Here is a 115,343-nt window from a genome sequence, read left to right as displayed (position 1 = left end):
GAACAATCTGTTGGCGATATCATTACTGCACTAAAAGCAAAGTTTCCGGAAGCCCCGGAAGATATCGGTGACGATATCACCGCGTTTTTAAGCGATGCCGAAAGCAAAGACTGGATCCATTATGTCTGATGAAACGAATACGCCGGCCGCCGGTCCGCCGCTGTGGTTACTGGCAGAGATCACCTATGCCTGTCCCCTGCACTGTGCTTACTGTTCAAACCCCTTAAACCTGACAGCAAAAGAAGAGGAAATTGATCTTTCCCACTGGCTGCGGGTGCTGACAGAAGCCCGTGAAATAGGAGCCGTGCAACTGGGTTTCTCAGGCGGTGAACCCTTATTACGTAAAGATTTGGAGCAAATGGTCAGCCATGCGTCCGAACTGGGTTTCTATACAAATTTAATTACCTCCGGTATAGGCATGACAGAAAAGCGTATTGCCGCTTTAAAAGAGGCCGGACTCGATCATATTCAACTGAGTTTTCAGGCTGCGAATGCAGAAGACAACGACCTTATCGGTAACCGCAGGCATTCATTTGCGCAGAAACTGGAAGTAGCCAGGCTCATCAAGCAATACGACTATCCCATGGTCCTCAATTTCTGTCTGACAGCCCAGAATATCCATCAGATTGATGACGTGCTGACCCTGGCCTGTGAGTTGAATGCGGATTTTGTCGAACTGGCAACCGTACAGTATTACGGCTGGGCTTACGTAAACCGCGATCAGTTATTGCCCTCAAAAGCGACGCTGGAAGAAGCGGAAGTAAAGGTTAATGCTTTCCGCGAAAAGCAGAACGGTAAAGGGCCTAAATTCATTTTTGTGTCACCGGACTACTACGAGGACCGTCCGAAAGCCTGTATGAACGGCTGGGGTTCAACCTTTCTCACCGTCACCCCGGATGGCTCAGCACTGCCCTGTCACAGCGCGAAAATTCTGCCGATGACGTTCCCGAATGTGAAGGAGAAATCCCTCAACGAAATCTGGTATTCGGACTTTTCCTTCAACAAATTCCGCGGCACAGACTGGCTGCCCTCCCCTTGCCGCGACTGTGATGAAAAAGAAAAAGATTTCGGAGGCTGTCGCTGTCAGGCTTATATGCTCACCGGCGATATGCATCAGGCCGACCCGGTCTGCAGTAAGTCGCCCCATCATCACACCATCGAAGCCGCGATTGAGAAAGCGGCACGTAACGAAGACAAAGCGGTGATCTTGCGGGATCCGAAAAACAAAATTGATATTGTGACTGTATGAGCAGGTGACGGAATGTCTCCCTCACCTGCCACCGTCATCCAAAAATGTTCCGGCCCCGCGGCTCCGTTTACCGGCGTGTTTGCACTGCCAACGCCGGTGAATGATGCTTCCGGCGTGGCTCACGTGTGTGAGCATCTGGTTTTCAGGCGCTCTTTGCATTTCCCCGAAGCCCATAATTTATTCGCCGCGCTGGCTTTACTCCCCCTTCGTATCAATGCCTCAACGCAGGAAGAGATGACATTTTACTTTGTCGAAACGGACCATGAGGCATTGTTTCATCACGCCCTGTCGTTTCTGTATTCAGGCTTACTCAACCAGCAATATTCAGATGACGATATGTTGCGGGAAAAAAACGGCGTTATCTTTCAGGAGTTGGACTTTTACGAGCAACAACCTACCTACCGGCAACATGTGGCATCGCTGCTGGAGGAAGGGAAATACAGTGAGGCTTTTACCGGCGGTTTCAGCGGCACAGTGCCGCAGCTAACGATGGAAGCCGTCAGGCAGTTCAAAAGCAGATATTACCGGCCGGACAATATCACACTGCTTGTCAATAATGGCGACACCGGCAACATCGCTGACAAACTTAACTCCGTCGCTGAGGATTATGGCTACAGTATTTCTTGCCAGCTCAAGCCGGAATCCTTAAGTGTACCCTCAGAAATTACGTCTGATAACGGTGATTCTGACAAGCACTCAGAAGAAGTTAAACGACTTACCGGCTATTACAAAGCCACATTAAGGGCACAGGATAATGTCTCTGTTAATACCGCAAAATCATCAGCCATAGCGTTCGCTGACCTGACGAAAAAACCGGATTTGGAGACACTGTTCCGTGGAGGAAAGCCCGCCCTTTTACCACCACTGACCTCAGATGAGACAGCTTCCCTGGTCACCACGGTATTATCACCTCATCAGACATTTTATCAGAGCACGGCGAACGACTATCCGCCCCTGCCCCGTTACGTGCTGGCGCAGTGGCCATTGTTAGTGAGTTTTGAGCAAATAAAAGCAGCGAACAATGACTGGTACATCGCTTTTCCGTTCTGCGACAGCCGAAAAGCAACACTGGATAAACTATTAATGCAGTCCGCGTTCTGGTCTCCCAGGATAAGCGGGCATTGCTATGCCATGGGAACCGGCCGGGCCGGCGACATGCTGGTTTGCTATTTTATCAACGACAGACTGGCAGATAGCAGAATGGAATATTGCCACTGGCTGATTACAGCCCTGAAGTAGACAGGGGCGGGAATTTTTCTGATAATGGACTGAGACAAAAAAGGCAGGGAATTAACCTGCCTTATTTCGTTATGTGCCAATGCTGTTATGCGTCGATGCGCTCAGGAAGCAGCAAGCTCTGCGTCCGGTGCATTCTTTTGCTGTTTCGAGCCAACCGATGCGAACCAGGCAATATACAGGTAACAGAACACTGGTACGATGAACGCCAGTTGCACACCCATACCATCTGCCATCACTCCCTGTAAAAGGGGAACCAGTGCGCCGCCTACAATAGCCAGACACAGCAGGCCGGATGCCTGAGAGGTATGTTGTCCCATGCCTTTCAGTGACAAACTGAAAATAGTCGGGAACATGATAGAGTTAAACAGACCCACCAGCAGAATTGCCCATACCGCAACCTGACCGGATGTCATCATCGCCGTAATGATAAGCACCATGGCGATAACCGCATTTCCTGTCAGCACTTTGTGTGCACTGACCCGCAGCATCACATAACTGCCGACAAACCGGCCAACCATGGCACCACCCCAGTAATAAGCGACGTACGCAGAGGCTGTTTCTTCGCTCATGCCACCAATATGGCTCTCACCGAGGAAATTCACCAGGAAGCTGCCGATTGCCACTTCACCGCCGACATACAGGAAAATACCCAGTACACCGAACAGTAAATGAGGATATTGTTTCAGTTGCGCAAAAGAGAGCGGCTTCACCGGTTTTTCCTGAGATGCAATCACCGGCAACGAGGTTTTCGATACGATCACCGCCAGCAAAATCAGAAACGCCGCAATGCCGATGTAAGGAATTTGTACCGCTTCAGCGTGGGCTTCTGCAGTGGCGTTCGCTGCCAGACCGAAGATAAGCAAGCCGCCAAACAAAGGTGCCACAGTGGTGCCCAGTGAATTAAATGCCTGTGTCAGGTTTAACCGGGTTTCAGCTGTCGACGACGGACCCAGCGCCACCACGTAAGGGTTTGCTGCAACCTGCAACAACGTGATGCCGGAAGCCAGCACAAACAGTGCCGCGAGGAAGAATACGTACTGAGCAGTGGCTGCTGCAGGATAGAAAAGACCAGCGCCTACAGCGGTGATCAACAAGCCGGTTACCATGCCCTTCTTGTAGCCAATGCGTCCCACAATGCGTCCTGCAGGAATTGAGCAAATAAAATAAGCGCCGAAAAAGCAAAACTGAATCAACATGGCCTGGGTGTAGCTCAGATCGAACTGCATCCGCAAATGCGGGATCAAAATGTCATTCAGACACGTAATGAATCCCCAGATGAAGAAGATGCTTGTCATTACTGATAAAGCAAACTTCGGTGTTGATGTGCTATTCGACTGAACGTTGTCTGATTGAGGTAAAGGCGAACCAGCCATAATGTACTCTCTTTTTGATATTGTTCGTTGTTGTTGCGTGTAGCGATAAGCGGTCAGCGCACGCCGCTGAGCGTTATCAGTCAGATACTTTTCCCTGCCCGAACAATATGCGTTTGCCTGGTTGAGCAAATCTTTTGTAGGGTGTTGTTCTGGTTCATAGCGGGGCGCAAAGTGCCTAAATACTCAGTGAAATGACATCGAATGTCAAACAATGAATTCACAATTTGTTAACTGCCCTAACAAAAAACATAATTGCATATCACTGAATATCAGATATAGCCAAAATTTATAGGATTTCCTCTGCCGGTACATTGCCCGCTGTGCCCGATAGCGACATAATCAGACTGTGGTTGCTCCCTGCCGTTTTCATCAGATTACCGGCACAGCCAGCCGGTCTCAGCACACTATTTTTCCCCATTTTCTGTTTAAGGACGACACTTACGCCATGACAGGGTATTTTCTGCAAGCTTTCATCTATCTGGTTGCTGCGGTCATCGCAGTGCCGCTTGCCAAACGTTCAGGGCTGGGTTCTGTGCTCGGATATCTGGTGGCCGGGGTGGCCATCGGGCCGGTGCTCGGACTGGTAGGAGATGAAACCACAACGATTCAGCATTTTGCCGAGTTCGGCGTGGTCATGATGCTGTTCCTTGTAGGGCTGGAACTGGAACCCAAATCATTATGGGCAATGAAAACCCGGCTGATAGGACTGGGCGGATTACAATTGCTGCTCACCACAGTTCTCATTACCCTCCTGGCGCAGGCTCTTGGACAAACCCTGTCGGTGTCGCTCACCATCGGCCTGATATTTTCACTGTCTTCCACCGCCATTGTATTGCAAACCTTTCAGGAAAAAGGATTACAACAAACTGAGGGCGGTAAAAGCGCTTTTTCGGTTTTGCTGTTTCAGGATATCGCCGTTATTCCCATGCTGGCACTGATACCGCTCCTCGCGCTGCCCGAATTAGCTTCTCAGCATACAGACAGCGGCAGCCACGGGAACAATTTTAGTCTGGTGGAGGGCTTACCAGCCTGGCTGTACGCCATTGTAATTATTGCATCTGTGGCTGTTGTAACCGTTGGCGGTCACTATCTCAGCAGGCCATTATTCAAATTCGTGGCCTCGTCAGGCTTACGGGAAATTTTCACCGCAACCGCTCTCATGCTGATGGTAGGTATTGCCGCGCTGATGAGCCTGGTGGGATTATCTCCCGCATTAGGGGCCTTCCTGGCCGGTGTTGTGCTGGCCAACAGTGAGTTCCGTCATGAACTGGAAGCGAATGTTGAACCCTTTAAAGGGCTGCTCCTCGGGTTGTTTTTTATCACTGTCGGCGCCGGTATTAACGTAGACATTCTCACTGACAATGCACTGATCATACTTGGCCTTACCCTCACCGTCATGCTGGTGAAATCGCTGGTACTGTTTGTCGTCACCCTGTTTTTTAAACTCAAAGCGGCAAACCGCTGGTTGTTTGCCCTCAGTCTCGCTCAGGCCGGTGAATTTGGCTTTGTGCTGCTGAGTTTCTCTGGTCAGAACGCTGTATTGCCGGCGGGACTGATTGAAATATTGTCACTGGTCGTTGCTTTCTCCATGTTCCTGACCCCGGGGTTGTTCATTCTTTTCGACAAAGTCATTATGCCCCTGTACACCGGACGCAGTAACCGCAGAAAACCAGACGAGATAAAAGAAAAAGGCACGGTGATCATTGCCGGGATCGGTCGCTTCGGACAAATCGTTAACCGCCTGCTGTTAGCCAATAACATTAAAACCGTCGTACTGGATATCCGCTCTGAACAGATTGATAACATGCGCCGTATCGGCACTCAGGCCTATTTCGGAGACGCATCCAAACCCGATATGCTGCACACAGCGGGCATCGAACACGCTTCGATGCTGGTTATTGCCATCAATGATAAAGAAAGCAGCATCGACATGGTGAAATATATCAAGCATGCCTATCCCCGCGTTAAGGTATTATCCCGCGCCTTTGACCGCGGGCACGGCTACAGACTCCGGCAGGCAGGTGTCGATTTTGTGGTGTCAGAAACCTACCATTCAGCGCTGGAAATGGGGGCTGAAGCGCTCCGGTCATTAGGCATTCACCCTATTCAGGCGAAGAAACAGGTTGCGGCTTACAAGGCTATTGAAGCGAAGCAAAGTGATACGCTCTACGCGGCCTGGTTAGACGATGCCAGTGGCGAGCGCATAGACAACAATTTTATAAAGCTGTTTATCCAGCTCGAAACGTTAATTCAGGAAGCCCTGAAGGAAGCAGAAAAAGAGGCCACACCTCACATTCATCATCAGGAAACGGTGGTAAACAGTGCGGAAGACTCAAAGAATGAATAAGCTGCCGGTCTGTATGAGTGGCGTTCAATTTCTGCATATTATGAAGTTCAGTTAAATCAACTTTTCATAGAAAAGCTTGCAATTAACTTGAGAATGAGAATAATTATCAGTTCTTAAGATATCTTAACTTTCAGGCTTTTCTTTTCATGCAATATCAACCCCTCTCCCTGGCTGTCGCAGCTGCGCTGACGACAATGTCTGTCTGTGCGCAGGACCAGCAAGATGTAGAACAAATCGAAGTAAAAGGTCGTGCACAGCAATTCTATCTGGACAGCCATACCCGCCTTGGAACAAAGACCGACGCAGATATTATGGAAATTCCGTTGTCGGTGCAGGTGTTAACCCGCCAGCTCATTCAGGATCAGGCCGCACGCGACATCACGGATATGTACCGCTCTATTGCCGGGGTTAGTGAATTCAGTTACTCCGGCGTGACATTCCGTGGCTTCAGGGACGACGGTAATGTGTTTTATGATGGCGTCCGCGGCGATCCTTTCTCCGGCTTCAGTGTGCCTCAGCTTTTTAACGTGGAACGTGTTGAAGTGCTGAAAGGGCCGGCGGCTTCCCTGTATGGCGGCGGCGAGCCGGGCGGTATGATTAACTACGTCAGCCGGAAACCGTCTTTTGAAGAAAAGAAAAATATCACCCTGACAGGCGGTAATTTCTCACTGGCCGGTGCATCAGCTGACTTTACCGGTGCGGTTTCTGACACCGCGGCGTACCGTTTAGGCGGATTCTATGAAAGCCAGGACAGCTTCAGAAATAACGCTGATTCAGAAAATATTGAGCTGGCCGGCGGCATGACTTTCCTGACAGGACAGGATACCACCCTGACCACAACCTTCGATTACATCGTGCAGAACTTGGGCGGCAACCGCCTGCGCGGTGTACCCGTGGATGACGACGGGAATTTCATTGTTGATCGCAGCTACAACGCAAACGAGAAAGGCGATTATCAGGATCTCGAAGCGCTGGTTTTACAGGCAAACCTCACCCACAACTTCACAGACAGTCTGTCGATTAACGGCACACTGCGTTATCTGGATAACGAGCGTGAGCAGGCCTATCATGAATCCAGAAGCTGGGTGGATGCCAACGGCGACGATGAAGCCAATATTGATGATCAAATTATCCGTCGCGAATACCGTAAACAGTACAGAGCAAATGATGAAATCAGCCTGACACTGGACTTCGTGTATGATTTCGACACCGGTGAAACCGCACACCAGTTCTTATTTGGTGGTGACTTCCACAATATGGAAACAGAATACGACTACTTCCGTGCCCGTTATGAAGCGGACGGCGTTGCCAACCTGAATATCTTCACCCTGAATTACGGCATTACCGACCCTTCAACATATGATCTCACAGACATGAACCGTGACGGCAATAAACGTCAGCGAATGAGTGCCTACATTCAGGACAAGATCCAGTTTTCACCTTCATGGGCCCTTCTTGTAGGTGCCAGACTTGATCATTTCGATGAAGAAAATAAAGAAACGCTGGCGGAATATTCTGACAGTGATATATCGCCCCGCGCCGGCCTTATCTACACGCCTTCTGACAACACTACCGTCTACCTGAACTATTCGCAGAGTTTCAACCCTGTGGATCCCAACGACTTCGCGGAAGCCGGCCCTGTTCAACTTTCTCCGGAAACCGGCGAACAGGTGGAACTGGGCCTCAAGCAAAGCTGGCTGGATAACCGCATCATGACAACCGTTGCCGTTTATCAAATCGACAAAGAAAACCTTGTGATTGCCAATCCGGACTACATCGAAGGTGAAAATGATGCCACAGAGCCGGCGCTGATTAATTTCGGACTGGTGAAAAGCGAGGGGGCTGAGTTCACGCTGGTCGGTGATATAACCAATACCATAAGCGTGACTGCCAACTATGCCTATAACGATACGCGGATTGCATCAGGTGAGACCGCCAACACTTATGACGGTACCCGCCTGGCCAATACGCCCCGCCATCAGGCAGGACTCTGGACACGCTATGCTATCGACAGTATTGATTCTTCCGTGGCATTCGGGGTTGATTACGTCAGTGAACAACGAAGCCTGGACGGTCAGAAAGTGAAACCTTACACCGTGTTTGATGCCAGCTGGACAACGTCGTGGGATGATCTGCTGTTAAGCGTAAACGTGCGGAACCTGTTTGATAAAGTCTACGCAGTCAGCGGATTCAGCGAACGTAATGGCCACTTCCCCGGCGAGCCAAGGGAGATAGTTGTACAGCTCAGCTACGACTTCTGATGACAAACTAATCCTGTAAAGCCCGTTGCCGGTCGCTTTACAGGATTACTTCACCGCTCCCGTACGGTAATATGCCCGCCAATTCACACCACCGCAGTTAAACCGTGCCGTTTTTTAATCTTTTACTCATCGCTTTTGCGATGTCTACCGATGCTTTTGCCGCCTCTCTCAGTAAAGGCAGTCAATTGCAGTCACCGCGCTTCATCAATGCTTTAAAGCTGGGCCTGCTGTTTGGCGTTATCGAAGGGATCACACCTGTCATCGGCTGGTTAATTGGTTCCGCCGGCGCAGAATACATTGAGCAGTACGATCACTGGATAGCATTCGGCTTGCTGGTGCTGTTAGGCGCACACATGATTTACGCGTCTTTTATTGGTGATGAAGAAGATAGTCCCGGCGAAGCAGTACCGGCTCAGAAACAATCCTTTATGGTTTATACGCTTACCGCATTCGGCACCAGTATCGATGCCATGACAGTCGGTGTAAGTTTCGCCTTTCTGGATGTCAATATTGCACTCGCTGCGTTGATGATAGGCCTGGCCACCTGCCTGATGGTAACCATCGGGGCACTGCTTGGACATAAACTGAGCCACATCGTGGGCGAAAAAGCTGAAGCCGTGGGCGGGATTGTGCTGATTGGCATCGGCAGCTGGATTTTGTATTCTCATTTATCTGCAATTTAAACAGAGACAGTAGCATGCACATTCAGTACGACAACCTGCAAGGCAACGACATTATTGCACTGCTGGAAGAGCACCTTGCAGATATGTTCGCGACATCACCGGCAGAAAGCGTGCATGCTCTGGATTTGAACGCGCTGAAAGCGCCGGACATCCATTTTTTCTCGGCCAGAAAAGACGGCAAATTGATGGGCTGTGTTGCTGTAAAGCAGCACAGCGATGCTGTAGCAGAACTCAAATCCATGCGCACTACCAGAGCGGCCCGGGGAACCGGCGCCGGATATGCCTTGCTCCTTCACGCCATCTCCTTTTGTCGCGAAAAGGGATTTACCACCCTCAGTCTGGAAACGGGCACCCAGCCTTACTTCGAAGCCGCAAGAAAACTCTACTACCGCAATGGTTTTAAAGACTGCGGACCTTTTGCATCTTATCAGCCCGATCCGAACAGTCATTTTATGACACTGGCGCTTTGAAACTACCGGACTGCCATTGAATTCGATAAATCAGGTTAAATTGTTCTCAAAATAGAGATGCCTTGCAGTCGCAGGTTTGCCGGAACGTCTGTAATCTAATTGCAATTTCAAACCGGATTTATCAACCATGAATACCATTTCAAAACCTTATAATCTGGTTGCCCGCATGCTGCACTGGGCAATTGCACTATTAATATTCTGGGCAATCGCTCTTGGCCTGGTTGCTGAGGGAATGCCAAACTCTCCGGATAAAATTGAACTGTTTGTGCTGCATAAGTCTGCGGGATTTACAGTCCTTATACTGGCTGTTGTGCGCTTGTTCTGGCGCTTGGCGCATCCTCCCGCCCCGCCCGGGCTTCCTCCCCTGAAGGAAAAGCTGGCGTCAGCCGGTCACTGGGGGCTGTACCTGCTCATGCTGGCGGTTCCGTTGAGTGGCTGGCTGTTAAATTCCACTGCGGGCTATCCTTTTGCCTGGTTTAATTTAATTTCAGTTCCTCATATTCCGGGACTGGATAACGGAAGCCGTGACTTCTTCTCGTCTTTGCATGAGTATTTGTTTTATATTATCGCACTGATGGTAGCAGGTCATATTGCCATGCTGGTTCTGCATAAGCTGCTGGATGGGATCAGCCTGTTACCGCGAATGTTACCCGGCAAGTCGCTTGTCAGTGCAGGTGCGCTGTCTTTAGTACTTGTTGTATTAATAGGCTTTACCTTCTATAAGGCTGAAGAAACATCCCCGGACGCCTCAGATGTGCCGGTTGCATCCCAGCTTCCGACGATCCCTGCAGCACAACAGAAAGTGAATCAGTCTGACAGCACGCGATGGGAAATGGTCGCAACGCCTGATAATTTTAAATTTACCAACAGCTACGCAGGCCAACCTTTTACCGGCGCAATCCGTCAGTTTACGCCGGCAATCTATTTCGACCCTGCAGATCCTGCTAACGGGATCATTGACGTCACAATCAACACCCAAAGCATTACGACTAACAACAAAGATTGGGATGGCACCATTAAAGGTAGTCAATGGTTCGCAACTGAAGCCCACCCTGAGGCGCACTATCTGAGTCGCGATATCAGAAAAGAAAATGGTAAATTTATTGCTGACGGCGAACTCACCTTAAAGGGAATGACAAAACCAATTTCTGTGACGTTCAGCTGGCAGGAAAGTAACGGTGAGGCGAGGTTCATTGGCTCTGCGACCATCGACAGACGGGATTTTGAAATCGGCAGCGGCAGTTGGGCTACAAATGCCAGCGTTGCTTATGAGGTTGAACTGGCCATCGATTTGAAATTGATGAAACAGACGAACTGAGACGCTTCAAATAGCGGAGGTCAGAATGAGTACTCTCTCATTCTGGCCTCCGGCTAAAAGTCTGCGCGGTTATTGATTAAACGCCCTCGCCTTTTCAATCCGCTCCTTCATAACCGGATGTGTTGACAACCAGTTCTCTACGGTTTCACTGGCCTCAGGCAATGATTCACTCAGTTTTTCCATCGCTCTGGCGAAATCTTCCGGATTGCGGCCGGTGACGGAAAGCTGATGTAACGCAAAATCATCGGCTGCACGTTCGTGAGCCTGCGAGAACTTATTATGCAGCACGGTGGAACCGACACCGAAGAAAGCTTCAATAGCACCGGTGAGATCGCCGAAAAAGTAAGAAACCGCCAATGTCGTAAATAACGATTCGGCAATCATCTGCATGGAGTGATTCTGCTCAACGTGACCCACTTCGTGGAGCAAAATGGCATCGAGTATTGCTAAATCCTCCCCGGCAAGGGCGATCATGTCATCAGTATAAACAATGGTGCCATCGGGTAAGGCAAATGCGTTTGGCCCGGTAAAAGAGGATTTACGGAACTGAATATTAAAGTATTCATGATTAACACGGATATCGTTGATCACTTTATGAAAATGAGCCTGTAACGATGATTGTTGCGTAACCGGCAAGCCGCTTGGCTCCAGGATGGTGGCATCCATGGCACTCAGCGTGTGTTGTGAGGCAACAAACTTTGCTTCTTGCGGGATCACATCAGCAAATCGCACCGCTATCCAGGGCATGATAAAAGCAAAGACCAGATACAATAAAACCGGCACCATCACGACACTGGCAATTACCCAGTGTCGTTTTGATTCCAGTTTATTGATGGCGTCTCCGCCCTTTCCATCCAGCCAGGCATCCAGAGGCGCTGAACTGTCGCACACCAGTAATACATTACCGGGCAAGGTGATTTCACGGGGAAGGCGACCCAATTTAGGTTTGCAGGTCACCTCACTACGCAGATACGTTTGCTCACCATTGCCTTCAAAGCTGCCGACAATCAGTGCTTCACCGTTCACATCACAGTCAACCTGGTATGCCGCAGCGCCGGCACGGGGATACAACTGTCCTTTTGCCACAATTTACCCCAGAGCAATATCCACATCGAACAATCCGGCAGCTTCTTCACCCGCCGCACCAACATCACTGGTGTAGCCTTCCATGACCTTATCGACATCAGACAGTATCGCTACCTGCGTACGCTCTGCATAGAAATTAGCGGTGCGGACTTTGGTCCACGGGAAGGCAAAGCCCAGTGTGAAAATGATGGCCAGAATGTTCGTGCCGCGCAGGCTGATAAGCTCACCCACCCCCACGTCTGATGAGAATCTCGCAATACCGTCAAGCTCTGTAACCGCAAAAAGATGATTCCGGATGCGTGCTGAATAAAAGCCTGACGCAATCACATAGGCCAGAAAATACATAGCAAATGTGCCGAAAGTGAATACCAGAGAACCCGATGAAGAAAACTCTTCACCTGATGAAGTGGAAAACATAGCCACTGCCATAAAGATCCCGCCAATCAGGAAAATACCAAACGCGATTGCGCCGGCGGCGATCCCTGTGCCGAAATATTCACCGGTATTTAAACGGGTTTTAAATGACTTATCGCCGTAACCGGATGATTCCAGCAAGAACTGGTCTATCTTTTTCAGGGCCAGTGGCAATATGAGATAAAGAGTAAATAAACTGGCTACCGGCCAAAGTACAAAGACAACAAACGCCCGGCCGAAACGACCTTTAAAATTAAAGCGGACATTGCGGTAAGACGTCATACGCATTTTGAAACGGTAACTGAGAATCACCAGTACAGGTGTTAGCAAACCCAGAGAAATGGCCACGATGACGCCGGCAAGCGGATTAAAGTAACTGGCAAGGAAATAGCCGCCAAAAAGTACCACGGCGATGGCGCGCCCCTTGAGGATTTGCAGGGGTTCAGCCAGGTAAGCAAAACGGTGACCGTCTATGTCGGTATTGCCGTAAAAATAACGGTTAGTTCTTACCTTTGCCCAGGCAGAATAAATACCCAGCGTTGCAATGGTAAGAGCCAGATTAACGATCCAGATTGAGAAAAACTCGCCTGTTGTGCCATGAAATTTTACAGGCACTGTGCGTAGCGGTTGAACAGCCTTCCCGGCATCATCCTGACCTGACAGGTTGATACCTGCAGCCGGTTCCGGAGAAGACATGCTGGCAGATTCCCTGGCGGCAATCAGTTGATCGAGCATCCGGGCTCTGTCAGGCCAGGCTTGTTCGTCTATGGTTGAACGTGCTTCTTTAAGCTCAGACAAGGTATAGCCTGAATAATCGATTTCATTTTCCATATGCACTCTTTTTTATATTTTTGTCCATTTTGTGACGACATATCACGTTTAAGAACATACTGAAAACACTGTCATTCAGCAAGTATGAAACCTCTTACTTTGCCTTTGAGACGAGCCTGCTGAGACTCGCCAGAATCAAAAATAGCAACCCCGTCTGAAAATGCTCTATAAACAAATCGCGACTGTCATAAACAAACCTTTCCCAAACCGCCTGAGCGAAGAAAAGGCCTGCGCCGGTGTAATACGCCACATCTAAAAGTCTGTTCATTACTGGAATTCCGGAAAAAGAAAGGCTACCGGAGTAGCCTCATATTTTAATAGCGATACCAGTGGTTCTGATTGGTATTACCGTATTGCGCGTAAATGGCATCGTTAGCGTTCGCTACTGTGCCAAAAAAAGCGCCCAGGTCGTAAAACAAACCGGCACCGGAAATGCTGTTAATTTCTTCAGTGCTTAACTCTGCCATTCTCATGCTTTGTTCCTCGCATCAGAGTATCCCTGCCAAAAATCATACCCGGCATCTGCAATGGCAATAGCCGTTGCAATGTGTGCCCAGATCCCTCCGGCCACCTGATTAACTTGATTTTCAGTTAACTCTTTCATAGTTGATTCCTTTCTGTGAATGATTCCAATTGAATCGGGAACATCCTAACAAATCGCTATTCGCTGAAAACTGTACTTAATGCCTGAAGTTTCCCGTAAAAAGAAAGGCCAGCTTTAAAAGCTGGCCTGTTTTAACGTTTTACATTCCGGATCGGTTATTCAATTTGTCCGCGTAATTCACCGTCGGGGTTGGCCGGTGTGTGGATATTCACGTAATGACCGCCTGAAATCAGGACATCATAGATATCCATATCGATCATCGTATCTGCAGGGGTCATCCACATGCCCATGTCGTCCGCAGACTGCTCCAGACCAACCAGTACATCGCCATTTTCACCGGCTGCGCCTGTATGAATATGCGCTGCCGTCGCGTCATCAACACCTTCCGTGTTAACGACTACCTCCAGTGCATAAGTCATTGAATTTACCAGCGCATAACCATTACCCGTTGCCGTTGTGGTAACAGCGGGCACCTGCTGATCGCCGCTCAGAGGGAAGGTAACCACCATGTAATCAGACGTTATGATCTGACCACGGATTTCACCGCCCATGTTTGCAGGCGTATGCACATTGACGTAGTGACCACCCGAGGCCAGTACTTCAAGGATGTCAGCATCGATCATGGTATTTTCCGGTGTCATCCACATACCCATATCGTCAGCCGATTGCTCAAGGGCCACCAGTACATCTCCGTTCATGCCGATTCGGCCGGTATGAATATGAGCACCTGTCGCATCATCAACCCCTTCAGTATCGATAACCAGCTCAAGAGCATAAGTAGACGTATTTACCAGCGCATAACCGTGACCCATTGCCATGGTATCAACAGCAGGCACTTCCTGCTCACCGTCCAGCATAAAGGTCGCAATCGCATACTCGTTTGTGAGGATCTGACCACGCAGTTCACCTCCGCCGTTAGCAGGTGTATGCACATTTACATAGTGACCACCGGATGCCAGTACGCCAAATATATCAGCATCAATCATCGTCCCTTCCGGCGCCATCCAGGTACCAGCGTCACCGGCTGATTGCTCCAGTGCAACAAGCACGTCACCATTCATGCCGACTCTGCCGGTGTGGATATGTGCCATGGTTGCGTCATCAACGCCTTCTGTGACTACCGTCAGTTCCAGTGCATAGTCATCAGTGTTCACCAGCGCATAACCGCTACCATAAGCTTCGGTAGTGACCGCCGGTACTTCCTGCGCACCGGAGAGCATAAATGTAGAGAGGGCGAAATTATCTGTCAGGATTTGTCCGCGAATTTCACCGCCGGGGAAATCGGGAGAATGAACATTGACATAGTGGCCGCCGGAGACAAGCACCGCCAGTGTGTCTTCGTCAATCATTGTGCCATCTGGTGTCATCCACATCGTCATGTCGTCCATGGACTGTTCCAGTGCAACCAGAACATCACCATTCATGCCTGCACGGCCTGTATGAATATGTGCAGCACTGGCATTGTCCAAATCTTCTGTGTAAATCACTAAATCAAGGTCGTAGGTCGCTGTCGATACCAGCGCGTAGCCGTAACCGTCAGCCATGGTCGATACCGCAGGCACCTCCTGGGTACCGTCCAGCATAAACGTCACGATGGCCATGTCATCTGAAACAATCTGACCGCGAACCTCGCCATCCCCGAAACTTTCAGTGTGCACATTGATGTACCAGTCACCGTCTTCCAGGTCAGCAATCAAGTCGCTTGTGATACTGGTTTCGGCCAGCGTGTATGTACCGTCTGATGTCATCTCCAGCCCGAATGCCACATCACCGTTACGACCTATATCGCCGTCATGAATGTGAACAGCTGACACACCTTCAACACCGCTTACGTCCACCGTCGCCCGCAGAAGCATAAGCTCTTCATCAACTTCGACGGTGGCCATCGCCATTTGCGTCGACATGTTCATAGGGACTTGCTGCATACCATTGAGTTCAACATCGTAGGTGGCAGATGCTGAGAAAGTGGGCTCTTCCGGTTCGACAACAACAACCTCATCATCATCGTCATCACTGGAGCATGCACTTAATGCAACTGCCGCTCCGATTACTGCTAACTTATAAAATTTCATGTTTCTCTCCGCCGGTGAAAAAATAATTAACACTGTTTTAACGGAGTGTGCACAACTTGGTTCATTTATGCTGCTAAATAAAGTCAATTATCGGATTAATATTTATTAATAGTTTCATAACTCACTGAAATTGCTCCAGTAGTCAGGCGCGGGTCGAATTACTCGTGAAATCCGGGGGGATCACCTCATAGCAAAACTCGATATTTAAGCTATGGGAAATGTTTGCGTGTGATCAGCTGAATCCTGCGTGTGTATTGACGTACAGGGAATAAATAGGTTTAGATAGCCAAAACTGAACAACCGGAAGACTCCTAATGAACATAAAAATAGCACTCACAGCACTCTTGCTGATTTTGCCGGCAACTTTACCCGCGACGGCAGAAACTGTTGATCCGGAAGCGGCAAAAATGGATGTGTATAAAAGCCCGACTTGCGGCTGTTGTAAAAAGTGGATTTCTCACATAGAAAAAGCGGGTTTTGCAGTCAATCCTGTGGACCATTCAGATTTATATACACTGAAAATGAATGCAGGCATCCAGCCTGAATACCAGTCGTGTCACACCGGCATTATTGACGGATACGTGTTTGAAGGTCATGTACCTGCCAAATTTATCGAACAGTTTCTGGAACAGCCGGTAGAGAATGCCATCGGGCTCTCGGTTCCTGCCATGCCCGTTGGTACGCCGGGTATGGAAATGGGCGACCGCTTTATGCCTTACGATGTTTTAGTGTTGATGAAAGACGGCTCAGACCGGGTGTATGCCAGCATCAAAGGTTACAACGAACAGTTCTGATCAAAATCTAAAATTTTGTCGTCTGGATTAAAAAATATGTTGTAACTGTGTCTGAACTTAAAAAACGTCGCCGGCGTAATCACATCAACCAAACCGGCCCGTTTTTTAAGGATGATGCATGACAAGGTCACTCTCTTTAGTTGCGTTAAGTTTATCTCTGGCTGCCTGTGGCGGCGGAGGCTCAGACAGTTCAGATAATACCCCTTCCACACCCGCTCCCGCTTCTTATACTGTTGAGGTTACAACCTCTGCAGGTGGCAGTGCTTCGGTAACCAGCCGCACGGTGACTGAAGGAAATACTCTGGCGATTACATTCACAGCTGACAGTGGTTACACGTTAACCGGCGTTGAAGGTTGCGATGGAACACTGGAAGGTAATACATATACGACAGGCGCGATTACTGCGGGCTGCACCGTAAATGGTGAGTTTGCCGCTGTTGATACCACCGTCAATATTACCAGTGCAACCATGACCGGCGGCATGATATATCCTGCCAGCTTAACTGCAGAGCAAGGCGATACAGTACAATTTACACTCGTTCCGGATGTCACCAATATGGTTGAAACGGTGTCAGGGTGTGACGGTGAACTAAAAGGTAATATTTACGCTTTCACCGCCTCAGCAAGTTGTGAAATTTCAGCCAGTTTTACTGCACAGTCAGATACCACAACCCGCAATAACACCGGCGCTCAGAAAACACTGGTATTGCCGGTAGCCTTTGCCGGCCGAGATGCGATAGATAATCTCTCTGTTGACGACCTGACCACGATGTTTATAAGTAGTGATGCTTCCGTAAACCAGTATGTGGTGGACGCTTCTGAAGGTAGTGCCTGGCTTGAGCCTCATATCCTGCCCCACTACACGTTAACCAGTACCAACACGACATCAAACGGCAGCACCTCAGGCTTCACTTACACAGACGCAGAGGTATTAATTGGTGACGCTCAGCGTCAGGAGATTTACAGTTACATTGCTGCCAATGTGGAAGACTACACCAGCTATGACCGTCTTATCACAGTCATCAATGACAATCCGAACCAGCCTTACGTATGCTATGCGTCTTTAAATCACAGTGCAGAAATTGAAAGCTGGGATCACTATGTGGCTCACACGGCCAGTGCATGTGCCTCAAAGGCGACCTTTGTTCATCAACTCGGTCACACCTTCGGTATGCGCCATACAACAGCCAGCCAGTGCGAAAATCTGCCGGCAGAGACTTTTGCTTACCGCAGTACTGAAGATTGTGAAACTGACGGTGAAGCCAGTCCCTTCCCCATGGGAGAATTGTCTGATCATGATGCAACGTATACTGCGACCATGCGTAACCTGGCAGGATGGATTGATGACAGCCGTCAGGCTATTGTCACAACGCCGGCCAATGTGACATTGTCTCAGTCATCTTCCCCTGATGGTGGTGTTCAGTTAGTCCGCATACCCTATGCACTTGATGCCAATGGTGATGCGGTGTACGTGAATTTCGAGCTGAAAACCAGCACCGGACTGGATGCCAGCCTTTTCACTGCTAAAGGTGTTGAAGATAACTGGCAATTATTAGTATCTATTCCGCAAACCCGCACAACCTCCGCGGTGAGTAGTCCGTTAGATGCCTTATATTTGATGCCTGACGATGACGATGAAATTGGTATCAACGAGGATTATTTAGATACATTCCGTGGCATGTCTGTGCGTATAGCCGGTACACAGGGCAGTGGTGAAACATTGACTGTCGATCTGGACATTACACCACCTGTGATGTTACCTCAGCCTGCGCTGTCTGTCCTTACAGGCGACAGCACAGCAGAAACAACCACAGTGACGCTTAAAAATACTTCGGCATCCGCAATTTCCGGCATTACTGATAGTTTGGCAGGGTTAAACCCGTCTCACTTTACGGTGCAGTCTTCTACCTGCGCAGGCTCGTCACTGGCTGCGAATGCAAGCTGTCAGGTAGTCGTGGCGCGTACTTCTACCAGTCCGGCATTTGCCACTTTGAGGTTTGCCGGTAACGCTGATCAGGTACAACAAGCTGAAATTGAAGCCATTGCCATTAATGACCCCTATGACAGCGCTGCTGCACTAGAGTGGATGACACTGAGCGACTATCCCCGTATGTCATTGTTTGAAGCGGTGGCATTTTGCGAAGCACGTGAAGACAACGGCAACACAGACTGGCGCGTACCTTCCGCGGAAGAGTTAAATGCAGCCTTCACCGGTTCTGCAACACCGCCAGTTGATTTGACTTCTGCAACTTATGATCGTTATTTCTGGTCAAAATCAGTAGAAGCCGACTTATCTATGTCGACGCTGGCGGTCATCAACGACAGTTACAGTATGGCGAATTCTCCCCGCAGCGCCGTCAGGCACGTGGTGTGCACCCGCACACAGTAATGGAACTTTCATCTTTAGCAGAGGCCGGCGAATATGCCGGCCTTTTTTTGTGCTCTCAAAGATTGAAAGATGACTGCCTCAACTGGTTTGTCCAGTTGACCTTATCCAAAAGTAGTGGCATGCTTCGATAACAAATCATTAACGTTACGAGCTATGACAGCAAGCCAATCCCCTCTTTCTCAGGTATCCCTTTTTATTCCCGACGGTCATCATCAGTTGCATCTGCGTCACATCCATGCCATTCAGGACGGCGAGCCGGTACTGATGATCCACGGTGCCATTGAAAATGGGAAAATCTTCTATACCGAATCGGGAAAAGGACTGGGTTGTTTTCTGGCTGAACAGGGGTTTGATGTGTACGTTGCCGACATGCGTGGCCGCGGAAAAAGTACGCCTCCCATTGCTGAAGATCCAAACCATGATCAAAACGACCAGATAACCCGCGACATCCCTATGATGATTAACTTCATCGCACAACGTACCGGTAAAAAAGTACATGTGATTTGTCATTCCTGGGGCGGCGTGCTTACAGCGTCTGTACTGGCACGCTATCCTGAAATCACAGAAAAGGTACGCAGCCAGGTGTGCTTTGGCACAAAGCGTACAGTGAGCGCTAAGAACTTTGAGCGGTTGTTTAAAGTTGAGCTGGTATGGAAGCGGTTTTCTCCCTTTATCGCAAAGCGCAAAGGCTATTTGCCCGGCAGGCAGTATAAAATAGGCTCGGATGACGAAACTTCCGGCTCATTGACGCAAAGCGTTCACTGGGTAAAACACACGCCCTGGACTGACTTAAAAGACGGTTTTGATTACGCGGCTGCCGCCACCAAAACGAACTGGCCACCTACCTGGCACATTGCTGCCATCAATGATTATGCACTCGGCCATCCGGTTGATATTCAGCGTTTCATTGCCGAAACCGGCGACACCAATGTGCTCTTCACCGTACTGGCGAAACAAAACGGTAACGCCATGGATTACGACCATATCAACATGCTTACCCATCCCGCTGCCAGAGAAGATCATTTCCCTGATGTGGTGGCGTGGCTGAAAAATCACTGAGCCGGTGCAGGCATTTAAAAAGGCGGGCGTGGTGCCCGCCAGTCTTTGCAATATAAATCCGATGGCAAGTTACTGGTTTACATCCACGACCACTCTGCCCCGCACGTTTCCTTTCAATAATTCTCCGGCAGTGCTGACCACATCAGAGAGTCCAATTTCTTCTGAAATTTCTGACAGCATATCATGGTTGATTAATACAGCCAGCCGCTCCCAGGCTTCAATCCGGTCTTCAAGGGGACGCATCACACTGTCGATGCCGGCAAGCGTAACACCGCGCAGAATAAAGGGGGCAACTGTCGCAGGAAAATCCATGCCCTGAGCCAGACCACAGGCTGCTACCACACCGCCATACTTCATTCCCGCACACACATTGGCAAGGGTATGACTGCCCACTGAATCAACCGCCCCAGCCCAGCGCTCTTTGCCTAACGGTTTGCCGGGTTCAGACAATGACTGACGGTCGATAATGTCACTGGCACCGAGTTTTTTAAGATAATCAGCCTCATTGGCCCGGCCCGTAGAGGCCACAACGGTGTAGCCCAGTTTTGCCAGTAATGCGATGGCAAAACTGCCGACTCCGCCATTGGCGCCGGTCACCAGTATGTCTCCTTTATCCGGTGTGACACCGTGTTTTTCCAGCGCCAGTACACATAGCATCGCCGTGTATCCGGCGGTGCCAATTGCCATCGCCTGTGCGGGGGAAAAGGCTTCCGGCAAAGGAATTAACCAGTCACTTTTCAAAACAGCTTTCTGTGCCAGACCACCACAGTGGGTCTCTCCCACGCCGAAACCATTGAGCAATACCTTGTCACCCGGTTTAAACCTTTCGGCGCTGCTGCTTTCCACCACGCCGGCCAGATCAATGCCAGGGACCATGGGGAAATGCCGGACTACCGGTGCTTTGCCGGTAATCGCCAGCGCATCTTTATAGTTCAGTGTGCTGTGTGAAACCGCCACCGACACATCACCTTCCGGTAATGTGCTCTCGTCGATGGTTTGTAATGACGCTTTGTACTGGTCGTCTTTTTCGATCAGAATACCTTTAAACATAGCTCCTCCGGTTGACTCGAATTAATATAGACCGATCGTCTATTAACACGTAAAAAATTTTTTCCTTACCGCAAACCATTCATAAAACACGTCAGATAGTTATCTAACGGGCGTGCAGATCGCTCCAGTTTCGCCCGGCTAACCGCCCCTTCCCAACCAGTCCAGAAATATTCGGCGGTGGCGGCACAGTTAGTTGTCGCCGGAATGTCACCGGATGCTTTAGCTTCTTCAAGACATACCGCCAGTTGATCCTGCCAGCTCTGAAAAATGTCAATCAGCCGGCTGCGGAAGCTTTCCGGTAGTCCGTCGACTTCCTGCCCCAGATTACCCACCAGACAACCCCGTTTGAAATCATGTTTTGCCATCCCCTCTTTGGCAGAATCAACAAAGGCAGCGATGCGCTCCAGAGCAGGCAAATTTGCATTAGTGAGGGCATTTTTCAGCTTACCGGCAAAATACTCCGCGTAGCTGTTTAGTACAGCATGACCGAAGGCCTCTTTGCTGGCGAAGTAGAAGTAAAACGAGCCTTTGGGCACGCCTGCTTTTTTTAAGATCGTATCGATGCCGGAAGCAGCAAAGCCGTTTTCCGTTAAATGCACGAGCCCGCTGCGGATGAGTTCCGCTCTGGTGTCTCTTGAACTGCCAGCCGCTTTCGGTGGTCGTCCGCGACGGGGTTTGGTAGTTGTATTTGTCATCACAAACATAATAGACCGATCGTCTATTAAATTACAACCTTTGCTTCACCGGTTGTTCAGTTACACTAACCACCGTTTTTACTTGTCGTATTTCAGTCAGGAATTTGTATCGTGTTTTACCTTAGTGCTGTAACAGTTCTCTGGGCGTTATCATTCAGTCTTATCGGGGTGTATCTTTCCGGTCATGTAGACAGCTACTTCGCCGTACTCACCCGCATCGTGCTGGCGGGGGCATTGTTTTTGCCATTTTTGCGCTTAGCCGGTTTACCACGTAAATTCATCGCCGGTCTTATCGTGACAGGCGCATTCCAGTTTGGTATTACCTACGTATGCCTTTACCGTTCCTTCGAATACCTGACAGTACCCGAAGTTCTGCTGTTCACAATCTTCACGCCACTGTATGTGTCTTTATTTAACGATATAATCGAACGGAGATTTTCCTTGCCCGGCCTGGTATGTACAGGTATTGCGGTAGCCGGAGCGGCGGTCATCCGTTATGACGAAATCAGCAATGACTACATTACCGGCTTTTTAATTCTGCAACTGGCGAACCTGACTTTTGCCACAGGTCAGGTGGGATACGCGCAGTTAATCCGTCATTTTAAGCCTGCTTCCCCGCCCTGGCGCAGCTTCGCCTTATTCTTCGCCGGTGCCCTGGTGGTGGTATTGCCTGCGTATTTACTGTTCGGGGATGCAGGTAAACTCCCTTCAACAACGGTTCAGTGGGGTGTCCTTGGCTGGCTGGGACTGGTGGCATCAGGACTCGGCTTTTATTTCTGGAACCTGGGAGCTGTAAAAGTAGACGGCGGTACGTTAGGCATCATGAACAATGCTCTGATCCCGGTAGGTTTAATCATTAATGTGCTTATCTGGAACCGGGATGCCGATCTTATCCGTCTGACTACCGGAGGGGGAATCATTGTCGCTTCTCTGTATATTAATCACCGCTGGAGCGCATTCTGGCAAAGAGATTACAACAACAAGCAATTTAAAAATTCGGAGAAATAATATGAAGAAAACCATCAGGAAGCTCGACAACAATGTGGTGAAAGCGCTGACAATGGCGTGTGAAACTATAAAAGAATGGGATACCGGATTTGAATGGCTGACTCACACCGCAAAATATGACAATTTTCCTGGCAGCCTGATGGTGACCTGCGTGTTCAGTTTAGACGCAGAAATAGAGCTTGTTACAGAACAGGACTATGACAAGAAGCTCAGACAGCTTATTCAGTCCCAACTTTTAAAAGCCGGTATTAAAGTGAAGGATATTCGCAGGCACGTTCGCCTCGACAGCGAAGAAAGCTGCCTGCGGCAAGACGGCGGCGACTGGCCAGCCCGTCTTGCCCGCTGGAGCTGTTAAAACTAATTACCCTCAAGCAGGTGAATTAGTTTTGTGCATCTTCAGAGGCTTCTTCCAGTTCTTCTCCCGCTGACTGAATATCCTGTCCCAATCCTTCTACGGTAGCACAGCCTGTCAGTAAGCTTCCCAGAAAGCCCGCCAGAATGGCAAAATATCTGGCCCGAATTGCTTTCGATAAATGTAGTGATTTCATATTTCTCTCCGGTTTAATCTTCTGCGGCCGCGTCGCTGGTATCAGCCCTGGCAGCACTCTCATTGGTTGGCTGGCTTACGCCACTCTCCTGCCCCTGACTTTTCTCAGAAAAGCCTGAGGAGCGCATCATCGTATCGAGCTTCTCACCACCTTTGGCACCGAAGTCCAGTGTACGAATAGGGAACGGGATCAGAATGTCAGCCTCATTCAGTGCACGCTGCACGGTGACAATCGCATCGTGTCTGACCTCCATGTAATCAGGTTCACCCGGATAGCGGATCCAGAACCACACCAGTAAGTTCACGCTGCTGTCACCGAATGACTCTGCATAAACGTTGGTTTCATCTTTATTGATGACGTAGTCTTTTTCGTTGATCGCATCCACAATCACTTCGCGGGCCTTTTGCGGATCGTCCGCATAGGAAATGCCTACCGGTACTTCAATCCGGCGGTGGCCCATCACGGAGTAATTGGTAAGAATATTTCTGAAAAGAATTTTGTTGGGGATGATTACCCGCTGCCCATAGAACGTGGTGACCAGCGTATTCCTAAGATTAATTTCTTCCACATTACCGAACACGCCATCAGCCTGAATGACATCTCCAATCTGAAAGGGTTTGCGGATCCCCATGGCGATACCGGCGATAAAGTTCTCAGTAATATCCTGAAAAGCAAAGCCAATAGCCAGCCCAACAATACCTGCACCGGCGAGCAAGGAAGTAACGGTGCCCTGCAGTCCGACAAAGTCCAGCGCGATGAATATTCCGGCACAGGCAATAAATGCCTTGGCGATGGATGTAAGTAAATCGGCAATCTGGCGGGACTCAAACGCCCTTCGCAATACATTATTGAGAACCTTACCGGCAACCTTAGCCAGCAAACCGAATGCAAAGGCAATAAAAAAAGCGACTACGATATTGGGGAGCAGCTTGATCCCCCCTTCCAGCCACACCTGCAGCTTTTCGTTAATTAATTCGTAGGCTTTATCGATTTGCGGAAATTCCATGTTTCTCCCGGGGTCTTGTTTATGCCATTTTACTTCAGTGCTTTTACGGGCATAAAACTTACAAATATCATTCCGGATAGAGGCTTCAAGGACAAATAACGAAAAACACAAAGCTAATCAGAAAGATAGAAACCTTCCCGACAGGATTTGTAAAAGATAATTCGATGACGAACAAAGAACGGGAAAGAAATAGATACCCGGGGTGTGAAAATGTCACACAGTAGTTTCAGGCAGATAACGCAGTACAGGTGTTATTCACTGCAAATTGATAAATGGTTTGGGCATTGACGCCGGAGAATAAAAGATTGGGATGAAAAAAAACGAACCTCGCGGTTCGTTTTGATAAAGAAAAAACAGGCGCTTTTTACAGCATTCTGACTTCCCGTTGCGGGAACGGGATCTCAACTTCAGCATGTTTCAGCGCATCATAGATGGCTTTATTCAGTGCATATTTGATTTCGAAGTGACGGGTAGTAAGTGCCCAGACACGGACACCAAAATTTATGCTGCTGTCACCGAAGTTGTCGACGCCGATTGCCGGCGCTTTCTCATCACTGATCCCTTCCACCGTTTTCACTGCCTGCTGCAGCACATCAATAACAGCATCCACATCACTGGAATAGGCAACACCGACTTCCAGTTCAATAAGCATCTGTTCGGCTGAGTTATGCAGAATTTCACCCACAATCAGTTTGTTAGGGATCTGAATATGTACGTTATCTTCGTCAATCAGAATGGTGTAAGGCAGCATGACTTTATCAACCACTCCGGAAACGCCTCTGACCTGAATAGTATCACCGAGAACAAAGGGCCGGGTGATGATGATGGTAAAGCCCGCAGCATAGTTTGCCAGCATGCCCTGAATCGCAAGGCCTGCACCAAGGCCAATGGCACCGACAGCAGCAATTAACGGTGTTACGCTGATTCCGATATTGCCCAGAGCAATGATAATCACCAGCGCCAGCACGAGAATCTTACAGGCCCCGCCGGTGAACCGGCTGAGGGTAATATCGATATTGCGGCCGGTCATCAGGTTCTCGACCATATCGCCTATCTTCGCCGCCATCCACCAGCCGACGAACAAAATAACCAGTGCGCCGAGGATCTGAAAACTGTATGTCACCGCGAACTCAATGAGGGTATCGTATATGGCCTGCGCCTGCTGTAATTCTTCTTCCATAACCGCTTATTATCTAAGTTTTTTATTGTCTTAAAGAATAAACAACAACGAAAAGTTTCACAACTTACAGCCCGTGCTTTTTAAAACGGTTGTGTATTAATTGAGGCGGGCCTTCACTTTAAACCTGATGATAAATTCAACGCCTTCATTCTCTGTGCTGTTACACGCAATTGAACCGCCCAGGGCGTTAGTCACAATATTGTAAGTAATATTCAGCCCCAGACCTGTGCCGCCATGCCCCCGGTTAGTGGTGAAAAACGGGTCGAAAATCCGGCTCAGATTTTCCTTACTGATCCCCTTGCCGTTATCCCGGTATTGCAGCAGATACATATCATCTTCCTGTTCACTGATTGCAATGGAGATATTACCTGACTCACGATCCTTAAAGCCGTGATTGACAGAGTTTACAATCAGATTGGTGATGACCTGTGAAAGCAGGCCGGGGTTAGTAATCACGTTCATGTCGTCGCGGCATTCGGTCGTCACAACCACGTTCGCCTTACGTAACACAGACCCCAGGCTGAACAGGATTTCATCCACGTACTGACTGAGGTTGACTTCGCGATCTTCTTCACTGGTTTGATCAACAGCCACCTGCTTAAAGCTGCGCACCAGCTGGGCCGTTCTGTCGATATTCTTCTTTATCATGCCGGCCAGTTCACTGGCGCTGTTGAGATAATCTTCAAAATCGTTTTCTGTCAGGTTTCCCTGTTCGTAACGGGCATGGATATCGCGGCACTCTTCCATCAGTTGGGTAATACCGGTAAGACCTATACCCACCGGCGTATTAATCTCATGAGCAACGCCGGCAACCAGCGACCCGAGGCTGGCCATTTTTTCTGACTCCACCAGCTTGCTTTGTGCCTGTTTCAGGCTTTCAATGGTTTCCGACAAACTGCGGTTTGTTGCATTCAGCGCTTCATTTCTGCTGATGATTTTTTCCTGCAGGGCTTTCTTTTCGGAAATATCGCGGGTGATAGCATAAATAGCCGGCCCGCCATTCAATTTAATTTCAATCACGATGATCTCAGTCCAGAAAAGTGAACCGTCCTCCCGCTGGTGCAGCCACTCCAGCGTTTTGTTGCCGTATCCGGCAACTTGTCTGGCATTGTCGGCTACCACATCCACAGAGCGGCGACCATCGCCTTGATACTCCGGTGAGAGGTCCATAGGCGTAAGGCCAAGTATCTTCTCTTTTGAGGTATAACCGAACATATCCAGCAGAGCTTTATTGCAATCAATAAACTTGTCATTAACCAACAGGCTCAGACCATCTTTGGAATCATTAAACAGCGTTTCAAAGGTATTTTTCTGCTCTGCCAGTTCCAGCTCCAGGGCTTTCTTTTCAGAAATATCCCGCCAGTTGGCATAAATCACATCCTCGCCGTTCATGACCATTTTGGTCAGAATGATTTCCACCCGCAGGGTATCGCCGCCCGCACGCTTTACAATCCATTCAAAGCGCACACTCCCCTCTTGCTGGCATTTGGCCACCAGTGTCTGCCCCTTCTTTACCGAAGACATGCCGTCGTATTGCGTTTCAGGGGAAAAATCTAAAGGGGTTTTACCGATAAAATCATCTCTTTGCTCAACACCTACCAGTGCCAGCATGGAATCATTGCAATCTACAAAGACTTCATTCTTAAAAATTGCCAGACCATCTTTTGAATTTCTGAAAACGGTTTCGAATCCGTTCTCACGATCGTTAACGTCATTCATCACGGCAATACCTGCAAAATAAAGCTCCGGCGCAGTAAAAATAAAGCTCTGGGCTGCAACAGAATTGAAATTACATATCGGTTAAAAATATTGTTTAAAGTTAGCAAAGAAACGGCAGTTTGCCACTGCCAGCCCCGGGTAATTCGTCTAATACCGCAGGTTTTACCATGTCGAATCATTTCATTGTCAGGTGAACCGAACGATTCCGTTAGCGTAATCATTGCATGACAATTTTGTAACAAAGTGGGCACAGGCCGGGACCGGATAATGGAAAGCAAGACAATAAAGAAAAGGACAATCAGCGACAGTCGTTCTGTTCCCTATTTACGTGAAGCAAGACAAACACGGTTGCTAAAAACCCTGCTGATGCTGGCGGTGATCTACACCCTGTATCTTGCCAAATCGCTGCTCATTCCTTTGTTCTTTTCCGCATTTATTGCGCTGCTGCTCAGCCCGCTGGTCCGCATTGGCAGAAAATTCTATGTTCCGCCGTCCCTGTCCGCCTCGGTACTCATGGTATTGCTGGTCGCGCCTTTCACCTTTTTGGGGTTAGAACTGGCAGAACCTGCCGGGCGGTGGATGCACTCGCTGCCTAAGATTGCCGGTGAAGTGGTTACAGAAATGGAAGAATTAAGTGACAGCCTCACCATGCAGGAGCCCGCTCCGCCTGCCGAAAAAGAAGAGAAATCCTTTTTTGACTGGTTCGGTGATGATGAGGAAGTTAAGCCGGAACAACCGCAGGAAAACATCGTTACCGGCAAACTGAAGCAAAGCGGGATGGAAGTCGCTATTACCATAATGAGTACAGCTCCCCTGCTGCTGGCACAAATTTTTGGCTGTATGATCCTTATCTTTTTCCTGCTGGTGTATGGCCCGGCGTTATTTAATGTGTTCATCCGCGACTTTCCGGTCGTCACCAACAAGCGCCGAGCACTGGTTCTGGTTAATCATATACAGCGGGAACTGTCTGCTTACATAGTAACGGTGAGTATGATCAACGGTCTGCTCGGCGTCGCCACAGCTATAGTCCTCACCTACATCGGCGTTGAAGATGCAATTTTATGGGGTTCACTGGTAGCGCTGCTGAATTTCGTTCCCTACCTTGGCGGTCTGGTAAGTTGCAGCATATTGCTGGTTGCCGGCGTGGTGCAGTTCGGTCTGGTTGCGACGGCACTGTTACCGGCGTTTGCTTTCATGTGCATTAATGTTGTGGAGTCTCAGCTTGTCACACCTACCGTACTGGGAAGAAGTATGCGGTTGAATCCGCTTATCATCATACTCTGGCTGTCAGTGGCAGGTTGGCTGTGGGGCGTTGTGGGTGTGCTGCTGGCTGTGCCCATTCTGATGAGTTTTAAAATTATCCTCGAAAATATTGGCAGTCTGCCCCACTGGGTCAAGTTGATTGAGTCGAAATAGCCCGCCGGTTCATCGCCGGCGGCGGGGCTTGCCAGATTTACGCTTGCCTTTATTATCCTGACCCAATGCTTTCGCTCTGAGGGCCTTTTTCGATAACGGCCGCTGGCTGCCGGTGGCGTCTTCCTGTCCCGACGGATCAGGCTCAAACCCCGGCTCCCACTGTAACACCGCACTGTCGCCGGTGAGCTTTTCAATTTCTTCAAGCAGATACTTTTCTTTGCCACAAAGCAGCGATACGGCGATACCAGCCTGACCGGCACGTCCCGTGCGGCCAATACGGTGAATATAGTCTTCAGCGTTATAAGGTAACTCATAGTTAATGACGTACTGCAAAGACTGAATATCCAGCCCCCGTGCCGCAACATCAGTGGCCACCAGCGCCCGCACCTGTCCGGCTTTAAATGCATCAAGCCCCCGCCCTCTCGCGCCCTGAGACTTATCACCATGTACACCGGCGGCACTGATCCCATCTTTTTCCAGCTCAGTGACCAGTTCGTCCACCGCCTGCTTTGTACGGGTAAAAATAAGCACCTGCTGCCAGTTTTTAGCACCTATCATGTAGGCTATCAGGCCGGCTTTACGCTTTTTGTCCACTTCATAAAAGCGTTGCTCCACCTTATCTGCTGTGGCGTTGCGCGGCGCAACTTCAATTAGTTCCGGTGAGGTGAGCAGCGAGTCTTTCAGTGCATACACTTCATCATTAAATGTGGCAGAAAAGAACAGGGTCTGACGCTGTTCAGGCAAGCGCTTCAGTACCCGCTTAATATCGATAATAAACCCCATATCCAGCATGCGGTCGGCCTCATCAAGCACAAAAGTCTGCAGCGTGCTCAAATCAATCAGTTCTTTGATAGCCAGTTCCAGCAAGCGTCCCGGCGTTGCCACCAGCACATCGCACCCCGCACTCAACGCTTCTATTTGCGGATTAATACTCACACCGCCATACGCGACTACGGTATTGATCCCCAGGCCATCACTGTATTTCACAAAGCTCTGATAAACCTGCTGAGCCAGTTCACGGGTAGGCGTGAGCACCAGCACACGAAGTGCTTTTTCACAGGTATCCTGCTCCAGTAAACGCTGGATAAGCGGCAGCGCAAAAGCAGCCGTTTTTCCCGTACCGGTTTGTGCACCGGCCATCACGTCCCTACCAGCCAGCACATGAGGGATAGCCGCCTGCTGAACCGGCGTGGGCGTGCGATAGCCCAGTGCATCGAGCACAGACAGTAACTGAACGCGTAAACCTAAATCTGAAAATCCCATAACCCGCACCTTGCAATCATTAAACGGGCGCATTGTACCCGATACATACAGGATTGACCTTATGCATAAGACATGCTGAAGAAAAGACAGAGCTTTGCGTCTTCCGGGCCAGCGCGCATGGTATAAAAAAAGTCTGCCGGAGCAGACTTTTTAGTATTTGGAATCATTCAATCTGAATTAGCGTGCCCGTCTTCTCAAACCGGCCAATCCGGATAAGGCAAGAGCGAAGACACCCAAAGTTGCCGGCTCTGCCACAGAAGTGGGTGGTGTTGAGGTTGCAACAGTACCGAAGTAGAAGTTATCCAGACCTTCAGCCTGTACAGAAAGAGAATTTACGGTTAGCTGAGTAATATAATTCCCGCCATCAAGAATGGTGGCGAAGTAGCCATCTGCAGAATCAACTGTCACAACTTCTGTGGTTGTATCAGACAGCAGTAATTCAAACGATAAGATGCTGCCGTTAAAAAGGGAAAAGATGTCCGAACCGAAAGCATTAATACCAGTGCCGGCAAAGGTAATAATCAGATTATTGTCAAAATAGTTTGAAAAAATCTGAGATGAACCTGTACTTGCAAAGTCGCCAATTACGATAGCGTCAGCTTCTGTACCGTTAGTAGCAAACGTTACACCTGATTCGGTATAAGACGTCGTTGAACCGGTTGCGCTGTCAAAATCGATTAAAGTAAGACCTGTACCGGCGTCTGCCAAAAAAGAGGCTTCATCGGAATAGTTGATTAATCCTGCATTCGCAGACGTGGCTAAGATACTACAAACAAAAACTAACAAACTTCTCATGTTTACTCTTCCTTCGGGTTAGATTACTACACTACAGGATGTATTTAGCATAATAAATGCCAACTTCTAACCAACTGAAAAATAAGCACTAAAACAAAAAACACCAACATTCAGAACAAACCCTTGTAAAAAAAACAGACAATTAAAATTCTGCTGATTTCATAAGCGAAATTGCTGCAGATGCCACGCTGACGTTGTATTTCGTACCAAGCAGTTCGGTAACAAATACTGATGGCGAGACGGGATCAGCAATGATGTAACACTTGTGCTTTGCGCGGGTAAGTCCCACATACATCAGCCGTCTTTCTTCGGCGTGGGGATAAGTATCAGACGAGGGCAGCAGTGCTTCGATAAGCGCATCTTCCCTGGAGGTGCCCGGAAATCCGTTCTTGCCACCGGAAAACCCAATCAGAATGCAATGATCTGCTTCCAGCCCTTTAGCTTTGTGAAAACTCCAGAAATGCACATTGTTGTTCAGGTTTTGTTTGCTCAGTGCGTGTTTTGCTTCATCCAACAAAAAGTTATAGCGGGCAATCACTGCCACTGTACTTGCAGGTTCATTGCTGCGGATTTTGCTGACGACTTCCGCTACGCGCTCGCCTACCCCGTTTTCATTACCCGGTTTATCATCCAGCAGAAAGATCTGCGGCGTATCCGTTTTGGTATGCGTGTCGATGGACTTCCTGAACTGCTCCGGATTTTCCATGATAAATTGACCGGCGGTGTCAGCGATGCTGTTATTGTAGCGAAACGTTTTTTGCAGTTTGGTTTCGGTATAGCTGCCGGCAACTTCCCCGAAGCGGGAGGTCAGCGAAAGCTTACCGCCGGAGAACCGGTAAACAGACTGCCAGTCATCTCCCACCACTGTAAGCGATGTTGCCACACCGTTTGCCTTTGCTCTATCCACCAACGCTGTGATCAGCGCCATCCTTGACGCAGAAATATCCTGAAATTCATCTACCAGAATGTATTTCCAGCGCGGGATAAACGTCCCTTTTTCAACTAACTCTGTCGCCCGGGTGATCAAATCATCAAAATCGATGCAATCCTGCCGCTTAAGTTCGTTCACGTAGTCTTTATGAAGCACACAGAGTAAACCTGCAATTTTCCCTGCCGGTTTTATACCCGCCTCCGTCAGCCGTTTGCTGACACGTGATCTGTTTAATCCCTCTACCCGCATCGCCTGCAAAGCTTTAGTAAGCAGTTCTGTCGCGGCAGTTATCAGTGCCTGCCCGCTTAGTTGCGTCTCCCGACCTTCCTGCACAGAAAGCATGTTAATCAACAGCTGTTCACGGGCAGCGTCTTCTGCGGTGTACTCATTCATCCATTGCGCTATCCACGTCTTTAATTTCGCGCTGTTTTCCGCAAATACACTGATATGTGTAGAACGACCGGCCTCCTGCAAAATCTGCCGGCCAAGCGCATGAAACGTCCCAATCTGCGGTTCAGTATCCAGTTTAATAGTGTGTTTCTGCGCTTTATCCAGCAAACGCGTTTTCAACTCCAGGGACGCAGTACGGTTATAGGCTAGCACCAGAATGTCCTGCGGCTTTGCCAGATCACGGTCAATCAAGTCCAGCGTTTTTGCCACCATGACCGAGGTCTTCCCTGTACCGGCAGCCGCCAGCACCATGTTTCTGTCGTTGGAACGCAGCACCGCCAGACGCTGTTCAGTGGTTAAGGGGTTCGACTCAACCGTATCAAAAAATCCACTGCGGGCTTTCAATTGCAATTGCTCGTGATACGACCGCAACTTTGCCATATCGAAGGGATACAGACTCAGAATATCTTCCACCGCAGCAACAGCATCTGCCGAAAGCATGGCTTGCCAGTCAGCCTGATAATTACTGTAATCTCTGTACAGGGAATCAATAAGTGAGCACAGTGCTTCTTCCTGCGAGTCTTTAGGGTATTGCAGCTTTACGTTGTCATTAAATTCGGTAAAAACGGCTTGCAGATACACCTTTAAATGCCTGCGGATGATTTTATTCGCTGCTGCCTGTAACGCCTCCACATTTTCAGACTTAAGAAACCGGTAGCGAACTGTCGTCTTTGCACCTTCCAGTCGCAGTTCATCACCCAAAAACCGTTTCTTTACCTTAAATAACGTGCGGACTGAGGCCAACGGAAGATATCTGTCTTTTCTGCCGCGATGAGTAAAAACCAGGTTTTCGTTAGTGAGGGTGAGTGTAGGTTTACCAAATAATTTGCCGGCAAAATTAGGCCGGACAGCCATGTCTGACAACAACAACGTCCTTTCTTTTGTGCATCACAGTGCAGGAATGAAAACCGGTATTCTACACTATCTTCAGTTCTTGCTGTGCTGTTGCTAGAATGCGGGAAACACTTTTGCCGGGCCATCCTGTGAACATACGCGTTATTCCTGTTACTCCCTTTGCACAAAATTGCTCCCTCATCTGGGATCCTGACACCATGAAAGGGGCACTTGTCGATCCCGGTGGCGACAGCAGCAAACTGTACGATGCGGTAACGCAAAATGGTGTAACCATAGAAAAAGTTATCCTCACCCACGGACACCTTGACCACGTAGGCGCGACTACTGAAGTGGCATCCCATTACAATGTGCCCGTTATCGGCCCGCATACCGGCGATAAGTTCTGGCTCGACGGCCTGCCAATGCAGAGCCAGATGTTTGGCTTTCCGCCCGCCACACCATTTGCGCCGGACCAGTGGCTGAACGACAACGACACAATAACAGTGGGAAACCTTACACTTGAGGTGCTGCACTGCCCCGGCCATACACCCGGTCATGTGGCGCTGGTTGAAAGAACCACGAATACGGTCATAGTGGGCGATATCCTGTTCGCCGGTTCCATTGGCCGCACAGATTTTCCGCAGGGAAATCATCAGCAACTCATCGACAGTATCCGCAGCAAGCTGTTTACTCTGCCTGATGAAATGAAAGTGTATCCCGGCCACGGCCCGACCAGCACCATCGGGCATGAGCGTAAAACCAATCCCTTTGTGGCAGACAGTAAATTTGGTTGATGTGATCGTCCCGCCGGCAAAACACATTCAGCGCACACCGCGCTGGTAAGCCGGCTTTCTGTATCTAATCCGGAGTCTTTATGAATAAAATATCAGCCAGCCGCCTATTAGTGGTTTTAGTGTGTATCATCATCGCCGGTTGCAGCACGCTGGCTTCTCTTGCGTCTTACAGCGTAACCAGTGCAGAACTGCAACGGGAGCTGGATAAACAGGTTACCAGCCTGCAGGAACAGGCTTCTATCTTCGGAATTCCCATTCTGCTCGAAGTCAACGACATGCAGGTGAATGTGGGGCCGGACAACCGTCAGACCATTCAGCTAATTGCTGATGCCACTGCCACGTTGTCGGTTCTGGGACTCACCTACCCCGCCAAAGTGAAGCTGGATGTCGAAGGTATGCCCTACTACGACTCAAGCAAAAAAGCGGTATTTATCCGCTCACTGGTGCTCAACGACACCACCGTGGATGCCATGGGCTATCGCGGCAACCTCGCGCCTGTAAGCAGTAAAGTAATGGGGCTGCTGAATCAGTCTTTAATGGATCAACCGGTGTATGAAGTGAAGAACGTCCCCTCCGGTTATGCATGGCTGACAAACATGCCGCTGTCGATGACCGTTGAGTCCGGGAAGATTGTGTTCCGTCCGCAAAGTGCGGATTAACAGGGGTGGCAGAATACCTGGTTGTATCCGCTTTACTCATTGCCAGCGCATTTAGTGCTTCTCAATGGGTAAAGTTTGGCCTGCCTTTTTTGCTGCTGTCAGCGCTCTGCTTCGTTACCCTGTCTCCCGTATTTCTGATTTTTGTTGCTTTGTATATTTATGTCACCCGGAGCCTGAGTGCGCATCAGAGTAAACCGGTAACCCCGTGGATAACCAGACTCTTTCAACTGATGTGGTTCGTACTGAGTGCAGGACTCATCATCCATAAACTGCCCGGTTACCAGGGGCTTTTGATTGCAGAGAACATTGCCCTGAAAGCCAGCAGTTTACCCGCCAGCTTCTATTTGAATGTGGACAAAGCCTTGTTTAGCTGGTCAGCACTGTGCTTTGTTCCCCTTATTAAACGTAGCTTCCCCTCAAACACCCGGGTTAGATGGTGGATGCCGGTTCTGCTTGTGCCATGTGGTATCGGTGCCGTTGTAATAGTTGCGGTAAGTACAGGCATCGTCACCTGGCAAGTGGCAGTACCGGCATGGTTTCCGCTGCTCGCACTTTCCAACCTCATCAACACCTGTGTAGCAGAAGAGTTGTTATTCCGCGGCCTGTTGTTTAAGTTTGTAACGAATAAACTGCCCGCCAAGCTTTCATCAACCGCCCGTAATTTACTGGTACTGACCATAACCAGCGCAGTATTTGGTTTAGCCCATTTTGCAGGCGGCACCAACTACATGATTGTCGCTACGGTAGCGGGGTTACTTTACGGTGCCGTATATATTCTAACCGGTCGCATTATTTTTGCCGTACTGACACACTGTTTACTGAATATCACTCATATGCTGGTGCTGACGTATCCTATGACGGATGTATGAAGTGAAGAACAGAAAGACGCGCTTGTTACCGCTGAAGACCTTGCCTGCAAAGTGACGATTCCGTGGGGTTATGAAAATGCCAGTGGCAAATGGCAGACCATAACTCCCCTTCTCCGCCCGGGCGTTTGCTGAAAATGCATCCGGAGATTAATGCAAAGCCGCCATCAATAATCCTGAATGAAGGGGGAAAGTGTGGCGCTGTGAATATCGCCAGCACCTAGTTCGCGTTGAGACCGTGGGATCGGGAAAGCAGTATACGCTTCCAGTGACTTTCCCGTTTCAGGATGTCGTCATGACTTGCATGTGTATCAGCGATTTCCAGAATCGAATAGCGGAAAGCACTAGCAGATGTTTCCTCTTTATCTAACAACGCCTTAAGCAACACATTGCCGCCGTGGCCGGTTGCAGCGTAAGTAGCCCAGCGACTATAAATGCCACCCAGGCCTGTCGCACTGCCCACGTAAAGCTGTCCATTCTGAGTATCTGAAATCAGGTAAATACCCGCAACACTTTCCAGTGCACCGCGCCAGGTTGGAATGTTCTGGCGGATAATCATATCGAGTTCACTCTTTGAAATATCCACATTGTGATAACCGGGGAAATCCGACAGTGAAAGCTTCTCTTCTTTGAATTCCGCTATTTTCAGACGATCTGATAAAGATTCAGCGTAACGGTAACGGGCACGGTCCCGAAAAACAATATCGATGACTAATCTGCCTGCGTATTCAAGAACCCGTTCTTCCGGTTCGAGGTCGTAGAAATAGCCAACACCCTCCTCCTGATCCCGCATACCTTTCACATGATAAACGCCGGTAAATAAATACCGGTCTTCCGCCGCTAACGGGATCAAACCGATCACGTATGGCCGGTTAAAGTTTCTGCGAGTTTGATATTGCTGCCAAAGGTCAAACTCACCCGCCAGAAAAACATCCAGCGGATTCTCTGTTCCGTTGTGGGCGGCAAAGTGAATTTTTGTATCTTCGGGTGTAAGTTCAGGCATGCTGACTTTCAGGAAAGAGAATAAGTCCATTTAAAACCTCTTATGACTGCGACTTTCTTGAACTCAGATTTTTAGCTTAAAGTGCTAACGGCGTCCATTCATTTCAAACCATTCTGACATATTCAGTTAGAATCACGAAATCTGAAAAAGATACGTCATTAAAAAAATTGAAACCTTATACAGTAAATTGAAAACCACACTAACAAGCCAAATAAAAACTTTACTTTATCTAATGCTTTTAATAACTTAGGTTAGTTTGATGATTTTTATAAAAATATAGCTTCTTTGGTGGCTATTCATACCAACATTTGCTCTAAGCACCAATATTGACTTAAGAATGGAATCTAAAATGGCATTTATCAAAGAAATAAAAATTGAAGATAATGCAGTTCCTGCAGCAGCAACATCAAAAATTGTAGCTCAGCGACTCGGGAAAACTTTGAGAGAAAGATATGAAGATCATATACACAAAAGAGAGTGTGAACTAGGACAAAAAGACTATGATGTTAAAATGGCTAGTAGAGCTATAGCCGCGTTCACTATATTCAACTTGGCCTCTGTCGAAGATGATTTAGCGGGGAATAGTGTCTGCGACAGTTCAACCGACGGCGGCATTGATGGCATTTGTGTAAATCATAGCGAGAAAGTTGTTGTAATAGTGCAATCTAAATTCAATCAAACTGGAAACGGCACTTGGTCAAAAAACGACTTCCTATCTTTCAAGGACGCCTGTGAAAAACTTCAACTTGAACAATATTCGAGATTTGATGAGATTTTGCAGCGAATGTCAAATGACATCGACATCGGACTCGACTCTCAAGATTATAAATTTCTCTTTGTAATGGCTCATACTGGTAAACGAGGTGCGGCTGAAGAGATTCTAGAAGACATGCAAGCTTGGCAAGATGAGCTTAACTCTGCGGCATTAGCTCAAGAAAATACGCCACAAGATGAATTACCTTTCCAAGTTCATCTCGTTTCAGCAGAAGACTTAACAGAATGGCTTCAAGCTGGCTCACAAATCAATATAGACCTAGTTGATGTTGATATAGAGTACTATGGTCAGAAAGATTCTCCACATCTTGCATTTTACGGTCAGATAAGTGGCGACCAAATAATGGAATGGTGGCAGTCCCACGGTCCACGACTTTTCGCAAAGAATATTCGAAACTTATTAGGAAACACGGAAGTCAATGAATCTATTAAAGAAACAGCTCTTAACCGTCCAGAAATGTTTTGGTATTACAACAATGGTATAACGCTTCTAGTCTCGGACATACAGCCACACAGGCGTAATAATAACAGAGGAACTAGTAGAGGGACATTTACTTTCACTAATGCCAGCGTAATTAATGGAGCGCAAACGGTTAGTACGGTAGGCCAATTGTTCAAAACCGTGTCAGATGAAAGTGCAAATACTCTCTCAGAAATTAAAGTGCCCGCTAGATTCATTAAGGTAAGTGATATAGAAAACGCAGATGTAGCGACTGCAATAACCAAAGCTAATAACCATCAAAACAGAGTACTAGGTAGGGATTTTGCTTCACAGCACTCCGAGCAATTAAGAATTGCAAAGGAGCTCGCGGTGGAGAGTTATCAATACCAGTTGCTCCGAACAAACATCCAACCGGGAACTATCGATCCAAATATTATAGACTTAGATGAAGCTCTTGATAGTTTGGCGTGTTTAACACTTTCTTCATCCATTCTCGCGACATTAAAAGCTCAGCGAGGAAGGTTTTTTGAAAATCTGGAAGGTAGTCTCTATAAGGCAGTTTTTAATCCGAGTGTTTCAGGTATAAAAGTCGTAAATGCTGTCCTTCACTTCCGTGTTATCGAAACACTGATTACCAATAAGCTAAAAAATATTGACCGTTCGGCTAATCGTAAAAAGCACCTTATAATTACGCACGCTAATAGAGTTTTAACAGCACTTCTTATTAATAAGGTAAGCAAAATATCTTCTGCTTCGGAGCTCGTTTCACCCGATGAACACAAATTATCAAATATGCTTGATTTATTATCTGATGCGACTGAGGATTATATTGAAGAAAATCACTCTAGTGCTTACCCTGCAAGGTTTTTTGCAAATGTTGAGAAACTGAACGAAATAATTGCTTTTTTAGCGTCAAAATTACAAGTTAACCAATAAGTAAGTAGCCTAGTGTAGATAAAATAATCAGGTGCTCAAGAAATTAGTGCACGAGAACAATTTGAGGGCTTGTGAGAAAGCACTTAAACAAAAAAGGCGAACCAACCGGTTCGCCTTCCATCAATCTAAAACGTCAATCTCAAACAATCAGCGCCGAAAAGTGAAGCCTCACTCCTCAATATAGCTCTCAATACTTGGACAAGAGCAAATCAGGTTGCGGTCGCCGTATACGTCGTCGATACGATTTACGCTTGGCCAGAACTTGTTGCGGGCAACAGACTCAACCGGGTAAGCGGCGACCTGACGGTCGTAGCTGCGGGTCCAGTCGCTGTCGCAGATGTCGGCCAGTGTGTGTGGTGCATTGTGAAGCGGGTTGTCTGTGGCATCCCACTCGCCGCTTTCCACTTTGGCGATTTCGTTGCGAATGCTGACCATGGCTTCAATGAAGCGGTCCAGCTCGTATTTGGCTTCAGATTCCGTTGGCTCGATCATCAGCGTGCCGGCTACCGGGAAGCTCATGGTCGGTGCGTGGAAACCGTAGTCGTTAAGACGCTTGGCGATGTCCATTTCTGTAACACCAGACGCTTCTTTAAGCTGACGCAGGTCGATAATACATTCGTGGGCAACACGACCGTTACGGCCTTTGTACAGTACCGGGTAATGGCCTTCCAGCGCCTTCGCCACATAGTTAGCATTTAAGATGGCAACTTCAGTCGCTTTACGTAAACCTTCCGAGCCCATCATTTTGATATACATGTAGCTGATTGGCAGAATAGATGCACTGCCCCATGGCGCGGCTGATACTGCACCACAATCTTTACCTGTACCTTCAATGTTTACCACTGCGTGGTTTGGCAGGAAAGGCGCAAGGTGTGATTTCACACCAATTGGTCCCATACCGGGGCCGCCACCACCGTGAGGAATACAGAAGGTTTTGTGCAGATTCAGGTGCGATACGTCTGAGCCGATGAAGCCCGGTGACGTAACGCCTACCTGTGCGTTCATGTTCGCACCGTCCATGTAAACCTGACCGCCGTACTGGTGCACGATGTCGCAGATTTCACGGATAGTTTCTTCGTAAACACCGTGGGTAGACGGATAGGTGATCATGGCACAAGACAGGTTATCACCCACTTCTTCTGCTTTCTTACGCAAGTCAGCTAAATCAACGTTACCGTTCTTATCACACGCCACAACAACCACGTTCAGGCTGACCATTTGCGCAGACGCCGGGTTTGTACCGTGCGCTGAACTTGGGATCAGGCACACATTACGGTGACCTTCGCCACGGCTTTCGTGGTAGCGCTGAATCGCCAGCAGACCGGCATATTCACCCTGTGCACCGGAGTTAGGCTGCATAGATAATGCGTCGTAACCGGTGATGTTGATAAGCCACTCGCTCAGTTCACCAATCATTTCCTGATAACCGGAAGCCTGGTCCACAGGCGCGAACGGGTGAAGCTGACCGAACTCAGGCCAGGTGACCGGAATCATTTCGGCTGTCGCGTTCAGTTTCATGGTGCATGAACCCAATGAAATCATTGAGTGGTTCAGTGCTAAATCTTTGTTTTCCAGTGACTTGATGTAACGCAGCATCTCAGTTTCTGAGTGATACGAGTTAAATACATCATGGGTCAGGAAATCAGACGTACGTACCAGATCAGCAGGAATAGACTGGCTGCCCTGTGTGGTAACTTCAGCGTCCAGATCATCCACGGTTAAACCGTGATCGCCACCCAGCAGTACATCGAACAGGCCGGCAATATCCGCACGGGTGGTGGTTTCATCTAACGACACACCTACAGCGCCTTCAAGGTCGGCACGCAGGTTCAGTCCGCGGGCATAAGCCGCTTCAAGCACTTCTGCTTTGTTATCCACCATCACGGTTAACGTATCGAAGAAAGTGCTGTGCTTCAGCGCAACGCCTTTTTGCGTTAAGCCGGTTGCCAGAATATCGGCGAAACGGTGAATGCGGTTAGCGATGGTTTTCAGGCCTTCAGGACCATGATAAACGGCGTAGAAAGACGCCATGTTGGCCAGCAGCACCTGTGCAGTACAGATGTTAGAGTTGGCCTTTTCACGACGGATATGCTGTTCGCGGGTTTGCAGCGCCATGCGCAGCGCAGGACGGCCACGGGTGTCTTTACTTACACCGATGATACGGCCTGGTAATGAACGCTTGTAGGCATCACGGGTTGCGAAAAACGCAGCGTGAGGACCACCGTAGCCCATCGGTACACCGAAACGCTGTGCACTACCCAGTGCCACGTCAGCACCCAGCTCGCCCGGCGATTTAAGCATAACCAGGCTCATCAGATCTGCCGCTACAGCAACAATACCTTTTTTGGCTTGTACCGCCGCAATGATGTCGCTGATATCTTTTACTTCACCGGTGGTAGTCGGGTATTGCAGCAGCGCACCGAACACATCGTGCTCTGCGGCTTCTTCTGCAGGACCGCTAACGATACCGAAACCAAACATTTCAGCGCGGGTTTCTACCACGTCTTTGGTTTGCGGGTGCACATCATCAGCGATAAAGAACAGGTTCGCTTTTTTGTTTTTCGAAACACGCTTGGCCAGAGCCATGGCTTCTGCGGCCGCTGTGCCTTCGTCCAGCAATGAGGCTGAGGCCAGTTCCAGACCGGTCAAATCAATAGTGACCTGCTGGAAGTTCAGAATGGCTTCAAGACGACCCTGGGCGATTTCAGGTTGATACGGCGTGTATGCCGTGTACCAGCCCGGATTTTCCAGCACGTTACGCAGAATAACGTTCGGTACGTGGGTGTCGTAATAACCCATACCGATAAAAGAGCGGTTGATTTTGTTTTTAGAAGCCACGGCTTTCAGTGCAGCCAGTGCATCAACTTCTGTCTCGCCACCACCTACTTCAATGGGTTTATCCAGTTGAATAGCTGCCGGTACAGTTTGTGCCATCAGATCATCCAGTGAGTCAGCGCCCACAGATGCCAGCATGGCTTGAATTTCTTCTTCACCCGGGCCGACGTGGCGGCGGATAAAGGCATTTTTTTGCTCTAACTGAGCCAAAGTAAGGGATGAATTCGACATAGTTTTGTTAAGCACTTGCAATGGGTTATAAAAACAAAAGGGGCTTAAATTGCCCCTTTAAGCCTTTTTGGATGTTGGCTCTGTAACGAATTAGTCTTCGTCGATGCTGTTTTCGTAGCCTTCTGCGTCCAGCAGACCTTCTGCTTCAGCAGGATCATCCGCTTTAATCTTGAATAACCAGCCGTCTCCGTACGGGTCGCTGTTTACCAGCTCAGGAGAGTCTTCCAGCGCATCGTTAATCGCAACGATTTCGCCGCTGATTGGCGCGTATACATCAGATGCAGCTTTAACAGACTCAGCGACACATACGTCGTCGCCGGTACTTACCGCGTCGCCCACATCAGGCAAATCAACAAATACCATGTCACCCAGTAAATCCTGAGCGTGCTCAGAAATACCTACAGTGAAAACACCATCGCCTTCAGGACGAACCCACTCGTGAGTTGATGCATAACGTAAATCGGTTGGGATATTGCTCATAATAAGTTCCTGATTATTCCTTGATGTTGGGATTACAATACACTTTTACCATTGCGTACAAAGCTGGGCTTAACCACATTTACTGTAACCCACTTTTTACGCATTTCCACCTCTACAGTTTCACCTGTATTGGCAGGTACCCGGGCCAGTGCAACGGAATGCCCTAATGTTGGTGAGAAGGTGCCTGAAGTGATCACACCCTCTCCTGATTCTGAACGCACTTTTAAACCGTGACGTAACACGCCTTTCTCGGTCATTACCAGACCGACAAGTTTGTCAGTACCGGCTTCTTTTTGTGCTTCTAATGCTTTGCGGCCGACGAAATCACGGTCTGCCGGTTCCCATGTGATGGTCCAACCCATGTTGGCAGCCAGCGGAGAAACGGTTTCATCCATATCCTGACCGTACAGGTTCATACCTGCTTCTAAACGCAGCGTGTCACGTGCACCTAGACCACACGGTTTAACGCCTGCATCCAGTAAGTCCTGCCAGAACTGGCCTGCCTGCGTGGCAGGAACCATAATTTCGTAGCCTGCTTCACCGGTGTAGCCCGTGGTAGCAATGAATAAATCTTCCGCCTGAACGCCGAAGAACGGCTTCATGCCGGCCACCGCCTCTTTCTGAGCAGCGCTGAACAGCGTAGCGGCTTTTTCTTTCGCGTTCGGGCCCTGAACGGCAATCATCGCGAAGTCCGGCTTTTCAGTGATGGTGACATCAAAACCGCTGGCTTTGTCTTTCAGCCAGTTCATGTCTTTTTCGCGGGTGGCAGAGTTCACCACCAGGCGATAGTTAGTTTCATCGAAGAAATACACGATAAGATCATCAACCACACCGCCTTCTTCATTCAGCATGCCGCTGTAAAGCGCCTTACCTTTAACCTGTAACTTGGCCACGTCGTTAGCCAGCAGGTAGCGCAGATAATCTTTTGCCTGCGCGCCTGTGACATCAACAATGGTCATGTGAGACACATCGAACATACCGGCGTCTTTACGCACCGCGTGATGCTCTTCGATTTGTGAACCGTAATTAATTGGCATATCCCAGCCGAAGAAATCGACCATTTTTGCGCCAGCTTCAAGGTGCTTAGCGTGTAATGCGGTGGTATTCGTCATGCGACTTTGTCCGTTTCGATGTGATAAAAACAGCACAAAGTATAGGGTTACGGCAAAAGACCAATCAAATTGGAATTTCTTATCCTTACATTTGCAAATATAATATAAGAAACTCATATCATCAGCATTTCAAATCATTATGAAGCAGTTGTCGTTAGATAACTTACGTACTTTCGTGAGTGTTATAGAGCAAGGTGGATATGCTAAAGCAGGCGAATGGCTGGGCCGTTCCCAGCCTGCTATCAGCTTACAAATCAAAAAACTGGAAGAACAGTTAGACCGGAAATTGTTTACCAAAGTCGGTCAGCGGCACCTGCCCAGTAACGATGGCAACTGGCTTTATCCTAAAGCAAAAGAACTGCTTGAGATGAACGATGCCATTTTCCGCTCGTTAACTCCCGCTCCGTTAAGTGGCCGCCTGCGTCTTGGCATTCCTAATGAATTCGCATCAACACTGTTACCGGGTTTGATTGGTGAGTTTTCCAAGCGCTACCCTGACGTTTCTCTGGAAGTCACCTCATCGTTAAGCCGCGACTTACTCCATGCTTCAAGGCGCAGCCAGTTCGATTTAATTCTGGCTCTGGTGAATCCTGATACGGAAGCCGGCGGTGAACTGGTGCTGGAAGACGATATGGTGTGGGTGGGTGATGCGGCGAGACCGCTGGTGAGTGACCATATTTCCTTAGTGCTCGCCCCCGACGGTTGTATGTACCGCAGCCGGGTAATTGATGAATTAAAGCAGCAAACACGGGTATGGAAAATTACCTATACCAATGCTGATTTGGGCGGTCTGGTTGCCGCTATTCAGCAGGGTTTGGGGATCACCGCCCTCGCACGCTCCAGTATGCCGGAGAATTTAACTATCTTAAAAGACAGCCGCCTGCCCCGCCTGGGTAAAGTCAATATTTGCCTGTTCAATCAGGATACCCAGCATCCGGTGGTCAGCCGCACGCTGGCTGAGTTTATAAAGAGCCGGTTACAGCGTTAATTTGTTTGAGATCAGTTCCTGAGTTCAGTGGTTCCGGACTGGCAGCATGCTTAGTATGAAGTGGTTAAAACTTAACGTTATTAATCAACCATAGATAAGGATGCCACTGTGAACCACGAACATACGCCGCCAGTATCAACTACAAGGTTTCCGGCAGAAAATCTGCTCGCCGGTGTACTGCTTTTTACTCTGGGCATGGGAGCGGGTGCGGCTATTGGTATGTCATGGGTCGTTTAATATGTCAGTTTTGTGACAATCACCTTTGAATATACGACTAAAGACTATACACTCCGCTGCCATTCTTACCGGCTGCAAGGTGAAATGTGTCTTTTACTTGTTCTTCTCTTCGCTTTCTTTTCATTACATTCAGCGTTCTTTCTGCATTTAACAGCAATGCCACGTCTTTATTCTCAGACTACGAGGGTAAAGGCCTGACTTATTCTACAGCGGATAATCAGTATTCGGTGCAAATCCGTGGCAGAGCACAGTTTCGCTTTGCCAGCCCGGGCGCCGGGCAACCTAACGATATCGGCGATTTCATTGCTGAAAGTGGTAATCAATTCGATATTAACCGTGCCCGGCTAAAGGTTGGGGGCCACGCTGTTCGTGAGTGGATAAAGTACTACTGGGAGTATGATGCAGCAGATTCCCGCACATTAAACGCTACCATCGCGCTGGAAAAATATGACGGGCTAAAGGTGAAGTTTGGTCAGTGGAAAGTAGAATACTCACGTGAGCGTAGTGTGAGCAGCGGCGGACAGCAAATGATGGACCGCTCAATCATCAACCGTGTTTTTACTCTGGATCGCCAGCAGGGGATGTCGGTTTATGGTCATATTGATGAAGGCGGCGCGGCAAACTTTAATTACTGGACTGCTCTGTTAACTGGTTCCGGTCGCGGTGAATACCACAATCACGATGGCAACCCCATGTATGCCGGACGCTTCCAGTGGAACTTTCTGGGTAAGGAGACCGGATTTAAAAACAGTGATATCAAACGCACATCAGAACCTGCAGCCGCTGTTGCTGTAGCCGGCGCAAAATACCGCAGTATTTACACCCGCTTTTCCTCGTCGGGTCCGGGCGCACTGGATAATATCGATATTGGTGAAACCCCTGACCAATACGACGTAAAACAATATCTCGTGGACGGCGCATTTTTCTATCAGGGATTTAATGCTCAGGGCGAATATCACGAAAAAAAGGTTACCGACAGAATTAACGGGAACCGGCAAACAACCCTGCGTGGTTATTACGTGCAGGCCGGATACTTCTTAAATGAACAGTTCGCCTGGTGGCCTGCCCCGCTTGAAGTGGCAGCAAGATATGCCACGTACGATCCGAAAACCGGTGATGACGGCGACAGGTTTTACGAACGCACACTGGCATTTAACTGGTTTATCAACGGTCATAACAATAAAGTGACCGCGGAAGTCAGTCATATCAGCATGGAACAACAGAGTGAAGAGGTGGGAGACCGGATAACCTGGCGCTTACAATGGGATGTCAGTTTTTAGCCGCTGCCGTGGATTAGCATTACATCTTTTTAATACTCACCAATAAAAATTACTACTTTTGTCTAAATTACCTGACTACACTGAAGAGTATACTAATAAAAACTATGATTCCAAAAATAGTTGCCGGATAGTCGCCATCCGGTATGTGTAAAAGCTTTCATGTGGCAACTTGTCTTCCTGCCCCTTTACACAGTTAATCGGGAAATACCATGAAAAACGAAATTGAGGTCACTTTACGTCAAGTAAACTCTCTTTTGCTGACAGCGTTGTCAAGCTATTGTCAACGCTGTCACTACAGAGTCAGAAGTATCGAAAATGCTAACGATCTGAAGATTGTTGCAGAGCTTTATAATGAAGATGTGCTGACGATGAAACTGCTGGCTGAAGGGGAAGTAGAAATAGAGACGCAGAACTTCCGGAATGGTGAATCCCGCTTCACGCGGGAATCGTTGAATGCACTGCTGCGCGCTACCACCCCATCGCCTGAGCCAGCCACTGACGCTTGATAGCGGGAATGGCGTCAGTCATTACCAGCCCGGCCCCGCGCACAAATTTCTTCAGGGGATGGTTTCCGGCGAACAACGTTTTAAACCCGTCCATTGCAGCGACCACCGCCATTGCGTCAGCCTTTCTCGCCCGCTCGAACGCCCGTAAATTTTCAAGGGATGCAAAATCTTTATCATCCTGAATACAGGTTTTAAGGGTTTCTGCCAGCGCAAAAGCGTCACGCATCCCTAAGTTCGCTCCCTGCCCCGCCAGCGGGTGAATGGTATGTGCCGCATCACCGATAATAACCATGCCATTCTTTGCCCACTGTCTGGCATAACGCATGGTAAGCGGGAAGCTGTGTCTTTCACTTTCTACCGTTAACACGCCCAGAACACCGTCACTGGTTGCACTGAGGGCATGATTAAAGGCTTCATCACTCAACCCGGTTAAAGACGATGCCACTTCGTTGGTCTGAGACCATACTATAGACACCAGATCCGGCTCAGATAAAGGTAGCAGCGCTAACGGTCCGTCCGGGGTAAATACTTGTCTCGCGCACTGTTCGTGAGGTACGGAGGTTCTCACTGTAGCGACGATTGCCGTATGACCGTAATCCTTGAAGGTAAGAGGAAATTGGGCTTGCCGGCGCACAAAGGAATTCGCACCGTCGGCACCGACCAGTAACCGGCAGGCCAGAACCTGATCGTTCTCCAGCATCAGCATGGTTTCCCGTTGACCGCTAAGTACCTTCTGAATACGGGTTTCAATTAATTTTACGTAAGACTGCTGCGCTACCGTGTCAGCCAGCGCATTGGTCAGCAACTGGTTCTCAATAATATGACCCAGCTGCGACGCGGGTAAATCTTCCTTGGAAAAGTGAATTTTTCCGAAGCTGTCTTTATCCCAGACGGACATCGTGTGATAGGCACTTACCCGCTCTTGCGGCATGCGCTGCCATACGCCAAGGTCTGACAATGTTGAATAATTAGCCCCGTTAATTGCACTGACCCGTAACGCAGGTTCTGCCGGCATCTCACGGGAAAATGGCTGGTCGCTGATCACGGCCACAGATATCCCGCTGTCATGCAAGGCTGCTGCAAGGCTTAATCCCACCATGCCGCCACCCGCAATTGCAATATCCACTGTATCCATGCTCTTTCTCCTGAATATTATGCGCCCGGGGCAAATCCGGTGGTTTGTCTGACAAAAAATGATTTCAGCGACGGACAGTTATCCATCGCCATCAGGCCGGCATTTCTGGCTGCCAGCAACCCCCGGTTATCAGTGGAAAACAATCTGACCAGGCCATCGGTCAGCGTGATGGTTGCCTTTTTGTCCTGCTCACGGTTCAGCGCATATTGGCGCAACACATGAAAAGCACCGGGATCATCAGCATCAGCCAGTTGAGCCACCAGCGCACTGGCGTCTCGTAAGCCAAGGTTAAAACCCTGTCCGGCAATGGGGTGAAGTGTTTGCGAGGCATTACCACACACGACTGCGCGGTGCGTGGTGGTATTCACCGTACGCTGCAGTGTAAGAGGGTACGCAGTGCGCTCACCGGCATGCAGAATTGCGCCCTGCCGCCAGCCGAAATCTTTTTGCAGCGCCTGAATAAAAGTTTTATCACCGGACTGCATCAGAGTTTCCGCACGTTCAGGCGACACTGTCCAGACAACGGAAAAGCCGCAGGCATTTCGGTGTCCGGTGGCAAAGCCCGGATCATAAGGTAAAAAAGCCACCGGCCCTTCCGCGGTAAAACGCTCGTAAGCACGATGTTCGTGAGGCCTTTGCGTGATGACATTCACCACAATGGCGGTTTGCTGGTAATCCTCTGCAGTACGCTCAAACCCGAGCTCTTCATGCAGTGGCGAACGGCCACCATCTGCCAGAACAACCAGCCTGGCACGCAGAGTTTCACCGTTGCTGAGGGTAAATTCCGTGGCATCCTGAGTGCGGCTTACTGAACTCACATGCAACGGACAAAACAAACTGAATCCCGGGGTCTCAGGAGGAATTTGCAGGGCTTCACCAAGGTGCTTCAATGCTATTACTTGCCCGAAATGGCTGACGTGGAAGTCATCGGCATTGAGCTGACACAGCCCGGCGGCTCCTTTGTCTGAAACCTGAATATGCTTGATGGGCACAGCGCCGGCAGACCCTGCGTCGATATCCAGCGCGGCCAGCTCATCCACGGTGCGTTTTGCCAGTGCAATCACTCTGGCATCAAACCCGGGATGAGAACCGTCTGAGGTATAAGCGTTGGGTTCGACCAGCGCAACAGAAAAGCCGGTGTGTTTCAGCAATCCGCGGGCAATAACGTTACCTGTTGCTCCGCCTCCGATAATCACGACATCAAATTCAGACACCGGTTATGACTTCCTCATTAACGCTTCGATTTCACTGATTTCTTTCGGTACATCTGCAGTTATTACGTCAGCACCGGTGGCCGTGATCACCAGGTTATCTTCAATACGCACACCAATACCGCGATATGCTTCCGGCACATCTGCGTCCGGCGCAATATAAAGTCCGGGTTCGATAGTGATCACCATACCCGGTTGCAGCGGGCGATCTTCACCTTCCTGACGGTAGTCACCCACATCATGTACGTCTAACCCTAAATAATGCCCTATGCCGTGCATAAAGAACTGCCGGTAATGCAATCCTTCAAGGTTTTCTGCCACAGTGCCTTTCAGCAGGCCCAGTTCGACCAGACCGGCGGTAAGCACTTCAGCAGCAATTAAACCGGCTTCGTTCAGTGTCATACCGGGCCCGATCCTGTCGAGTACGGCAAGCTGAGCATCAAGTACTAACTGATAGATACTGCGCTGTGGCGCACTGAATTTTCCATTTGCCGGAAACGTCCGGGTGATGTCACCAGCATAACCCACATATTCTGCGCCGGCATCGATCAGGATCAAATCACCGTCACAAACCTGTGCGTTGTTTTCGGTGTAATGCAAAATACAGGCGTTATCACCGCTGCCCACAATGGTGCCGTAGGCAGGATGTCTGGCACCGGACATAGCAAATTCGTGATGCAGCTCTGCTTCAAGCTGATATTCGTAACAGCCGGGATGAGCAAATTTCATGGCGCGGATATGTCCCTGCGCGGAGATTTTTCCGGCAGCCTGCATCAGCGCGATTTCACAGGAAGATTTAAATAACCGCATTTCATGAATAAGCGGTGACACATCACAGAGTGCCGCCGGAGAAATATTTTCTTTCGGCGCTGCCGCCAGCTTATTATGTACTGCAAACAGGGTTTCCCGCAGCGGACTTTGAAACGGAAAATACACATTATCGTGTCCGCCAAGCCATTCTGAAAGCACATCCTCCAGTTCGCTCAGCTCAAACGCTTCATCCAGAGCAAACTCTGACAAACCGGCATCAGCGCCTAAACGCCTGCCCTGCCAGATTTCGGCTGTTTTGTCCTTCGGACGAAACGCCATTGCACGGTAAGGGTCGGAAAACTGGCTGTGGTTCGACAGCAACAACACGGTATCCGGCTCGTCAAAACCGGTTAGATACCAGAAGTCACTGTTCTGGCGGAAAGGATATTCTGTATCGCGGCTGCGTGTTATCAGCGAAGCAGCAGGGATCACTACCACGCTTTCCGGTTCACACAAGGCCAGCAAGCGGTGCTGGCGCGCAATAAATTCCTGTTTGCTTATCATGATCAGTGTACGGAAGGTTTATCTTTTTGATCGTCGAGCAGCGACTCGCCCAGTTCGTTGAAGCAAAGCAGTGCAGAAATTTTGACGTACTCCACCACTTCAAACAGCGCCCGCTCAGATTCTTCATCTTCGGTCATAGGTTCTTCCATGCGGGAGATATCGGCGAAATCCTGCAACGCTTCTTTGACGTCTTCAGAACATTGCATCAGGTTTTGCTGATACAACCCGAAGCCAAGCATAAAGCCCTGCACCCAGTTAATCAGACCCAGACCACGGTCATTAATCGGTGCTTTATCATCCGGCAACATCAGATTGAGGGAAAATTCCGCTTCAATCAGTTGCTGACATAATTCATTGAATACATCGGTAAGCACCACGGTCAGTTCCGGGGCAAACGCTGCGCCCTCATTCATGGTGTCTTTCAGTACATCCATCCACTTCCGTTCTGATACCGCCATACCGCCACACAACATACCGCACAATGTGCCCTGAATCTCAGCACCGTCTGCGATGACATCGTATTGTGACAACACATTAGTGACACGGTCGTAATCGAGTTGTTTATCCACGTATTCTTTCCATCAGTTAATTGCGGTCATGCTACCAAAAAGACTGCTTAAAACCCAGTTTAAACCAATTTCATGAACAGTGTTTGAGCAGTCAGTCTTTCTCCCCTTTTCACGTTCCTCATAATGCTTTAGGATCAACACTGTTATCGATAAAACCTGCTCAATAAAGCAACAAGCTTAACCAAATGGTCAGGCATGTAATACGTTGCTACAGCAGGCTTAGAGCCAATAAAACAGCCTTTTTTGAAAAGTTCTCAAAACTTTAAGGGTGATCTGCTTCACGAACCGTGTCGTTTGATATACTCTGTTGCGCTGTTTTTTAATTACACTGTCTTCTGGAATGTTTGCCAGTTCATTCATGTCCCTGGCCGATGCTTTAAACCAAGGAAGATGACCGCGTAGCTATTGTGCAAGCCCGGCGCGTACCGGGAAGCCTACGGCTATGAAGATTCTTCCGCCCTGAACATTTCGGTTCACGGGCGAACGATGAACAGCGGCATTTCGGAAGGCGCCCTCTTTCGACGGAAAGTAGAAATGGCAGTCATTAATTTTGGTTCGATAAATATCGATCACGTCTACCACGTAGATCATTTCGTAAAGCCGGGTGAAACACTGGCATCAACAAAATACACTCAGTTGCTTGGTGGCAAAGGCGCAAACCAGTCGATTGCACTGGCACAGGCCGGTGCTGATGTTAAGCACGTGGGCGCAATTCATCAGTCTGATGCGGCATTCAAACAAACACTAATTCGCCATGGCGTTGATTGTCAGTATGTTGCCTGTACCGAAACGGCCTCCGGCCATGCCATTATTCAGGTAACCCCTGACGGCGAGAACGCCATCGTGCTGTTCGGCGGTGCAAATCAGACAATCAATGAAGCGACAGTCAGAAAAGCCCTCAGTGACACCAGTTCAGTTGACTGGATACTTACCCAGAATGAGACCAGCAGCATTGCTGATATGTTGAAGCAGGCAAAAGAGAAGCAACTGAAAGTTGCCTTTAACCCTGCGCCGATGAGCGAATCAGTTAAGTCTTTACCGCTGGAATGTGTTGATCTGCTCATTGTAAATGAAACCGAAGCTGCAGCGATTACCGGTCAGGACAATGTTGAAGATATCGTCACCTGGTTTAAAGCTAACTGGCAACATGGCGAAGTGATTCTTACACTGGGTAAAGACGGCGTGATGATGCTGCGTAAAAGTGGCGATGTGCTCAAAGTAGACGCATTTACGGTGGATGCTGTTGATACCACCGCCGCCGGTGACTGTTTTATCGGTTATTTTTTATCGGCCTACAGCAATCACACAGACGCCAGACAAGCACTTATCCGTGGCTGTGCCGCCTCTGCCATCGCCGTTACCCGTGAAGGTGCCGCACAATCTATACCGCAGCAGAAGGAAGTAGACCGCTTCCTCGCGAAACATGTCTGATAGTTCAAAAGGACAACTATGACTCACAAAATTATTCTTGATACCGATCCGGGCATCGATGATGCAATGGCGATTTTCTTTGCTTTTCAACATCCTGAAATTGAAGTGCTGGGCCTGACTACCGTTTTCGGTAATGTACCGGTAACCATGTCTGCCAGAAATGCGCTGACCCTGTGTGAATACGCCGGTCAGGACATTCCTGTCACCCAAGGTGTGGGCATGCCCTGGGTTGGCCCTGAGTCAGGTTATGCCCATTTCGTACATGGTGATGACGGCTTCGGTAATACGTTTCCGGAAGCCTCTGAGCGGGAGCTCGATCCCCGCAGTTCAGCGCAGTACATCGTAGATATGGCCCGCAAATATCCTGGTGAAATCACCCTGGTTGCTATTGGCCCGCTAGGCAACCTGGCGCTGGCATTACGTCTTGAGCCGGAATTGCCGAAGTTGATTAAAGGTGTCGCAATTATGGGCGGCGCGGCATTTGTACCCGGTAACGTAACGCCGGTGGCTGAAGCCAATATCTGGAACGACGCCCACGCCGCAGCCATTGTATTCGCTGCCGACTGGCCTGTTACCATGTTTGGCCTTGATGTTACGCTGAAAGCGCCTTTCGCACCGTCTTTCCTGGATACTCTGGAAACAGGTAATGAAAAACTGGGCGGCTTCGTTAAGCGTGCATCACAGTTTTATATCGACTTTTACTCGCAAAACCGGGAAGAGCGTGTGTGTTTCTTCCATGATGCGTATCCGCTGGCCTGGCTGGTCAACCCTGAACTGTTTACCATTACCCGTGGCCACGCCCGCGTAGGCACCGGTGAACTGGACAGAGGACAAACGGTCGTTGCTCCGGCAGGCTCAACACCAAGCCCGTTATGGACTGAAGCGAAAATGATTGATGTCGCAACCGATGTTAATCACGAAAAACTGGAACAATTGTTCATCGACACCTACGCTTTATAAAGTCCGGAGGAGTACTTCCCTGCTAAAAGCGCCTCCGGGCGCTTTTTTTATGACTTAAGGACAGCCCCGGGGGAATCATGATTCAACCGCCATTACCGGAAGAAGCAGGAAGTCGTTCCGGGTAAGAGACCTGTTGCTCCGTTTATCAAAGACAAACCGGCATTGATGCCGCCCTCACACTGCCTCTGAATAATGATACACTTTACGACACCTTAAGTTTCTTCTTATTACCCGATGGAAAAAATCAGTAGCGCAGGATTAACACGTCAGGAGTTACGCAAAGTACTGCGGTTACGCCGCAACAACCTGTCTGAAGAGACGCAGGCTCAGGCTGCTGTGCGCCTGAGCCGTGTCTTGACGGCACTGCCGGAATGGCAACACGCCACACATGTTGCGGCATATCTGGCAAACGACGGAGAAGTCAGCCTTTCGGACACCATTACCACCGCCGCAGCCCAGAATAAAACCGTCAGCCTGCCGGTACTGCACCCGTTTAACCGTCAGCATCTGCTATTTTTGCACTATCATGACAACACCGTACTGGTGAGTAACCGCTTCAATATTGCTGAGCCTCAGTTACGCTGCCCTGATGTCATACCTTTTTCCCGTCATGATTTAATCCTGATGCCGCTCACCGGTTTCGACGAAAAAGGAAACCGGCTGGGCATGGGTGGCGGATTTTACGATCGTACGCTGGCTCCTTATCGCAACGCAGCTTCCCGTCCCCAGCTTGCCGGTATCGCGCATGATTGCCAGCAGGTTGATGCACTGCCGGTTGAACCCTGGGATTTCCCCCTGGATCTCATCATCACACCTTCCGGCGTAATACGGCCGGATAAGACTAATTGCCCTTAATTTCGTCTCCCATTCCTGCAGTTTTCAGTTAAACTTCTGCAAAACTTTGGAGAACCCCTATGGATCAGAACGCGAAGAAGAAAGCTGTAGCCGAAGCAGCCATAAAATATGTAGAGCCGGACACCATTGTTGGTGTGGGCACAGGCTCAACGGTTAATTTTTTTATTGATGCGCTGGCAGAAATTAAACACAAGATTGTTGGTGCAGTATCCAGCTCTGACGCATCAACAGAAAAACTTAAAGCCCACGGCATTGAAGTATTTTCGCTGAATGAAGTAGACAGCCTTTCTGTGTATGTTGACGGCGCTGACGAAGTGACAGAACACAAGCACATGATCAAAGGCGGCGGCGCAGCCCTGACGCGTGAAAAAATCGTCGCAGCGGTAGCGAAAACCTTCGTGTGTATTGTAGACGACACCAAACAGGTACCGGTACTGGGCAAATTTCCGCTTCCTGTTGAAGTCATTCCCATGGCGCGCTCTTACGTAGCCAGAGAGCTGGTAAAACTGGGAGGCGATCCGGTTTACCGTGAAGGCGTGGTGACTGACAATGGCAACGTGATACTGGATGTTCACAACCTGAACATAATCAATCCCCGGGAAATGGAAGATGCTATTAACAGTCTGGCCGGCGTAGTCACTAACGGTATTTTTGCTAACCGTGGCGCAGATATTGTGCTGGTAGCAACCGGTTCGGGCGTAATTACGGTCAGCGACTAAACTTAACCACCCTATCAGCAAGCCGGATATAAGGCTTGCTGAATGAAATAGCGCTTTTAACCAACAACGATATCTGTTATTTTGCCCATATAGACGTCCAGATGTCTTTTTGCAACCAACTATTCGAGATGTGAGGCAATGAGTAAAGTATCCCTACCCAAGGACAAGATCCGTATATTGCTACTGGAAGGCGTTCACCAAAGTGCCGTTGAAACCTTAAACAGTAACGGTTACACCAATGTTGAGTATCTGAAGACCTCCCTGTCAGAAGAAGATCTCATCGAAAAAGTGAAAGATGTTCACTTTATCGGAATCCGTTCACGAACTCAGATCACTGAGGCCGTGGTTCAGGCCGCTGAAAAGCTGGTTGCTGTAGGTTGCTTCTGTATCGGTACCAATCAGGTAGATTTAAAAGCCACTCAGTTTAAAGGCATTCCTGTATTCAATGCACCATTTTCTAACACCCGTTCTGTAGCAGAACTGGTGCTGGGCCAGTTAATTCTTCTTCTTCGCGGCGTACCGTCAAAGAATGCCAAAGCCCATCGCGGTGAGTGGGAAAAGAGTGCTGTCGGCTCGTACGAAGCCCGTGGTAAAACGCTGGGTATTATTGGTTACGGCCACATTGGTACACAGCTGAGCATTCTTGCTGAGCACCTGGGTATGCGCGTTCAGTTCTACGACATTGAAGACAAGCTGGTACTGGGTAACTCTGTGCAGGTGAAATCACTGGATACCCTTCTGGCGACATCTGACGTTGTTTCTCTGCATGTTCCTGAAACCCTGTCTACTAAAGACATGATTGGCAAAGCAGAACTGTCGAAAATGAAAAAAGGCGCCATTCTTATCAATGCGTCCCGTGGTACCGTTGTTGATATTGATGCACTGGTTGAAGCCATGGAAAGCGAACACCTTGCCGGTGCCGCTATCGATGTATTCCCGGTTGAGCCGAAATCGAATACTGAAGAATTCGAATCGCCGCTGCGTCAGTTTGATAACGTGATCCTTACCCCACACGTGGGAGGCAGCACACAGGAAGCGCAGGAAAATATCGGTATTGAAGTAGCCGGTAAACTGGCGAAATACTCAGACAACGGTTCAACTCTGTCTGCTGTGAACTTCCCTGAAGTATCCTTACCGGATCACCCCGGCCGTTCACGCTTACTGCACATCCACGAAAACCGTCCGGGTGTTCTGAACCAGATTAACCAGACATTCGCAGAAAAAGGTATCAACATTGAAGCTCAGTACCTGCAAACCGTTGCTGATATCGGTTACGTAGTTGTTGATGTGGAAGCAAACAAGGCCGATGAAGGTCTGGCCCAGCTTCAAAACATTAAAGGCACAATTAAAACCCGTCTTCTGCACTGATCCCTTAAAAAGGATTATGTTCAAAATCAAATCCGGTGTCTCTGTACACCGGATTTTTTTATCTCTTCTGATCACGCCTTCCTCAGTTAAATCCTGCTCTGTTTGATCTCAGCATTGTGCTGCCGTGTATCTTTTCTGTGACACAAAAATTTAACACCTGCTACGTTGAGCCATGATGGCGCACGTATTCAACCTCAGGGCTTTTAAGCATGATGAGAAGAAACGCACTGTGCATGACGTTAGGGATAACCGCCTTGTGTGGTCCCGTCACTGCAGAAGAAGATAACTTTAACCTTGGCGGTCATGTGAGAGTCAATTACGGTCACCGTGACTGGCAGGCACCGGCAATACGGGACGGACTGGAATTTGAATCAATCAAACTCACCGTCGATGGAAAATTCGATGATTTTTCCTATAAAGCTGACTACCGGTGGTATGAAAATACTGATTTCGATACGGTCCGCTATGCCGATCTGACCTGGCACTACAACGAATACCTCGATGTCACCGGCGGTATCACTAAAGTCCCCTTCGGCCTGTTACCTTTCGCTTCAAACAGCTTCTGGTTCTCCGCCAATTACTATATTGGTTTTGAAGATGATTATGATGCAGGAGTTGTTGCCCGCTATGAACGGGGTCCGTTTACGGTTCACGCCGGCTATTTTCTGAATGATGAATACAATAATGCCGCCCGCTTTGGCCGCTATTCCTTTGACGTCGCTGATGACGGCGAATACCGTAATCAGGAAGATGGCCAGTACAACTTGCGGGTAAACTACGAAGCCAGACTGCTTCCCCGCTCCACCACCGACATCGGCGTATCATTTCAGCAGGGTGACATATTTAATTTTGATACACAGGATAGCGGAGACATGACCGCTTATGCTGTACACCTGCGCCATAACCAGAAACCCTGGAAAGTAGAGCTGCAATATCTGGATTACCGCTATGACCTGGCTGCCCCGGAAGGACAACTTCAGGACCGGCTGGCCCTGTCTTCGTTTGAAGCACCATTCCTGATGGCCAGCGAAGGTCAGTCGTATATGGCTAACCTGGCTTACAGCTTACCTTTCACTGTCGCTTCTTTAGAGGATATTACCTGCTACAGTGAATATTCCCGCGTGGAAGGAGACTCTGAAGCCGGCAGCGACAGTACCCAGTGGGTAAACGGATGCAGCTTCGGCTGGTCTAAATTATTCGTATATGTCGACAGTATTCAGGGCAAAAACATGTGGTTTTCCGGCGGGTCCGGCATGGGGTTAAACTTCAACGATGATCCGCAATCCACACACCGCCTGAACATCAGCCTGGGAGTATATTTCTGATATGTTATTACTACGACTCATTAAAACAGCGCTGCTGACCGCCGCGTTGTTACCCGCCGCAGCTATGGCTCACGCCTGGATGACGGTGAAAATTGCCACCACAGAATACGCACCGTATACCTCTGAAGAGATGGAACACAACGGCTACATGAATCACATCATCAGCGAAGTGTTTCTGGAGACCGGTGTACGGGCTGAGTTTATTTACGTTTCCTGGGAAGACGCACTGGAAGGTGCAGAGAATGGCGAATATGACGCCATTTCATACGGCAACTATGTGCGGGATCGGGAAAAGACCTTCTGGCACAGCGAGCCAGTCACATCAGAAAACCTGGTTTTCTACGTCAACAATGAATCCGGTCCCGATATGTGGTCAGGTCTGAATGATTTGAACGGCTACACCATGGGGGTTACGAAAGACTATCTTTATAACAATGAGCTGTCCCGATACATTAAAGAAGGCAAAAACATCAGCACGGCAGACACTGACGATGAAAACTTCAACCAGTTGATCGACGGCGACACAGATATTTTCCCTATCGATGAATTAACCGGCTGGTATCTTCTGCAACGTGATTTCAGCGAAGCAGAACGGGATGAAATTCACCAGATAAGCCCGCTGGTTTCTACTGTCACCACTCACCTGCTGATACCTAAAAACAAAGAAAAGCGATTGGTGCTGGAGCTGTTTAACAGAGGCCTGAATAACCTGAAAGAAAAAGGTGAACTGGACCGTTTCAAACGCCTGCTCAGAGAAGGGTACTATCAGACTCCGGAGAAGCCGGTGAACTTTGACAGAAGATAATCTGAAGGTATTGAGTAACTCCCACAAAAAAGCCCTGTAAATCAGGGCTTTTATATTCATTCACAACGGATAAGGCTTAGAAGAAGCTGTATACCAGTGTTACCGCTGTGGCAGTATCAAGCTTTTCAACGCCTTCGTTTACACGGGAGTTGTGGTCCAGTTTAACTGACAGCTTCATCGACAGGTTGCCGCTGATGGTGGCGGTCAGTGCAGACTCTGCACGTGACTTGGTGTTTTCATCACCCACTTCCGTACTCACTGTCTGAGAAAATTTCGCTGTATCAGAAATCAGCCATTCGAATGCACCGGAAGCACGAACGATAAAACTGTTTTGCTCAACGTCTTCTTGCGTTTCTGCCCAGGAGTAACCAGGACCGATTGAATACTCTAAAGACGTTGTGTCGTTTTGCCAAACCTTCTGGTTCCAACCGGCAGCGACAGTAGACTGGTAGTTATAGCTGCTGAAACGGTCATCTTCGTATGAGGCGAATCCGAATAAGCGGTAATCAGGATTTTCCAGCTTGTAGTTACCCTGACCTGAAGCAAAGAATTTCTGTGCAGAAGTACGTTCTACGTCTTCGCCAGTGTCGTCGTCAGTTACCGTTTCTTTCTTGTACAGACCTTCAACTGTGTAGTCGTTACTCCACTTTTCCAGTTCCTGATGGCCTTCTAAAGACGCGTTAATAGACGTGGTTTCCGTGTTACCGGAGGTAAAGATGAAACCTAATCCACCTTCCAGAGTAAACGGTTTAGCATCATCTTGTGCCATTGCAGAAGTGGTACCCATTGCGCTGAGCACAGCGACAGCTAAAAGTTGCTTTTTCATTTGCATTCCTAAAATATGTGTTTCCATGATACCGGTATTGAACAGACTCCGTTCAGGCCGGCAAAGCGTATATCATCCATGATAGTGATTGTTCCCCATCCAAAAGCCCGGTAGCCATCCTGATGGCCCGGCCAGATGCGCGCTGTCTTCAGCGTCGTCGCTTTATTATTCTTCAGAAAAAACGGTAAACCACAGAGACTGTGGTTTCCGTATTTACACTTTTTACATCTTCGAGAGGTTCGGTTTCATAAGCCAGATTGAATGCAAGTTTCATGGCTAGCGAATCAAATAAATTGGCTGATAAAGCGGTGACTGATTTGGTTTTAATATTATCAGCTCCGATCTCTGCACTCATAAACTGACGAAGCTGTGCCCCCGTGTTCCACTGATACTGATACTCACCTGACGCTCTTGCAATCAGGCCATTATTCACATTGGTTTCAGTACCCTCTTCCACCCCGACGAAAGCATAACCCGGGCCTACGCTGTAACGAAATGAACTTTCATCCTCGTTCCACAATCGCTGAGACCAGCCTGCTGCTAGTGAGGACCGGTACTTATAACCGTTAAACCGGTCATTCTCATAGTCAGCGTACATGAAAGTACGTTGTCCGGGCGTCATAAGTTTATAATCAAATTGCGCATAACCAAAAAAACGCTGAGCGGTAACTTCACTGGTGGTTTCACCGTCATCGTTTTCTGTTTTGCTTTGCTTGTACAGCATTTCTGCGAAGTAGTTATTATTCCATTTCGCAGTTTCATGTTCAGAATGTAAGGCCGCTTTCAGGGAATTAGCATTGGTATTCCCTGACGCAGACAACAGACCAACTTCTCCGTCCAGGGTAAAGCGGGGCTGCCCGCCATCACCCACTTCGTCGAAGTCGGAATGATATAAAGTTTGTATAAGATTCCGGTCGGCGGCCATGGCGCCGGTGATGCTGCCGGAAAATAAGACAACAACGACCAGTAATCTCGCAGTAAACGGATTTAACATGGGTTTTAATATTTTTTATTTAGCGCACTGTTATGAACCGTCCGTGGCGACCTTGTTTTTCTACAGGATTAGCGCAGATACTTTTTCAGCCTCAGCATTTGTCCAGGCTATCGCGTTATCCATCGTTTCTCCTTCAACCAACAACGTATTGGCCATTTCCGGCGTGAAAAGTTCAATACCGCCGTACTCCGGTTTCATGATTTCCCGAATTGTAACCCGCATTGAACACGCCAACAAACCTATATCCGCCTCTTCAGCGTGTTTCCTTGTATTGTGAACATATTTTACCGGGAAAAACAGAGGAAGGGGCAAGCGCCATTGCTCCATAATTTCCCCGGAACAGGCTGCAAAGGTAAACCCGAAGTGCTTCTCCTGCTTTTCCCATGGTAAGTCACCGGACTTATCTTCAAGATACGCCAGATAAAGTTCAGGGTCTTCTTTGGCCACCACCAGTTCGCTGAAATGGCAGAGAATGCCCATCACGAAGAACCGTTCACTGCCGCGGATATTTGACTGTTTGGCCAGCGTTTTGGCCAGTAACCCGTTATACACTGACTTATACCAGTGCTTGTCCAGCCGGATATGAGCACTGTTGAAGTGCTTGAATGCTGTATTCGCTGTTTCTGCTACCACAAGGTTGTACAGCGCCTCGCCCCCGATAACACTGACCGCTTTGGCGATGGAATCAATCTGGGAAGGAAAGCGGAATAAAGCGCTGTTAGCCAGACGGAGAATTTTTACCGTCAGCGACGGATCAACGGCAATGAGCTTCGCCACATCATCCATGTCGCTGCGGTGATCATCCAGTACTTCCCGGATTTTCAGACAAATATTCGGGAACGTAAAAGACTGTGTGGCGTAACTGACGTACTTTTCCATCGACATGAGTAAACCTTGTTTATTTCTTGATTTTAAGTATAGCAACTTATTGTAAATACGGGAGAAAACGCGATACAGACAACAGCCTGATTGCTGTGACCATGTTACTGCTTCCCGTTGTCTGAAAATAAAGATTGTTGCTGAGGTTCTTCAACCGTTGCCTGCCCGCCATCCTCGGGCTGTTGTTGCCGCAATGCCATGGCTTTACGTTTCTGGCAGGCTTTAATCACGGTTCGTCTGGCGGCGTCATTTATCTGCAGCCAGTGAAAACGCTCGTCGCGGGTACGGTAACACCCCAGACAATAGCCTTTCGGACCGGCCTGACAAACACCAATACAGGGACTGGGTACAGCAAAAATTTCCATCTGATCAGGATGGTTCGATTTTACTGCCATGAAGCCCCCGTTTGCCAGGTGTGCAACCCCATACGGCCGCACCGTTATTCCAGGCAGTTAGTGTAGACGCTATGCCGTGTGCACCGCAATCTGAACATCGTATCAGTTAGTCGGTTAAGGTATATTCTATAGTTGAAACAACCCTGACTTTTTTGATGTGCGGTTGATGCGCATCCCGTGGCGTAATGGTGAACTGCCCCTGATTAGCCCGCTTAATTTTACCTATCCGGCTTTGAGAATCCCGGGCGAACTTCTCAGCCACTTCCCTGGCATTTACTGTTGCCTCTTCAATCATGTCAGGCTTCACCTCATTCAACCGGCTGAAACCATATTGAGGCTGAGCATCCCACTGCTGATTAGAAAACACGATACCTTGTTTAACGAGATCAGAAATATCGGGCATGGCTTTTCTTACCACTTCTACATCGGTTGAGTACACGGTTACGGTCTGGCTGGCACTGTACCTGAATTCCACCCTGTTATCGCCGCCGTACTGTTGCGCAAGCTTATCGGTGATCACCGGCTGATTAAAGCTGATGTCGTCAGCGCTAATGCCGCTGGTTGTAAGGAATGCGGTAATTTTATCTGAATGGCTTTCCAGCGTGTCATAGAGTGCTGAGAGATCATTGCCGGCTTCAGTAAACTGTATCGGCCAGATCACCTGGTCTGCCGGATATTCCCGTTCTGACAACCCCTTCACGGTAACAACTCTGTCCCAGGTTTTAAAATCCACCAGCGCCGTTGCCAGCTGGCCTCCCAGCACGGCAAATGCGATAACCAGTCCTGTGCCAATAATAGCGGCAGCTGCTTTACTCATAATTTTCCTTTTTCTTGTCTGGCGTTGATTTATCAATGCTCTGAGGATACGTAATGAAAAAGGCATTACTACGATCAAATTGTGATGAATTGTGTCTTTGACATAAAAAAGCCGCCCGGGGAGGGCGGCAAAAGGAGTCCCACGTCGGGTCTAAGCTGTGTGGGACTGCGCCTGAGACGTTAAGGCGGGTGCCGGTTTGCGGTTCCGGCGTAGCAGGTAATAAAATACAGGTGTTAATACCAATCCGAAGAAGGTAACACCAATCATGCCTGAGAATACCGCTACGCCCATGGCCTGACGCATTTCTGCACCGGCTCCGGTCGAAATTACCATGGGCAACACACCCATAATAAAGGCAATGGATGTCATCAGAATGGGGCGCAAACGCAGGCGACATGCCTCTTTTACTGCTTCCAGCGCAGTGTGCCCTTCCTCTTCCAGTTCTTTAGCAAATTCAACAATCAGAATGGCATTCTTCGTGGCCAGACCAAACAACACAATGAGCCCGATTTGGGTGAAGATGTTGTTGTCTCCGCCGTAAATGCCCACACCGATTAACGCGCTGAGCAAAGTCATAGGCACGATAAGGATAATGGCCAGTGGTAGCGACAAACTTTCATATTGTGCAGCCAGTACCAGAAACACCAGCAACACCACCAGCGGGAATACATACATTGACGCATCACCGGCCAGAATTTGCTGATAGGTTAATTCTGTCCACTCATACGTCATGCCAATCGGCAGGGTTTCATCAAGGATTTTCTCGATAGCGACCTTCGCCTCATCACTGCTGAAACCTGGCATAGGGGCACCGTTGATTTCAGCGGTAACGTAGCCGTTGTAGTGCATAACCCGGTCCGGTCCCGCGGTATGATTGATGTCTAAAAACGCGCCTAACGGAATCATTTCGCCCTGCGCATTGCGCACTTTAAACTGACGGATCTGTTCTGCATCCTGACGGAACTGAGAGTCAGCCTGCACATTCACCTGATAGGTGCGTCCGAACAGGTTGAAATCATTCACATACACCGATCCTAAATAGGCTTGTAAGGTGTCAAACAACGTATCAATGTTCACGCCCATTCCTATGGCTTTGGTGCGGTCCACGTCCACATCCAGTTGCGGCACGCTCACGCGGTAACTGCTGAATGTGTCGGTGAGTACCGGGTCTGCCCAGGCTTTCTGCACCACTTGCTGCGTGACTTCATTTAAGGTTTCAAAACCCAGATTACCGCGATCCTGCAACTGCAGACGGAAACCGCCGATTGTGCCTAAGCCCAGCACAGGCGGAGGCGGAAACACGGCGACATACGCTTCTTTAATTGCTGCAAACTTCTGGTTTAACTGCGCGGCAATTGCACCGGCAGTGAGCCCCTTCCCTTCTCTGTCAGCGAAAGGCTTTAACGGGAAGAACACTACACCGGAACTGGGGCTGTTGGTAAACCCGTTAATATTCAACCCCGGGAATGCCACGACATCAGACACGCCGTCCTGCTGCAACGCAATCGCGGACATCTGACGTACCACGTCTTCCGTTCTGTCCAGTGAAGACGCGTCAGGCAACTGGGCAAACGCAACCAGATACATTTTGTCCTGAGCCGGCACATAACCGGTAGGCGTACTGCTGAACTGCTGCCATGTGAGTGCCAGTAATCCTGCATACAGCACTATGATGATGCCGGATTTACGAATGAGAGAACCCACACCGGCAGTGTACGCTTTAGCGCCACGGTCAAAGAACTGGTTAAACGGATTAAACAACCATCCGCCCAGCGCCTTATCCATGCCTCTGGTGAGCCAGTCTTTGGGTGCATCATGAGACTTTAACAACAAGGCCGATAATGCAGGGCTCAGCGTCAGCGAGTTGATGGCTGAAATCACCGTTGAAATGGTAATTGTCAGGGCGAACTGACGATAAAACTGGCCGGTGAGTCCGGACATAAATGCCGTAGGAATGAACACCGCTGCCAGTACCATGGTGGTGGCAATAATAGGCCCTGTCACTTCTTTCATGGCGATGGTTGTGGCTTCTACAGGCGAATGCCCGGCAGCGATATTCCGCTCGACGTTTTCAACCACAACGATGGCATCATCCACCACGATACCGATAGCTAACACCAGTCCGAACAGGGATAACGCATTTAATGAAAAGCCCATGAGCTGCATAAATGCAAACGTACCTACCAGAGATACAGGCACAGCAACCAGCGGAATGATGGATGCGCGCCAGGTTTGCAGGAACAGCACAACAACTAATACAACCAGTAATACGGCTTCGAACAGAGTATTCACTACGGCTTTAATGGAACCGCGCACAAAGACTGTGGGGTCATACACAATGTCGTAGTCCAGTCCTTCCGGAAAGGCTTTTGACAATTCAGCCATGGTAGCGCGCACATCATCACTGACTTGAATCGCATTAGAACCGGGCGCCTGGAAAATAGGTAACGCAGCGGCCGGACGATTATTCAGTAACGAACGTAAGGTGTAGTAATCCGCTCCCAGCTCAATACGGGCCACATCTTTTAACCGTGAAATCTCACCGGACTCGCCGGTTTTAATGATGATGTCACCAAATTCGCGTTCATCCAGTAAACGACCGCGAACGTTGATGAGTAACTGAAACTCGCTGCCACCGGCTGGCTGGGCACCAAGACTACCTGCGGCTGCCTGCTGGTTTTGTGCCTGAATAGCGGAAATCACATCACCGGCATTCATGCCAAGTGCGGCCACTTTATTCGGATCCAGCCAGACTCTCATGGAGTATTCGCCGGCACCGAATAAGCGCACTTCGCCCACACCATTAATACGGTTCAGTTCATCTTTGACATTTTGCTCAGCATAGTTCGACAAATACAGCATGTCATAACGGCTATCCGGCGATGTTAAATGCACAACCATGGTCAGGTTCGGCGAAGACTTCTCGGTCACCACACCCAGTCTCTGCACTTCCTGCGGCAGACGTGGCAAAGCGCGGTTAACCCGGTTTTGCACCAGTGTTGTAGCAGCATCCGGATCGGTACCGATTGCAAAAGTAATGGTCAGTGTCATTCTGCCATCAGAGTTAGCCTGAGAAGACATATACAGCATATCCTCTACCCCGTTGATTTCCTGTTCTAACGGACTGGCTACGGTTTCTGCAATGATTTTAGGGTTGGCCCCCGGGTAATTAGCAGTGACCACCACGGTAGGCGGCACCACTTCGGGATATTCCGTTATGGGCAATTGCCACACGGCAATGGCACCGCCGATAAAGATCAGCAGTGACAACACCCCGGCAAATATAGGCCTGTGTATAAAAAACGTAGACAGATTCATTAACGACTTCCTTCAGGCGCATTCGCAGGTGATGCATTTGCGGCCAGGTCACTGTTCTGATTTATATTTTGCTGCCAAACCTGCAACTGCTCGAAGGCTTCGCTGCTGTGCATAGATACTTCCGTAGGAGCAATAGTGGCACCGGGGCGGACGCGCTGCAGGCCGTTCACGACAATTTTGTCTGAAGGGAATAACCCGTCATCGATAAAGCGGAGCGCACCGACTTTGTCGCCTAGCGTCACAGCGCGGTAAGCCAGAACATTGTTTTCATCGACAACCAGAACAAACTTGTTGTTGAGATCGGTACCGATGGCCGTTTCATCAATTAAAATACGATCGCGGGATTCACCGCTGGCAAGACGCAGGTGAGCAAATAATCCCGGTACCAGCCGGCCGTCAGTATTATCAAACACCGCCCGCACTTTGATTGTGCCGGTATTCGGGTTGACCTGGTTATCAACAAAGTCCAGTTGGCCCCAATGCTCAAATTTCTCAGAGTTACTTAGTTGCATAGCCACGGTCAGTTGATCAAGTGGCTGAGACACTTCAGAAGGCGCAGAGGTATATGCAAGATAAGTACTTTCATCAACATCAAAGTAGGCGTAAAGGCGGTCGACTGAAACAATGCTGGTCAGTACGCTTTGACCGGCGGTGACATAGTTACCGGCAGTAATATTGGCACGGGAAACACGACCTGAAATAGGCGCTTCAACACGGGCAAAACCCCGGTTTAACTGCGCTAAATCTAATGCAGCACGGGTTGAAGACACGCTGGCTTCAGCCTGTTCAACTGCAGCCTGACGGGCATCAGCAATTTCTTTCGAAATTGCATTGGTGCGGCGCAATGACGCAGCCCGCTCTAAGTCCTGCTTAGCTAAACGTAAGCGGCTTTGTGCATCTTCTAGCTGGGCAGATAAGCGGTCGACTTCAGCTTTGAACGCGCGGTTATCAATAAGAAACAGGGTTTGTCCCTGTTCAACCCATTCACCTTCTTCAAAGGCAACAAAGTCAATGTAGCCTGATACCCGCGGGCGCAGAGAAACTGTTTGCGGCGATTCAAGGCGACCGGTAAAAGTATCCCATTGAGCGATTTCCTGATGAATAACAGGCGCAATATCAACAGGAATGGCAGGCGGAGCTGTGCTGGCAGCAGCCTGATTAGCCGGGTTTGTTTCTTCTCCGCCACAAGCGGTTAACAGAATGGTGACCCATAATGCTAAAGAGAATTTTATTAATGCAGACATGGTTGGCGATCTCGTTGAGTGTGGATGCTGCGCATTATGCACACCGCGAATCAATAAAAATAATTATCTTTCTATATACAACACATCATTCCATGTAATATATTTATCGAAGGTTCACCGGAGTGCTGCTATGCGAACACAAGACTTAAATTTACTGATGATTTTCGATGCCATCATGACTGAAGGGGCTATTACCCGCGCCGCTGACAGACTGGCAATGACACAGCCGGCTGTCTCCAATGCCCTGTCCCGTATGCGTTCGGCCTGGGGTGATGAGTTATTTGTTAAAGACGGCAGAGGTATACAACCGACTTCTTTTGCCCGCAACTTATGGACACAGATTCAGGGGCCGCTGAGTCAGCTTGAAACCGCCGTGAACCCTACCGTGTTTGATCCGGCCACATCGCAACGTACGTTTCGTATTGCTGCCACTGATACATTGGTAAAAATGATATGGGGTCCGCTCCGCCAAATCATCGAGCGGGAAGCGCCGGGTATTAATATTTTCGCGATTCCGAACCCGAACAGTGACAGTGAGAAAATATTAACTGACGCAGAGGCCGAACTCTCTGTGTGTAAGTACACAGCACCGAATTCAGTTATCCGTTCAGAGTTTCTGTTTGAGCCTAAATATGTGGTTGTTATGCGCCCTGAGCACCCGCTGGCGAAAGAACGGTTAACGCTGGAAGAATTTGTCAATGCACAACACTTGTTAGTGTCTATTACCGGCGATACCACCGGTCCCACAGACCAGGTACTGAATAATTTAGGGTTGAGCCGCCGGATCGCCATGACGGTGAACGATTTTCACAATGTGCCGCCGTTACTTGAGCAGTCCGATCTTATCTGTGTGGCGCCGTCATTAGTGGTAGAGCACGATATTTTTGCCGGCCGCCTGGCCGTATTCGAAACACCGGTGGAAATTATGCCAACGCCTGTGTCTTTGTTATGGCATAAACGTCAGGACGTGGACCAGGGTCTGCAATGGTTGCGTCGTCATGTTGTCCGTATTATCCACGAACGCTGTGCACAACATGAAGCCAGATTGAGCCAGTGTTGCCGCAAAGGATATTGCCCGGAGACAGTAAAATCGATGAAAGCCCGTCAGTCAGACAAGCAGTGTGAAGGCGGATTAACAGTGACACCTAAACCGGTAAAATCAGTGGGCTCACCTTCCAAAGCCACCATGAGCAAATAGTTCGGGACTTAAAACGTCAGTCGTAAAAACAAAAAACGAGGCAGTTGCCTCGTTTTTTTATTCAGCTGTTAAACAACTTACTTTTTCTTCGCCTTAGGGTTAGGCAGGTCAGTGATGCTGCCTTCGAAGATTTCACACGCCAGACCGATTGACTCGTTCAGCGTCGGGTGAGCGTGGATAGTCAGACCTACGTCTTCTGCATCAGCACCCATTTCGATAGCCAGACCGATTTCGCCCAGCATTTCACCGGCGTTGGTACCAACCATTGCACCACCGATAACACGTGCAGTGTCTTTATCGAAAATCATCTTGGTCATACCGTTAGTTGCGTCAGACGCGATTGCACGACCAGAAGCTGCCCACGGGAATGTTGCAGTTTCGTAGTTAATGCCCTGTTCTTTCGCTTCTTTCTCAGTCAGACCAACCCAGGCAACTTCCGGCTCAGTGTAAGCAACTGAAGGAATGCAACGTGGGTCGAAGTAATGCTTCTTACCTGCAATAACTTCAGCAGCAACATGACCTTCATGAACCGCTTTGTGCGCCAACATAGGCTGACCAACGAGGTCACCGATTGCGAAGATATGGTCAACGTTAGTTTTCATTTGCTTGTCTACGTTGATGAAACCACGCTCATCAACAGTAACGCCAGCCGCATCAGCACCGATCAGTTTACCGTTAGGACGACGGCCAACCGCTACCAGCACTTTGTCGTAGCGAACTGCTTCTGAAGGTGCATTCTTACCTTCAAACGTTACATACAAGCCGTCATCTTTTGCTTCAACCGCGGTCACTTTGGTTTCCAGCATGATGTTGAACTTGTCTTTATAGTCTTTCATGAAGACTTTCATGATGTCTTTGTCAGCAGCAGGGATTAACTGGTCAAGGAATTCAACCACGTCAATTTTCGCACCCAGTGCTTCGTAAACTGTACCCATTTCCAGACCGATGATACCACCGCCCAGTACCAGCATTTTTTCCGGAATATCTTTCATTTCCAGTGCGCCGGTTGAGTCGATTACGCGATCGTCTTCAGGGATGAAAGGCAGAGATACCGGCTCTGAACCGGCAGCGATGATCGCTTTCTCAAAAGAGATAGTCGTTTTGCCGTCTTTGCCTTCTACTTCCAGGGTGTTCGCACCGGTAAACTTACCGTAACCCTGAACGTGTTTAACTTTACGCATTTTAGACATACCAGCCAGACCTTTTGTCAGCTGACCAACAACACCGTCTTTGTACTCACGGATTTTGTCTAAATCGATTTTTGGCTCACCAAAGGTTACGCCGTGCGCAGACAAATGCTTGGCTTCTTTGATCACTTTAGCGACGTGCAGCAGGGCTTTTGAAGGGATACAGCCTACGTTCAAACATACCCCACCCAGTGTTTCACGGGCGTCTACGATGACGGTTTCGATACCTAAATCGGCTGCGCGGAAAGCGGCTGAGTAACCGCCGGGGCCTGCACCCAATACGACTAATTGCGTTTTAATTTCGCTCATTGTGACCTCAAATCTGTCCAAATATTTGATAAATATGCGTTACGGATTGTAACTAGGGCTTGCGAGCCCTGTAAAGCCAACTTGGCTTTATGATCATAAAAATCACAAAGGGGAGGTAATCAACCCTCCCCTTCACTCATTTTCTAAAGCAACATCTGGCGCATGTCTTCCAGAACTGCTTTTAAGTGTACAGCAAAGCGTGCTGCCACCGCGCCGTCAATAACACGATGGTCGTATGACAATGACAGCGGCACCATCAGACGAGGCTCAAACTCTTTACCATTCCACTTCGGTTTAATATCACTCTTCGATACGCCAAGGATGGCTACGTCAGGTGCATTAACGATTGGCGTGAATGCTGTACCACCAATGCCACCAAGGCTTGAAATGGTGAAGCAGCTACCTTGCATGTCAGCAGCTTTCAGCTTACCGTCACGGGCTTTCACACTGATTTCCATCAACTCTTTGGAAATCTCCATGATGCCTTTCTTGTCAACATCACGGACAACCGGCACAACCAGGCCTCCCGGCGTGTCTACTGCTATACCGATATGGTAGTATTTTTTCTGAATTAAAGACTCACCGTCCGCAGAAAGTGAAGTATTAAATACAGGATACGCTTTCAGTGCGTCGGCTACCGCTTTCATCATGAACACAAGCGGCGTAATTTTCACACCCAGCTTGCGCTTGTCAGCGATAACGTTCTGCTGCTTACGGAAATCTTCCAGATCAGTAATATCCGCTTCTTCGAACTGCGTAACGTGTGGGATGGTTACCCAGTTACGGTGCAGGTTCGGACCGGAGATTTTCTGAATACGGGTTAACGGCTTCTCTTCAATTTCACCAAACTTGGAGAAATCAACTTTAGGCTGTGCGATAACCTGTAAGCCACCACCTGTGTTGCCAGACGCTACGGCACCGGCTGTCGCTTTCGGACGGGCCAGTTCATGCTTCACGTAAGACTGGATGTCTTCTTTCAGAATACGGCCTTTACGCCCTGTTGCGTCAACCTGCGTCAGATCAACACCAAATTCACGGGCCAGACGACGTACAGAAGGAGACGCATGCACTTTACCGGTCTTAGGCTTGTTGCCTGCAGACGGATGGTGCGGAACCGGCGGCGCTTTCTGCTGAGGCGCTTGCGCGGCAGGAGCCGGCGCTGCTGCAGGCTTGCTTTCCGCTTTAGGTGCAGCAGGTTTCGCCGCGCCCTTCACTTTCAGCATAATAACCGGTGTACCCTGAGACGCTTTGTCACCCTGCTTGATAAGCAGTTTGGTAACGGTACCGGCTTTAGGTGCAGGCACATCCATGGTCGCTTTGTCAGTTTCCAGCGTGATAAGGCCATCTTCCGCTTCCACGGTATCGCCTTCAGCAACCAGAATTTCGATAACGTCTACATCAGTATCGCCACCGATATCAGGTACCTGAACTTCAATTTCTTCTTCCGCAGCTTCTTCTGCAGGCGCTTCTTCAGCGGCCGGCGCAGATTCTGCTGCTGGTGCCGGCGCTTCCGCCGGAGCTGATTCCTGTGCAGGCGCAGCAGCTTCGCCACCACCGACTTCCAGAGTCAGAACCAGAGAACCTTCAGACACCTTGTCACCTTCTTTTACTTTCAGGCTAACCACTTTACCCGCCTGCGGCGAAGGTACGTCCATGGTTGCTTTGTCAGTTTCAAGAGTGATCAGGCCGTCTTCCGCTTCCACGGTATCGCCTTCAGCTACCAGAATTTCGATTACGTCTACGTCAGCAGCGTCACCGATATCCGGTACCGTTACTTCAATCACAGACGTGCTGCCAGAAGCAGCCGGCGCTGCTTCCTGCTTAGGCGCTTCTTCTTTTGGTGCTTCTGCTTTCGGCGCTTCAGCAGGCTTTTCTTCAGCCGCAGGTGCGCTATCTGCGTCACCCGCTACTTCCAGTTTCGCCAGTAAATCGCCTTCAGAAATTTTATCGCCAACTTTTACAGTCAGCTCAGATACCTTACCGGCAAACGGTACAGGGATATCCATGCTGGCTTTGTCGCTTTCTACCGTAACCAGTGCATCTTCCGCTTCTACGGAGTCACCCACTGCTACGCAAATTTCGATTACTTCTACCGAATCTTCACCCAGATCCGGTACCAGTACGTCTTTAATATCTGCCATGTTCGTTAGTCTCCCTTAGCTTATGCGTAAAGTGGGTTAACTTTCTCAGCATCAATACCCAGATCCGTCATTGCTTTAGACAGCGTCTTGGCATCAACAGAACCTGCCTTGTACAGTTCGTACAGCGCAGCGTAAGTCACGTATGCAGCGTCAACTTCGAAGTGACGACGCAGGTTCGCGCGGCTGTCAGAACGACCGAAACCATCAGTACCCAGTACACGGTAAGCGCCCGGTACGAAATCACGTACCTGCTCGCCGTAGTTCTTGATGTAGTCAGTTGCAGTGATAGTCGGGCCATCGTTACCTTCGCTGAGTACTTCAGTGATGTAAGGTACTTTCGCTGTCGCTTCAGGGTGCAGCATGTTGTGACGGTCACAATCCTGACCATCGCGTGCCAGTTCGTTGAACGACGTTACGCTGTAAACTTCTGCTTCTACGCCGTAGTCAGACGCCAGTTTCGCAGCAGCTTCACGCACTTGCTCAAGAATGGTACCGGAGCTCAGCAGTTTCACTTTCTTATCGCTGCTGCCCACAGTATCCAGCTTGTAGATACCTTTAACGATACCTTCTTCAACGCCCTTAGGCATTTCAGGCTGCTTGTAGTTTTCGTTCATGACTGTCAGGTAGTAGAACACGTCTTCCTGATCTTCCAGCATGCGACGTAAACCGTCTTGTACGATAACAGCAACTTCGTAACCGTAAGTCGGGTCGTAGCTCACACAGTTCGGGATTAATGCCGCCTGAGTATGAGAGTGACCGTCCTGGTGCTGCAGACCTTCGCCGTTCAGCGTTGTACGACCAGCAGTACCACCAACCAAGAAACCACGGGTACGTGAATCACCGGCTGCCCAGGCCAGGTCGCCAACACGTTGGAATCCAAACATTGAGTAGTAGATGTAGAACGGAACCATTGGGAGATCGTTGGTGCTGTAAGACGTACCCGCTGCTAACCACGATGCCATCGCTCCCAGTTCGTTGATACCTTCCTGCAGTACCTGACCTTTCTTGTCTTCACGGTAATAAGCAACCTGATCAGAATCCTGTGGCTCGTATTTCTGACCTTGTGAAGAGTAGATACCTACCTGACGGAAAAGACCTTCCATACCAAACGTACGGGCTTCATCAGGGATGATAGGTACGATACGCTTACCGATTTGCTTGTCTTTAAGCAGCGCAGTCAGTACACGTACAAACGCCATAGTAGTAGAGATTTCACGGTCACCGGAACCTTTAGTGATAGCGTCGAACGCTTTCAGAGCAGGCGCTGGCAGATCTTCAGTTGCTTTAGCGCGACGAACCGGCATGTAGCCATGCAGGGCTTCACGACGGGCGCGCAGATATTTCATCTCTTCGCTGTCTTCGTCGAACTTGTAGTAAGGCAGATCAGCTAATGCTTCGTCAGATACAGGAATGTTGAAACGATCGCGATACTGCTTAACCGCTTCTTTGTCCATTTTCTTAACCTGGTGGGCAATGTTCTTACCTTCACCGGATGCGCCCATGCCGTAACCTTTAACGGTTTTAGCAAGGATTACCTGTGGACGACCTTTAGTCTTCGTTGCGCGATCGTATGCTGCATAAACTTTAACCGGATCGTGACCACCACGGTTCAGACGCCAGATGTCTTCATCTGACATGTTAGAAACCATTTCTTTCAGTTCAGGGTACTTACCGAAGAACTTCTCACGGGTATACGCGCCGCCTTTGGCTTTACAGTTCTGGTATTCACCGTCGATAGTTTCGTTCATCAGGTCAAGCAGCTTGCCTGAAGTATCGCGGGCTAAAAGTGGATCCCAGTAGCGACCCCAAATAACTTTGATCACTTCCCAGCCTGCGCCGCGGAATGTACCTTCCAGTTCCTGAATAATTTTTGCGTTGCCACGTACAGGGCCGTCAAGACGCTGCAGGTTACAGTTGATAACGAAAGTCAGGTTGTCCAGGCCTTCGCGGGCAGCCAGACCGATAGCACCCAGGCTTTCCGGCTCATCACACTCACCGTCACCCATGTAGCACCATACGCGCTGTTCTGAACAGTCTTTGATACCACGGTCAGTCAGGTACTTGAGGAATCGTGCCAGATAGATGGCCTGCATCGGACCTAAGCCCATAGATACAGTGGGGAACTGCCAGAAGTCAGGCATTAATTTAGGGTGCGGGTAAGAAGACAGACCTTTGCCGTCTACTTCCTGACGGAAACCGTCCAGTTGTTCTTCGGTCAGACGACCTTCAATGTATGCACGGCTGTAGATACCGGGTGCCACGTGGCCCTGATAGAATACGAAGTCGCCGCCATCTTTTTCATTTGGTGCGCGGTAGAAGTGGTTGAAACCCACATCGTACAGCATTGCAGAAGATGCAAAGCTTGAAATGTGACCACCCAGCTCTAAGTCTTTCTTAGAACCGCGCAGAACCATCATCAGGGCATTCCAACGCAACGCGTTACGGATTTTACCTTCAATAGTCTGGTCACCCGGCATGGTGGGTTCTTGTCCGGGAGGAATGGTGTTGATATATGCCGTCGTTGCATCGTACGGCAAGTGGGCACCATTTCTGCGTGCTTTCTCAATCAGTGATTCTAATAAAAAGTGGGCTCTTTCAACGCCATCTTCTTCTAAAACTGACTCTAACGACTCCAGCCATTCTTGTGTTTCTTGCGGATCCACATCTTGGTGCATCATTTCAGTCATGGTGCCATCCTATTGTTGCTGATATTGAAAACCATCCTTGCCGGCAAAACCGGAGGATGGAAAGACTAAAACCAGGTTGTACGTTACGTAGGCCTTACCGGCTTACTGTTTTTCTTTTCTTACCTGTTACAAACCGGCAAGGTATTACTAAGGCAGTGCCTTAAATCTCCAGGCGTCTTAACGCGCGTTGCACTCGGCTGTCACGCTGGTTAATCGCCAGAAGCGTTTTCTCAATTAACGCAAGGTGGGCGTTACACGCCTGTCTTGCTGCTTCCGGGTCACGGGATGCGATAGCAGCCAGAATTTCCTTACGCTGACGTCTGACTTCGGCGTTAATGTCTATTTCATCATTCTGATGTAAGGCAAACATTTCGAAGTTACGTTCAATATTCTCGACCAGCATGGTCTGCATGGTGCTCATTACATGTAACAACACCATGTTATGGGAGGCGCGCGCCATCACCATATAAAATTCACCGACCGCTTCTGCCAGAGCACGTTTACTTTCCCCCGGAGCGGGTACCGGCAAGTTGTCCAGCGCGGCCTGCAGTGCCTGATAATCTTCAGGCTGGCCCCGCAGCGCTGCGTAATAGGCAGCCATACCTTCCAGCGCATGACGAAATTCAAGTAAATCGAACTGCGTTTCCGGACGACGACTGATAAGCGCCATTAACGGGTCGGTCATTGCCGCATTGAGGTTACGGCTGACAAAGGTGCCGCCTCCCTGCTTGCGCTCAACCAGACCACGGGCCTGCAGGTTGCCAATTGCTTCACGGAGCGAAGGACGGGAAACATCAAACTGGGTTGCCAGTTCGCGTTCAGGAGGTAACTGTTGTCCGGCCAGCAGTGTGCCATCAAGAATCATTGATTCGAGCTGTTCAGTGATGACATCTGATAATTTTTTCCGACCGTGGCGCATACCTGTGCGGTTCCTCGCTTATGAAAAGGGGCGGCCATAATGTAAACAAAGTTACTTGCCACCCACTCATTGGTCATACCATTTTACCTATCTAGTTTAGGGCAGATCGAAATGGAGGTAAATAGTCACCCATCGAAAGTAACTTACATTTAACCTTTTAGACGAGCTAGATATTGAAATTGTTGAAATTTTTTTACAACATCATCTGGTCTGATGAGCGAAACATGTTGTTTTTCTGTTCAAATCCGGTTGATTTAACGTGCTTTAAGCTTCAGGCAACCCATCCGGTAATGGTGAGCACAGATGTGATCACCAGAATAAAAATGATATTCCTTTTTGCCAGTTTTACGCCTGCCTGAACGTGCGCACACGCAGCCATTCTGCTACATGTAGCACTGTCTCCGGCTTCAATAATTTCAGCCTGACGGGCTACAGACCAGAGTACAGCAGGCGTGCCTTCAGACACATTTGTCAGTTTCTCAAGCCAGACGGATGTGGCGCGGGAGAAATGCCCCACCACCAAAAATCCCAATGTCACCGCACGGGCTGGTAACCATTCCAGTGCGAACAGCAACTGCCCTGTGGTCAGCGCTGCCTCCATGTTATTACCGCGGTAATAATGGTGAGCTTCACGGACAAGCATATAGAACAATGCGCCCGGTGCGCCGAAGAATATGAAGAACAACATTACCGCGCCGTAATAGCGGAAGTTTGCCAGCAAAAGTAACTGCTGCATGCGTGTGCCGTCGTCCGGCTCCGGTTCATTGTCTTCTTTACCCAGCAACCCGAGATGTAGTTCTTTTTCATACAAATCACAAGCTTCTCTGTCTTCCCGCTGGGCAGCCTGAAGCCAGGACTTATAAATCCGGCGAAAATTCGTACACCCTAATGCGAGGAACAGCACCGCCGTCTGAACGATAAATGTCAGAAAGCCACCGAATATGTAAGTTTCTGTCAGCCCTAGAAGCACCGCCGGTATAAGAAGGTAGAGCCAGATTTTGCGGGATGCTTGTGTATCGTCGCCGCTTATCCCCATCTTTCGCAAACAGAAGTTAACAAAGACCGGTGACTGCCAGTAGCGGTTCCGCAAGAACATTCTGTCAAACGCCAGCGCTAATAGAAGACTTATCAAAATCACGTCATTATTCCTTTATGCCCGGGTCCGGTGACCCGTTATCACTCAAACAATACTAACTAACGTTACTGTTGCTTTGTCGCTTCAAACGACAAGCCTGTACGCAACCGGCACCAGTCAAAATACTCACCGGGATCGGTTTTACGGCCGGGTGCAATATCACTGTGTCCGGTAATTCTGCCAATGGTGATGGCCGGATGGGTGTCGATAATAAACTGTGTCACCCGTTGTAAGGCCTGATATTGCTCTGCAGTGAAAGGTTCATTATCACAACCTTCCATTTCAATACCGATGGCGTAATCGTTACATTTATTACGCCCCTGAAAAACAGAAAGCCCGGCATGCCAGGCTCTTGCCGACAGCGGCACAAACTGTTCAACCTGCCCGTCACGGTAAATCACACAATGAGCAGATACCTTTACGTTTTTAAGATCGCTATATGAAGGATGTGCATTGATATCAATGGTACCGGTGAACAACCGGCGGATGTCACCTGTACCGTACAGTCCGGCAGGTAATGAAATATTATGGATGACAAGCAATGAAATGCAGGCATCTTCCGGCCGCTCATCATAGAACGGTGACGGTGTGTACTGACTGTCGGGGATAAAATCCATGGTCGCACAGAAAATTTCAGGTCATGCCTAAGTTTGACATCTGCTATTGCCATACTCAAGAATAACCCTACATATAACTTTCAAAGTTAGACACTTATATATAGCCGGGGGAACGGTGAGCAGTGAACATAATGCCGGAAAGTGGATGTACATACTGGCCTGGATTTGCGGGCTGGGCTTGCTGACATTTGTTTTTGGTGACTTGCTTGACCGGCAGGAAAACCCGAATCGTGAACCGGAATCTGTACGCATTGATAATCAGACGGAAGTACGGCTGAAACAAAACCGCGCCGGTCATTACGTCACGGCGGGCACGATAAACGGCGTACTGGTTGAGTTTATGATCGATACCGGCGCAACGGATGTTGCCATTCCCGCACATCTGCAGGAAAGACTTGGCTTAATTCCTACGGGCAGTGCACTGGCACAAACCGCCAACGGTGTGGTTCGCGTTGCAAGAACTGAGTTAAACAGTGTGTCTATTGGCGATATTACTGTTTATAACGTACGTGCGAATCTCAACCCCGGTATGAATGGTGAACAAATTTTACTCGGAATGAGCGTTTTAAAGCAGCTTGAGTTTACTCAGCGCGGAGAATGGTTAATATTGCGTACACTTTAATATAAGCAGAGCGTAAGCATGACTATTCCTTCTCAAGCCGCGATCCGCCAGCAAGTCTCAGAAGCACTGGCTGAAGATCTGGGCGGCAGCTCCGACGCCGGTGCAGATATCACCGCAAACCTGATTGACGCATCCACACAGGCCACAGCCACTATCATTACCCGTGAGGATTGTATTGTTTGTGGTATGGCCTGGGTTGAAGCGGCATTCAACTTGATCGATCCACAAATAGATATCACGATCCATACACAAGACGGGCGTGCAGCCAAAGCTAATGACGTGCTGGTTTCACTGTCCGGTCCTGCCAGAGGCATTCTCACCGCCGAGCGCACTGCGCTGAATTTTCTGCAAACCCTTTCCGGTACGGCAACCGTTGCACATCACTATGCATCGCTGCTTGACGGCTATCCGACGAAAATACTGGATACCCGTAAAACACTGCCCGGACTACGCCTTGCCCAAAAATATGCCGTTGCCTGTGGCGGTGGTCAGAATCACCGGATCGGATTATTCGATGCCTTTCTGATCAAAGAGAATCATATTTTTGCCAGCGGATCGATTACGAATGCTGTGCAGATCGCAAAGCAAAATCACCCGGACAAACCGGTGGAAGTGGAAGTGGAAAGCCTTGATGAGCTTGAGCAGGCGCTGAATGCAGGTGCAGATATCATCATGCTTGATAACTTTACCAACGATCAGATCCAAAGCGCAGTCGACATCACAAAAGGCCGGAGTAAACTCGAAGTGTCTGGCAATATTACGGAAGAAAGATTGCAATCTTTAGGAAAATTAGGGGTTGACTTCATATCTTCAGGGGCATTAACGAAACACGTTCAGGCTATCGATCTGTCGCTTCGTGTCGCTATGAAAGGATAAAATTCACTTACAAATCAAAAGAGTGGATACATTCCTGTTATCCCCTAAAGGTATTCACTCTCATCCCCTCACTGCTGTAGAACCTATTCATATGTATATTTCTGAATACTTGTCAGTTGGCTTGCTCCGCCTATACTGAGCATCAAGTACCGGGGACGTTGAAAAGGACGACTCGGGTATAAATCGTAACTTTGAATGAAAGATTTAATTTAGCGCATTATACGCAAACCCGGAGATATACCATGAAAAATGTTAACGCTCAAAACCAAAAAGGTTTCACTCTAATCGAACTGATGATCGTTGTTGCTATCATCGGTATCCTGGCAGCAGTTGCTTTGCCAGCGTATCAGAACTACACGAAGAAAGCGAAGTTCTCTGAAGTAGTTGCTGCGACACAAGCCCTGAAAACAGCTATTGAAGTATGTGCACAGACTGAAGGCTCTATTACCGCATGTACACAAGGCACTAAAGGCGTACCGGCAGACGTTTCAACAACAGTGGGCAACGTTGCTTCAATCGCGTGGGACGCTTCTGCTGGCGCCCGCACAATTACAGCAACTGCAGTTAGCACTAACGGTTTAGGTGGTGAGACCTACATCCTGACTGGTACGTACAACAACGGTCAAATTACTTGGCAGAAATCAGGTACTTGTTCCTCGAATTCACCAGCAATCTGTTAATCCAAAGATTCAGCTAGCCCGGTCATTGACCGGGCATTTCCGTTTTCACTACCGGCGACTGGATGAGATATGGCAAAGGCAGCAGTAGTTTTTACCTGGCAGGGCAAGGATAAGCGCGGCAGCAATCAGAAAGGTGAAATTTCCGCGATGAATATCACGGAAGCGAAGAACCTGCTGCGTCGTCAGGGTATCTCTGCCCACAAAGTCAAAAAACAGGCAAAGCCCCTGTTTGGCGGAGACAAAAAGATCACCGCTCAGGATATTTGTGTTATATCCCGACAAATAGCTACCATGCTGGCAGCCGGCGTCACCCTTATTCAATCATTGGATATGATCGCATCCGGCCACGATAAAGCCTCCATGCGCAAATTACTTGGCGAAATTTCAACAGAAGTTAAAGCCGGTAATCCTTTGTCATCCGCGTTACGGAAACATCCTCTTTATTTTGACGATTTGTACTGTGATCTGGTGAAAACCGGTGAACAATCCGGTGCCCTGGAAACCATTTATGATCGGATCGCTACTTATAAAGAGAAAGCTGAAGCACTTAAGGCTAAAATCAAAAAGGCGATGTTTTATCCCATCGCCGTTCTTGTTGTCGCGTTTATCGTAACAACAATCCTTTTGGTATTCGTGGTTCCCCAGTTCGAAGAAATTTTCAGTAGTTTCGGGGCTGAGTTGCCGGCGTTCACCCAGTTTGTGCTGGCAATATCGCGATTTGTTCAGGATTATGGCATTTTTATCGGGATGGGCATTGCCGGTGCTATCTTCTTATTTATCCGGGCCTTAAGAAAGTCTAAAGGGTTGCAGGATAAAATGGATGCACTAACACTGAAAATTCCGGTAGTGGGTGAAATCCTGAAAAAAGCGGCGGTTGCCCGCTTTACCCGCACCCTGTCAACAACCTTTTCTGCCGGTGTTCCGTTAATCGGTGCACTGGATTCTGCTGCCGGTGCATCGGGAAATGCCGTGTACCGGGAAGCTATATTGTTCATTAAGAAAGAAGTGGCGGGTGGTCTGCAAATGAACACCGCCATGCGGGCCACTAACGTGTTTCCCGACATGGTGTCACAAATGGTGGCTATTGGTGAAGAATCCGGTTCCGTAGATGAAATGCTGGCAAAAATTGCTACGATTTATGAAGCGGAAGTAGATAATATGGTGGACGGTTTAACCAGCTTGCTGGAACCACTGATTATGGCAGTGCTCGGGGTGATTATCGGTGGTCTGATTGTAGCCATGTACCTGCCTATCTTCCAGATGGGTAACGTGGTGTAACAAATTTGAGCAACCGGTTCAGGTTGCGCACCCAAAACTAATTATTCATTGAGACAGGACTGCTTTTCGGGCAGTCTTGTTGTATCAGAACACGATAAAAATAAAGCGCTTATATGGACGCCATCATTTCATTAATGCAGCAGAGTCTGCCGGTGTTTCTCACCACCATCTTCATTTTCAGTTTGCTGGTTGGCAGTTTTTTAAACGTTGTCATCTACCGTCTTCCTATCATGATGGAGCGAAGCTGGAAAGCGGAATACCAAAGTTACTTTCACGAAAATGAACAGCCCGCAGAGCAGGAACCTTTTAATCTGGTAAAACCGGACAGCACCTGCCCGCACTGTCATCACAAAATCCGGGCATGGGAAAACATTCCTGTGATCAGCTATCTGATGCTGGGCGGAAAATGTGCGGGGTGTAAGGCTGGTATTTCAATCCGTTATCCGCTAGTAGAACTGTTCACCGCGCTGGTATGTACTTTTACAGCCTGGCATTTCGGTGCCACAGCGCAGGGCATCTGGGCGGTATTGGTAGTCTTTATTCTTATTGCGCTGCTCTTTATCGACCTTGATAAAATGCTGCTGCCGGATCAACTAACACTGCCATTGCTTTGGCTGGGCCTGATCTTAAGTACTCAATCTGTTTTTGCCGGTCCGGTGGATGCCATTATTGGTGCTGCTGCTGGCTATTTAAGTTTATGGTCTGTCTACTGGCTGTTTAAATTGCTCACCGGGAAGGAAGGAATGGGGTACGGCGATTTTAAATTGCTTGCCGCATTAGGCGCCTTTACCGGATGGCAAGGTCTGCCCATTATAATCCTGCTTTCCTCCGTGGTGGGAGCCGTGGCGGGTATTACACTGATGATTGTGCAGCGCTCCGGTAAATCTCTTGCGATCCCCTTCGGTCCGTATCTCGCCGTCGCCGGTTATCTCACATTATTGTACAAGGCAGAGATCATAGATGGTTATCTTGCCTGGGTGATGGGTGCATGAGCCATCCTTACGTTGCAGGATTAACCGGCGGGATCGGCAGCGGCAAGTCTGCCGTCAGTGATTTATTTGCGAAGCTCGGCATAACCATTGTCGATGCTGACGTAGTTGCCCGTCAGGTGGTTGAACCCGGTACGCCGGCGCTTGCGAAAATCGCCGGTCATTTTGGCCGTGACATTTTACAAAAAGACGGCAGTTTGAACCGCGCCGCGTTGCGTAAACAGGTATTCGCTGATGAAACGGCAAAACAGTGGCTTAACGCCCAGCTCCATCCGGCAATCAGGGAAGAAATGCGAAAGCAGCTTGAAGCAGCCACCAGCCCCTACGTGATTTTTTCGGTGCCTCTGCTCATAGAAAACGGACTTGATGCAATGGCAGATACTGTGATTGTGGTTGACTGTGAGGAAGACACTCAACTTACGCGGGCACTTAAGCGGGATGGCAGTGACGAGACAACTATCCGCGGGATCATGGCATCTCAGGCCAGCCGTCATGACCGGCTGGCTAAGGCCAGTCATATTATAGATAACAACGGTGCGCTTGAACTTTTACCCGCTCAGGTTGAACAATTACATCAAATATTACTGAAAGCAGCAGAGAAATCCCCCCGGTAGCTGAACGGCTGTTTTTTCCTTAGGGCTTGATATTTTGGCACTTTTGCGCTGTAGTGCTAACAGTTTATCAGAGAGGCCCACATGACCAGCACCACATACGAATTTCCGCTTAAAGAAAAAGTGAGGAATTACCTGCGCATCGAGCATCTGCTTGCGCAGTTGAAGACCGGTGCCTCAGTGCAGAATAAAGCCCTGCATGTGTACTTCTTCGAGCAATTATTCACCCTGATGGATCTGCTGGACCGGATTGATCTGCGTACTGATTTGATTAAAGATCTTGATGTGCATGAACGCAATCTGGTGCACTGGTCCCAATATCCGAATATTGATACAGACGCGCTTGAACAGTCCTTAAAAGTGATTGTACGCCTGAAAGGCAAACTAAAAGCGGAACGCAAATTCGGCACAGCGCTGAAAGATGATAAATTTCTTAACGGTATCCGGCAGCGATTTTCCATACCCGGCGGCACCTGCAGTTTTGACTTACCCAATTTGCACTACTGGCTTAACCGTTCCAAAGAAGACATTCAGGAATCGATGAAAGAATGGCTTTTATCCCTGGCATTGCTGGAAGAAACAGTTTCGGTACTGTTGTCGTTCCTGCGGGAAAGAGGTCCGTTTAAACCCATGGAAGCCACAAACGGCTTTTATCAGGGTGTAGCTGATGACAAATGCGGATTAATCCGCGTTCGCTGTGATGCCAATCAGGGGTATTACCCTACTCTCAGCGGCAATAAATACCGCTTCGCCATTCGCTTTATGCTGTTTGAAAATGAAGCCGGACAGTCTCCCTCAGTGGAGAATACTGTGTCTTTTGCTATGGCAGCCTGCTAGACTGCCGCCATACTTTTTACCTGAAAGAGAGTGAATTCAGTGAAGGTTAACTGTCCTGTATGCAGCACATCTGTCGAGTGGTCTGCAGAAAATAAACATCGTCCTTTTTGTTCCAAGAAGTGCCAGCTTATCGACCTGGGTGAATGGGCTGGTGAAGAGCGCGCGATTCCCGGGCCAAAGCAACATTCTGATACACCGCCCGGAATGCCTGATATCGAAGACATTGAAGCAATGCTCAGTCAGCAGCAGGACGATTTTTTTAAACACTAAACCCTTCCCCGTTGAGCGTTTTGTGTGAATGTATCCGGGCACTCTGCCCGAATTCAGATAAGGCTTTTCTCTTATGTTAAATTCAATTGCACTTATTGGCGGTACTCACGGCAACGAGACCAGTGGTATTCAACTTATCCGCAACTGGCAGAAGTCTGGTTTGCCTGAGCGCTTCTCGTCTCTGAATGTCACCTGTGATTTTGCTAACCCGGCGGCTATGGACGCCAATGTCCGTTTTCTGGATGAAGATTTAAACCGGCAGTTTACTGCTGAACGTCTTGCGGCAGACAACCCGGCCAGAGAGGCTGTTCTGGCAAAATCGCTGAATGAACGCTTTGGCCCGAAGGGTAATGCTGCAACAGATTTTTTCATCGACATTCACAATACCACCAGCCACATGGGCGCTACACTGATTGTGCTGGAAACCGACGAGTTTAATACCAAACTTGCCCGGTTTGTTAAAGACGTCATGCCGGAAGCCAATATTCTGGTGGAAGATGAAAAAGACTACGCATCTCATGGCTATTTATGCACCGTGGGTAAAAAAGGTGTGATGATTGAAGTCGGCGCTCAGCCACAGGGCGTATTACGGGAAGATGTTTACCAGTTAACGCAAACGATGGCGGAAGCGATTCTGGATTTTTGTGTCGCCTGGAATACAGATAGCAGCTCAATGGATTCGCTGCCTGCCTGCGAGGCTTTCAGATTGGGTTATGAGGTAAAATTCCCGCTGGATGAGAACGGTGTACGTAAAGCCATGATCCACCACAGCATTCAGGATCAGGATTTTACTCCATTGCTTCCGGGTGCGCCGGTATTCCGGGGGTTTGACGGTTCAGATTATGTCTGGGAAGGTGACAAAGAAACCTATCCACATTTTATAAATGAAGCAGCATATTTCAAATTAGACGTGGCCTTCGCCACCGCCGACCGGATTGAGTTCTGATCCTGAAGGTTTGTGCTGCCACCAAGTACCGGTTAGTGTGAGACGATAAAAAACAGGCCGCTCTTATTACAGAGCGGCCTGTTTCATTTCTGAAACTATGCAGATCAGAACAACTCGATTTTCGGTTCCCGGGTTTCTTCCGGCGCTACCCGCTTTTCACCGGTAGAGGTGGTCAGGTCGAAGTGAATACGGCGCTGATCTTCCATGACATATTTTTCAAACATTTCCGCCGTACTTAAATTGAATGAATCGTCGAAAGCCTTGCGTCCGTCAATGTAGTCAGAGAACTGGCCGAACAGGCTTACCAGGGCTTCATGTTCCAGTTTTACGTTCTCGGCGCGCTGGCGGATAATATCCTGAAACTGGATCTTACCGATTGCCCCGCTGACTTTACCGGCGATGTCTTTTGCTACGCCGCTGAAGCAATTGAGCATCCGCGGGCTGAATTCCTCGAGCCGGCGGTAATGGGCTGTCATGCTGGCCAGAGAGCCGGAGAACGACGTCAGTAACTCACAGGTTTCGTCACTCTGACTCGTGGAGAGCAATTTTTCACCGTGGATTTTTGCCGTTTCCATGGCGGAACGGATCCCGGATTCAATTTTCTCCGCGGCCTCTGACGACTGGGAAGATAAGGTTCTTACCTGCTCTGCCACCACAGCGAATCCTCGCCCGTATTCTCCGGCCCGGGCTGCTTCAATCGCTGCATTCAGTGCCAGCAAGTTGGTTTGAAACGCGATGTTTTTTACCAGCTCAGTGAGCTCTTTGAGCTTATCAATTTCCTGCAGGACCTCCTGAATCGCCGCAGTGTGCGCTTTGTCGTGTTCATGCTGGGTATTTATTAACTGGGTAATTTCTTCCAGACGGTGGTTTGCCTGGTCAATTTCCGCTGCACTTTCTTCCTTGAATTCAGCAGTATTCCGCTGGGAGAGCTCAATACTGTCGATACCGTTTTGAATGACTTCTTCAATTTGATACAAGGCACTCATCAAGTCGACGGAAGCTTCTTCGGTAATGTTAGAAATACCATCAATCTGTCCGTTCAAAATACTTGCATACTCATCTACCTGCTGGTGAGTGGTATGCAACTGTTCTGAAGTTTTGTCCAGATAAGCATTTGCTTCCGCCAGTGCTGTTTCAAGTTCATCAATGTACCGGGTTTCAGCCACGGTCTGACGTACAACCCAGAGAGCGCTGGTTACGAGACTACAAATAATTGCTCCCCACCATGACAACTGCGTTCCGGCAAACTGGTTTATAAGCAGCACGCTTACCAGCGCGATAACTGTTCCGGTTATACACAGTGCCGCCTGTACAGACGGACTGGCGTACCACTGAGCCTGCTTCAGGCGTGCAACAGCAGTCAGAAATATTTCTCGTAAATTCACCATAAAGCCTCCTACGGCACCAATTGTTTTACTACTGCGATCAATTGATCAGGTTCGACAGGTTTTACCAGCCATCCTGTGGCGCCAGCACGCTTTGCTTCTTCCCTTTTAGTTTGTTGGGATTCAGTGGTCAGCATCAAAATAGGTGTGAATCTGAATTTCGTATTTTTCTTTATTTCTTTAATCAGTTCGATGCCGTTCATTCCCGGCATGTTCAAATCGGTGATGATGAGTTTTGGTGACGCGCTTTGCAGTGTTGTCAGCGCAGCTTCAGCATTTTCCGATTTAATGATGTCGTAGCCTGCACGTTTTAACAGCATCTCCATACTCATCAGCATGGTCGCCGAATCGTCAACTAAATGGATGGTCTTCATTGATCACCTCGTTTCTATGAGAAAAGACTGTCGCATAAAGAGCGATAGTCTTTCGCTCCTGCGGAAAGTGGCGCATATTCGCTGACTGGCTGATGTACTGCGAATGCTTCCGCCAGTTTTACGTTGCGACGAATAGCAGGCAAGATTCTGCCCGCTCCGAATTTCTCCTGCCAGAGACCCAGTGTCTGACGATGTATGCGTAATTTGCCATCCACCATCACGGGCAGAATATCAATACCACTGGCACGGAAGTGCTTATTTCTGATAGCTTTCATACACGCATTCAGCAGCTTGTTTACGCCATCAGAAGCCAGTGGCGTCGGCTCGGCCGGAATAACAATGCGGTGCGCGCCGGCAAGTGCTGATAACAACCGGGGCCCCAGTGTAGGCGGCGTATCAACCAGAATTATGTCGTAGTGCCCGGCGTCGCCTGCGTTATCAAACAACTGACTGAACCGGTTCAGGGAATATGCGGATTCATCAAAGGCGCTGTCGGTATGTGCCAGCGCCAGATGGATCCTGTCGCTGTATGCCAGCACGCCTTTGAACTCTTCGAATTCGCTCATCCACGCCGGTTGAGAAAGTGCAGAGAGTAAGTCCGGTTGTGCAGTGAAACCCAGTTCGATGTGACCCTGATTATCAAGGTCAATCACCAGCACTTTCGCCCCTTTCTCGCTCAGTGCGTAAGCCAGATTCACTACTGTCGTTGTTTTGGCTGTACCACCTTTACGGTTTGCAACCACAAGCACTTTTGTCATGCCTGAGACTCCGCGTTATATAAACCGGCATCAATGGCACGTTTAAGCCAGCCCCACTCTCCCGCTTCAGGCCATACAGAAATACCGGTCCGATGTTTAATTAAAACCTGATACAGGGCGGTATGGGCGTGGGTGAGCTTTTTCAGATTAACCTGCCTTTTCGGATTCTCTGCCAGCCAGAGATCCAGTTCTTCCGCTAAATCGATTTCACAGTTGCCGTCGAGTGCTGCAACTTTTTGCTTGAAAATTATCGGCATGACAGTAACTCCGGAATGTTGATAATGAGCAGAACCCGTCCGTCACCCAGTAAGGCTGTGCCGCTGAAGTGGGCGTAGCCCGCCATCACACCTTCAAGCGGCTTCTGGATAACATCAATACCCTCATGGAATTTATCGATAACCAAACCGATATCCCCGTTGCCTGTGTTTACTACAAGAATAGACTGTTCTTCTGTATTTTGCGTTTCCGGTGCAAAACCCAGATAGTCACGCAGGCAATGAAGCGGTACCAGCTTGTCGCGGATAACCAGCACCTGATGATTCTTGATTTGCTGGATTTCCTCAGGGCGCACTTTTACGGTTTCCACCACGCTGTCCATACTGACGCCGAACATCTGGTCGCTGACTTCAAACATCATCACACGGTTAACCGACATGGTTTGCGGCAACACAAGACGGAACCGTGTGCCGGTACCCACTTCAGACTGCATTTCAATATGACCGCCAGCCTGAGTAACCATGGTTTTCACGGCATCCATTCCCACACCGCGACCGGATAAATCAGACACCTGCTCGGAAGTGGAAAAGCCGGGTGCAAATATCAGTTGCAGTGCTTCGTCATCATTGATTGATTCAAGCTGCGCTTCGGTAATTACGCCTTTCTGGTAAGCCAGCATTTTGATCTTCGCCGGATCAATGCCCTTACCGTCATCGCGGATTTCTATCACCACGTTGTCATCCTGTGGTGTGGCAATGAGCTCAATTTTTCCGGATTCATTTTTACCTGCACTGAGACGGTCAGCCGGAGACTCAATACCGTGATCGATACTGTTTCTCAGTAAGTGAATTAAAGGCTCAGACAAAGACTCAATCAGATTCTTATCAAATTCCGTGTCTTCTCCCTGCATTTCAAGGTCAATCTTCTTATCAAGCTTGCGGGCCAGATCCCGTACCAGGCGGGGATAACGCTGAAACACGTGAGATACCGGAACCATACGAATTTGCAGAACAGCACTTTGCAGCTCTTCGGTAAGACGGTTCACGATAGTGAAGTGTGACTTAATCTGTTTGCTGAGTTTTCTGCTGCCGCCTTCTTCTTCTGCCTGCCGGGCAAGATAAGGCAGAGAATTCTTCGCTACTGTCAGCTCGCCCACCAGGTCCATCAGGTAATCAATTTTCTCCTGATTAACTTTTAACGTACGTGGTACCTGACGCTCTGCCGTTTTAGCCGGAGCTGTACCCTGAGCCGCCTCTTCTGCAGCAGGCTCCGGAGCGACAGGAACGTTTTGTTCAGTTTTCTTAGCAGCAGTTGCCTCAGGCATTACAGCGTCAGCTTCTTCCTCGCCTGTGTCAGCCTGAGGTACTTCAACCTGTTCACCGGCAATGAGAGTCAGCAAGTCTTCAACAGACCGTTCAACCACATCAGCACCCAGTACACGGCTGACAACCAGATTCACTGACGCCAGCGATGCAGGATTGCCTTCGCCTACCGCCAGGCGTTCCAGTAAGGCCTGTTGCTGCTCCAGCATGGCAAGGGCACTTGGCGATAATCCATCACCATTTCCGCAACCGGAGTCATCTGTCGTTAAGTCTGGTGCCTCAGCGTTATTTTCAACAGTGACAGACTCATTACCTGAAGCGTCACTGGCTTCAGCCTGCGCCTGCTCTTCGAAAGAAGCAGCATCTCCGGCTGAAGTGGCAATATCACAGAAGCGTGACAGGGCCTCACCTGCTGCGAGTTTTTCAAGCCCTTCACTGATTTGCCAGTGTACGGAGTCCGGATTCAGCGAAGCACACAGGAAGCTGCATATGCGGGCCACTTGCTCGTTGTCTGCCAGCGCTGCCGCTTCGGTGATACCATCAGCATCATCACTTTGTAAGAAGCCGGTCAGCAGCGGCTCACATAATGAGTAAAAGCTGGCTGCGGAAATAGCATCATGTTCATACTGGCCTTCGTAATACGCAAAGTGCCCGGCCAGTGAAGCTGAACTGGCCACACAGAGGATTGTAATGTCCAGGTGGCAAAGGAAAACATCTTCAGGACCTTCTACATGATTTTTACGGGACAAAGTGTGAAAGATAAGCCCCGGGGTCGCCAGACTGACATTAAACGGATCTTCACCACGAAAGAAGCAATCTGCATCCGGTGTATAACGGATAACATGAACCATTTCATCACTTTCCAGTGCGCTGAAAAACGCTTTGATACGGTACTTCGCGTCCAGCTCATTTAACCAGGCAGCCGCCTTTTCTGGTACGGGTGCAACAGTAGCCGGAGAATCAGATGCGCCGTTATCAATGAGATGGCTTTCTCCTTGCTCAGCGACTGAGCTGGTCCCGCCGGATTCCGGTTCCATAAAACTACGCAATCTGGCAGCTAGCCCGGTGGACGTTTCTTCCCACTGAGATAATTGATGGGTTCCCGACTCAAGCTCATCAAAAAATGTACTGATTTGATCAAATGCTTCTAACAGCACATCACCAAGTTCATCGGTAAAAGACACTTCGTCGGCACGCATGCAATCCAGTAAATCTTCAGAGGCATGAGCAAGGCGGGTCAGCGGCTTGATATCGAACAGATCCGATGAACCTTTGATAGTGTGGATATCACGGAAAATCGTATCGACCGCTTTAGCGTCATAGCCACTGTTTTGCAGGGTCAGCAGCTCCTGGCTGGCAGATTCCAGATTTTCCCTGGATTCACCGATGAATGTATCTAACAGCTCACTCATAATGATTATTCTCCCAGCATCAGTGACACCATGTCATTTAACGTGGTGCCGTCCACGGGTTTGGTCATATAGAAGTTTGCACCACAGTCGAATGCCCGGGTCGCGTCTGCAGCCTGAGATTCTGTGCTTATCATAATAATAGGCACCTGATTCAATCCTGCATCCCGGCGAATTTCCTGACACAGACGGTAGCCATCCATTTTCGGCATATTGACATCAACCATGAACAGATCGATTTGTTTACCCATTGCCTTTTCGAGCGCTTCTACGCCATTTTCTGCTTCTTCCACATGGCGTTGCGCGCTGGCAACAATCATCCGGTGGTAGGTGCGGACAGTATTGGCATCATCCACAATCATGATAGTTTTCATCTGCTGACTCCCTCGAACCCGGGCTTCTGGTAAACAATAACGTCACCGAACTTTTTAATTTTGAATAATGAGCAAATGCGGCTCATGGACTCACTGTGGCCTAAGAATATGTAGCCTCCGGGCTTGAGTGCGTCATATAACACCTGCGCTGCCTTACGACGGGAATCGTCGTCAAAATAAATCAGCAGGTTGCGACAATAAATCAGGTCGAATGAACGGAAACGGCCGGGCACTTCAGCGCCAAGAATGTTCGCCAGACATAAAGTCACGGACTCTTTAATGTCGGGACTCAAATGGAACTCATTGCCCTTCTGAGTGAAATAACGCTGCCGGACAGTCAGCGGAATATTTTGAACAGACCGCTTGGAATAAATGCCTCGTTTAGCATGTTCAAGGACACTGGTATCGATATCAGACGACACAATCTCCACGTCACGGTGATCCAGTCCTTTCCAGTACTCAAGCAGGTAAATTGCTATGGAATAAGGCTCTTCACCTGTGCTTGAGGGTACTGACCAGATCCTTAGATCCTCACCCGCCAGGCGCATGCTGTCTAAATCATCCATTAAATGACGGCACATGGTTTCGAACTGGTATTCCTCGCGGAAGAAGTAGGTTTCGTTCACCGTCATGGCATTAACAAGACTTTGAAGCTCTTCTCCGGACGCCTGAAAACGCATGAAGGTAAAGTAACTCTTAAACAGATTATGGCCGGTTTGCTTCATGCGCTCTTTCAACCGTTTATCAACGAAGTATCGTTTGGAATCTTCGAAGTAAATGCCGGTTTTCCGGTAGAACATTGAGCGGAACCGGTCGAAGTCAGCGTCAGAGATGTCCTCTGCCGGCGACGTTGTCCGGATGCTGGTCATACACCCTCTCCTGCAACAGAATCCCGAACACACTGAATCGCGAACTGGATATAAGCTTCACCGGGAAAACGGGCAGATACTTTTTCGAGTACCTCCAGCGTTCCGCTATCGCCAATTTCTGACAGTTTATCTACTGCGGTACCCACCACATTGATGTTGTTATCGTTCAACACGACGTTGTGCAACCACGTTGCAGCATCCGGATGACGAATAGCGCCGATAACGTCCACGGCAAAAATCCGTACATCACTGTCTTCATCACATAAAAGTTCGTTTACATGGGCTGCGAACAGTACCGGCTGGCTTTGCAGCAACTCAATTGCCCCGTTACGTACCTGCGCATCTTCCGACTTCAGCTTTTCAAGCAGCGCACCGGCCATATCTTCGTCACACATGCCTTCAACAGCGCTGAATAACGCCTCCAGTACGGTGGGCTCGTGCTCAATGTCAATTTGCTCAAGCAAAGCAGTCCTGGCTGCCAGATTGTTCGTCAGATCTCTTGCCGCCCAACGTCTGACATCGGCACAACTCGCCTGTAAATCGTCAATAAGGGACGCCAGGTCTCTGCTATTTTGTCTGCGGTCAGCCTGACTGGCAGACTCTCCGCGGCTTTTTCTCAGTCCCATAGCGTACTCCTATTGCTTACACAAATGATTAATACGTTGAGCGATGGCGTGACTGTCAAGCACATGACTGGCGCACCCCGCCTGAATCAGTTCTTTCGGCATCCCAAATACAGTCGCGGTTGCTTCACTCTCTGCAATGGTCACAGCACCTCTGCTGTAGGCTTTCGACATGGCAGCCACGCCATCGCACCCCATACCGGTAAGCTGGACACACAGCATGTGTCTGGGATCAAAACACCCCAGTGCCGACTCCACCATACGATCTACGCTGGGGTGCCAGAGGAAGTTAGGGCTGGCTGGTATGGGCCTGACAAACACCGTGTTCTGGTTTTTAACGAACGACAGGTCTGCATCCCCTTTTGCGATATATACTTTGCCGGTCTCCACCGGCATACGGCTGCTGACTTCCACCACTTCAAGAGGGCACAAATCATTCAACCTTTTCGCCAGTGCGGCGGTAAACGCTTTTGGCATATGCTGCGCCACGACTACCGGGCAGGGAAAGCTGGCCGGCAACTGAGACAAAATCTGCTCAAGTTTGCGCGGGCCACCGGTGGATACACCAATCATCACCACCTGAACCTTGCTGCTTTTTACCGGCGCTGCCGTTGCTTTTACCGCTGCCGTTTGCTGTTGCGTGTGCACGGGCTTTGACGGTGCTGCCGTTCGCCTGACGTTTGCGGTAAGGGCTTCAATTTTGGAAATCAGCTCATCTTCAATGTCGCTGATATCCGCACTTACCGTTCCGCCGGGCTTCAGGACAAAGTCCGCCGCGCCCAGTGCCAGCGCTTCCAGTGTCACCAGCGTACCTTTCTGTGTCAGCGATGACAGCATCAGCACCGGACACTGGTGAAACTTTCTTAGCAGACTGAGACAGGTCAGACCGTCCATTACCGGCATGTTGATATCTAAAGTAATCACATCAGGTTTAAAAGCTGCTGATTTCGTCAGTGCTTCCTCGCCATCGCGGGCTGAATCAACCTGGTAGCCCCGTGCAGTGAAAACCTGTGTGAACAGTTTCCGCATCAAGGCAGAGTCATCTACCACTAATACTTTGACTGCCATCTTCCCGTTAACCCCCGTTTACTTTTGCAATATCGTTGTCGTTCAGCAGTACCGACGGCTCGATGAGCTGAATGATGCGCTGCTCTTTGTTGAGCTTGATGAGCTTGTTTAACAGCTCGGTTTGCTCATCAGACAGTGAAGGCGCATCTTCGATAGAATCGCTAATGACGGTTTTAACTTCTGCAACGCCATCCACAATAAAGCCGGTTTTTTGCTTATTGCGGGTAAGCACCACAATACGCTGCCGGTCAGTGGCTTCCGCTTTGGGTAATCCAAGCCGGGTACGCAAATCAATCACAGGCAGTACCGTGCCCCGCAGATTGACAATGCCTTGCAGGTAGTCCGGTGTATTGGGCACGCTTTCCAACTTGTCGGGAATGCGTGTTATTTCCTGGGTATCTTCGATGCTTACCCCGTACTCTTGACCGGCAATGGAGAAGATCACGTATTGGGCATAGTCTTCTTCGGTCAGCACCCCTTCGTCCTGATTAGCCATATCAGAAACCTCATCTTGTAAATCAACCTGGCTCAGCGCCTGGCTTAGCGAGCGTTGGAAAACGCTGTGCAAGTTAACGATAGAAATGAGTCGCTTTGTGCCTTCCACACGGTAAACTGCTTCCAGCGCGCCATCGGTATATCCGTCGTTACACATTGACGGAACAGGCTCCAGCGCCGACGGCGATATACTCACCACATTGCTGACTTTCGCGACCACAAAGCCCACAGCGGACTGACTGCTGTCGCTGCAGTTAACAATGATGATGCGGGTAGCATCGTTCATTTCGCAGGGCTGCATGCCAAGATTCATGGCCAGATCCACGATGGGAATAATTCTTCCCCGCAGATTCACCAGCCCCAGCACCGAAGGGTTGCTGTCGGGTAACGCGGATATATCGTCGGGCACCCGCACAATTTCACCCACATCATGGAGATAAAAAGCAAATTCTTGTCCGGCTATGGAGAAGCACACCAGTTGCTGCAAATCATCTTCGGCTTCGTTGTTGTTGTCTTGCGAACCGGTGCGGTTTTGCTGGAGTTGCAGGCCGGAACCGTCTTTTTTATGGCTGACGGTTAACTGTGACTGCACCAGGTTTTCAACATTGAGGATCTGCTCCAGCGGTTCGTTCTTTTGCTTAATTAACCCTTGCAGGTAGTCGTAAGAAATTGACGAATCGCCTTGCTTGTCATTTACCACGGTGTCTTTCGGTACGCTGTAAACACGGTTTACTTTGTCGACCAGAAAGCCCGTCATACCTAACGTTGACTCCACAACGACAACACGGGACGTTTCTGTTTGCTCTGCTGTACACGACAGCAAAATAGCCCGTAAATCGTAAACCGGCAGTACATTACCCCGCAGGTTTGCCAGCCCCATCATCTGGTGGGGCCCCAGCGGGACACCTACCATCACAGGTACACGTATAATTTCGCCAACAGACTGCATGGGAAATGCAAATTTCTCTTTTCCAATCTGGAAAGAAACAAACTGCAGCTCGGTGTCTGTTGCGGTAATTTCCTGAGTTTCCATTTCTTGCATGGTCTCACCTCACCTTTAACTCTGAATCAACCGGCCTTAGCTGTTTTGCATTTCATCAGCGACAGAGGAAATTTCCTCAATAGAGCGGGCAAGAATTTCCACACCTTTGCTCTGCTGTTCTGCGGCAGACAATGCCTGCTGACAGTTACTGCTGGCCTGCTCATTCGCTGCGGCAATTTGCTCCAGGCCCTTCTGCGCCTGGGCTACAGCGGCTGCAATTTCTTCCCCGGCTTGCTGCATTTCCTTGTTGTAAGAAAGCACTTCTGCCATATCGGTTGCTATACCGGCGATGTCTTCAGTGGTTTGCTTTGCTTTTTGCACTTCGCGGTAGGCACTTTCTGCCACGTTGGTCAGGTCAGTTTTTACATTTTGTGTCTGATCCTGAATGGCTTTGATGAGATCTTTGATTTGTTCAACATTCTCAGCGGCCTCATCGGCAAGGCTTTGAATATCGGCAGATACCACGGCAAAACCTTTTCCATATTCACCCGCCCGGGCTGCTTCCACAGCACCGTTAACGGCAAGCATGCTGGTTTTCACTGACACGGTGGTGATGGTATCGATAACTTTGTCGATAGTGCGGGTCATTGATTCCATATCAGTAATGGCTGATACGTTTAATTTGCTGGTTTCCAGTGCGGTATTGATACCTTCCACCATTTCTTCAATAAGTGCGCGGTTCTCTTTCAGCAGTTCTGTTATTGCCTCTCCACGGGTAAGCGCGTTTTCAGACTGAGCAGAGGCTTCCGCCACACCATCGCGGAGGGTGTCAATATTACTCACCGCTTGATCAACCGCTGATGCTGCCTGTTGCGCACCGTTGTTAATCTGATTCAGAGCCGTGGATATTTCTGTGGTTGAGCGGCTGATTTCCTCCATGCTTGCAGATAACTCTTCTGCCGAGGACGCTACTTCTTCCGCGCTTTTATTGATGTCGGTGCTATTTTTAAGCTCTTCAGTAATAATTTCCAGAGACTGGGCAGCCTGCTCAGCTTGTGACAGAGCGCTACTTTGCTCTGAAATGTTACTGGACACTTCCTGGGCAGCAGAAGACTGTTCGTCAGCAGCACAGGAAATGGCTTCAGACCCTGCCTGGATTTCTTTTGCGGCATTATCCATTTCGCGGATTTTGGTCTGCAGTGATTCAGAGCCGTTAGCAATGATCTGCATATCTTCTTTGATTTTGGCCAGTTGACTGGTTACCGCTTCGCCTTTTGTCACTTCTTCCAACGCGGCTTGCGATGATTGTTTTACTGCGTCAGAAACCTGATTTGACTGCTGCTGAATTTGCTCGATTTGCATGGCGATGTCGGCAGCGCTCTTGTCCGATACTTCAGCCAGAGCACGTACGGTATCAGCCACAACGGCAAAGCCTTTACCGTGTTTACCGGCGCGTCCGGCTTCGATTGCTGCGTTTAATGCAAGTAAGTTGGTCTGGTCGGCAATGCGGGTTACCTGCTTAACAGCCTCACCAATATTAGACGCTTGCTGTTCCAGTTCGCTCATCATGACTACAGAGCGCGACTGGTGCTCGGACGCAGTCTTTACACTGTCCATCATATTGCCGAGGTTACCCATTACACGGTCCACGAAGGTCTGTAACAGATTGGTTTTATCCAGGGTCTGACCGGATAAGGTGAGCTGAGATTTAAGTGATGAAGATATCTGGGTGATCGCAGCCAGACTCTCCTGACTCGCACTACTGGACTCCTCTGCACCGGCAGCAATTTCATTGATGGCAGTACCAAGCTGGTCCGTCGCGCTGGCAGACTGACTGATGCCACTGGCCAGTTCAGCTGTCGCGGTCGCTACCCGCTCGGCAGCTTGTTGTTGCCTGGCGAGCGTGCGGGCCTTTTTTCGCTGCTCTTCTGCTTCTCTGCGTAGTTTCGCGTCAACTCTCACGGCCGGTGTGGCCGGGCTTGCCTCAGTGCTTTTTTTCAGTGCCATGGAAAACCTCGGAAATTTACTATGAATGAACGTTTGCTTAATAGCGCGTTTAGTAAAGATTTAGAGCAGGCTTGAAATTTTTAGGTATCAAACAGGATACCTTGGTATAGGAGGAAATCTGGTTGTGGGGGGATCTCCCCATAAGCACACCTTTGTCGCCTTATACACAAATGTCGCAAAAACTACATTTAGGTATAAGATCTCAATGACTTAGGGGGCACCTGAGAAGACCGTACGCAGCGGAATATCTGTCAATCTAGCCTTTTGGCGTAGTCAGATTATAATACCGGACTTTTTTTGTATTTATTTCAAACATTAAATGGCTGTAATGAAATAACAGGTTATAAATGCGAGAAACCCCGGCTTTTCATGGCCGGGGTTTCTGATTTCAAAAAATACGTTGACTGAGTTCAGCCCTGTAGCTTTTCTATGATCGCTACATTCGCCGCGGGAAAATCTTCGGGCTCCAGTGCACAAAGCTTAAGCCACTTGCCCTGTTGTCCTTCCAGACCGGCAGGTTCACCGGCGAAGTCTGTGACTGTATGAACATCAAGCAGTACCCGCTTATCTCCGTAATCGTGACCGATAACAGTCAGTGGCTGACTGGTCTGTATATCAATGCCAATCTCTTCTTTAAGCTCACGTGCCAGTGCCTGAGTTACCGTTTCGCCGGCATCCACTTTACCACCGGGAAATTCCCATTTACCGCCCTGATGTTTGTCGTCGGGCCGCTTACATATATAAACAAGCCCGTCACGAAGTACAACACCAACGGCTACATGTACTTCTTTCATTAAGACAGTTTACCGTGGCACTGTTTGTATTTTTTGCCAGAACCGCAAGGACACGGGTCGTTACGGCCTACTTTAGGCCCCTGGCGCATTTCAGAGCGGATACCTGACTGGCCATCGGCCTCCGGCGCCTGTTCAGGTGCCTCTTCATGGTTAAAGTTCTTAGGCACATCGTCAGCCTGACGACGCTGCTCTTCCACCTTTTCCACGTCAGATTCAGCTTTTACCTGCACACGGCTCAAGATGGTGATGACTTCCACTTTCAATGCTTCAAGCATACCCGAGAACAGTTCAAAGGATTCACGCTTATATTCCTGCTTAGGATTCTTCTGGGCGTAACCACGCAGGTGAATACCCTGACGAAGGTGGTCCATTGCCGCCAGATGCTCTTTCCAGTGACTGTCGAGGTTTTGCAGCATGATCGCTTTTTCAAACTGACGCAGTACATCCGGGCCTACCGCATTTTCCTTTTCCTGATAAGCGCCTTCGATTTCTGTCAGAACACGCTCACGGAGTTTTTCTTCGTACAGCTTGTCATCGCTATCAAGCCATTTCTGCACTGGCAAGTCGACTTTAAAGTCTGCTTTCAGACGCTCTTCCAGCCCCGGTACATCCCACATTTCTTCCAGTGACTGGGGAGGAATGTACTCATCAACTACGCCATTCACCACGTCTACACGGATAGCTTTAATCGTTTCGCTGATGTCACCTTCGTCCAGCAGTTCGTTACGCTGTTCGTAAATGACCTTACGTTGATCGTTAGCCACGTCATCGTATTCCAGCAACTGCTTACGGATATCGAAGTTACGGCCTTCCACTTTACGCTGGGCGTTTTCAATTGCGCGGGTTACCCACGGGTGCTCAATGGCTTCGCCATGCTCCATGCCGAGGCGCTTCATCATGCCAGCCATTTTCTCAGACGCGAAGATACGCATCAGTGCATCATCCAGCGACAGGTAGAAACGGCTGGAACCGGGATCGCCCTGACGGCCGGCACGACCACGTAACTGGTTGTCAATACGGCGTGATTCGTGACGCTCTGTACCAATGATATGCAAACCACCGGCATCGAGTACTTGCTGATGCAGCGCTTCCCATTCATCTTTCAGTTTCTTAAGTTGAGCTTCAGTAGGGTTTTCCAGTTTCTCAGCTTCGGCTTTCCAGTTACCGCCAAGCACAATATCTGTACCACGACCGGCCATGTTAGTCGCGATGGTAACAGCGCCGGGACGGCCGGCCTGAGCGATAATATCCGCTTCCTGTTCGTGGAACTTGGCGTTCAGCACTTTATGCGGCACTTTTTCTTTCTTCAGAAAGCGGGACAGCAGTTCAGAGTTTTCGATAGACACCGTACCGACCAGTACCGGCTGACCTTTTTTCACTGCAACACGGATGTCAGCCACAATGGCGTCGTATTTTTCCTGTGCAGTCAGATAAATCAGGTCGGCCATATCTTTACGGGCCATTGGACGGTTAGTCGGAATAACCACGGTTTCCAGTCCGTAAATAGACTGAAATTCAAATGCTTCGGTATCGGCAGTACCAGTCATACCGGCAAGTTTATCGTATAAACGGAAATAGTTCTGGAAGGTAATCGATGCCAGAGTCTGGTTCTCGTTCTGGATCTTTACGCCTTCTTTGGCTTCTACCGCCTGGTGCAGGCCCTCAGACCAGCGACGGCCCTCCATTGTGCGGCCCGTGTGCTCATCAACAATAACGATTTGATCGTCTTTTACGATGTAATCCACATCTTTCTGGAATAATTTGTGGGCACGCAATGCCGCATTGATATGGTGAAGCAGAGAAATATTACCGGCAGCAAACAGTGATTCTCCTTCCGGCAAAATACCGTTACGTTGCAGAATTTCTTCAACGTGGATTTGACCCCGTTCGGTCAGGTGAATCTGACGGGCTTTCTCATCAACGGTGTAATCGCCGTCGCCTTCCTGCCCTTCTTCGTCTTCTTTTTCCTGCTGAACCAGCTCAGGTATCACCGTATTGATCGCTCTGTACAGGTGAGAGCTGTCCTCGGCTGCACCGGAAATAATAAGCGGCGTTCTTGCCTCATCAATAAGAATAGAGTCAACCTCATCCACTACCGCGTAGTGCAACGGGCGCTGAACGCGATCCTGCGGGCTGAAGGCCATATTGTCACGGAGGTAATCAAAACCAAATTCGTTGTTCGTTCCGTAAGTAACGTCGGCGTTGTAGGCCTCACGCTTCATATCCGGTGACATGCCGGGCACATTACACCCTACTGTCATGCCTAAGAATTCAAACAATTCGCGGGACCAGTCGGCATCACGGCGGGCCAGGTAATCGTTCACGGTAATAACGTGGACACCTTTAGCGGTCAGTGCATTCAGGTAAGTAGGTAAGGTCGCGGTAAGGGTTTTACCTTCACCGGTACGCATTTCTGCAATTTTACCTGTGTGCAGTACCATACCACCAATCATCTGTACGTCGAAGTGACGCATACCGTAAACGCGCTTACTGGCTTCACGTACGGTGGCAAAGGCATCGTTAAGGATATCTTCCGGGGTTTCACCTTTTTCCAAACGAGCTCTGAGTTCGGCAGTTTTCGCCTTTAGCTGCTCATCGCTTAACGCTTCGTATTCCTTTTCCAATGCGTTGATGGCATCGACGTTCTTTTTTAGTTTTTTTATGAGACGGTCGTTACGGCTACCGAATACTTTCCTCAGGATGCTTGCAAACATTTGGTTGATGATTCCACTACTTTTTTACGAGTTCCGGCATCCCGGTGGGCTCGTAGATTTAAAATAAATGACGCCGCGCACATCATGTGCATGGTTGTCACCCTATCTGTTTGTGCTGGTTTACCGGAGTAAACCTTTTCTGGCTGCTGCTTAACGTCTTTTGGTAACGTACGGCAGAGGATCGATTTGTTGCCCGTTTCTTATTACTTCGTAGTGAACATGAGCACCTGTGGAGCGGCCGGTACTACCCATCACTGCGATAGTCTGACCTTTTGTTACAACGTCACCGATAGCAACCGACAGTGCCTGATTGTGCCCGTACCGGGTCACCATTCCATCACCATGATCGATTTCTATCAGTAAGCCATAACCGTGACGTTCTCCTGCCCAGGTCACGATGCCTGCAGCAGTGGAAACAACGTCATCACCAGATTTACCCGCAAAGTCCAGCCCTTTGTGCATTGCTGGATTGCCGGTAAAAGGATCTGCGCGCATGCCGTAATAAGAAGACAACCATCCCGACGCTATTGGCCGGCCAGATAATTGACTCTGTTCATGGATATGATGCCCCCGGACAAGACTTTCAAGCATCGCCAGCTGCTGTTTTTTCGCAGACACAGTCTGCTGTAAAGCGGCGATTTGTTCCATCAGGGGTTCATTATCCACGTCTTTTGGCGAAGAGCCGGGGTCAAAGGCGTCTAAATCTTCTGCCTTCATCCCAAATTCAGCGGCAATTAATTTGCCTTTTTCATCAAGTTGCGACACCGTCGCATCCATTTCAGCAAGACGCTCTGCCAGAATTTGTAATTGCTGACGTGTGCTGGCAGCCAGTGCATCAACTTCTGCACCTCCGACTTCATTAGCGGCCTGAGCAAGCTTAATTCTTGCAATATCTTCGGAAACGGAATCAGTGGAACGGCTGGAAACTAACATGAATAACGACGAGAGTACGGTAAAACTCACCAGTGTTCTCACACTGATGCTTTTCCTGTATCGCTTCTGCTTACCAATAAAGGTTATCGTTAGTTTCATCGGGCACTCTTAATAAAATCCGGACTAGTTTACCGCTGTTAATGCAAATGAACAAACCACAATCAGATACTCAGTGCGTTTTTTTCATACCCCGTAAGACAAGGTAAGCAGAATTGACGACAAAATACACGGAGGATGACTACTTTCTCTCCCGTAACGGAAAAATATTATTCTTCAGGCTACTCAGCGCCGCGAGAATATGCGGTGAACCTTCCATGTGGAAACGGTTACTGTTAACCAGCATCTCCGGCTTTTGTTTAGTGACTTTTTCCGGTAAATCTTCTGCCACTGGTTGCTGCGGCTGTAACTGAAGCCAGCCTTCTTTCCCGCACCGCTTAACCATGTACATTGCTTTATCAGCCAGGATAAGGGTGTGAGACCATGTCCAGCCAGCCTCCCCGCCGGGCGGATGGTAACATACGCCAACAGAGCAGGTAGGCGGCGAACTGAGCCTTTGTTGGTGAGGCCAGCGCGTCAGCTCCATAGAACACATCAGGCGTCCGATAAATTCACTTACGGAAATGCCTGCATCCAGCACAATCAAAAACTCTTCGCCGCCCCAGCGGATAACGTGATCGGCACTGCGCACTTCCCTGCGCAAAATATCTGCGAATTTAACCAGAATATCGTCTCCGACAGCATGGCCTAATTCGTCGTTCAGGACTTTGAAATTATCGATATCGAGAATGATACAAAATACCCCCCGTTGCTGGCGGGCAGCCTTCGCAAGGATTTTATCGATAAAGGTATCGAGATAGCGGCGGTTGTTAAGCCGGGTCAGGGAGTCGGTCAGGCTTGCCTGCTGCAATTGTTCGTTGGCTTCAGCCAGCTGCTTGTTTGCCTTATCAAGCTCCGCAGTGCGCGCGGTCACCATGGCCTCCAGTTGCAGTCTGGCGCGCTCCAGCCGGCGGGTTCTGATGTGGTATACCGCCCAGAAAGCGAGGACAGCGAGCAACACAAATACCAGTCGCATCCATTGTTGTTCGTACCAGAAGGGCGGCATGGAAAAACGGAAAAAGGCAGGCTCTCCCCAGGCATTCCACTCTTTCATGCGGGCTTCCACTTCAAATGTGTAATCGCCCGGGGGTAAATTCGTGTAAAACGCTTCCCGCCTGTTTCCGGCGTCAATCCAGTCACGGTCGTACCCGTTCAGGCGGTAACGGAATTCCAGTGCACTGTTACGGTAAAATCGGGGGCTGGTGTAATTGATCTGAAGATTCCGCTCCCCCTCAGGGAGTAAAGCCCCCGACTTTGTCACGGATTCACCCTGCACAATGATTTCATCGACTACCGGCACCAGTCCTCTGCGGTTAATCGCACTCAGAGTTAAATCAATGGTTGCCACTCCGTTGAGTGTGGGCAGATAAAGTATATTGCCGTCAACAAGACCTTTCGCATTTCCCGCGCCGTTGCAGCAGCGGATCCCGTCAGTGTCGGACTCCGGGCCATAATCGTCCACAAGCATAGACACCTCCACCGGCGCACCGGCTTCAAGTGAATGCTTACTTATCTGATACACACCTTTCAGGCTGGAAATGACCAGATTGTCGTCTTGTTCAGCCATAAACATCACGCCGGATGCCGGTAGCTGACGTTCATCCGGCCAGTACCAGCCAGACTGCTGCTGAACCGCAAAGCCGGACTGAAAAGTCCCGACCAGCATACGGCCGTCTTTGAGTTGTCCTATATAGGCAATTGACACTGTGTTGAGAATGTCATCATTGACAGGTATCCGCTCACCCTTGCCGTTCAGGTGGATAAGGCCGCCGGTGGTGCCCGCCCAGATATCGCCTGTGTTGTCTGCAAACACAAAGCGGGTATTACCAATCTCTTCACCGTTACTAAACGAAACTTTTTGCAGCGTTTCCTGATCCCAGCGAAACAATCCGCCTGTAGAGGCCACCAGCACATCGCCGCCAGGAAACTCTTCAATGCCGTTAATTTGCATGCCATCAAGTTGCGGGAACCGCTGTAACACCTGGTAGTTTTCATCAAGATGCACAAGACCACTGCGGGTTCCCAGCCATAACGTATTGTCTGTGGCCGTTAATATTGAATACACCACGTGATTAGGCAACCTGGTATCCTGTATTAAAGGCGTAAATTGATGATTTTTCAGCAGATAGAGCCCGGCATTCGTGCCGGCAAGGATCCCGTCCCCCTGCTTGCCGAAAGTCCAGACATAGGGTTCATCAAGACCAGCCTTCTTACCCAGACTGGCTGTTCCGTCATAGCGCAAACGCTGCAGACCGTGAGTGCGGCTTCCAAACCACAGGTTGCCCGCTCTGTCTTCGAAGGCAGACACGAACCAGGGAGACGTTCTGCCTTTAATTTCGGTCACCTCCTCTACCAGAGTATGGCCGGTAAGTTGAAGAAGACGTTGCTTACCGCCTATCCAGAGGTTGCCCTTACTGTCAGCAAATAACATCTCAATAGGATCACTAATTACGCCGGACGTGGTTTCATACGCCCTGAGTTTGTTGCTGTCGCTGGCAATGAAAAGACCTTCGGACGTCCCCACCAGAAGCTGCTCGCGATACTGCGCAAGGTGAATAATGTGCGCACCGGCAGGCAACCCGCTTGCGGGCACTGACTGGATGATGTGTTGCCCGTCCAGATAACTCAGTCCGGTACTTGAGCCAATCCAGAGGCGATGTTGATCTGTGGCGAGGGTTCGGATATGCCCGGCTTCCCCTGGTATACGGTTTACATGTTCACCACTTGCTGAAACCCGGAAAAGACCGTCTCCGGCAGCGTAAAGATATCCGTTAAACCAGATAATATCGTTAATTGCTCCCAGAGACTTCCCGTCAAACAGCACTTCTTCTATTTGCCCGTCTTCCATTTTTAGCAAGTGATTTGATGTACCGACAAACAACCTGTCATCCGGTGTCACAAAGACTTTCCGCAGAATAGGGTCGGAAAACAGTGGCGATGTTCTGCCATCAAAGATACGGAACCGGTTGCCATCAAACCTCGCCAGTCCTCCCTCTGTGGCTACCCATATAAAGCCGGTATTGTCTTCAGCAATACTGATGGCAGAGACCTGAGGCATATTGTTACGGGTATCCCAGATACGCTGATGATACTGACTGTAAGGAATAGTCGCCGGCGTTTCGTTAGCGACGGGAGCTGCAATTACGTCCGCAGGGAAAAGAAACAGGAATACCAACGCATAAAAAAACAGTAAAGCTGGCAGGCAGCGGACAAATACCGGCTCAATCCGGCCTTGATGCGTTGAAAGAATAGCGGGACAACCCTGAGTGCTCATAGGCAGTGTTCATTCCCCGAAAGTAAAAACATGAATTGCGCGTACAACAGATCGTTGCCTGTTTATATGGAGAGTTTACCACTAAGGATAGTTCACTTCCCTTTGAAGTGATTAATCTTTTGGACAGTTTTGGTATTAAAAATTTACATCAGGTACAAAAAAACCGCCTGTAAAAGGCGGTTTTCAAACAAGATTTTTTTATGCTATGACGGGCTCTGCATACCGGATGGGCATCTCATCCTGGTTTTCATAAGTGATGTATTCCCAGCAATCTTTCTGCTCCAGCACAGCATTCAACAGCTTGTTGTTAAGACCATGACCGGTTTTATAGGCTGCCAGTTCACCAATGATGCTGTGGCCACCCATATAAAGGTCGCCCACTGCGTCCAGAACCTTATGCTTCAGGAATTCGTCATCATAACGCAAACCTTCAGGGTTCAGAATACGGAACTCGTCCAGAGCAACAGCATTTTCCATGCTGCCACCCAGTGCCAGATTGTTCGCGTTCATGTACTCAAGGTCGCGCATGAAACCGAATGTCCGGGCACGGCTGACTTCTTTTACATACGAACAACTATCAAAATCCATCACCATATGCTGATTAGTCTGACTAATCACAGGATGATCGAAATCGATACGGAAATCCACGCGGAAACCATCGTAAGGACGTAACTCGGCCCACTTGTCTCCGTCTTCAACCCGCACTGTCTTCGTGATACGGATAAAACGCTTAGGCGCATTCAGCTCTTCAATACCTGCAGATTGCAGTAAGAAAACGAACGGGCTGGCGCTGCCATCCATAATCGGCAGTTCGTTGCTGTCTACTTCAACAATAATGTTGTCAATGCCCAGACCAGCTAACGCTGAAGCAAGGTGTTCCACAGTGTGGATACTGACACCATCTTCATTGTTTACACACGTACACAGCATGGTGTTACCCACCGCGTTTGCACGCGCATGGATATCCACATAGGGTTCCAGGTCAATGCGTCGGAACACAATTCCTGTGTTCGCAGGCGCAGGCCGGAGAGTCATGGTGACCTTTTCCCCTTTATGTAAACCAATACCGGTCTCTTGTACCGATTGTTTGATTGTACGTTGTCTAATCATTTCGTTGCTTTTACCTGTTCAAAAAGCGGTCGCGTAGTATATAGACAAAAGTTTATTTTGTCAAATTTCTGTCACACTTGACCTTGGTTAAACACCAACTTCTTATACATTGACAACAATTCCGGAGAAAAATTCCCCGAAATGAACAGCTTAGTCTGCCTGTTTACGCAAGAATGCCGGAATATCCAGATATTCTAAATCGTTGTTCGGCTGTGCTTCACTTTCTACTTTCAGTGCCTGGTTACCATCGGTAGAGCCTACAGCGCGGGCTTCGCTGGTACTTGAAGTACCGAACTCGCGGGCAGCACCGGATAAACGGGAACCTTCAGAACTTACCAGTGAAATGTCAGGCTTACGCTCTGCGCCGATACCGGTTGCAACAACCGTTACACGCAGTTCGTCGGCCATTTCCATATCGATAACCGTACCCACAACCACGGTAGCATTTTCAGATGCAAACGCTTTAACGGCGTTACCCACAGTTTCGAATTCGTCGATGGAGAAATCAGGACCGGCAGTGATATTCACCAGAATACCCCGTGCACCGGACAGATCGATGTCTTCAAGCAGCGGACAGGCGATAGCTGCTTCTGCAGCTTCTTCAGCACGGTCTGCACCGGATGCAACACCGTTACCCATCATCGCAGTACCCATTTCAGACATCACGGTTTTCACGTCAGCGAAGTCAACGTTGATCAGACCTGGACGGGTGATCAGTTCAGCAATACCCTGCACCGCACCATTGAGTACGTTGTTGGCTTCGCTGAAAGCTTGCAGAAGCGGCGTGCCCGGGCCCATCACTTTAAGCAACTTTTCGTTTGGAATGGTGATCAGTGAATCAACGTTTTTCGCTAACTCAACGATACCCTGTTCAGCAAAAGCAGTACGCTTTTTACCTTCAAACGGGAAAGGCTTGGTCACTACAGCAACCGTCAGGATTCCCATTTCGCGGGCAATTCTGGCAACTTCAGGCGCAGCACCTGTACCTGTACCACCGCCCATACCGGCAGTGATAAACACCATGTCAGCGCCGTCTAAAGCCTGACGGATGGTTTCGCGATCTTCCTGAGCGGCTTCACGGCCGATATTCGGATCAGCTCCGGCACCGAGACCTTTCGTCAGCGATGAACCGATTTGCAGTGTCACGTCTGCGCTAGAGCTGCGCAATACCTGAGCGTCAGTGTTCACCGCGATGAACTCTACGCCTTCAATATTCTGTGCCACCATGTGTTCTACAGCATTACCGCCGCCACCACCGACGCCGATAACTTTGATTACGGCTTCTTCGCCGTGGCTATCCATTAACTCAAACATACTTACTCTCCGGATTGGTACGTCTTACAACACTAAGCCAGGTCATAGTTACGCCGGTCGGATGCCTCCGTGCGACCGTATGCCGTAGTCTTAGCGCCCCCAAAATAAAATTAAAATTCACCTTTAAACCAGCTTTGCACCCGTTGAAAGAAACTTTCGCCGGTCTTCTGCTTACTGGATTTTTTATTATCACTTTGCATTTTACCGTAGTGGAGCAAGCCCACCACAGTTGCAAAACTTGCGTCATCGGTATATTCCGATAACCCGCGCATATTTATTGGTTTGCCCACTCTCACAGGCATCTGGAAGATTTCTTCCGCAAATTCAACAGCCCCTTCCATCTTGGCGGTACCGCCGGTCAGAACCAGGCCTGCTGCAATTTGTTCTTCAAAACCGCTGGCACGGATCTCTTTATGCACCAGCTCAAATAATTCCTGATAACGAGGTTCAATCACCTCTGCCAGGGTGTGTCTGGACATGGCTCTGGCAGGACGACCGCCCACACTGGGCACCTCGATATTCTCTTCCATACTGACCATGTCTTTCAGCGCACAGGCATAATTCACCTTGATCTCTTCCGCATTACTGATAGGAGTGCGGAAAATCTTGGCAATATCACTGGTTATCTGGTTCCCCGCCACAGGGATCACAGCAGTGTGACGAATTGCGCCGTCGGTGTAAATAACGATATCCATGGTGCCACCACCGATATCCACCACACAAACGCCTAATTCACGTTCGTCATCAGTTAATACAGCATAACTGGATGCCAGAGCAGAGAAAATAAGCTGATCTGAGCTCAAATCACAACGCTCGATACACTTAACCAGATTTTTTGCCATATCATCGGCACAGGTGATGATATGGGCTTCAGCTTCCATACGGACGCCGGACATGCCAACGGGATTCTTAATCCCTTCCTGCACATCAATCGTAAATTCCTGCGGCAGCACATGAAGCAGGCGGCGTTCTGACGCAATAGGCACCGAGCGCGCTGCATGAATCACGTTATCCACGTCTTCCTGTGTCACTTCCTGGTTGTTGATCGGTACCATGCCACTTTCGTTCTGGCACTTCACATGACGGCCGGAAATGGACATGAATACGGATGAAACCTGACAATCGGCCATCAGTTCCATTTCACTGACTGCTCGTTGTACAGATTTCACTACCAGGTTGAGATCGTTTACGCCACCTTTATCCATACCCTGCGCAGCATGCGTGCCTACACCAACAATGCTGATCTGGTCATCGGCCAGTAATTCGCCGACAACGGCTTTCACCTGGCTGGTACCGATATCCAGTCCGACAATCAGGTTGCGTTCAGCAGGTTTTGACATGGTATTCCTAAACTCTCTCATTAACTTTTTTCGTCTTGTGCATCCTGCCAGCCGACTGCCAGCCCGGTGTCGTAGCGTAAATCCACATACTTCACCGCTTTAGGTTGCTTCGCCAGCAACGGATACACATCGATGAACCGTTGCAACCGATCTATAAATTCCTGTCTGCCCAGATTCAGCTCAATGCCATTGGCCAGCTGAATCTGCCAGGCAAACCGCTCGCTTAACGTCAGCTCTGCGATAGGCATGGCAGTGGTAGCCAACAATGACTGCATGGCGTTGTAGCCCTCCAGCGCGGTTTTTTCACTGCCGCCCGGCCCGAAAAGTCTGGGCAGCGTCATGTCGTCCACACTGGCGCTGAAGGTATCCCCGTAGGGATTCAGCAAAAAGTCATCGTTCCACTGCGCCACCGGCTTTTGCTCGACCAGATAAATCTTTAACGTATTTGGCCATTGCTTACGTACCGATGCGCGATAAATCCATGGCTGGGCTTCCACCAGCTTGTAAACTTCATTGACATCCAGCGAGAAAAAACTTCCCGGTTGTGACTTGCGGATCAGACGCTCCAGCCTGGTTACATCCACATGGCTGAACTCGCCGGAAAAATCCACCACCTGTACCGGTGCTCTCTGGGCATCCTGCAGGTAATCCTGAATTTTAATGCCGCCCACAATCAGACCACCAATGACCGCGAGCAGAAATGCCACGCCGGACCAGAATTGAATCTTCTTGTGCTTCGCCTTTGTCATGCAAGCTCCGTTTAGTCTGATGAGAGACTGGTCGCCAGAATTTCCAGCGTCAGTTCATCAAAACTCAAACCGGCCACTTTTGCCGCTTTCGGCACCAGACTTTTTTCAGTCATGCCGGGTACGGTATTCGCTTCAAGCAAGTAGAACGTGCCATCAGCAGCCTGCATTACGTCAATGCGGCCCCAGCCGCTGCAAGACAATGCATTGAACGCACGAAGCGACAATGCTGCCAGTTCAGCTTCTTTGTCTTCCGACAAACCACCGGGGCATTGATACACGGTTGTATCGTCCTGATACTTGGCCGCGTAATCGTAAAAAGTATGGGGGGTAGACATGCGGATCGACGGCAATGCTCTGCCCTGCAAAACAGAGACAGTGAACTCGGGGCCATCGATGTACTGCTCTAACAGGACCTGATTATCATATTGAAAGGCGTCCTGAACGGCAGTTTCTAGTTGTTTAGCGCTTGTCACTCTCGCCATCCCGATACTGGAACCTTCGCGGGCTGGTTTGACCATGACTTCATTCCCCAATTCCATCATTATAGCCCCGCATGATCCAGCTTCAAAGTCACTTTTGTCAGCAATTTGATATTTTGCGGTAGATAAACCAAGACATTGCCAGATTTGTTTGGTATGGATCTTATCCATCGCCAGCGCAGACCCCAGCACGCCACTGCCGGTATAGGGGATTTTCAGGTGCTGTAATGCGCCCTGCATCGCACCGTCTTCGCCACCACGTCCGTGCAGCATGATTAACACACGTTCAGCTTTTTCATCAACCAATTCAGTAAGTTGACGCTCAGCAGGGTCAAATGCGAAGGCATCTACGCCCTGCCTTAGCAGGGCATTCAGTACCGCTTTCCCCGAGTTCAGCGATACTGCACGCTCAGCAGAATCACCACCAAACATTACTGCTACACGACCAAATTTTTGTGGATTTACCTGTTCAGCCATCACTGCCACTCACGTTGAAATTTTTTTGGTTCCAATTCAGATTTTGCCAGTTTTTTAGCAATCTGGCCGATATTACCGGCTCCCTGAGTCATGATCACGTCGTTTTCCTGCATCACACTGGCAAGAATTTCTGCCAGAGAATCCGGTTCACCCACGTAAACAGGTTCCACCTGGCCTCTTAAACGGATGGACCGGCAGAGTGCTTTACTGTCAGCACCCTCAATGGGCTGTTCACTGGCGGCATACACATCCAGCAATAACAGCACATCCACTTGTGAGAGCACTTCAACAAAATCCTCATATAAGTCGCGGGTACGTGTGTAACGGTGTGGCTGATACACCATGACCAGCCGCTTATCCGGCCAGTTAGTGCGGGCCGCCGCGATGGTTGCCCTGACTTCAGTCGGATGATGGCCGTAATCATCAACCAGGCACACATCACCTTTGCTGGTCGTAAACTCGCCCAGTACTTCAAACCGGCGTCCGATACCGCCAAAGGATTTCAGTGCCGTCACGATAGCGTCGTCACCGACCCCTTCATCTGTGGCGACAGCAATGGCAGCAAGGGCATTGAGCACATTATGCATGCCGGTGAGATTCAGCGTGACATTCAGTACCGGCCTGTCAGGACGGATCACGTCAAACTGCGCCTGACCGAACCTGAGTTCAATATTTTCTGCGCGCACATCGTTACCCGGCTCAATACCGTAAGTAAGGATGTTGCGGCCAATTTTCGGCCGCAGAGAACGGATCACTTCATCATCACCACACAAAATGGCCTGTCCGTAGAATGGCAGGTTATGCAGAAACTCCAGATAAGTGTCTTTCATTTTGTTGAAATCACCTTCATAGGTACCCATGTGGTCCGGCTCAATATTGGTCACCACGGACACCATAGGCTGAAGATGCAGAAACGACGCATCGCTTTCGTCTGCTTCAGCAATCAGATAGCGGCTCTTACCCAAACGTGCGTTTGTGCCCGCACTGTTAAGCAGACCACCGATAACAAATGTGGGATCCCAGCCGGCTTCGGCAAAAATAGTGGAAATCAGGCTGGTCGTGGTAGTTTTTCCGTGGGTACCCGCAATGGCAATACCATGACGGAAACGCATAAGTTCAGCCAGCATTTCGGCCCGGCGGATAATAGGAATGCGATGTTCACGGGCATAGCGGATTTCCGGATTTGACTCGTTGATGGCGCTGGAGACCACCACCACATCAGACGCTGTAACATTGTCTTCATGATGGCCAATAAAGATTTCAGCACCCAGCTCTTCCAGCCGTGCTGTCATCGCACCGGCCTGTATATCTGAGCCGGCGATATCATAGCCTTCGTTCAGTAGTACTTCTGCAATACCGCCCATGCCCGCGCCACCGATACCGATGAAGAAAATGCGCTTCACTTTACGCATCTGCGGGTTTTGGAATGGTTTTTCACCTACCATTACGCTTTGTCTCCTGTCAGCAGGGCACACTGTTCTGCGACCCGCTGTGTTGCATTGGTTATCGCTGCCTGACGGGCTTTTCTGCCAGCGGCCAGACAGGATTGGGGATGACGCAGCCAGTTTTCCAGCACTTTGCCCAGCCCGCTTTGTAATTCTGTTTGCGGTAATAACACCGCAGCCCCGGCCTCTACCAGAGACAGGGCATTCTTTGTCTGATGATCATCAACAGCATGAGGCAGTGGCACAAACACCGCCGGTAAACCCGCCGCTGCCACTTCAGCTACAGTCAGTGCGCCGGCACGGCAAACGATAAAGTCAGCCCAGTCATAGGCTGCCGCCATATCTTTAATAAATTCACTGACCTGCACATCCACACTGCCACTGGCATAAGCACTTCGAACCACTTCTGCATTACCTTTCCCGGCCTGGTGACGGATAGTTAACCCATAGAGATTCTTGCATACAGCAGGCACAGCCTCATTGAGCGCTTTAGCGCCCAGGCTGCCACCAATCACCAGCATACGCAACGGCGAATGGGTTTCTTTTTTCGGCGCGATTGCCACAATATCCCGGCGCACCGGATTACCCACCGTCATGCATTTGCTTGCTGCACTGCCAAACCCACCTCTGGCATTATCGAAGCCCAGTAAAATGCGCTTTGCCAGTTTACCCAGCATACGGTTCGTCATACCTGCGGCCGCATTCTGCTCATGCACGATTAAAGGAATTCCCCGTAACCACGCAGCAACACCACCCGGTCCGCTGGCATAACCGCCAAAGCCAATGACCACATCAGGCTTGAGTGAGGAAATCAGTTTTCCGGCTTCTGCCATGCCTTTCATCAGCGCCATAAATCCGCTGGCTCTGGCTGATAACCCTTTACCCCGTAACCCTTTCACGTGGATAAAATGGATGGGGAATCCGTTTTCAGGCACAACCTGCGCTTCCATCCGTTCTGCGGTGCCCAGCCAGTGCACATCCCAGCCATCTGCTTTCAGCGCATGTGCAACGGCAAGTCCGGGAAACACGTGTCCGCCGGTACCGCCAGCCATGATAAGACAGCGCTTAGTCATTCAACGCCCCCTTTTCTACTTCTTCTAACATGGCTCTGATATCTTCTTTACTCTTTTGTTCCGGTTGTTCACCGTCTTCAGCTGCAGAGGAAACCGGAGCCGGCTTCTTCTTACGTTTATCTTTCCGGCCGATAGCCTGAACACCGTCGACCCGCAATTCAAAATCTATCCGCAGCAACATGGCCACCGACACCATCATCACTATCAGGCTGGTACCGCCATAACTGATAAGTGGCAGTGTTAAACCTTTCGTGGGCAAAATGCCGGCACTGGCACCAACGTTTACGGCGGTCTGGAAGCTCAGCCAGATCCCGATGCTGTAAGCCAGATATCCTTCGAAAGGCCGTTGCTTAGCCAGCGCGTGATTACCGATTTTCAGGGCACGGACAACGAGGAAAAGAATGAGTCCCAGCACAATCAGCACACCGGTGAAGCCCAGTTCTTCGGCCAATATTGCCATAATAAAATCGGAGTGAGCCTGAGTCAGAAACTCCAGCTTCTGATAACTGTTGCCCAGCCCCTGTCCGAACCAGCTGCCCCGGCCATAGGCCATTAACGACTGAGTAAGCTGATAGCCGCTGCCAAAGGGGTCTGCCCAGGGGTCAAGAAAAGACGTGACCCGCCGCATGCGGTATTCTTCGAACACGATCAGGAACACGATGGCCAGTAAGCCAACAAACACAATGGCAAAGAACTGCCAGAGCCGTGCGCCCACCAAAAATAACAGTCCCATTGTGGTGGTGAACATCACCACCGCAGTACCGAAATCAGGCTGTAGCAGCAGTAAGCAGGCGAGTACAAAGAACACCACCAGCGGCTTAATAAAGCCTTTGATATTTTCTGTCACTTCTTCATAACGGCGCACCAGATAACCGGCCAGATAAGTAAAGAAGAACAGCTTGGCAGGTTCCGCCGGTTGTAAGGTCAGCGGCCCTATTACAATCCAGCGGGTACTACCGTTAATAGAACGCCCCATCACCAGCACCGCCAGCAGCATCACAATGGCAGCCAGCAATAACCAGGGATTGATCACACGCCAGAAACTCATGGGCACCTGCAGCACCACACCGGCAGACAAGATGGCGACAAGAAGATAAATGCCGTGACGGATGGAAAAATAAAAGGGATTACCGTACAAACGGTCAGCCACGGGCATGGAAGCGGAGGTCACAATCACCAGCCCCAGTGTTGCCAGCGCCAGTGCCACCAGAATCAGACCGGCATCATAAGGTGACGCGGACTTTGCCGCACCGTGACGCTGAGAGAAAATCTCAGATAATTTAGTGCCTGTTTGCTCAGACGCTGCTGTACTCATTTACCGGATACTCCGTGAACCGCTTCAGCAAAAACCCGTGCCCGGTGAGCATAATTATCAAACATATCGATACTGGCACAGGCCGGAGACAACAGCACCATATCGCCGGGCTCAGCCTGTTGAGCTGCCAGTTGAACCGCAGAAGGTAAATCGGGTAAATAATGTGCCCCCGGGATCAGGTCGCTGATTTGTCTGCCATCTTTTCCGATGGTAAGCACCAAATCCACATACTGCAGCAAGGGTTCCCTGAGTACGGACAAATCAGCCCCTTTGCCATCTCCGCCGGCAATTAAAATCAGTTTTCCGGTTTTATCCCGGCCCAGTCCTTCCAGAGCCGCCAGCGTGGCGCCGGCATTTGTCGCTTTAGAGTCGTCAATCCAGCGTACGCCTTGTGTATTGGCGATTTCCACACAGCGGTGGGGAGCCGGCTCAAAGGTCTTTACTCCGTCGCAGGCGGTTTCAATACTCACGCCGGCAACAAGCGCCATTGCCAGTGCGGCCTGAATATTCAGCACGTTGTGTGTACCTACCAGCTTTACTTCACTCATAGGCAAAACAGCTTTGCCCTGCCATGTAATCGCCTGATTAACAAAGCCGAAGCCGGTTTTACATTCGCTGGCCTGGTAGAGTGTCGTTTCAGCAACGTGAGACTGAGGAATGGTTTCCGGATGTCCCTGCCAGATAACAGCATGCTGACAATGCGCAAAAATACGCTGCTTCGCGTTTGCATATGCTGCCATGGTGCCATGCCGGTCAAGGTGGTCATCACTCACGTTCAGAATCGTGGCGGCGAGTAAATTTAAAGATGATGTGGTTTCAAGCTGGAAGCTGGACAACTCCAGCACCATATAATCAAATCCTTCACCAATGGTGTCCAGTACCGGACGGCCAACATTGCCGGCAGCACAGGCCTTCAGTCCGGCCTGATGAAGAATATGTGTAAGCAGAAGCGTGACGGTGGTTTTTCCGTTTGAACCGGTAATGCCGAAAGCCGGCGTGCGCGACAATCGTGCAAACAGCTCGATATCACCAATGACTTCCACACCGGACAGCGCAGCACTTTTCACCGACGGATGGGACGGCGAAATCCCCGGACTGAGCACGAGGGTATCGACATTTTCCCAGTATCCCGGCGGCACTTCACCGGCGGTGACAGGAACAGAGATATTGTCAGGTACTCTGGCGTCCGGTCTGGTATCCCAGACTTTCACCGACGCACCGGTTTCTGTTAAAAAGCGCACAACAGACTGACCGGTCATTCCCAGACCGGCCACGACAACATGTTGTGATGCCAGCAATTCGTTCATAAATCAGCGCAGCTTCAGTGTAGCCAGTCCCACCAGCACCAGAATCAGAGAAATGATCCAGAACCGCACAATCACGCGGGGTTCCGGCCAGCCTTTGAGTTCGAAATGATGGTGGATGGGTGCCATGCGGAAAATACGTTTTCCACGTAACTTAAATGAGCCGACCTGGAGGATCACCGATACGGTCTCCATCACAAAAACACCGCCCATGATGATGAGCACGATTTCCTGACGTACCAGGACTGCCAGAATACCCAGCGTGCCGCCGAGAGCCAGTGAACCCACATCGCCCATAAATACCTGAGCCGGATAAGTGTTAAACCATAAAAAGCCCAGTCCGGCGCCCACTATAGCGGTACACACAATAACCAGCTCGCTGGTCAGCGGGATGTGAGGAATATTCAGATAAGTCGCGAAGTTCACATTACCGGTGACGTAGGCAAAAATTGAGAGCGCACCGGCAACCAGTATGGTGGGTACAATAGCCAGTCCGTCCAACCCGTCCGTGAGGTTGACAGCATTCGATGTGCCTACGAGCGCAAAATACACGACCACCAGATAAAACAGACCCAGTTGCGGCATAACTTCTTTGAAAAAAGGCACCAGCAAAGAGGTTTCAGCGGCGAGGTTTGCACTGCTGTACAGGTAAAACGCCACACCCAGTGCAATGACTGACTGCCAGAAGTATTTCCAGCGGGCAATTAACCCTTTGGAGTCTTTACGCACCACTTTGCGGTAATCATCAACAAAGCCGATGATGCCGTAGCCAATCACTACGGCCAGAGTTACCAGCACATAACGGTTGGTTAAATCTGCCCATAACAATACGCTGACCACAATCGCCGATAAGATGAGCAGTCCGCCCATAGTCGGCGTGCCCGCTTTTGAAAGGTGACTTTGCGGCCCGTCGTCACGTACGGTCTGACCGATTTGCAGACGCTGCAACCAGCGAATCATTTTCGGTCCGATAACAATCGCAATCACCAGTGCCGTCAGGGTACTTAAAATTGCCCTGAGCGTCAGATAGGAAAATACGAAGAATCCCGGTTCAAACTGTTTAAGCCAGTCGGCCAGCCATATCAACATGCAATGCGCTCCCGACGGCGTTCAAACTTTCCCAGGCGGGATACCTCAATGGCCTCCACTACCCGTTCCATCCGCGAGCTGCGCGAACCTTTAACCAGCACGGAAATATCCCGTTGATCGGCCATCAGCACACTGCTCAATGTTTCCATCAGCGCTTCCACACTGGTGAAATGAAATCCCTGCTTACCATATACAGCACTGGCGCTCTGGCTCAGTACACCCAGAGTGAAGAGGTAATCAATGCCCTTTTGCTGTGCGTAC

Annotated in this window: 102 protein-coding genes and 1 other RNA gene (2 of these 103 only partly in view); 40 read left to right on the top strand and 63 right to left on the bottom strand. The window is 49.4% G+C overall.

Going from position 1 to position 115,343, the window contains the following annotated elements:
• The 3 genes in view from pqqD to ACXAGR_RS01905 are tightly spaced (at most 12 nt apart) and all read left to right on the top strand, a layout consistent with a single transcriptional unit that may run on beyond the window.
• Positions 1 to 129: the end of a pyrroloquinoline quinone biosynthesis peptide chaperone PqqD gene (gene pqqD / locus ACXAGR_RS01915; RefSeq protein WP_474842757.1), read on the top strand. 138 nt of this gene lie to the left of the window's left edge; only the last 129 of its 267 coding nucleotides appear in the window; its start codon lies off the left edge, out of view; its stop codon occupies positions 127 to 129.
• Complete coding sequence (pqqE, locus tag ACXAGR_RS01910) at positions 122 to 1,249, top strand: pyrroloquinoline quinone biosynthesis protein PqqE (RefSeq protein WP_474847789.1); 1,128 nt, start codon at positions 122 to 124, stop codon at positions 1,247 to 1,249. Before pqqD ends, pqqE begins: the two co-directional genes overlap by 8 nt.
• A 12-nt stretch (positions 1,250 to 1,261) precedes the next feature.
• Positions 1,262 to 2,488 (top strand): insulinase family protein, encoded by a 1,227-nt coding sequence (locus ACXAGR_RS01905; RefSeq protein WP_474847787.1) that lies wholly within the window; start codon positions 1,262 to 1,264, stop codon positions 2,486 to 2,488.
• Positions 2,489 to 2,589: 101 nt separating this feature from the next.
• Here the strand turns inward: ACXAGR_RS01905 and ACXAGR_RS01900 are convergent, their stop codons facing one another.
• On the bottom strand, positions 2,590 to 3,861 hold the full coding sequence (locus ACXAGR_RS01900; protein ID WP_474842763.1) for a sugar MFS transporter: 1,272 nt from the start codon (positions 3,859 to 3,861) through the stop codon (positions 2,590 to 2,592).
• A gap of 445 nt (positions 3,862 to 4,306) precedes the next feature.
• Between ACXAGR_RS01900 and ACXAGR_RS01895 the strand changes: the two genes are divergently transcribed.
• From ACXAGR_RS01895 to ACXAGR_RS01875, 5 genes are all read left to right on the top strand, one after another.
• The gene (locus ACXAGR_RS01895; RefSeq protein ID WP_474847785.1) at positions 4,307 to 6,208 is read left to right on the top strand and encodes a monovalent cation:proton antiporter-2 (CPA2) family protein; all 1,902 of its coding nucleotides are present in this window, start codon (positions 4,307 to 4,309) and stop codon (positions 6,206 to 6,208) included.
• A gap of 146 nt (positions 6,209 to 6,354) precedes the next feature.
• On the top strand, positions 6,355 to 8,469 hold the full coding sequence (locus tag ACXAGR_RS01890; RefSeq protein WP_474847783.1) for a TonB-dependent siderophore receptor: 2,115 nt from the start codon (positions 6,355 to 6,357) through the stop codon (positions 8,467 to 8,469).
• A gap of 104 nt (positions 8,470 to 8,573) precedes the next feature.
• Positions 8,574 to 9,152, top strand: coding sequence for a manganese efflux pump MntP (locus ACXAGR_RS01885; protein ID WP_474847781.1), 579 nt, complete (start codon positions 8,574 to 8,576; stop codon positions 9,150 to 9,152).
• Positions 9,153 to 9,166: 14 nt separating this feature from the next.
• Entirely contained in the window at positions 9,167 to 9,622 is a 456-nt protein-coding gene (locus ACXAGR_RS01880; protein ID WP_474847779.1) for a GNAT family N-acetyltransferase, read from the top strand.
• Positions 9,623 to 9,749: 127 nt separating this feature from the next.
• On the top strand, positions 9,750 to 10,940 hold the full coding sequence (locus ACXAGR_RS01875) for a cytochrome b/b6 domain-containing protein (RefSeq protein ID WP_474847777.1): 1,191 nt from the start codon (positions 9,750 to 9,752) through the stop codon (positions 10,938 to 10,940).
• A 69-nt stretch (positions 10,941 to 11,009) separates the two neighbouring features.
• Here the strand turns inward: ACXAGR_RS01875 and ACXAGR_RS01870 are convergent, their stop codons facing one another.
• From ACXAGR_RS01870 to ACXAGR_RS01845, 6 genes are all read right to left on the bottom strand, one after another.
• Entirely contained in the window at positions 11,010 to 12,026 is a 1,017-nt protein-coding gene (locus tag ACXAGR_RS01870; protein WP_474847775.1) for a M48 family metallopeptidase, read from the bottom strand.
• 3 nt (positions 12,027 to 12,029) lie between these two features.
• Positions 12,030 to 13,271, bottom strand: coding sequence for a YjgN family protein (locus ACXAGR_RS01865; protein WP_474847773.1), 1,242 nt, complete (start codon positions 13,269 to 13,271; stop codon positions 12,030 to 12,032).
• Between the two features lie 94 nt (positions 13,272 to 13,365).
• Positions 13,366 to 13,539, bottom strand: a complete 174-nt coding sequence (locus ACXAGR_RS01860; RefSeq protein ID WP_474847771.1) for a hypothetical protein — start codon at positions 13,537 to 13,539, stop codon at positions 13,366 to 13,368.
• A 46-nt stretch (positions 13,540 to 13,585) separates the two neighbouring features.
• Positions 13,586 to 13,744 carry a hypothetical protein gene (locus tag ACXAGR_RS01855; protein WP_474842779.1) on the bottom strand — a complete coding sequence of 53 codons (159 nt, stop codon included), beginning with the start codon at positions 13,742 to 13,744 and terminating at the stop codon, positions 13,586 to 13,588.
• Positions 13,741 to 13,875: a class IIb bacteriocin, lactobin A/cerein 7B family gene (locus ACXAGR_RS01850; protein WP_474842781.1), complete on the bottom strand. Its 135-nt coding sequence runs from the start codon at positions 13,873 to 13,875 to the stop codon at positions 13,741 to 13,743. The genes ACXAGR_RS01855 and ACXAGR_RS01850 overlap by 4 nt, the downstream gene beginning before the upstream one ends.
• Before the next feature lie 155 nt (positions 13,876 to 14,030).
• A complete protein-coding gene (locus ACXAGR_RS01845) occupies positions 14,031 to 15,947 on the bottom strand; it encodes a CHRD domain-containing protein (RefSeq protein WP_474847769.1) in 1,917 nt (638 codons plus the stop codon).
• A 314-nt stretch (positions 15,948 to 16,261) separates the two neighbouring features.
• Between ACXAGR_RS01845 and ACXAGR_RS01840 the strand changes: the two genes are divergently transcribed.
• The 3 genes from ACXAGR_RS01840 to ACXAGR_RS01830 all read left to right on the top strand — a co-directional run bounded on the left by ACXAGR_RS01840 (position 16,262) and on the right by ACXAGR_RS01830 (position 20,189).
• Entirely contained in the window at positions 16,262 to 16,741 is a 480-nt protein-coding gene (locus tag ACXAGR_RS01840; RefSeq protein WP_349588277.1) for a DUF411 domain-containing protein, read from the top strand.
• A 118-nt stretch (positions 16,742 to 16,859) separates the two neighbouring features.
• On the top strand, positions 16,860 to 19,130 hold the full coding sequence (locus tag ACXAGR_RS01835; protein WP_474847767.1) for a hypothetical protein: 2,271 nt from the start codon (positions 16,860 to 16,862) through the stop codon (positions 19,128 to 19,130).
• Between the two features lie 153 nt (positions 19,131 to 19,283).
• Positions 19,284 to 20,189 carry an alpha/beta fold hydrolase gene (locus ACXAGR_RS01830; RefSeq protein ID WP_474842789.1) on the top strand — a complete coding sequence of 302 codons (906 nt, stop codon included), beginning with the start codon at positions 19,284 to 19,286 and terminating at the stop codon, positions 20,187 to 20,189.
• 69 nt (positions 20,190 to 20,258) lie between these two features.
• On the opposite strand, the gene acuI is transcribed toward ACXAGR_RS01830, so the two are convergent.
• Together acuI and acuR are read right to left on the bottom strand one after the other, a co-directional pair.
• Positions 20,259 to 21,239, bottom strand: coding sequence for an acrylyl-CoA reductase (NADPH) (gene acuI, locus ACXAGR_RS01825; RefSeq protein ID WP_474842791.1), 981 nt, complete (start codon positions 21,237 to 21,239; stop codon positions 20,259 to 20,261).
• A 65-nt stretch (positions 21,240 to 21,304) separates the two neighbouring features.
• The gene (acuR, locus tag ACXAGR_RS01820; protein ID WP_474842793.1) at positions 21,305 to 21,934 is read right to left on the bottom strand and encodes an acrylate utilization transcriptional regulator AcuR; all 630 of its coding nucleotides are present in this window, start codon (positions 21,932 to 21,934) and stop codon (positions 21,305 to 21,307) included.
• 111 nt (positions 21,935 to 22,045) lie between these two features.
• Here acuR and ACXAGR_RS01815 point away from each other — a divergent pair, with 111 nt between their 5' ends.
• Complete coding sequence (locus ACXAGR_RS01815; protein WP_474847765.1) at positions 22,046 to 22,942, top strand: DMT family transporter; 897 nt, start codon at positions 22,046 to 22,048, stop codon at positions 22,940 to 22,942.
• 1 nt (position 22,943) lies between these two features.
• Positions 22,944 to 23,297, top strand: coding sequence for a Fis family transcriptional regulator (locus ACXAGR_RS01810; protein ID WP_474842797.1), 354 nt, complete (start codon positions 22,944 to 22,946; stop codon positions 23,295 to 23,297).
• 25 nt (positions 23,298 to 23,322) lie between these two features.
• Here ACXAGR_RS01810 and ACXAGR_RS01805 read toward each other — a convergent pair whose 3' ends face one another.
• The 4 genes from ACXAGR_RS01805 to ACXAGR_RS01790 form a co-directional block, all read right to left on the bottom strand.
• A complete protein-coding gene (locus tag ACXAGR_RS01805; RefSeq protein WP_303572942.1) occupies positions 23,323 to 23,490 on the bottom strand; it encodes an entericidin A/B family lipoprotein in 168 nt (55 codons plus the stop codon).
• Between the two features lie 13 nt (positions 23,491 to 23,503).
• Positions 23,504 to 24,496 carry a mechanosensitive ion channel family protein gene (locus ACXAGR_RS01800; RefSeq protein ID WP_474842799.1) on the bottom strand — a complete coding sequence of 331 codons (993 nt, stop codon included), beginning with the start codon at positions 24,494 to 24,496 and terminating at the stop codon, positions 23,504 to 23,506.
• A 364-nt stretch (positions 24,497 to 24,860) separates the two neighbouring features.
• The gene (locus ACXAGR_RS01795) at positions 24,861 to 25,676 is read right to left on the bottom strand and encodes a mechanosensitive ion channel family protein (protein WP_474842801.1); all 816 of its coding nucleotides are present in this window, start codon (positions 25,674 to 25,676) and stop codon (positions 24,861 to 24,863) included.
• A 96-nt stretch (positions 25,677 to 25,772) separates the two neighbouring features.
• On the bottom strand, positions 25,773 to 27,395 hold the full coding sequence (locus ACXAGR_RS01790; RefSeq protein ID WP_474843453.1) for a PAS domain-containing sensor histidine kinase: 1,623 nt from the start codon (positions 27,393 to 27,395) through the stop codon (positions 25,773 to 25,775).
• 267 nt (positions 27,396 to 27,662) lie between these two features.
• Here ACXAGR_RS01790 and ACXAGR_RS01785 point away from each other — a divergent pair, with 267 nt between their 5' ends.
• On the top strand, positions 27,663 to 28,811 hold the full coding sequence (locus ACXAGR_RS01785) for an AI-2E family transporter (RefSeq protein ID WP_474847763.1): 1,149 nt from the start codon (positions 27,663 to 27,665) through the stop codon (positions 28,809 to 28,811).
• Positions 28,812 to 28,820: 9 nt separating this feature from the next.
• Here ACXAGR_RS01785 and ACXAGR_RS01780 read toward each other — a convergent pair whose 3' ends face one another.
• The 3 genes from ACXAGR_RS01780 to ACXAGR_RS01770 form a co-directional block, all read right to left on the bottom strand.
• A complete protein-coding gene (locus tag ACXAGR_RS01780) occupies positions 28,821 to 30,074 on the bottom strand; it encodes a DEAD/DEAH box helicase (protein ID WP_474847761.1) in 1,254 nt (417 codons plus the stop codon).
• Positions 30,075 to 30,251: 177 nt separating this feature from the next.
• Complete coding sequence (locus tag ACXAGR_RS01775; protein WP_474847759.1) at positions 30,252 to 30,869, bottom strand: hypothetical protein; 618 nt, start codon at positions 30,867 to 30,869, stop codon at positions 30,252 to 30,254.
• 142 nt (positions 30,870 to 31,011) lie between these two features.
• Entirely contained in the window at positions 31,012 to 33,105 is a 2,094-nt protein-coding gene (locus ACXAGR_RS01770) for a UvrD-helicase domain-containing protein (protein WP_474848106.1), read from the bottom strand.
• A 128-nt stretch (positions 33,106 to 33,233) separates the two neighbouring features.
• On the opposite strand from ACXAGR_RS01770, the gene ACXAGR_RS01765 reads away from it, so the two are divergent.
• The 3 genes from ACXAGR_RS01765 (at position 33,234) to ACXAGR_RS01755 (ending at position 35,406) form a co-directional block, all read left to right on the top strand.
• Positions 33,234 to 33,878: an MBL fold metallo-hydrolase gene (locus tag ACXAGR_RS01765; RefSeq protein ID WP_474842807.1), complete on the top strand. Its 645-nt coding sequence runs from the start codon at positions 33,234 to 33,236 to the stop codon at positions 33,876 to 33,878.
• 80 nt (positions 33,879 to 33,958) lie between these two features.
• Complete coding sequence (locus ACXAGR_RS01760; protein WP_474847757.1) at positions 33,959 to 34,537, top strand: YceB family lipoprotein; 579 nt, start codon at positions 33,959 to 33,961, stop codon at positions 34,535 to 34,537.
• A 5-nt stretch (positions 34,538 to 34,542) separates the two neighbouring features.
• Complete coding sequence (locus ACXAGR_RS01755) at positions 34,543 to 35,406, top strand: lysostaphin resistance A-like protein (RefSeq protein ID WP_474847755.1); 864 nt, start codon at positions 34,543 to 34,545, stop codon at positions 35,404 to 35,406.
• 217 nt (positions 35,407 to 35,623) lie between these two features.
• On the opposite strand, the gene ACXAGR_RS01750 is transcribed toward ACXAGR_RS01755, so the two are convergent.
• Positions 35,624 to 36,436: a GIY-YIG nuclease family protein gene (locus tag ACXAGR_RS01750; protein ID WP_474847753.1), complete on the bottom strand. Its 813-nt coding sequence runs from the start codon at positions 36,434 to 36,436 to the stop codon at positions 35,624 to 35,626.
• Positions 36,437 to 36,755: 319 nt separating this feature from the next.
• Between ACXAGR_RS01750 and ACXAGR_RS01745 the strand changes: the two genes are divergently transcribed.
• Complete coding sequence (locus ACXAGR_RS01745; protein ID WP_474847751.1) at positions 36,756 to 38,558, top strand: AIPR family protein; 1,803 nt, start codon at positions 36,756 to 36,758, stop codon at positions 38,556 to 38,558.
• Between the two features lie 168 nt (positions 38,559 to 38,726).
• Here ACXAGR_RS01745 and gcvP read toward each other — a convergent pair whose 3' ends face one another.
• The 3 genes from gcvP to gcvT all read right to left on the bottom strand — a co-directional run bounded on the left by gcvP (position 38,727) and on the right by gcvT (position 43,216).
• A complete protein-coding gene (gcvP, locus tag ACXAGR_RS01740) occupies positions 38,727 to 41,624 on the bottom strand; it encodes an aminomethyl-transferring glycine dehydrogenase (protein ID WP_474847749.1) in 2,898 nt (965 codons plus the stop codon).
• Positions 41,625 to 41,714: 90 nt separating this feature from the next.
• Positions 41,715 to 42,104, bottom strand: a complete 390-nt coding sequence (gene gcvH / locus ACXAGR_RS01735; RefSeq protein ID WP_119502131.1) for a glycine cleavage system protein GcvH — start codon at positions 42,102 to 42,104, stop codon at positions 41,715 to 41,717.
• 32 nt (positions 42,105 to 42,136) lie between these two features.
• Positions 42,137 to 43,216 carry a glycine cleavage system aminomethyltransferase GcvT gene (gcvT, locus tag ACXAGR_RS01730; protein WP_474847747.1) on the bottom strand — a complete coding sequence of 360 codons (1,080 nt, stop codon included), beginning with the start codon at positions 43,214 to 43,216 and terminating at the stop codon, positions 42,137 to 42,139.
• 139 nt (positions 43,217 to 43,355) lie between these two features.
• On the opposite strand from gcvT, the gene ACXAGR_RS01725 reads away from it, so the two are divergent.
• The 4 genes from ACXAGR_RS01725 (at position 43,356) to ACXAGR_RS01710 (ending at position 46,227) form a co-directional block, all read left to right on the top strand.
• A complete protein-coding gene (locus tag ACXAGR_RS01725) occupies positions 43,356 to 44,204 on the top strand; it encodes a LysR family transcriptional regulator (protein WP_303572928.1) in 849 nt (282 codons plus the stop codon).
• Positions 44,205 to 44,312: 108 nt separating this feature from the next.
• Positions 44,313 to 44,441 carry a hypothetical protein gene (locus ACXAGR_RS01720; RefSeq protein WP_269748645.1) on the top strand — a complete coding sequence of 43 codons (129 nt, stop codon included), beginning with the start codon at positions 44,313 to 44,315 and terminating at the stop codon, positions 44,439 to 44,441.
• Between the two features lie 86 nt (positions 44,442 to 44,527).
• A complete protein-coding gene (locus ACXAGR_RS01715) occupies positions 44,528 to 45,721 on the top strand; it encodes a porin (RefSeq protein WP_474847745.1) in 1,194 nt (397 codons plus the stop codon).
• A gap of 209 nt (positions 45,722 to 45,930) precedes the next feature.
• Entirely contained in the window at positions 45,931 to 46,227 is a 297-nt protein-coding gene (locus tag ACXAGR_RS01710) for a hypothetical protein (protein ID WP_474842844.1), read from the top strand.
• Here ACXAGR_RS01710 and ACXAGR_RS01705 read toward each other — a convergent pair.
• From ACXAGR_RS01705 to ACXAGR_RS01690, 4 genes are read right to left on the bottom strand one after another with little or no spacing between them, the layout of a single operon-like run.
• Positions 46,190 to 47,362 (bottom strand): FAD-dependent monooxygenase, encoded by a 1,173-nt coding sequence (locus tag ACXAGR_RS01705; protein ID WP_474847743.1) that lies wholly within the window; start codon positions 47,360 to 47,362, stop codon positions 46,190 to 46,192. The genes ACXAGR_RS01710 and ACXAGR_RS01705 overlap by 38 nt on opposite strands.
• Before the next feature lie 17 nt (positions 47,363 to 47,379).
• Positions 47,380 to 48,576, bottom strand: a complete 1,197-nt coding sequence (gene ubiH, locus ACXAGR_RS01700; protein WP_474847741.1) for a 2-octaprenyl-6-methoxyphenyl hydroxylase — start codon at positions 48,574 to 48,576, stop codon at positions 47,380 to 47,382.
• A gap of 3 nt (positions 48,577 to 48,579) precedes the next feature.
• Positions 48,580 to 49,887, bottom strand: a complete 1,308-nt coding sequence (gene pepP / locus ACXAGR_RS01695; RefSeq protein WP_474847739.1) for a Xaa-Pro aminopeptidase — start codon at positions 49,885 to 49,887, stop codon at positions 48,580 to 48,582.
• A gap of 2 nt (positions 49,888 to 49,889) precedes the next feature.
• Entirely contained in the window at positions 49,890 to 50,456 is a 567-nt protein-coding gene (locus ACXAGR_RS01690) for a UPF0149 family protein (RefSeq protein WP_119502138.1), read from the bottom strand.
• Between the two features lie 329 nt (positions 50,457 to 50,785).
• On the opposite strand from ACXAGR_RS01690, the gene ssrS reads away from it, so the two are divergent.
• The 8 genes from ssrS to ACXAGR_RS01650 all read left to right on the top strand — a co-directional run bounded on the left by ssrS (position 50,786) and on the right by ACXAGR_RS01650 (position 57,919).
• A non-coding RNA gene (ssrS, locus tag ACXAGR_RS01685) (6S RNA) lies at positions 50,786 to 50,968 on the top strand.
• A 22-nt stretch (positions 50,969 to 50,990) separates the two neighbouring features.
• A complete protein-coding gene (locus ACXAGR_RS01680; protein WP_474847737.1) occupies positions 50,991 to 51,887 on the top strand; it encodes a ribokinase in 897 nt (298 codons plus the stop codon).
• 18 nt (positions 51,888 to 51,905) lie between these two features.
• Entirely contained in the window at positions 51,906 to 52,847 is a 942-nt protein-coding gene (locus tag ACXAGR_RS01675) for a nucleoside hydrolase (RefSeq protein WP_474847735.1), read from the top strand.
• 234 nt (positions 52,848 to 53,081) lie between these two features.
• On the top strand, positions 53,082 to 53,702 hold the full coding sequence (locus ACXAGR_RS01670) for a 5-formyltetrahydrofolate cyclo-ligase (protein ID WP_474847733.1): 621 nt from the start codon (positions 53,082 to 53,084) through the stop codon (positions 53,700 to 53,702).
• Positions 53,703 to 53,761: 59 nt separating this feature from the next.
• Positions 53,762 to 54,421 carry a ribose-5-phosphate isomerase RpiA gene (gene rpiA / locus ACXAGR_RS01665; protein ID WP_474842862.1) on the top strand — a complete coding sequence of 220 codons (660 nt, stop codon included), beginning with the start codon at positions 53,762 to 53,764 and terminating at the stop codon, positions 54,419 to 54,421.
• A gap of 138 nt (positions 54,422 to 54,559) precedes the next feature.
• The gene (serA, locus tag ACXAGR_RS01660) at positions 54,560 to 55,789 is read left to right on the top strand and encodes a phosphoglycerate dehydrogenase (RefSeq protein WP_119502144.1); all 1,230 of its coding nucleotides are present in this window, start codon (positions 54,560 to 54,562) and stop codon (positions 55,787 to 55,789) included.
• Between the two features lie 209 nt (positions 55,790 to 55,998).
• The gene (locus tag ACXAGR_RS01655) at positions 55,999 to 57,114 is read left to right on the top strand and encodes a hypothetical protein (RefSeq protein WP_474847731.1); all 1,116 of its coding nucleotides are present in this window, start codon (positions 55,999 to 56,001) and stop codon (positions 57,112 to 57,114) included.
• A 1-nt stretch (position 57,115) separates the two neighbouring features.
• On the top strand, positions 57,116 to 57,919 hold the full coding sequence (locus ACXAGR_RS01650; RefSeq protein ID WP_474847729.1) for a substrate-binding periplasmic protein: 804 nt from the start codon (positions 57,116 to 57,118) through the stop codon (positions 57,917 to 57,919).
• 76 nt (positions 57,920 to 57,995) lie between these two features.
• Here the strand turns inward: ACXAGR_RS01650 and ACXAGR_RS01645 are convergent, their stop codons facing one another.
• The 7 genes from ACXAGR_RS01645 to ACXAGR_RS01615 all read right to left on the bottom strand — a co-directional run bounded on the left by ACXAGR_RS01645 (position 57,996) and on the right by ACXAGR_RS01615 (position 66,392).
• Positions 57,996 to 58,745 carry a DUF481 domain-containing protein gene (locus ACXAGR_RS01645; protein WP_474847727.1) on the bottom strand — a complete coding sequence of 250 codons (750 nt, stop codon included), beginning with the start codon at positions 58,743 to 58,745 and terminating at the stop codon, positions 57,996 to 57,998.
• 172 nt (positions 58,746 to 58,917) lie between these two features.
• Complete coding sequence (locus tag ACXAGR_RS01640; RefSeq protein WP_474842870.1) at positions 58,918 to 59,739, bottom strand: DUF481 domain-containing protein; 822 nt, start codon at positions 59,737 to 59,739, stop codon at positions 58,918 to 58,920.
• 60 nt (positions 59,740 to 59,799) lie between these two features.
• Positions 59,800 to 60,624: an HDOD domain-containing protein gene (locus ACXAGR_RS01635; RefSeq protein WP_474847725.1), complete on the bottom strand. Its 825-nt coding sequence runs from the start codon at positions 60,622 to 60,624 to the stop codon at positions 59,800 to 59,802.
• 98 nt (positions 60,625 to 60,722) lie between these two features.
• Positions 60,723 to 61,013 carry a DUF1289 domain-containing protein gene (locus tag ACXAGR_RS01630; RefSeq protein WP_474847723.1) on the bottom strand — a complete coding sequence of 97 codons (291 nt, stop codon included), beginning with the start codon at positions 61,011 to 61,013 and terminating at the stop codon, positions 60,723 to 60,725.
• Positions 61,014 to 61,119: 106 nt separating this feature from the next.
• The gene (locus ACXAGR_RS01625) at positions 61,120 to 61,830 is read right to left on the bottom strand and encodes an SIMPL domain-containing protein (protein WP_474847721.1); all 711 of its coding nucleotides are present in this window, start codon (positions 61,828 to 61,830) and stop codon (positions 61,120 to 61,122) included.
• Positions 61,831 to 61,980: 150 nt separating this feature from the next.
• Positions 61,981 to 65,148: an efflux RND transporter permease subunit gene (locus ACXAGR_RS01620; RefSeq protein ID WP_474847719.1), complete on the bottom strand. Its 3,168-nt coding sequence runs from the start codon at positions 65,146 to 65,148 to the stop codon at positions 61,981 to 61,983.
• Positions 65,148 to 66,392, bottom strand: coding sequence for an efflux RND transporter periplasmic adaptor subunit (locus ACXAGR_RS01615; protein WP_474847717.1), 1,245 nt, complete (start codon positions 66,390 to 66,392; stop codon positions 65,148 to 65,150). The genes ACXAGR_RS01620 and ACXAGR_RS01615 overlap by 1 nt, the downstream gene beginning before the upstream one ends.
• Positions 66,393 to 66,522: 130 nt before the next feature.
• Between ACXAGR_RS01615 and ACXAGR_RS01610 the strand changes: the two genes are divergently transcribed.
• Positions 66,523 to 67,590 carry a LysR family transcriptional regulator gene (locus ACXAGR_RS01610; protein WP_303572906.1) on the top strand — a complete coding sequence of 356 codons (1,068 nt, stop codon included), beginning with the start codon at positions 66,523 to 66,525 and terminating at the stop codon, positions 67,588 to 67,590.
• 77 nt (positions 67,591 to 67,667) lie between these two features.
• On the opposite strand, the gene lpdA is transcribed toward ACXAGR_RS01610, so the two are convergent.
• The 6 genes from lpdA to ampD all read right to left on the bottom strand — a co-directional run bounded on the left by lpdA (position 67,668) and on the right by ampD (position 76,585).
• Positions 67,668 to 69,086, bottom strand: a complete 1,419-nt coding sequence (lpdA, locus tag ACXAGR_RS01605; RefSeq protein WP_474842882.1) for a dihydrolipoyl dehydrogenase — start codon at positions 69,084 to 69,086, stop codon at positions 67,668 to 67,670.
• A 143-nt stretch (positions 69,087 to 69,229) separates the two neighbouring features.
• Complete coding sequence (gene aceF / locus ACXAGR_RS01600) at positions 69,230 to 71,227, bottom strand: pyruvate dehydrogenase complex dihydrolipoyllysine-residue acetyltransferase (protein ID WP_474847715.1); 1,998 nt, start codon at positions 71,225 to 71,227, stop codon at positions 69,230 to 69,232.
• A 20-nt stretch (positions 71,228 to 71,247) separates the two neighbouring features.
• The gene (gene aceE, locus ACXAGR_RS01595; protein WP_474842886.1) at positions 71,248 to 73,914 is read right to left on the bottom strand and encodes a pyruvate dehydrogenase (acetyl-transferring), homodimeric type; all 2,667 of its coding nucleotides are present in this window, start codon (positions 73,912 to 73,914) and stop codon (positions 71,248 to 71,250) included.
• Positions 73,915 to 74,074: 160 nt separating this feature from the next.
• Complete coding sequence (locus ACXAGR_RS01590) at positions 74,075 to 74,833, bottom strand: GntR family transcriptional regulator (protein WP_119502156.1); 759 nt, start codon at positions 74,831 to 74,833, stop codon at positions 74,075 to 74,077.
• Between the two features lie 271 nt (positions 74,834 to 75,104).
• Positions 75,105 to 75,971 (bottom strand): regulatory signaling modulator protein AmpE, encoded by an 867-nt coding sequence (gene ampE, locus ACXAGR_RS01585; RefSeq protein ID WP_474847713.1) that lies wholly within the window; start codon positions 75,969 to 75,971, stop codon positions 75,105 to 75,107.
• 62 nt (positions 75,972 to 76,033) lie between these two features.
• The gene (ampD, locus tag ACXAGR_RS01580; protein ID WP_474847711.1) at positions 76,034 to 76,585 is read right to left on the bottom strand and encodes a 1,6-anhydro-N-acetylmuramyl-L-alanine amidase AmpD; all 552 of its coding nucleotides are present in this window, start codon (positions 76,583 to 76,585) and stop codon (positions 76,034 to 76,036) included.
• A 145-nt stretch (positions 76,586 to 76,730) separates the two neighbouring features.
• Here ampD and ACXAGR_RS01575 point away from each other — a divergent pair, with 145 nt between their 5' ends.
• From ACXAGR_RS01575 to ACXAGR_RS01535, 9 genes are all read left to right on the top strand, one after another.
• Positions 76,731 to 77,207, top strand: coding sequence for a retropepsin-like aspartic protease family protein (locus ACXAGR_RS01575; protein ID WP_474848104.1), 477 nt, complete (start codon positions 76,731 to 76,733; stop codon positions 77,205 to 77,207).
• An 18-nt stretch (positions 77,208 to 77,225) separates the two neighbouring features.
• Positions 77,226 to 78,083 carry a carboxylating nicotinate-nucleotide diphosphorylase gene (gene nadC, locus ACXAGR_RS01570; RefSeq protein ID WP_474847709.1) on the top strand — a complete coding sequence of 286 codons (858 nt, stop codon included), beginning with the start codon at positions 77,226 to 77,228 and terminating at the stop codon, positions 78,081 to 78,083.
• Between the two features lie 242 nt (positions 78,084 to 78,325).
• Complete coding sequence (locus tag ACXAGR_RS01565; RefSeq protein WP_474847707.1) at positions 78,326 to 78,763, top strand: pilin; 438 nt, start codon at positions 78,326 to 78,328, stop codon at positions 78,761 to 78,763.
• Between the two features lie 69 nt (positions 78,764 to 78,832).
• On the top strand, positions 78,833 to 80,041 hold the full coding sequence (locus ACXAGR_RS01560) for a type II secretion system F family protein (RefSeq protein ID WP_349588395.1): 1,209 nt from the start codon (positions 78,833 to 78,835) through the stop codon (positions 80,039 to 80,041).
• Between the two features lie 113 nt (positions 80,042 to 80,154).
• Entirely contained in the window at positions 80,155 to 81,033 is an 879-nt protein-coding gene (locus ACXAGR_RS01555) for a prepilin peptidase (RefSeq protein ID WP_474847705.1), read from the top strand.
• A complete protein-coding gene (coaE, locus tag ACXAGR_RS01550; protein ID WP_474847703.1) occupies positions 81,030 to 81,644 on the top strand; it encodes a dephospho-CoA kinase in 615 nt (204 codons plus the stop codon). Before ACXAGR_RS01555 ends, coaE begins: the two co-directional genes overlap by 4 nt.
• A gap of 81 nt (positions 81,645 to 81,725) precedes the next feature.
• Positions 81,726 to 82,478 carry a cell division protein ZapD gene (zapD, locus tag ACXAGR_RS01545; RefSeq protein ID WP_474842903.1) on the top strand — a complete coding sequence of 251 codons (753 nt, stop codon included), beginning with the start codon at positions 81,726 to 81,728 and terminating at the stop codon, positions 82,476 to 82,478.
• Between the two features lie 39 nt (positions 82,479 to 82,517).
• Positions 82,518 to 82,748: a DNA gyrase inhibitor YacG gene (gene yacG, locus ACXAGR_RS01540; protein ID WP_119503448.1), complete on the top strand. Its 231-nt coding sequence runs from the start codon at positions 82,518 to 82,520 to the stop codon at positions 82,746 to 82,748.
• A 73-nt stretch (positions 82,749 to 82,821) separates the two neighbouring features.
• On the top strand, positions 82,822 to 83,694 hold the full coding sequence (locus ACXAGR_RS01535) for an aspartoacylase (protein ID WP_474847701.1): 873 nt from the start codon (positions 82,822 to 82,824) through the stop codon (positions 83,692 to 83,694).
• Positions 83,695 to 83,798: 104 nt separating this feature from the next.
• Here the strand turns inward: ACXAGR_RS01535 and ACXAGR_RS01530 are convergent, their stop codons facing one another.
• The 26 genes from ACXAGR_RS01530 to ACXAGR_RS01405 form a co-directional block, all read right to left on the bottom strand.
• Positions 83,799 to 85,082: a methyl-accepting chemotaxis protein gene (locus tag ACXAGR_RS01530; RefSeq protein WP_474847699.1), complete on the bottom strand. Its 1,284-nt coding sequence runs from the start codon at positions 85,080 to 85,082 to the stop codon at positions 83,799 to 83,801.
• A gap of 8 nt (positions 85,083 to 85,090) precedes the next feature.
• Entirely contained in the window at positions 85,091 to 85,453 is a 363-nt protein-coding gene (locus ACXAGR_RS01525) for a response regulator (RefSeq protein ID WP_119502168.1), read from the bottom strand.
• Positions 85,454 to 85,467: 14 nt separating this feature from the next.
• Positions 85,468 to 86,211 carry a ParA family protein gene (locus ACXAGR_RS01520; RefSeq protein ID WP_474847697.1) on the bottom strand — a complete coding sequence of 248 codons (744 nt, stop codon included), beginning with the start codon at positions 86,209 to 86,211 and terminating at the stop codon, positions 85,468 to 85,470.
• Complete coding sequence (locus ACXAGR_RS01515) at positions 86,208 to 86,468, bottom strand: hypothetical protein (protein WP_474842911.1); 261 nt, start codon at positions 86,466 to 86,468, stop codon at positions 86,208 to 86,210. The genes ACXAGR_RS01520 and ACXAGR_RS01515 overlap by 4 nt, the downstream gene beginning before the upstream one ends.
• Entirely contained in the window at positions 86,459 to 89,161 is a 2,703-nt protein-coding gene (locus ACXAGR_RS01510) for a chemotaxis protein CheA (RefSeq protein WP_474847695.1), read from the bottom strand. Before ACXAGR_RS01510 ends, ACXAGR_RS01515 begins: the two co-directional genes overlap by 10 nt.
• 5 nt (positions 89,162 to 89,166) lie before the next feature.
• Positions 89,167 to 89,532, bottom strand: a complete 366-nt coding sequence (locus ACXAGR_RS01505; protein WP_119502172.1) for a response regulator — start codon at positions 89,530 to 89,532, stop codon at positions 89,167 to 89,169.
• Positions 89,529 to 90,401, bottom strand: a complete 873-nt coding sequence (locus ACXAGR_RS01500; RefSeq protein ID WP_474847693.1) for a CheR family methyltransferase — start codon at positions 90,399 to 90,401, stop codon at positions 89,529 to 89,531. Before ACXAGR_RS01500 ends, ACXAGR_RS01505 begins: the two co-directional genes overlap by 4 nt.
• Positions 90,398 to 91,027, bottom strand: coding sequence for a HEAT repeat domain-containing protein (locus tag ACXAGR_RS01495; RefSeq protein ID WP_474842918.1), 630 nt, complete (start codon positions 91,025 to 91,027; stop codon positions 90,398 to 90,400). Before ACXAGR_RS01495 ends, ACXAGR_RS01500 begins: the two co-directional genes overlap by 4 nt.
• Positions 91,028 to 91,036: 9 nt before the next feature.
• Positions 91,037 to 92,092 (bottom strand): chemotaxis-specific protein-glutamate methyltransferase CheB, encoded by a 1,056-nt coding sequence (cheB, locus tag ACXAGR_RS01490; RefSeq protein WP_474847691.1) that lies wholly within the window; start codon positions 92,090 to 92,092, stop codon positions 91,037 to 91,039.
• A gap of 7 nt (positions 92,093 to 92,099) precedes the next feature.
• Positions 92,100 to 93,629 carry a chemotaxis protein CheW gene (locus tag ACXAGR_RS01485; RefSeq protein ID WP_474847689.1) on the bottom strand — a complete coding sequence of 510 codons (1,530 nt, stop codon included), beginning with the start codon at positions 93,627 to 93,629 and terminating at the stop codon, positions 92,100 to 92,102.
• Positions 93,630 to 93,665: 36 nt separating this feature from the next.
• Positions 93,666 to 95,576 (bottom strand): methyl-accepting chemotaxis protein, encoded by a 1,911-nt coding sequence (locus tag ACXAGR_RS01480; RefSeq protein WP_474847687.1) that lies wholly within the window; start codon positions 95,574 to 95,576, stop codon positions 93,666 to 93,668.
• 410 nt (positions 95,577 to 95,986) lie between these two features.
• Positions 95,987 to 96,370: an 8-oxo-dGTP diphosphatase MutT gene (mutT, locus tag ACXAGR_RS01475; protein ID WP_474847685.1), complete on the bottom strand. Its 384-nt coding sequence runs from the start codon at positions 96,368 to 96,370 to the stop codon at positions 95,987 to 95,989.
• Entirely contained in the window at positions 96,370 to 99,084 is a 2,715-nt protein-coding gene (secA, locus tag ACXAGR_RS01470) for a preprotein translocase subunit SecA (RefSeq protein ID WP_119502179.1), read from the bottom strand. The genes mutT and secA overlap by 1 nt, the downstream gene beginning before the upstream one ends.
• Before the next feature lie 150 nt (positions 99,085 to 99,234).
• Complete coding sequence (locus ACXAGR_RS01465; RefSeq protein ID WP_474847682.1) at positions 99,235 to 100,116, bottom strand: M23 family metallopeptidase; 882 nt, start codon at positions 100,114 to 100,116, stop codon at positions 99,235 to 99,237.
• Positions 100,117 to 100,255: 139 nt separating this feature from the next.
• Positions 100,256 to 103,387 (bottom strand): ligand-binding sensor domain-containing protein, encoded by a 3,132-nt coding sequence (locus ACXAGR_RS01460; protein WP_474847680.1) that lies wholly within the window; start codon positions 103,385 to 103,387, stop codon positions 100,256 to 100,258.
• Between the two features lie 198 nt (positions 103,388 to 103,585).
• Positions 103,586 to 104,497, bottom strand: a complete 912-nt coding sequence (gene lpxC, locus ACXAGR_RS01455) for a UDP-3-O-acyl-N-acetylglucosamine deacetylase (RefSeq protein ID WP_474842934.1) — start codon at positions 104,495 to 104,497, stop codon at positions 103,586 to 103,588.
• A gap of 150 nt (positions 104,498 to 104,647) precedes the next feature.
• Complete coding sequence (ftsZ, locus tag ACXAGR_RS01450; protein ID WP_119502183.1) at positions 104,648 to 105,811, bottom strand: cell division protein FtsZ; 1,164 nt, start codon at positions 105,809 to 105,811, stop codon at positions 104,648 to 104,650.
• A gap of 110 nt (positions 105,812 to 105,921) precedes the next feature.
• Positions 105,922 to 107,151, bottom strand: coding sequence for a cell division protein FtsA (gene ftsA / locus ACXAGR_RS01445; RefSeq protein ID WP_474847678.1), 1,230 nt, complete (start codon positions 107,149 to 107,151; stop codon positions 105,922 to 105,924).
• A gap of 20 nt (positions 107,152 to 107,171) precedes the next feature.
• The gene (locus ACXAGR_RS01440) at positions 107,172 to 107,900 is read right to left on the bottom strand and encodes a cell division protein FtsQ/DivIB (RefSeq protein WP_474847676.1); all 729 of its coding nucleotides are present in this window, start codon (positions 107,898 to 107,900) and stop codon (positions 107,172 to 107,174) included.
• An 11-nt stretch (positions 107,901 to 107,911) separates the two neighbouring features.
• Positions 107,912 to 108,856: a D-alanine--D-alanine ligase gene (locus tag ACXAGR_RS01435; protein WP_474847674.1), complete on the bottom strand. Its 945-nt coding sequence runs from the start codon at positions 108,854 to 108,856 to the stop codon at positions 107,912 to 107,914.
• The gene (gene murC / locus ACXAGR_RS01430) at positions 108,856 to 110,301 is read right to left on the bottom strand and encodes a UDP-N-acetylmuramate--L-alanine ligase (protein ID WP_474842941.1); all 1,446 of its coding nucleotides are present in this window, start codon (positions 110,299 to 110,301) and stop codon (positions 108,856 to 108,858) included. Before murC ends, ACXAGR_RS01435 begins: the two co-directional genes overlap by 1 nt.
• Positions 110,301 to 111,374, bottom strand: coding sequence for an undecaprenyldiphospho-muramoylpentapeptide beta-N-acetylglucosaminyltransferase (gene murG, locus ACXAGR_RS01425; RefSeq protein ID WP_474842943.1), 1,074 nt, complete (start codon positions 111,372 to 111,374; stop codon positions 110,301 to 110,303). Before murG ends, murC begins: the two co-directional genes overlap by 1 nt.
• Entirely contained in the window at positions 111,367 to 112,689 is a 1,323-nt protein-coding gene (gene ftsW / locus ACXAGR_RS01420) for a cell division protein FtsW (RefSeq protein WP_349588434.1), read from the bottom strand. Before ftsW ends, murG begins: the two co-directional genes overlap by 8 nt.
• Entirely contained in the window at positions 112,686 to 113,996 is a 1,311-nt protein-coding gene (murD, locus tag ACXAGR_RS01415) for a UDP-N-acetylmuramoyl-L-alanine--D-glutamate ligase (protein ID WP_474847672.1), read from the bottom strand. Before murD ends, ftsW begins: the two co-directional genes overlap by 4 nt.
• A 3-nt stretch (positions 113,997 to 113,999) precedes the next feature.
• Positions 114,000 to 115,082 carry a phospho-N-acetylmuramoyl-pentapeptide-transferase gene (mraY, locus tag ACXAGR_RS01410; protein ID WP_474842948.1) on the bottom strand — a complete coding sequence of 361 codons (1,083 nt, stop codon included), beginning with the start codon at positions 115,080 to 115,082 and terminating at the stop codon, positions 114,000 to 114,002.
• Positions 115,076 to 115,343: the 3' portion of a UDP-N-acetylmuramoyl-tripeptide--D-alanyl-D-alanine ligase gene (locus ACXAGR_RS01405; protein WP_474847670.1), read on the bottom strand. 1,136 nt of this gene lie beyond the right edge of the window; the window shows 268 of its 1,404 coding nt (coding positions 1,137-1,404); its start codon lies off the right edge, out of view; the stop codon is at positions 115,076 to 115,078. Before ACXAGR_RS01405 ends, mraY begins: the two co-directional genes overlap by 7 nt.

This window comes from Alteromonas sp. ABH4_457 (assembly GCF_056160625.1).
The sequence above is the reverse complement of the archived record's forward strand: the minus strand, read 5'-3'. Positions and strand labels throughout refer to the sequence as shown.

Bases quoted from the DNA above. Each gene is read 5' to 3' on its own strand.
- pqqE (WP_474847789.1), top strand. From the start codon at position 122: ATGTCTGATGAAACGAATACGCCGGCCGCCGGTCCGCCGCTGTGGTTA.
- ACXAGR_RS01905 (WP_474847787.1), top strand. From the start codon at position 1,262: ATGTCTCCCTCACCTGCCACCGTCATCCAAAAATGTTCCGGCCCCGCG.
- ACXAGR_RS01900 (WP_474842763.1), bottom strand. From the start codon at position 3,861: ATGGCTGGTTCGCCTTTACCTCAATCAGACAACGTTCAGTCGAATAGC.
- ACXAGR_RS01895 (WP_474847785.1), top strand. From the start codon at position 4,307: ATGACAGGGTATTTTCTGCAAGCTTTCATCTATCTGGTTGCTGCGGTC.
- ACXAGR_RS01890 (WP_474847783.1), top strand. From the start codon at position 6,355: ATGCAATATCAACCCCTCTCCCTGGCTGTCGCAGCTGCGCTGACGACA.
- ACXAGR_RS01880 (WP_474847779.1), top strand. From the start codon at position 9,167: ATGCACATTCAGTACGACAACCTGCAAGGCAACGACATTATTGCACTG.
- ACXAGR_RS01875 (WP_474847777.1), top strand. From the start codon at position 9,750: ATGAATACCATTTCAAAACCTTATAATCTGGTTGCCCGCATGCTGCAC.
- ACXAGR_RS01865 (WP_474847773.1), bottom strand. From the start codon at position 13,271: ATGGAAAATGAAATCGATTATTCAGGCTATACCTTGTCTGAGCTTAAA.
- ACXAGR_RS01860 (WP_474847771.1), bottom strand. From the start codon at position 13,539: ATGAACAGACTTTTAGATGTGGCGTATTACACCGGCGCAGGCCTTTTC.
- ACXAGR_RS01855 (WP_474842779.1), bottom strand. From the start codon at position 13,744: ATGAGAATGGCAGAGTTAAGCACTGAAGAAATTAACAGCATTTCCGGT.
- ACXAGR_RS01850 (WP_474842781.1), bottom strand. From the start codon at position 13,875: ATGAAAGAGTTAACTGAAAATCAAGTTAATCAGGTGGCCGGAGGGATC.
- ACXAGR_RS01845 (WP_474847769.1), bottom strand. From the start codon at position 15,947: ATGAAATTTTATAAGTTAGCAGTAATCGGAGCGGCAGTTGCATTAAGT.
- ACXAGR_RS01840 (WP_349588277.1), top strand. From the start codon at position 16,262: ATGAACATAAAAATAGCACTCACAGCACTCTTGCTGATTTTGCCGGCA.
- ACXAGR_RS01835 (WP_474847767.1), top strand. From the start codon at position 16,860: ATGACAAGGTCACTCTCTTTAGTTGCGTTAAGTTTATCTCTGGCTGCC.
- ACXAGR_RS01830 (WP_474842789.1), top strand. From the start codon at position 19,284: ATGACAGCAAGCCAATCCCCTCTTTCTCAGGTATCCCTTTTTATTCCC.
- acuI (WP_474842791.1), bottom strand. From the start codon at position 21,239: ATGTTTAAAGGTATTCTGATCGAAAAAGACGACCAGTACAAAGCGTCA.
- acuR (WP_474842793.1), bottom strand. From the start codon at position 21,934: ATGACAAATACAACTACCAAACCCCGTCGCGGACGACCACCGAAAGCG.
- ACXAGR_RS01810 (WP_474842797.1), top strand. From the start codon at position 22,944: ATGAAGAAAACCATCAGGAAGCTCGACAACAATGTGGTGAAAGCGCTG.
- ACXAGR_RS01805 (WP_303572942.1), bottom strand. From the start codon at position 23,490: ATGAAATCACTACATTTATCGAAAGCAATTCGGGCCAGATATTTTGCC.
- ACXAGR_RS01800 (WP_474842799.1), bottom strand. From the start codon at position 24,496: ATGGAATTTCCGCAAATCGATAAAGCCTACGAATTAATTAACGAAAAG.
- ACXAGR_RS01795 (WP_474842801.1), bottom strand. From the start codon at position 25,676: ATGGAAGAAGAATTACAGCAGGCGCAGGCCATATACGATACCCTCATT.
- ACXAGR_RS01790 (WP_474843453.1), bottom strand. From the start codon at position 27,395: ATGAATGACGTTAACGATCGTGAGAACGGATTCGAAACCGTTTTCAGA.
- ACXAGR_RS01785 (WP_474847763.1), top strand. From the start codon at position 27,663: ATGGAAAGCAAGACAATAAAGAAAAGGACAATCAGCGACAGTCGTTCT.
- ACXAGR_RS01780 (WP_474847761.1), bottom strand. From the start codon at position 30,074: ATGGGATTTTCAGATTTAGGTTTACGCGTTCAGTTACTGTCTGTGCTC.
- ACXAGR_RS01775 (WP_474847759.1), bottom strand. From the start codon at position 30,869: ATGAGAAGTTTGTTAGTTTTTGTTTGTAGTATCTTAGCCACGTCTGCG.
- ACXAGR_RS01770 (WP_474848106.1), bottom strand. From the start codon at position 33,105: ATGGCTGTCCGGCCTAATTTTGCCGGCAAATTATTTGGTAAACCTACA.
- ACXAGR_RS01760 (WP_474847757.1), top strand. From the start codon at position 33,959: ATGAATAAAATATCAGCCAGCCGCCTATTAGTGGTTTTAGTGTGTATC.
- ACXAGR_RS01750 (WP_474847753.1), bottom strand. From the start codon at position 36,436: ATGGACTTATTCTCTTTCCTGAAAGTCAGCATGCCTGAACTTACACCC.
- ACXAGR_RS01745 (WP_474847751.1), top strand. From the start codon at position 36,756: ATGGCATTTATCAAAGAAATAAAAATTGAAGATAATGCAGTTCCTGCA.
- gcvP (WP_474847749.1), bottom strand. From the start codon at position 41,624: ATGTCGAATTCATCCCTTACTTTGGCTCAGTTAGAGCAAAAAAATGCC.
- gcvH (WP_119502131.1), bottom strand. From the start codon at position 42,104: ATGAGCAATATCCCAACCGATTTACGTTATGCATCAACTCACGAGTGG.
- gcvT (WP_474847747.1), bottom strand. From the start codon at position 43,216: ATGACGAATACCACCGCATTACACGCTAAGCACCTTGAAGCTGGCGCA.
- ACXAGR_RS01725 (WP_303572928.1), top strand. From the start codon at position 43,356: ATGAAGCAGTTGTCGTTAGATAACTTACGTACTTTCGTGAGTGTTATA.
- ACXAGR_RS01710 (WP_474842844.1), top strand. From the start codon at position 45,931: ATGAAAAACGAAATTGAGGTCACTTTACGTCAAGTAAACTCTCTTTTG.
- ACXAGR_RS01705 (WP_474847743.1), bottom strand. From the start codon at position 47,362: ATGGATACAGTGGATATTGCAATTGCGGGTGGCGGCATGGTGGGATTA.
- pepP (WP_474847739.1), bottom strand. From the start codon at position 49,887: ATGATAAGCAAACAGGAATTTATTGCGCGCCAGCACCGCTTGCTGGCC.
- ACXAGR_RS01680 (WP_474847737.1), top strand. From the start codon at position 50,991: ATGGCAGTCATTAATTTTGGTTCGATAAATATCGATCACGTCTACCAC.
- ACXAGR_RS01675 (WP_474847735.1), top strand. From the start codon at position 51,906: ATGACTCACAAAATTATTCTTGATACCGATCCGGGCATCGATGATGCA.
- ACXAGR_RS01670 (WP_474847733.1), top strand. From the start codon at position 53,082: ATGGAAAAAATCAGTAGCGCAGGATTAACACGTCAGGAGTTACGCAAA.
- rpiA (WP_474842862.1), top strand. From the start codon at position 53,762: ATGGATCAGAACGCGAAGAAGAAAGCTGTAGCCGAAGCAGCCATAAAA.
- serA (WP_119502144.1), top strand. From the start codon at position 54,560: ATGAGTAAAGTATCCCTACCCAAGGACAAGATCCGTATATTGCTACTG.
- ACXAGR_RS01655 (WP_474847731.1), top strand. From the start codon at position 55,999: ATGATGAGAAGAAACGCACTGTGCATGACGTTAGGGATAACCGCCTTG.
- ACXAGR_RS01650 (WP_474847729.1), top strand. From the start codon at position 57,116: ATGTTATTACTACGACTCATTAAAACAGCGCTGCTGACCGCCGCGTTG.
- ACXAGR_RS01645 (WP_474847727.1), bottom strand. From the start codon at position 58,745: ATGAAAAAGCAACTTTTAGCTGTCGCTGTGCTCAGCGCAATGGGTACC.
- ACXAGR_RS01640 (WP_474842870.1), bottom strand. From the start codon at position 59,739: ATGTTAAATCCGTTTACTGCGAGATTACTGGTCGTTGTTGTCTTATTT.
- ACXAGR_RS01635 (WP_474847725.1), bottom strand. From the start codon at position 60,624: ATGTCGATGGAAAAGTACGTCAGTTACGCCACACAGTCTTTTACGTTC.
- ACXAGR_RS01630 (WP_474847723.1), bottom strand. From the start codon at position 61,013: ATGGCAGTAAAATCGAACCATCCTGATCAGATGGAAATTTTTGCTGTA.
- ACXAGR_RS01625 (WP_474847721.1), bottom strand. From the start codon at position 61,830: ATGAGTAAAGCAGCTGCCGCTATTATTGGCACAGGACTGGTTATCGCA.
- ACXAGR_RS01620 (WP_474847719.1), bottom strand. From the start codon at position 65,148: ATGAATCTGTCTACGTTTTTTATACACAGGCCTATATTTGCCGGGGTG.
- ACXAGR_RS01615 (WP_474847717.1), bottom strand. From the start codon at position 66,392: ATGTCTGCATTAATAAAATTCTCTTTAGCATTATGGGTCACCATTCTG.
- ACXAGR_RS01610 (WP_303572906.1), top strand. From the start codon at position 66,523: ATGCGAACACAAGACTTAAATTTACTGATGATTTTCGATGCCATCATG.
- lpdA (WP_474842882.1), bottom strand. From the start codon at position 69,086: ATGAGCGAAATTAAAACGCAATTAGTCGTATTGGGTGCAGGCCCCGGC.
- aceF (WP_474847715.1), bottom strand. From the start codon at position 71,227: ATGGCAGATATTAAAGACGTACTGGTACCGGATCTGGGTGAAGATTCG.
- aceE (WP_474842886.1), bottom strand. From the start codon at position 73,914: ATGACTGAAATGATGCACCAAGATGTGGATCCGCAAGAAACACAAGAA.
- ACXAGR_RS01590 (WP_119502156.1), bottom strand. From the start codon at position 74,833: ATGCGCCACGGTCGGAAAAAATTATCAGATGTCATCACTGAACAGCTC.
- ampD (WP_474847711.1), bottom strand. From the start codon at position 76,585: ATGGATTTTATCCCCGACAGTCAGTACACACCGTCACCGTTCTATGAT.
- ACXAGR_RS01575 (WP_474848104.1), top strand. From the start codon at position 76,731: ATGTACATACTGGCCTGGATTTGCGGGCTGGGCTTGCTGACATTTGTT.
- nadC (WP_474847709.1), top strand. From the start codon at position 77,226: ATGACTATTCCTTCTCAAGCCGCGATCCGCCAGCAAGTCTCAGAAGCA.
- ACXAGR_RS01565 (WP_474847707.1), top strand. From the start codon at position 78,326: ATGAAAAATGTTAACGCTCAAAACCAAAAAGGTTTCACTCTAATCGAA.
- ACXAGR_RS01560 (WP_349588395.1), top strand. From the start codon at position 78,833: ATGGCAAAGGCAGCAGTAGTTTTTACCTGGCAGGGCAAGGATAAGCGC.
- ACXAGR_RS01555 (WP_474847705.1), top strand. From the start codon at position 80,155: ATGGACGCCATCATTTCATTAATGCAGCAGAGTCTGCCGGTGTTTCTC.
- coaE (WP_474847703.1), top strand. From the start codon at position 81,030: ATGAGCCATCCTTACGTTGCAGGATTAACCGGCGGGATCGGCAGCGGC.
- zapD (WP_474842903.1), top strand. From the start codon at position 81,726: ATGACCAGCACCACATACGAATTTCCGCTTAAAGAAAAAGTGAGGAAT.
- ACXAGR_RS01535 (WP_474847701.1), top strand. From the start codon at position 82,822: ATGTTAAATTCAATTGCACTTATTGGCGGTACTCACGGCAACGAGACC.
- ACXAGR_RS01530 (WP_474847699.1), bottom strand. From the start codon at position 85,082: ATGGTGAATTTACGAGAAATATTTCTGACTGCTGTTGCACGCCTGAAG.
- ACXAGR_RS01525 (WP_119502168.1), bottom strand. From the start codon at position 85,453: ATGAAGACCATCCATTTAGTTGACGATTCGGCGACCATGCTGATGAGT.
- ACXAGR_RS01520 (WP_474847697.1), bottom strand. From the start codon at position 86,211: ATGACAAAAGTGCTTGTGGTTGCAAACCGTAAAGGTGGTACAGCCAAA.
- ACXAGR_RS01515 (WP_474842911.1), bottom strand. From the start codon at position 86,468: ATGCCGATAATTTTCAAGCAAAAAGTTGCAGCACTCGACGGCAACTGT.
- ACXAGR_RS01510 (WP_474847695.1), bottom strand. From the start codon at position 89,161: ATGAGTGAGCTGTTAGATACATTCATCGGTGAATCCAGGGAAAATCTG.
- ACXAGR_RS01505 (WP_119502172.1), bottom strand. From the start codon at position 89,532: ATGAAAACTATCATGATTGTGGATGATGCCAATACTGTCCGCACCTAC.
- ACXAGR_RS01500 (WP_474847693.1), bottom strand. From the start codon at position 90,401: ATGACCAGCATCCGGACAACGTCGCCGGCAGAGGACATCTCTGACGCT.
- ACXAGR_RS01495 (WP_474842918.1), bottom strand. From the start codon at position 91,027: ATGGGACTGAGAAAAAGCCGCGGAGAGTCTGCCAGTCAGGCTGACCGC.
- cheB (WP_474847691.1), bottom strand. From the start codon at position 92,092: ATGGCAGTCAAAGTATTAGTGGTAGATGACTCTGCCTTGATGCGGAAA.
- ACXAGR_RS01485 (WP_474847689.1), bottom strand. From the start codon at position 93,629: ATGCAAGAAATGGAAACTCAGGAAATTACCGCAACAGACACCGAGCTG.
- ACXAGR_RS01480 (WP_474847687.1), bottom strand. From the start codon at position 95,576: ATGGCACTGAAAAAAAGCACTGAGGCAAGCCCGGCCACACCGGCCGTG.
- mutT (WP_474847685.1), bottom strand. From the start codon at position 96,370: ATGAAAGAAGTACATGTAGCCGTTGGTGTTGTACTTCGTGACGGGCTT.
- secA (WP_119502179.1), bottom strand. From the start codon at position 99,084: ATGTTTGCAAGCATCCTGAGGAAAGTATTCGGTAGCCGTAACGACCGT.
- ACXAGR_RS01465 (WP_474847682.1), bottom strand. From the start codon at position 100,116: ATGAAACTAACGATAACCTTTATTGGTAAGCAGAAGCGATACAGGAAA.
- ACXAGR_RS01460 (WP_474847680.1), bottom strand. From the start codon at position 103,387: ATGAGCACTCAGGGTTGTCCCGCTATTCTTTCAACGCATCAAGGCCGG.
- lpxC (WP_474842934.1), bottom strand. From the start codon at position 104,497: ATGATTAGACAACGTACAATCAAACAATCGGTACAAGAGACCGGTATT.
- ftsZ (WP_119502183.1), bottom strand. From the start codon at position 105,811: ATGTTTGAGTTAATGGATAGCCACGGCGAAGAAGCCGTAATCAAAGTT.
- ftsA (WP_474847678.1), bottom strand. From the start codon at position 107,151: ATGTCAAAACCTGCTGAACGCAACCTGATTGTCGGACTGGATATCGGT.
- ACXAGR_RS01440 (WP_474847676.1), bottom strand. From the start codon at position 107,900: ATGACAAAGGCGAAGCACAAGAAGATTCAATTCTGGTCCGGCGTGGCA.
- ACXAGR_RS01435 (WP_474847674.1), bottom strand. From the start codon at position 108,856: ATGGCTGAACAGGTAAATCCACAAAAATTTGGTCGTGTAGCAGTAATG.
- murC (WP_474842941.1), bottom strand. From the start codon at position 110,301: ATGGTAGGTGAAAAACCATTCCAAAACCCGCAGATGCGTAAAGTGAAG.
- murG (WP_474842943.1), bottom strand. From the start codon at position 111,374: ATGACTAAGCGCTGTCTTATCATGGCTGGCGGTACCGGCGGACACGTG.
- ftsW (WP_349588434.1), bottom strand. From the start codon at position 112,689: ATGAGTACAGCAGCGTCTGAGCAAACAGGCACTAAATTATCTGAGATT.
- murD (WP_474847672.1), bottom strand. From the start codon at position 113,996: ATGAACGAATTGCTGGCATCACAACATGTTGTCGTGGCCGGTCTGGGA.
- mraY (WP_474842948.1), bottom strand. From the start codon at position 115,082: ATGTTGATATGGCTGGCCGACTGGCTTAAACAGTTTGAACCGGGATTC.